The 113,974-nt window shown below is 75.4% G+C and carries 93 protein-coding genes, 1 pseudogene and 1 riboswitch (1 of these 95 cut by a window edge); of the genes and pseudogenes, 64 read left to right on the top strand and 30 right to left on the bottom strand.

Going from position 1 to position 113,974, the window contains the following annotated elements:
* The 3 genes from ACZ34W_RS18305 to ACZ34W_RS18295 form a co-directional block, all read right to left on the bottom strand.
* On the bottom strand, positions 1–548 hold the beginning of the coding sequence (locus ACZ34W_RS18305; protein WP_465605352.1) for an STM4014 family protein. It extends 700 nt beyond the left edge of the window; 548 of the gene's 1,248 nt are visible here — the first part of the coding sequence; its start codon is at positions 546–548; its stop codon lies beyond the left edge, outside the window.
* A gap of 15 nt (positions 549–563) precedes the next feature.
* Positions 564–1,505: an STM4015 family protein gene (locus tag ACZ34W_RS18300; protein WP_329491380.1), complete on the bottom strand. Its 942-nt coding sequence runs from the start codon at positions 1,503–1,505 to the stop codon at positions 564–566.
* Between the two features lie 112 nt (positions 1,506–1,617).
* On the bottom strand, positions 1,618–2,571 hold the full coding sequence (locus tag ACZ34W_RS18295; RefSeq protein ID WP_465605350.1) for an STM4015 family protein: 954 nt from the start codon (positions 2,569–2,571) through the stop codon (positions 1,618–1,620).
* A 154-nt stretch (positions 2,572–2,725) separates the two neighbouring features.
* Between ACZ34W_RS18295 and ACZ34W_RS18290 the strand changes: the two genes are divergently transcribed.
* From ACZ34W_RS18290 to ACZ34W_RS18280, 3 genes are all read left to right on the top strand, one after another.
* Entirely contained in the window at positions 2,726–3,052 is a 327-nt protein-coding gene (locus tag ACZ34W_RS18290; protein ID WP_465605348.1) for a hypothetical protein, read from the top strand.
* Positions 3,053–3,178: 126 nt separating this feature from the next.
* Entirely contained in the window at positions 3,179–4,297 is a 1,119-nt protein-coding gene (locus tag ACZ34W_RS18285) for a DUF6745 domain-containing protein (protein WP_465605346.1), read from the top strand.
* 43 nt (positions 4,298–4,340) lie between these two features.
* The gene (locus ACZ34W_RS18280; RefSeq protein WP_465605344.1) at positions 4,341–4,910 is read left to right on the top strand and encodes a MepB family protein; all 570 of its coding nucleotides are present in this window, start codon (positions 4,341–4,343) and stop codon (positions 4,908–4,910) included.
* Between the two features lie 57 nt (positions 4,911–4,967).
* Here the strand turns inward: ACZ34W_RS18280 and ACZ34W_RS18275 are convergent, their stop codons facing one another.
* On the bottom strand, positions 4,968–5,834 hold the full coding sequence (locus tag ACZ34W_RS18275; RefSeq protein WP_465605342.1) for an SDR family oxidoreductase: 867 nt from the start codon (positions 5,832–5,834) through the stop codon (positions 4,968–4,970).
* A 158-nt stretch (positions 5,835–5,992) separates the two neighbouring features.
* Here ACZ34W_RS18275 and ACZ34W_RS18270 point away from each other — a divergent pair, with 158 nt between their 5' ends.
* On the top strand, positions 5,993–6,382 hold the full coding sequence (locus ACZ34W_RS18270) for a winged helix-turn-helix transcriptional regulator (RefSeq protein WP_329491386.1): 390 nt from the start codon (positions 5,993–5,995) through the stop codon (positions 6,380–6,382).
* A 138-nt stretch (positions 6,383–6,520) separates the two neighbouring features.
* Here the strand turns inward: ACZ34W_RS18270 and ACZ34W_RS18265 are convergent, their stop codons facing one another.
* Positions 6,521–6,730, bottom strand: a complete 210-nt coding sequence (locus ACZ34W_RS18265) for a hypothetical protein (RefSeq protein ID WP_359804680.1) — start codon at positions 6,728–6,730, stop codon at positions 6,521–6,523.
* 218 nt (positions 6,731–6,948) lie between these two features.
* Positions 6,949–8,400: a phosphatase PAP2 family protein gene (locus ACZ34W_RS18260; protein ID WP_465605339.1), complete on the bottom strand. Its 1,452-nt coding sequence runs from the start codon at positions 8,398–8,400 to the stop codon at positions 6,949–6,951.
* 152 nt (positions 8,401–8,552) lie between these two features.
* Between ACZ34W_RS18260 and ACZ34W_RS18255 the strand changes: the two genes are divergently transcribed.
* The 3 genes from ACZ34W_RS18255 to ACZ34W_RS18245 all read left to right on the top strand — a co-directional run bounded on the left by ACZ34W_RS18255 (position 8,553) and on the right by ACZ34W_RS18245 (position 12,934).
* Positions 8,553–9,197: a lysophospholipid acyltransferase family protein gene (locus ACZ34W_RS18255; protein ID WP_465605337.1), complete on the top strand. Its 645-nt coding sequence runs from the start codon at positions 8,553–8,555 to the stop codon at positions 9,195–9,197.
* Between the two features lie 569 nt (positions 9,198–9,766).
* The gene (locus tag ACZ34W_RS18250; protein ID WP_465605335.1) at positions 9,767–10,525 is read left to right on the top strand and encodes a class I SAM-dependent methyltransferase; all 759 of its coding nucleotides are present in this window, start codon (positions 9,767–9,769) and stop codon (positions 10,523–10,525) included.
* A gap of 828 nt (positions 10,526–11,353) precedes the next feature.
* The gene (locus ACZ34W_RS18245; protein ID WP_465605333.1) at positions 11,354–12,934 is read left to right on the top strand and encodes a PE-PGRS family protein; all 1,581 of its coding nucleotides are present in this window, start codon (positions 11,354–11,356) and stop codon (positions 12,932–12,934) included.
* A gap of 9 nt (positions 12,935–12,943) precedes the next feature.
* Here ACZ34W_RS18245 and dnaE read toward each other — a convergent pair whose 3' ends face one another.
* Positions 12,944–16,501, bottom strand: a complete 3,558-nt coding sequence (gene dnaE / locus ACZ34W_RS18240; protein WP_352290743.1) for a DNA polymerase III subunit alpha — start codon at positions 16,499–16,501, stop codon at positions 12,944–12,946.
* 379 nt (positions 16,502–16,880) lie between these two features.
* Here dnaE and ACZ34W_RS18235 point away from each other — a divergent pair, with 379 nt between their 5' ends.
* Positions 16,881–17,675 carry a metal-dependent hydrolase gene (locus ACZ34W_RS18235; protein ID WP_329491395.1) on the top strand — a complete coding sequence of 265 codons (795 nt, stop codon included), beginning with the start codon at positions 16,881–16,883 and terminating at the stop codon, positions 17,673–17,675.
* 45 nt (positions 17,676–17,720) lie between these two features.
* On the opposite strand, the gene ACZ34W_RS18230 is transcribed toward ACZ34W_RS18235, so the two are convergent.
* The gene (locus ACZ34W_RS18230) at positions 17,721–19,082 is read right to left on the bottom strand and encodes an MFS transporter (protein WP_465605330.1); all 1,362 of its coding nucleotides are present in this window, start codon (positions 19,080–19,082) and stop codon (positions 17,721–17,723) included.
* Between the two features lie 364 nt (positions 19,083–19,446).
* Here ACZ34W_RS18230 and ACZ34W_RS18225 point away from each other — a divergent pair, with 364 nt between their 5' ends.
* From ACZ34W_RS18225 to ACZ34W_RS18200, 6 genes are all read left to right on the top strand, one after another.
* Complete coding sequence (locus ACZ34W_RS18225; protein WP_465605508.1) at positions 19,447–20,814, top strand: hemolysin family protein; 1,368 nt, start codon at positions 19,447–19,449, stop codon at positions 20,812–20,814.
* Positions 20,811–21,836, top strand: a complete 1,026-nt coding sequence (locus ACZ34W_RS18220; protein WP_352290741.1) for a hemolysin family protein — start codon at positions 20,811–20,813, stop codon at positions 21,834–21,836. Before ACZ34W_RS18225 ends, ACZ34W_RS18220 begins: the two co-directional genes overlap by 4 nt.
* A 238-nt stretch (positions 21,837–22,074) precedes the next feature.
* Positions 22,075–22,986, top strand: coding sequence for an ATP-grasp domain-containing protein (locus tag ACZ34W_RS18215; RefSeq protein WP_465605328.1), 912 nt, complete (start codon positions 22,075–22,077; stop codon positions 22,984–22,986).
* A 78-nt stretch (positions 22,987–23,064) separates the two neighbouring features.
* Positions 23,065–23,238: riboswitch (M-box (ykoK) riboswitch) on the top strand.
* A 364-nt stretch (positions 23,239–23,602) separates the two neighbouring features.
* The gene (locus ACZ34W_RS18210; protein ID WP_329491400.1) at positions 23,603–24,772 is read left to right on the top strand and encodes a magnesium and cobalt transport protein CorA; all 1,170 of its coding nucleotides are present in this window, start codon (positions 23,603–23,605) and stop codon (positions 24,770–24,772) included.
* A gap of 258 nt (positions 24,773–25,030) precedes the next feature.
* Positions 25,031–26,104: a helix-turn-helix transcriptional regulator gene (locus ACZ34W_RS18205; RefSeq protein ID WP_465605325.1), complete on the top strand. Its 1,074-nt coding sequence runs from the start codon at positions 25,031–25,033 to the stop codon at positions 26,102–26,104.
* 83 nt (positions 26,105–26,187) lie between these two features.
* Positions 26,188–26,847 carry a helix-turn-helix domain-containing protein gene (locus ACZ34W_RS18200; RefSeq protein WP_329491402.1) on the top strand — a complete coding sequence of 220 codons (660 nt, stop codon included), beginning with the start codon at positions 26,188–26,190 and terminating at the stop codon, positions 26,845–26,847.
* Positions 26,848–27,002: 155 nt separating this feature from the next.
* Here the strand turns inward: ACZ34W_RS18200 and ACZ34W_RS18195 are convergent, their stop codons facing one another.
* Positions 27,003–27,830, bottom strand: a complete 828-nt coding sequence (locus ACZ34W_RS18195) for an alpha/beta fold hydrolase (protein WP_359804698.1) — start codon at positions 27,828–27,830, stop codon at positions 27,003–27,005.
* 365 nt (positions 27,831–28,195) lie between these two features.
* On the opposite strand from ACZ34W_RS18195, the gene ACZ34W_RS18190 reads away from it, so the two are divergent.
* From ACZ34W_RS18190 to ACZ34W_RS18180, 3 genes are all read left to right on the top strand, one after another.
* Positions 28,196–28,942 (top strand): hypothetical protein, encoded by a 747-nt coding sequence (locus tag ACZ34W_RS18190; protein WP_329491404.1) that lies wholly within the window; start codon positions 28,196–28,198, stop codon positions 28,940–28,942.
* Positions 28,943–29,271: 329 nt separating this feature from the next.
* A complete protein-coding gene (locus tag ACZ34W_RS18185) occupies positions 29,272–29,478 on the top strand; it encodes a hypothetical protein (protein ID WP_329491405.1) in 207 nt (68 codons plus the stop codon).
* A 106-nt stretch (positions 29,479–29,584) separates the two neighbouring features.
* A complete protein-coding gene (locus ACZ34W_RS18180) occupies positions 29,585–30,778 on the top strand; it encodes a trans-sulfuration enzyme family protein (RefSeq protein ID WP_329491406.1) in 1,194 nt (397 codons plus the stop codon).
* A 141-nt stretch (positions 30,779–30,919) separates the two neighbouring features.
* Here ACZ34W_RS18180 and ACZ34W_RS18175 read toward each other — a convergent pair whose 3' ends face one another.
* The gene (locus ACZ34W_RS18175; RefSeq protein ID WP_380383792.1) at positions 30,920–31,387 is read right to left on the bottom strand and encodes a MarR family winged helix-turn-helix transcriptional regulator; all 468 of its coding nucleotides are present in this window, start codon (positions 31,385–31,387) and stop codon (positions 30,920–30,922) included.
* An 88-nt stretch (positions 31,388–31,475) separates the two neighbouring features.
* Here ACZ34W_RS18175 and ACZ34W_RS18170 point away from each other — a divergent pair, with 88 nt between their 5' ends.
* Positions 31,476–32,321 carry an SDR family NAD(P)-dependent oxidoreductase gene (locus tag ACZ34W_RS18170; protein WP_329491408.1) on the top strand — a complete coding sequence of 282 codons (846 nt, stop codon included), beginning with the start codon at positions 31,476–31,478 and terminating at the stop codon, positions 32,319–32,321.
* Between the two features lie 190 nt (positions 32,322–32,511).
* A complete protein-coding gene (locus ACZ34W_RS18165; protein WP_329491409.1) occupies positions 32,512–33,738 on the top strand; it encodes an ROK family transcriptional regulator in 1,227 nt (408 codons plus the stop codon).
* Positions 33,739–33,833: 95 nt separating this feature from the next.
* Here the strand turns inward: ACZ34W_RS18165 and ACZ34W_RS18160 are convergent, their stop codons facing one another.
* On the bottom strand, positions 33,834–35,243 hold the full coding sequence (locus ACZ34W_RS18160; protein ID WP_359804710.1) for a lamin tail domain-containing protein: 1,410 nt from the start codon (positions 35,241–35,243) through the stop codon (positions 33,834–33,836).
* A 428-nt stretch (positions 35,244–35,671) separates the two neighbouring features.
* On the opposite strand from ACZ34W_RS18160, the gene ACZ34W_RS18155 reads away from it, so the two are divergent.
* Positions 35,672–36,502: a hypothetical protein gene (locus ACZ34W_RS18155; RefSeq protein ID WP_465605321.1), complete on the top strand. Its 831-nt coding sequence runs from the start codon at positions 35,672–35,674 to the stop codon at positions 36,500–36,502.
* A gap of 48 nt (positions 36,503–36,550) precedes the next feature.
* Here ACZ34W_RS18155 and ACZ34W_RS18150 read toward each other — a convergent pair whose 3' ends face one another.
* Positions 36,551–36,769: a hypothetical protein gene (locus ACZ34W_RS18150; RefSeq protein WP_329491412.1), complete on the bottom strand. Its 219-nt coding sequence runs from the start codon at positions 36,767–36,769 to the stop codon at positions 36,551–36,553.
* A 215-nt stretch (positions 36,770–36,984) separates the two neighbouring features.
* Between ACZ34W_RS18150 and ACZ34W_RS18145 the strand changes: the two genes are divergently transcribed.
* Entirely contained in the window at positions 36,985–37,794 is an 810-nt protein-coding gene (locus ACZ34W_RS18145) for an arylamine N-acetyltransferase family protein (protein ID WP_465605319.1), read from the top strand.
* A gap of 96 nt (positions 37,795–37,890) precedes the next feature.
* On the opposite strand, the gene ACZ34W_RS18140 is transcribed toward ACZ34W_RS18145, so the two are convergent.
* Positions 37,891–39,342 carry an APC family permease gene (locus ACZ34W_RS18140; protein WP_465605316.1) on the bottom strand — a complete coding sequence of 484 codons (1,452 nt, stop codon included), beginning with the start codon at positions 39,340–39,342 and terminating at the stop codon, positions 37,891–37,893.
* Between the two features lie 306 nt (positions 39,343–39,648).
* Between ACZ34W_RS18140 and ACZ34W_RS18135 the strand changes: the two genes are divergently transcribed.
* The 3 genes from ACZ34W_RS18135 to ACZ34W_RS18125 are packed head-to-tail and all read left to right on the top strand — an operon-like array spanning position 39,649 to position 44,449.
* On the top strand, positions 39,649–40,686 hold the full coding sequence (locus ACZ34W_RS18135) for a chitinase (RefSeq protein ID WP_465605313.1): 1,038 nt from the start codon (positions 39,649–39,651) through the stop codon (positions 40,684–40,686).
* A gap of 11 nt (positions 40,687–40,697) precedes the next feature.
* A complete protein-coding gene (locus ACZ34W_RS18130; protein WP_465605310.1) occupies positions 40,698–42,353 on the top strand; it encodes a glycosyl hydrolase family 8 in 1,656 nt (551 codons plus the stop codon).
* Entirely contained in the window at positions 42,353–44,449 is a 2,097-nt protein-coding gene (locus ACZ34W_RS18125) for a PQQ-dependent sugar dehydrogenase (RefSeq protein ID WP_465605308.1), read from the top strand. Before ACZ34W_RS18130 ends, ACZ34W_RS18125 begins: the two co-directional genes overlap by 1 nt.
* A gap of 59 nt (positions 44,450–44,508) precedes the next feature.
* On the opposite strand, the gene ACZ34W_RS18120 is transcribed toward ACZ34W_RS18125, so the two are convergent.
* On the bottom strand, positions 44,509–44,700 hold the full coding sequence (locus tag ACZ34W_RS18120) for a hypothetical protein (protein ID WP_465605305.1): 192 nt from the start codon (positions 44,698–44,700) through the stop codon (positions 44,509–44,511).
* 464 nt (positions 44,701–45,164) lie between these two features.
* Between ACZ34W_RS18120 and ACZ34W_RS18115 the strand changes: the two genes are divergently transcribed.
* On the top strand, positions 45,165–45,734 hold the full coding sequence (locus ACZ34W_RS18115; protein WP_465605302.1) for a hypothetical protein: 570 nt from the start codon (positions 45,165–45,167) through the stop codon (positions 45,732–45,734).
* 143 nt (positions 45,735–45,877) lie between these two features.
* Here the strand turns inward: ACZ34W_RS18115 and ACZ34W_RS18110 are convergent, their stop codons facing one another.
* Positions 45,878–46,681 carry a class I SAM-dependent methyltransferase gene (locus tag ACZ34W_RS18110; RefSeq protein ID WP_465605506.1) on the bottom strand — a complete coding sequence of 268 codons (804 nt, stop codon included), beginning with the start codon at positions 46,679–46,681 and terminating at the stop codon, positions 45,878–45,880.
* A gap of 109 nt (positions 46,682–46,790) precedes the next feature.
* Here ACZ34W_RS18110 and ACZ34W_RS18105 point away from each other — a divergent pair, with 109 nt between their 5' ends.
* From ACZ34W_RS18105 to ACZ34W_RS18090, 4 genes are all read left to right on the top strand, one after another.
* Entirely contained in the window at positions 46,791–48,041 is a 1,251-nt protein-coding gene (locus ACZ34W_RS18105; protein WP_465605299.1) for an AAA family ATPase, read from the top strand.
* The gene (locus ACZ34W_RS18100) at positions 48,038–48,574 is read left to right on the top strand and encodes a bpX5 domain-containing protein (protein ID WP_465605296.1); all 537 of its coding nucleotides are present in this window, start codon (positions 48,038–48,040) and stop codon (positions 48,572–48,574) included. Before ACZ34W_RS18105 ends, ACZ34W_RS18100 begins: the two co-directional genes overlap by 4 nt.
* A 193-nt stretch (positions 48,575–48,767) precedes the next feature.
* Positions 48,768–50,444, top strand: a complete 1,677-nt coding sequence (locus tag ACZ34W_RS18095) for a hypothetical protein (RefSeq protein WP_465605293.1) — start codon at positions 48,768–48,770, stop codon at positions 50,442–50,444.
* Positions 50,441–53,407: a bpX6 domain-containing protein gene (locus ACZ34W_RS18090; RefSeq protein ID WP_465605290.1), complete on the top strand. Its 2,967-nt coding sequence runs from the start codon at positions 50,441–50,443 to the stop codon at positions 53,405–53,407. Before ACZ34W_RS18095 ends, ACZ34W_RS18090 begins: the two co-directional genes overlap by 4 nt.
* Before the next feature lie 215 nt (positions 53,408–53,622).
* Here the strand turns inward: ACZ34W_RS18090 and ACZ34W_RS18085 are convergent, their stop codons facing one another.
* Together ACZ34W_RS18085 and ACZ34W_RS18080 are read right to left on the bottom strand one after the other, a co-directional pair.
* On the bottom strand, positions 53,623–54,534 hold the full coding sequence (locus ACZ34W_RS18085; RefSeq protein WP_465605287.1) for a hypothetical protein: 912 nt from the start codon (positions 54,532–54,534) through the stop codon (positions 53,623–53,625).
* Positions 54,531–54,959, bottom strand: a complete 429-nt coding sequence (locus tag ACZ34W_RS18080) for a hypothetical protein (protein ID WP_329491424.1) — start codon at positions 54,957–54,959, stop codon at positions 54,531–54,533. The genes ACZ34W_RS18085 and ACZ34W_RS18080 overlap by 4 nt, the downstream gene beginning before the upstream one ends.
* A gap of 220 nt (positions 54,960–55,179) precedes the next feature.
* Here ACZ34W_RS18080 and ACZ34W_RS18075 point away from each other — a divergent pair, with 220 nt between their 5' ends.
* The 11 genes from ACZ34W_RS18075 (at position 55,180) to pgm (ending at position 70,666) form a co-directional block, all read left to right on the top strand.
* A complete protein-coding gene (locus tag ACZ34W_RS18075; protein ID WP_465605504.1) occupies positions 55,180–56,667 on the top strand; it encodes a transposase in 1,488 nt (495 codons plus the stop codon).
* 146 nt (positions 56,668–56,813) lie between these two features.
* Positions 56,814–60,320: a CHAT domain-containing protein gene (locus tag ACZ34W_RS18070; RefSeq protein WP_465605284.1), complete on the top strand. Its 3,507-nt coding sequence runs from the start codon at positions 56,814–56,816 to the stop codon at positions 60,318–60,320.
* Between the two features lie 50 nt (positions 60,321–60,370).
* Positions 60,371–61,591 carry a tetratricopeptide repeat protein gene (locus tag ACZ34W_RS18065; protein WP_465605281.1) on the top strand — a complete coding sequence of 407 codons (1,221 nt, stop codon included), beginning with the start codon at positions 60,371–60,373 and terminating at the stop codon, positions 61,589–61,591.
* Positions 61,592–61,797: 206 nt separating this feature from the next.
* Positions 61,798–62,856: a phosphatidylinositol-specific phospholipase C domain-containing protein gene (locus ACZ34W_RS18060; RefSeq protein WP_465605278.1), complete on the top strand. Its 1,059-nt coding sequence runs from the start codon at positions 61,798–61,800 to the stop codon at positions 62,854–62,856.
* 86 nt (positions 62,857–62,942) lie between these two features.
* Positions 62,943–63,362: a GNAT family N-acetyltransferase gene (locus ACZ34W_RS18055; protein WP_359834781.1), complete on the top strand. Its 420-nt coding sequence runs from the start codon at positions 62,943–62,945 to the stop codon at positions 63,360–63,362.
* A 141-nt stretch (positions 63,363–63,503) separates the two neighbouring features.
* Positions 63,504–64,565, top strand: a complete 1,062-nt coding sequence (locus ACZ34W_RS18050) for a DUF4129 domain-containing protein (protein WP_465605274.1) — start codon at positions 63,504–63,506, stop codon at positions 64,563–64,565.
* Positions 64,562–65,179: a hypothetical protein gene (locus tag ACZ34W_RS18045; RefSeq protein WP_329491431.1), complete on the top strand. Its 618-nt coding sequence runs from the start codon at positions 64,562–64,564 to the stop codon at positions 65,177–65,179. Before ACZ34W_RS18050 ends, ACZ34W_RS18045 begins: the two co-directional genes overlap by 4 nt.
* A 97-nt stretch (positions 65,180–65,276) precedes the next feature.
* Positions 65,277–66,374, top strand: a complete 1,098-nt coding sequence (locus tag ACZ34W_RS18040; RefSeq protein ID WP_465605271.1) for an AAA family ATPase — start codon at positions 65,277–65,279, stop codon at positions 66,372–66,374.
* Positions 66,371–67,933: a DUF58 domain-containing protein gene (locus tag ACZ34W_RS18035; protein ID WP_465605267.1), complete on the top strand. Its 1,563-nt coding sequence runs from the start codon at positions 66,371–66,373 to the stop codon at positions 67,931–67,933. Before ACZ34W_RS18040 ends, ACZ34W_RS18035 begins: the two co-directional genes overlap by 4 nt.
* The gene (locus ACZ34W_RS18030) at positions 67,930–68,601 is read left to right on the top strand and encodes a hypothetical protein (RefSeq protein ID WP_465605264.1); all 672 of its coding nucleotides are present in this window, start codon (positions 67,930–67,932) and stop codon (positions 68,599–68,601) included. Before ACZ34W_RS18035 ends, ACZ34W_RS18030 begins: the two co-directional genes overlap by 4 nt.
* Before the next feature lie 415 nt (positions 68,602–69,016).
* Positions 69,017–70,666, top strand: a complete 1,650-nt coding sequence (gene pgm / locus ACZ34W_RS18025; protein ID WP_329491435.1) for a phosphoglucomutase (alpha-D-glucose-1,6-bisphosphate-dependent) — start codon at positions 69,017–69,019, stop codon at positions 70,664–70,666.
* Between the two features lie 91 nt (positions 70,667–70,757).
* On the opposite strand, the gene ACZ34W_RS18020 is transcribed toward pgm, so the two are convergent.
* Positions 70,758–71,603, bottom strand: a complete 846-nt coding sequence (locus ACZ34W_RS18020) for a hypothetical protein (protein WP_396487376.1) — start codon at positions 71,601–71,603, stop codon at positions 70,758–70,760.
* A 331-nt stretch (positions 71,604–71,934) separates the two neighbouring features.
* Between ACZ34W_RS18020 and ACZ34W_RS18015 the strand changes: the two genes are divergently transcribed.
* Complete coding sequence (locus tag ACZ34W_RS18015; protein ID WP_465605260.1) at positions 71,935–73,587, top strand: phospholipase D-like domain-containing protein; 1,653 nt, start codon at positions 71,935–71,937, stop codon at positions 73,585–73,587.
* A gap of 85 nt (positions 73,588–73,672) precedes the next feature.
* Here the strand turns inward: ACZ34W_RS18015 and ACZ34W_RS18010 are convergent, their stop codons facing one another.
* Together ACZ34W_RS18010 and ACZ34W_RS18005 are read right to left on the bottom strand one after the other, a co-directional pair.
* Positions 73,673–73,969: a hypothetical protein gene (locus tag ACZ34W_RS18010; RefSeq protein WP_465605257.1), complete on the bottom strand. Its 297-nt coding sequence runs from the start codon at positions 73,967–73,969 to the stop codon at positions 73,673–73,675.
* A 225-nt stretch (positions 73,970–74,194) separates the two neighbouring features.
* On the bottom strand, positions 74,195–75,097 hold the full coding sequence (locus ACZ34W_RS18005) for a LysR family transcriptional regulator (protein ID WP_465605254.1): 903 nt from the start codon (positions 75,095–75,097) through the stop codon (positions 74,195–74,197).
* Between the two features lie 115 nt (positions 75,098–75,212).
* Here ACZ34W_RS18005 and ACZ34W_RS18000 point away from each other — a divergent pair, with 115 nt between their 5' ends.
* From ACZ34W_RS18000 to ACZ34W_RS17980, 5 genes are all read left to right on the top strand, one after another.
* The gene (locus tag ACZ34W_RS18000) at positions 75,213–76,139 is read left to right on the top strand and encodes a pseudouridine-5'-phosphate glycosidase (protein WP_359839507.1); all 927 of its coding nucleotides are present in this window, start codon (positions 75,213–75,215) and stop codon (positions 76,137–76,139) included.
* Positions 76,140–76,144: 5 nt separating this feature from the next.
* Positions 76,145–77,032: a carbohydrate kinase family protein gene (locus tag ACZ34W_RS17995; protein WP_465605250.1), complete on the top strand. Its 888-nt coding sequence runs from the start codon at positions 76,145–76,147 to the stop codon at positions 77,030–77,032.
* A 47-nt stretch (positions 77,033–77,079) separates the two neighbouring features.
* Positions 77,080–77,382: a hypothetical protein gene (locus tag ACZ34W_RS17990; protein WP_329491442.1), complete on the top strand. Its 303-nt coding sequence runs from the start codon at positions 77,080–77,082 to the stop codon at positions 77,380–77,382.
* A gap of 150 nt (positions 77,383–77,532) precedes the next feature.
* On the top strand, positions 77,533–77,769 hold the full coding sequence (locus ACZ34W_RS17985) for a hypothetical protein (RefSeq protein WP_359804775.1): 237 nt from the start codon (positions 77,533–77,535) through the stop codon (positions 77,767–77,769).
* Between the two features lie 156 nt (positions 77,770–77,925).
* Positions 77,926–80,346 (top strand): PKD domain-containing protein, encoded by a 2,421-nt coding sequence (locus ACZ34W_RS17980; RefSeq protein ID WP_465605245.1) that lies wholly within the window; start codon positions 77,926–77,928, stop codon positions 80,344–80,346.
* A gap of 78 nt (positions 80,347–80,424) precedes the next feature.
* Here ACZ34W_RS17980 and ACZ34W_RS17975 read toward each other — a convergent pair whose 3' ends face one another.
* Positions 80,425–81,360, bottom strand: a complete 936-nt coding sequence (locus ACZ34W_RS17975; RefSeq protein ID WP_465605242.1) for an aldo/keto reductase — start codon at positions 81,358–81,360, stop codon at positions 80,425–80,427.
* A gap of 1 nt (position 81,361) precedes the next feature.
* The gene (locus tag ACZ34W_RS17970; RefSeq protein WP_465605239.1) at positions 81,362–82,309 is read right to left on the bottom strand and encodes an NAD-dependent epimerase/dehydratase family protein; all 948 of its coding nucleotides are present in this window, start codon (positions 82,307–82,309) and stop codon (positions 81,362–81,364) included.
* An 87-nt stretch (positions 82,310–82,396) separates the two neighbouring features.
* On the opposite strand from ACZ34W_RS17970, the gene ACZ34W_RS17965 reads away from it, so the two are divergent.
* Together ACZ34W_RS17965 and ACZ34W_RS17960 are read left to right on the top strand one after the other, a co-directional pair.
* On the top strand, positions 82,397–83,317 hold the full coding sequence (locus ACZ34W_RS17965; protein WP_465605236.1) for a LysR family transcriptional regulator: 921 nt from the start codon (positions 82,397–82,399) through the stop codon (positions 83,315–83,317).
* Between the two features lie 198 nt (positions 83,318–83,515).
* Entirely contained in the window at positions 83,516–83,908 is a 393-nt protein-coding gene (locus ACZ34W_RS17960; RefSeq protein WP_465605233.1) for a guanyl-specific ribonuclease, read from the top strand.
* Between the two features lie 366 nt (positions 83,909–84,274).
* Here ACZ34W_RS17960 and ACZ34W_RS17955 read toward each other — a convergent pair whose 3' ends face one another.
* Genes ACZ34W_RS17955 through ACZ34W_RS17945 form a run of 3 tightly spaced genes read right to left on the bottom strand, consistent with a single transcriptional unit; the run spans position 84,275 to position 88,981 of the window.
* Positions 84,275–86,344, bottom strand: coding sequence for a prolyl oligopeptidase family serine peptidase (locus ACZ34W_RS17955; protein ID WP_465605230.1), 2,070 nt, complete (start codon positions 86,342–86,344; stop codon positions 84,275–84,277).
* Positions 86,337–87,779, bottom strand: a complete 1,443-nt coding sequence (locus tag ACZ34W_RS17950) for an MFS transporter (protein WP_465605226.1) — start codon at positions 87,777–87,779, stop codon at positions 86,337–86,339. Before ACZ34W_RS17950 ends, ACZ34W_RS17955 begins: the two co-directional genes overlap by 8 nt.
* A 17-nt stretch (positions 87,780–87,796) precedes the next feature.
* Entirely contained in the window at positions 87,797–88,981 is a 1,185-nt protein-coding gene (locus tag ACZ34W_RS17945) for a radical SAM protein (protein WP_329491451.1), read from the bottom strand.
* 274 nt (positions 88,982–89,255) lie between these two features.
* On the opposite strand from ACZ34W_RS17945, the gene ACZ34W_RS17940 reads away from it, so the two are divergent.
* From ACZ34W_RS17940 to ACZ34W_RS17925, 4 genes are read left to right on the top strand one after another with little or no spacing between them, the layout of a single operon-like run.
* Positions 89,256–89,444 (top strand): hypothetical protein, encoded by a 189-nt coding sequence (locus tag ACZ34W_RS17940; protein WP_329491452.1) that lies wholly within the window; start codon positions 89,256–89,258, stop codon positions 89,442–89,444.
* 16 nt (positions 89,445–89,460) lie between these two features.
* A complete protein-coding gene (locus tag ACZ34W_RS17935) occupies positions 89,461–92,625 on the top strand; it encodes an adenylate/guanylate cyclase domain-containing protein (RefSeq protein WP_465605221.1) in 3,165 nt (1,054 codons plus the stop codon).
* On the top strand, positions 92,622–93,566 hold the full coding sequence (locus ACZ34W_RS17930) for a S8 family peptidase (RefSeq protein WP_465605218.1): 945 nt from the start codon (positions 92,622–92,624) through the stop codon (positions 93,564–93,566). The genes ACZ34W_RS17935 and ACZ34W_RS17930 overlap by 4 nt, the downstream gene beginning before the upstream one ends.
* Before the next feature lie 5 nt (positions 93,567–93,571).
* Positions 93,572–94,234, top strand: coding sequence for a GAF domain-containing protein (locus ACZ34W_RS17925; RefSeq protein WP_380390319.1), 663 nt, complete (start codon positions 93,572–93,574; stop codon positions 94,232–94,234).
* Between the two features lie 100 nt (positions 94,235–94,334).
* Here ACZ34W_RS17925 and ACZ34W_RS17920 read toward each other — a convergent pair whose 3' ends face one another.
* Complete coding sequence (locus tag ACZ34W_RS17920; RefSeq protein ID WP_465605214.1) at positions 94,335–96,152, bottom strand: AfsR/SARP family transcriptional regulator; 1,818 nt, start codon at positions 96,150–96,152, stop codon at positions 94,335–94,337.
* A gap of 275 nt (positions 96,153–96,427) precedes the next feature.
* Here ACZ34W_RS17920 and ACZ34W_RS17915 point away from each other — a divergent pair, with 275 nt between their 5' ends.
* A complete protein-coding gene (locus ACZ34W_RS17915; RefSeq protein ID WP_329491456.1) occupies positions 96,428–96,619 on the top strand; it encodes a hypothetical protein in 192 nt (63 codons plus the stop codon).
* A gap of 140 nt (positions 96,620–96,759) precedes the next feature.
* Positions 96,760–97,719, top strand: coding sequence for a JmjC domain-containing protein (locus ACZ34W_RS17910; protein WP_465605211.1), 960 nt, complete (start codon positions 96,760–96,762; stop codon positions 97,717–97,719).
* Positions 97,720–97,905: 186 nt separating this feature from the next.
* Here the strand turns inward: ACZ34W_RS17910 and ACZ34W_RS17905 are convergent, their stop codons facing one another.
* Both ACZ34W_RS17905 and ACZ34W_RS17900 read right to left on the bottom strand, forming a co-directional pair.
* Positions 97,906–98,460, bottom strand: a complete 555-nt coding sequence (locus ACZ34W_RS17905; protein WP_465605208.1) for a TetR/AcrR family transcriptional regulator — start codon at positions 98,458–98,460, stop codon at positions 97,906–97,908.
* Positions 98,457–98,819: a DUF1304 domain-containing protein gene (locus ACZ34W_RS17900; protein ID WP_329491460.1), complete on the bottom strand. Its 363-nt coding sequence runs from the start codon at positions 98,817–98,819 to the stop codon at positions 98,457–98,459. The genes ACZ34W_RS17905 and ACZ34W_RS17900 overlap by 4 nt, the downstream gene beginning before the upstream one ends.
* Positions 98,820–99,039: 220 nt before the next feature.
* Here ACZ34W_RS17900 and ACZ34W_RS17895 point away from each other — a divergent pair, with 220 nt between their 5' ends.
* From ACZ34W_RS17895 to ACZ34W_RS17860, 8 genes and pseudogenes are all read left to right on the top strand, one after another.
* Positions 99,040–100,578 (top strand): glycoside hydrolase family 64 protein, encoded by a 1,539-nt coding sequence (locus tag ACZ34W_RS17895; protein ID WP_465605205.1) that lies wholly within the window; start codon positions 99,040–99,042, stop codon positions 100,576–100,578.
* Positions 100,579–100,670: 92 nt separating this feature from the next.
* Positions 100,671–102,128 (top strand): glycoside hydrolase family 16 protein, encoded by a 1,458-nt coding sequence (locus ACZ34W_RS17890; protein WP_329491462.1) that lies wholly within the window; start codon positions 100,671–100,673, stop codon positions 102,126–102,128.
* 145 nt (positions 102,129–102,273) lie between these two features.
* Positions 102,274–103,374, top strand: coding sequence for a LacI family DNA-binding transcriptional regulator (locus tag ACZ34W_RS17885; protein ID WP_465605202.1), 1,101 nt, complete (start codon positions 102,274–102,276; stop codon positions 103,372–103,374).
* Positions 103,375–103,719: 345 nt separating this feature from the next.
* Positions 103,720–105,006 carry an ABC transporter substrate-binding protein gene (locus ACZ34W_RS17880; RefSeq protein WP_465605199.1) on the top strand — a complete coding sequence of 429 codons (1,287 nt, stop codon included), beginning with the start codon at positions 103,720–103,722 and terminating at the stop codon, positions 105,004–105,006.
* A gap of 23 nt (positions 105,007–105,029) precedes the next feature.
* Positions 105,030–105,971 carry a carbohydrate ABC transporter permease gene (locus ACZ34W_RS17875; protein ID WP_465605196.1) on the top strand — a complete coding sequence of 314 codons (942 nt, stop codon included), beginning with the start codon at positions 105,030–105,032 and terminating at the stop codon, positions 105,969–105,971.
* Positions 105,972–105,976: 5 nt separating this feature from the next.
* Positions 105,977–106,811: pseudogene (locus ACZ34W_RS17870) on the top strand (carbohydrate ABC transporter permease).
* Positions 106,812–106,838: 27 nt separating this feature from the next.
* Positions 106,839–108,290, top strand: a complete 1,452-nt coding sequence (locus tag ACZ34W_RS17865; protein ID WP_329491467.1) for a GH1 family beta-glucosidase — start codon at positions 106,839–106,841, stop codon at positions 108,288–108,290.
* A 101-nt stretch (positions 108,291–108,391) separates the two neighbouring features.
* Entirely contained in the window at positions 108,392–109,399 is a 1,008-nt protein-coding gene (locus tag ACZ34W_RS17860; RefSeq protein ID WP_465605192.1) for an LLM class flavin-dependent oxidoreductase, read from the top strand.
* A gap of 39 nt (positions 109,400–109,438) precedes the next feature.
* Here ACZ34W_RS17860 and ACZ34W_RS17855 read toward each other — a convergent pair whose 3' ends face one another.
* Positions 109,439–110,275 (bottom strand): DUF1963 domain-containing protein, encoded by an 837-nt coding sequence (locus ACZ34W_RS17855; RefSeq protein ID WP_465605189.1) that lies wholly within the window; start codon positions 110,273–110,275, stop codon positions 109,439–109,441.
* Between the two features lie 111 nt (positions 110,276–110,386).
* On the opposite strand from ACZ34W_RS17855, the gene ACZ34W_RS17850 reads away from it, so the two are divergent.
* Together ACZ34W_RS17850 and ACZ34W_RS17845 are read left to right on the top strand one after the other, a co-directional pair.
* Complete coding sequence (locus tag ACZ34W_RS17850) at positions 110,387–111,298, top strand: glutaminase (RefSeq protein ID WP_465605502.1); 912 nt, start codon at positions 110,387–110,389, stop codon at positions 111,296–111,298.
* A gap of 211 nt (positions 111,299–111,509) precedes the next feature.
* Positions 111,510–112,907 (top strand): M20/M25/M40 family metallo-hydrolase, encoded by a 1,398-nt coding sequence (locus tag ACZ34W_RS17845; RefSeq protein ID WP_465605186.1) that lies wholly within the window; start codon positions 111,510–111,512, stop codon positions 112,905–112,907.
* Between the two features lie 22 nt (positions 112,908–112,929).
* Here ACZ34W_RS17845 and ACZ34W_RS17840 read toward each other — a convergent pair whose 3' ends face one another.
* Positions 112,930–113,817 (bottom strand): NAD-dependent protein deacetylase, encoded by an 888-nt coding sequence (locus ACZ34W_RS17840; RefSeq protein WP_465605183.1) that lies wholly within the window; start codon positions 113,815–113,817, stop codon positions 112,930–112,932.
* Positions 113,818–113,974: the final 157 nt, after the last annotated feature.

The following is a 113,974-nucleotide window of genomic DNA, read 5'->3' as shown; positions in this document are numbered from 1 at the left end:
GCCCAGCCGGTGATCCCGGCGCCGTCGAGCGCGCGCGGCACCGGCACCCCGGCGCCCGCCAGCAGTGCGTGCGCCCGCCGCTTGTCGAACATCACGGCGATCTCCTCAGGATCGCCGAGCAGCCGCACCCCCGGCACCCGGGCCACCGCGCGCAGGGCGTCCACCACCCCCGTGTACCAGGCCGCGCCGCCCTCCACCCTGGTCGGCGCGTACGAGGGGCCGAGGGCCGGGCCGCGCAGCAGCTCGTCCACGGCCGGGTCCTCGCCGGGCGACTCGATCCGCAGCAGGCTCCCCGCGGGCACGACGAACCGGCCGCGCAGGACGTCGATCCAGGGCAGCACGACCGGCTCGGGCAGGCCGGCCGCGCGGGCGGCGGCGGCGAACAGCGTCACCCGCCGGTGCCCGGGATTGCCGAGGACGGCCAGCGGCGCGTCCTCCCCGGCACCGGCCGGGGGCGCGGCCGGCCGGAGCGCCTGAGGCCTGGGCGCCTGCGGGGTGGCCGCCAAGCGGGAGGCCGTCTGGGGGGAGGCCGTCTGGGGGGTGCTCATCCGGACCGCGCCGGGCTACTCGGCGACCGCGACGTAGCGGTCCTCGGGGTCGTCCTCGTACTCCGCCTCGGCCTCGTCGAGGTCGAGCTCCACCCCCGGCAGGGCTTCGCGCAGCCGCTGCTGGAGCTCCTCGGAGAGGTAGTGGTGGTGCAGGTCGAGCAGCCGAAGATGGGTCAGCGGCTGGCCCTCCAGCAGGGCGGCGGCGCCCTCGTCGGACAGCACGCCCATCGAGAGGTCGAGCACCTCCAACTGCGCCACGACCGGCGCGTGCGCGACGGCGGCGGCGATCTCGTCCTGGTACTCGCTGTTGGCCAGGGCGAGGTGGCGCAGGGCCGGGAGCCGGGCGCCGTCGAGGAGGGGCGCCAGGTCGTCTATGGTCGAGTCGCCGCCGTACTCGTCCACCCCGAGCCAGAGCTCCAGCCGCTCCAGGGCGGGCAGTTCGGAGCCGGCCACGGCCCGCACCACCGTGCCGGGCAGCCCGCCCGCCTCGAACCGCAGGGCCTTCAGCCGGTCGTGCCGGAACGGCGCGAGCGCCAGCCCGCCGCCACCGCGCACCACCAGCTCGGTGAGCCGGGGGAAGGCCGCCGCCACCACGGTGACGTCGGACATCTCCAGCCAGGAGATCTCGCACTCCTCGGACGTCACGTCGGCGACGAAGAGCGCTTCGAGAGCGGGGAGCCGCCCGGCGTCACCGACGACCCGGGCCAGGGCGTCGGTCACCGGCCCGTAGCCGTCGGTCCACCAGGGGCCGATCAGCAGCGCCCGGACCTCGTCCGGGTCCACCGTGTCGAGGAAGGTGTTCCAGAGCGCGTCGAAGCCGGTGCCCGCGCCGTAGGGCACGGCGAGCCGCCACGCGGCGGCGCCCGGCGCCGGCCGGTCGCCCGTGGCGCCGGCCTCGCCGGAGAACTCCACCACGGGGAGCCCGTGGAACTCCCGCTGGTGCTGGTAGGCGTGCATACGGTCCCCTGTGCTGCGTGCGCTGCCGGTGAGCGGCAGGTGGTGAGTGGTGGGCGGCGAGCGGCGAGCGGCGAGCGGCGAGCGGTGAAGGTGTGGGCGGGGCGGTGCCCGGCTATTCGGCGACCGCGACGTAGCGCCACCGGTCGTCCGGACTCCCGGCCTCGGAGAGGTCGACGGCCACCCCGGGCAGGGCCTCCCGGAGCCGTTCCTGGAGCGCGTCGGTGAGGTAGTGGTGGTGCAGGTCGAGGGCCCGCAGATGGGTGAGCGGCTGGCCCTCCAGCAGGGCGGTGGCGCCCTGGTCGGTCAGGACGCCCATCGAGAGGTTGAGCGAGTCGAGCCGGGCGACGACCGGGGCGTGCGCGACGGCGGCGGCGATCTCGTCCTGGATCTCGCTGTTCTGCAGGCCGAGGTGGCGCAGCGCCGGGAACCGGGCGCCGTCGAGGAAGGGCGCCAGGTCGTCGAGGGAGGAGTCGCCGCCGTAGTTCTCGACCCCGAGCCAGAACTCCAGCCGCTCCAGCGCGGGGAAGTCGCTGGACGCGACCGCCCGCAGCACCGCGGCGGGCAGACCGCCCGACTCGAACCGCAGGGCCTTCAGGTGCTCGTGACGCAGCGCCTGGAGGGCGATCCCGTCGTCCTCGACCATGGATCCCGCCGCGCCGCGCACCACCAGCTCGTCGAGCAGCGGGTACGTCGTCAGCACCGGCGTCACGTCGACCATGTTGATCCAGGAGATCTCGTTCTCCTCGTACGTGATGTCGCCGATGAACAGGGCGCGCAGGGCCGGCAGCCGGTCGGCGGCGGCGAGGATCGCGGCCAGCGGCCCGGTGAAGCTCTCCGGCCCGTCGGAGGACCACTCGCCGACCACCACGGCGGTGACCCGCTCGGTGTCGACCGCGTCGAGGAACTGCTGCCAGCGCTCGACGAACGACGTCGGCGAGTCGAACTCGATGCCGACCTTCCAGGCGACCGCCGCCGCCTCGGGCAGGGCGGTGCCGTCCTCGACCGCCTGGACGAAGTCGAGGACCGGGAGGCCGTGGAACTCTTCGATGTGCTTGCCGACCGTCATGCGCTGCTCCTCCGGGATGCGGGCCGAACAACTGTCTACCAGCCGGGTCCGACAAACCGGTCGCCGGGGCGGACCCGGGCGCGTTTGTCGGACCCCTGTTCTACGTTTCGGACCGTGAGATTCCGACGCCCGTCGGGTCGGTCAGGGAGGACTGATGTATCGCCAGGGTGACGTGCTGATCGTGCCGACGGCGGAGGCCGCGGTGCCCCCGCGGGTGCCGGCACTGGCCGCGCAGCCCCGGGACGCGCGGGGCTGGCTGGTGCTGGCGCTCGGCGAGGTCACCGGCCACGCGCACGCCGTGGTCGGCCCGGGGGAGCTGCGCCGGGAGGCCGGGCCGTTCGGCGCCGCCTGGCTGCACCTGCCCGAGGGCGGTCGGGTGGTGCACGAGGAGCACGCCGCGATACCGCTGCCCAAGGGCTGGTACCGGGTGGTGCGCCAGCGCGAGTACGTGCCGGGCGCGGTGCGCGTCGTCGCGGACTGACGAGGTCCGGGCGGGCGGGGCCCGCGGGCGGCGAGGCGGGCCGGGGGCCGGCGGCTCCCGGGTGGTGGCGGTGGACGGAACGAGAGGGTCGGCCGGGCACGGGCCCGGCCGGGACGGGAGCAGGTGATGGTGACGGAGCAGACGGTCGGGCCGGCCGAGGTGACGGCCCGCTGGCGGGCGTGCGCGGCGGCCACCGGGGCGGCCGACCGGGTCGCGGTCGAGCGCGCGGTGCGGGCCGCCTACCGGGCGGCCGGGCTGGCCGAGCCGGCCGAGGTCCGCTGGTTCGGCTCGCCGCCGGCGGCGGCGCAGGCGGCCCTGGAGCTGCGGGCCGCCGGCGCGGTGAGCGTCCGCGAGGCCGTGCGGACGCTGCCGTGGGAGGCCGCCAGGCGGCGGGCCGTGGAGCGGGTCGGGCCGGCCGGGTGGGCGCCTCTCTGGTCGCTGACCGGTGGTGAGATCGGCCCGGTGACCAACGCGCTGGCCGGGCGGATCCGCGACGCGGTGCTCGACCGGCTCGCCCCCGAGCCCGACCTCGACGAGGTCGACCAGCCCGAGGCCGATGTGGCCCGCGCCCGTCGCACCGCCGTCCGGCTGGCGCTGCTGGACGCCGTCCGGGGCCAGCACGACGCGCCGTGGTTCGCCGCCTTCGAGGCGGCCGGCGTGCTCGCCGGTGCACCGGCGGAGCGGGCCGGGATCGACGCGCCGGCCGGGATCGACGCGCTGGCCGAGGTCGCGGGCGAGGCCGGCTGGTGGTGGCCGTACGAGGGCGTGGCCCTGGCCAGCGAGCGACCGGTCGCGCTGCACCGCGACGAGGCGGGCCGGCTCGACCGGGCCGACGGCCCGGCCCTGGGCTTCGCCGACGGCTTCGCCCTGCACGCCTGGCGCGGCATGCCCGTCCCGGCCGACTTCCTGTCCGGCCTCGGCGGCGTCACGGTCGAGCGGATCCGGACGGAGGAGAACGCCGAGCTGCGCCGCGTCCTGCTGGAGCACTACGGCTACGAGCGGTACCTGGCGGACTCCGGCGCCGAGCCGCTGCACCGCGACGAGACCGGTGTGCTCTGGCGGATCCAACTCCCGGACGACGAGGCGGTGGTGATGGTCGAGGTGGTCAACTCCACCGCCGAGCCGGACGGCACCTTCCGCACCTACTGGCTGCGGGTCCCGCCGAGCACCCGTACGGCCCGGGCCGGGGTCGCCTGGACCTTCGGCATACCCGAGGCGGAGTACCACCCCCGGCGCGAGACCTGAGCGGTCGCCTGCCCGGCCCGGGCGGCTGTGACAGGGTGAAGCCATGGCGACGAACGACGAGCACCCGGCCGGTCCCCGCGCGGGCCGCCTCGAACCGTGGTCGGACACCGACCAGGTCCACGGCGATCTCCGTGCGGCGAAGGCGCTCGTCTACGACCCCTGCGGGTTCACCTGCACCCGGCCGGTCCCCGAGGCCGAGAGCGCCGACTACGCCGCCCACGCCTTCACCCTGGACGGCCGCCCGGTCCGCTTCCGCGCGGCCAGGACGACCCCCGCCAAGGCCGGCCAGTTCGTCACGGTCTGGAAGAGGTCCCCGGGCGGGCCCATCCAGCCCTTCGACGCCACCGACCCCGTCGACCTCTTCGTCATCGGCACCCGCGACGGTCGCCACGCCGGCCAGTTCGTCCTGCCCATGGACGCCCTCCGCCGGCACGGTGTCGTCGCGGTGGGCGGTTCCGGCGGGAAGCGGGCCTTCCGCGTCTACCCGCCCTGGGCGACCACCACCAACCGGCAGGCCGGCAGCGCGCAGGCGTGGCAGCTGGAGCACTTCCTGCACCTGCCCGAGGGCGGCCCCGTCGACCTCGCCCGGGCCCGGGAGCTCTACCGGCGGTAGCCGCGGCCGGGCCTCGACGGCCGGCCGCCCCGACCGGCGGCCGCCCCCGACGGCCGGTCACTCGGCGGGGCTCGTCCGGTGGAAGGCGGCGGCGTTGCTCCGGGCCCAGTCGGCGAAGGTGCCGGCGGGGCGCCCGAGCAGGCGTTCCACGTCCGGGCTGACCTGCTGTTCGGCATCGGTCGGTGCGCCGAGGATGTCGAGCGTGCCGTCGGCCACGTGCTCCGGCATGAAGGCCAGGAGGTGCGCCCGGGCGGCCTCGCGGCTCAGCTCGACGAAGGCGAGCGGCGCGCCGGTCGCCTCCCCGAGGGCGGCGGCCTGCTCGCGCGGGGAGACCGGCGCGGGCCCGGTCAGCACGTACGTCCGGCCGTGGTGCTGCCCGTCGCCGCGCAGCACGACGGCCGCCACGGCGGCGAGGTCCGCCGGGTCCACGGTCGGCAGGGCCACATCGCCGAACGGTGCCGGCACCGTCCCGCCGGTGCGGACCGGCTCCGCCCAGGCGAAGGCGTTGGAGTGGAAGCCGCTCGGCCGCAGGATCGTCCAGTCGAGCCCGGACTCCCGGACGGCCTGCTCGAAGGCCCCCAGCCGGGTGTGCGAGGGCGGCACCGGCCGGGTGCCCAGGATCTGGGAGGAGAGCAGCACCACGTGCCGCACACCCGCGGACCTGGCCACGTCGACCAGCGCGGCCGGGCTCTCACCGCCCGTCAGCAGCTCGCCGGAGAGGAGGAGGAACAGCGCCTCGGCGCCGTCCAGGGCGGTCCGCAGGCTCTCCGCGTCCGCGAGGTCGGCGCGGTGGTGTCGCACGCCGTCCGGCAGGGTGGCGTCCACCGGCCGCCGGGACACCGCCGTCACCTGCTCGCCCGCCGCCGCCAGCGCCTGCACCAGCGGTCGTCCGACATTGCCCGTCGCCCCCGTCACCACGATCATGTCCGTCCCCGTCCTTCGCACTTTGTTGTCGTCAATTCCCGCTGTTCGCAGGGAAGTTGCAGCCACTTGAGGGGATCCCTCGGTGGCGACAGGACGACGCTAACAGCCTGCGTACAGTAGGTACCTAGAGGAAAGTGACCCGGCTCGGAGGGGGCGGCATGAGCGAGATGGCCTGGGCGGCGGACGGAACGACCGATCCGGTGCGGGCGTGCCCGATCGGCCCGGTGGTCGACCTCGTGTTCAGCCGCTGGACCACCCCGGTGCTGTGGACGCTCCATGCGCACGGCCGCCAGCGCTACGTCGAACTGCAGCGGCGGGTGGCGGACATCAGCCCCAAGGTGCTCACCCAGCGGCTGCGCCAGCTGGAACGCGACGGGCTGGTCCGGCGGACGTACCACGCCGAAGTGCCGCCCCGCGTCGAGTACGAGATCACCGAACTCGGTGACAGTCTCGCCCCGCTCTTCGCCACCCTCGCCGACTGGTCCGCCGCCAATCTGGACCGCGTCGCGCAGGCCCGCGAGGAGTACGACAGCGCGCCGCCGCGCTGATCCTCGGTGGATCCGCCGACGCCGCCGGGTGACCGCGAAGCGGGCCGACGGCACACCACCGCCCGCGCGGGCGGCGCGGGCGGTGGTGGCGGTCCGGGCAGTACCGGTACGGCCCGGTGCCGGGCGGTTCTCGGAGTGTCAGGAGATCTCGTTGCCGTTGAACGAGCCGACCACGTTGTCGCCACCGGTGTTGAAGATGTCGGCCCCGGCGAGCTGGTTGCCGGTGCCGATGACCGTGATGGTCGTGGTGGTCACCTCGGGGCCGTCGGCGAACGCCTGGGTCGGGACGGCGGCGGCGGCGCCGATGGCGGCCAGGAGGACGGCGACGGTGCGGACGGTACGGTACACGGCGTAACCCCTTCGTAGGCTAACTTGCTCTGCACACTAGGGACTCGGGGCGGACACCGCCGGGGAATGTCACCCGAATGGTGCGCCTTGCGTGTCGCCCCCGACCGGGACCGCGACCGGACCGCGGCCCGGCCCGGGGCTTTACCCAGAGCCCGGACCGCGGCCGCGGGCGGCGCCTACGGTGGGCTGCCTCCGGCAGGCCCCCACGGCCCCGCGCGCTACGAGGGCGCGGGGCGGTACACCGTCAGGGCGTTCGGCGCCTTGCCCAGCCGCAGGGCACCGGCCGCCGGCAGGCTCTCGCCGTCCACCGCGATCCGGTCGGCGTCGCCGAGCGAGTCGAGGCCCAGGCCGGTCAGCCGGGCCGAGTGGTAGACCCGCGAACGCGACAGCGTGCCGGAGAGGAAGGCCGCCGCCAGCCTGGTCCGGGCGAACGGGCTGCCGCCGTCCACCACGCGGATGTCCAGCAGGCCGTCGGCCAGGCCGGTCCGCCGGGTGGGGGCGAAGCCCGGCGGGTCGTAGGCGCCGTTGCCCGCGAACAGCAGCCAGAGCCGCCGGCTGCGTCCGCCGGCCTCGACGGTGACCGGTTCGGCACGTCCCAGCGCCCGGGCGACGGCCACCGCCAGGGCCGGCCACTTGCCCAGCCGTCCCTCCAACGACTCGCGGAGCCGGACCAGTTCGGGGTACACGCCGAGACTGAAGGTGTTCAGGAAGATCCGCCGCTCGGTGTCGTCGACGGCCAGGCCCAGGTCGACCCCGCAGGCGGAGCCGGCCTCCACGGCGCCCGCCGTCGCCTCCAGCGACTCGATCCCGAGGTCCAGCGCGAAGTGGTTGAGCGTGCCACCGGGGAAGACGGCCAGCGGCAGGTCGCGCTCGACCGCCAGGGAGGCGGCCAGGTTGACACTGCCGTCGCCGCCGCAGACCCCGAGCGCGCCGCCGTCCGCCGCCGCCCGGTCGGCCGCCTCGGCGAGCAGGGCGGGCAGGTCGTCGTCCGGTCCGCAGACCCGCACCTGCGCACGCGGCAGCAGCGTGCGCAGGACGGCCGCGGTGTCCTCCGGGCCGTCGGCGAGCAACGCCCCGCTCCCCGAACCGCTGTTGACCACCACCGAGAGCCCGGCCCCCTCGGTCAGCGCCGGCGCCGGCCGGGGCGGCGGGCCGGCGAGCGGCGGCCGGTCGTTCGTCCGGGGCCACCAGCGAAGCGTCAGGGCCGCCAGCCCCGAACCCAGCGCGAACCCGGCCAGCACGTCACCGGGGTAGTGCGCGCCGGTGTAGATCCGGGACGCCCCGACGGCGGCCGCCACCGGCGCCACCACGACGCCCAGCAGCGGCGCCTCGATCGCCACGGCCGTCGCGAACGCGGCGGCCGAGGCGGAGTGGCCGGACGGGAACGAACTCGTCACCGGCTGCCGCAGCAACTGCCGCACCACCGGCACCTGGTCCAGCAACGGGCGCGGACGGCGGGTCAGCTGCTTGGCGGCGATGTTGGCCACGGCCGAGGCCATCGCCAGCGACCCGACCCCGCGCAGCGCCGCCCGCCGCCCGGCCCGGCCGCCGACCGCCCCCAGCACGGCGGCCGTGCCCATCCAGAGCACCCCGTGGTCCGCGGCCCGGCTCAAGCGCCGTAGCCACGGCTGGGCATGGCGCAGGCGCGCCAGCGCCACTCGGTCGAACAAAGCCCTGTCCACTGCGTCGAGTCGCCTCATCCGGCGAGCCTAGTCGGGCTCCCGCAGATCTGCGCGGCATTGAGTACGGGTACTCAGGCGTGCCGGGCCGGAACGGCCAACACTGGTGGCAGCTCACCCGCCCACCGGAGGACCCACCAGCCATGCTCAGCCGAACCGCCGCCCTCCTCGTCCCCGCCTTCGGCTCCCTGCGGGTGAGCGCCGACCCCGAGGCCGTGCTCGCACCCGGGAGCATCGTCGCCGCCAACCACACCTCGCTCGCCGACCCCGCGATCGTGTTCGCCGCCCTGCACCGCCTCGGCGCGCGGCCGATGGTGCTCGCGACGGCCGGCCTCTGGCGCGTCCCGCTGCTGGGGCGGCTGCTGCGCCACGAGGGGCACATCCCCGTCCACCGCGGCACCGAGCACGCCGCCGACGCCCTGGACCGGGCCGCCGACGCCCTCGCTGCCGGACACCTGGTCCTCATCTACGGCGAGGGCGGCCTGCCGCGCCGTTCCGACTCCGGCGAGCTGGCGCCCGGCCCGTTCCGCAGCGGCCTCGCCCGGCTGGCGGGGGCCACCGGCGCACCGGTGGTCCCGCTCGGCCAGGCGGGCGCCCGCCGCCTGAGCTCCGGCGGCGCGGTCAAGCAGCTCGCCGGCCTCACCACCGCCCCGGCGCGCCGCCCGGCCCTGCACGTCCACCTCGGCGCCCCACTGCACCTGGACGACGACCTCGCCACCGCGACCGCCACCGCCCGCCGCGCCGTCACGGCCGCCTGGGCCACCGCCGCCCGCAACGCCGCCGCCTGACGGGGAGCCGCGGCGCGCCTCTGCGTCGACCGGGCGACCCGTGCGGGCGGGTCGGCCCCGGGACCGCAGCCGAGGAATCGGTCCGACGCCGGGCCGCAGCACCCGACCGCGGGGACGTCGCCCCGCCCGGTGACCAGCCGCGCGGACCTGTTCGGCCCCCTCCCACCGCCCGACCACCGGAGGGGGCTCCTCGGCGACCAGCACCGGCGCACCCGCCGGGGCCCCACCCGCTGGCCCCCGCGACTGGGCCGAAGCCCTGCGACCCGGCCCGCCGGGCGCAGGTGGATCACCGCCACGCACTCCGTCGGCCGCCGGGGACACCGGGTGACTTCCCGGCCCGGCCCCGCGCGTCCGCCCCGGGCACCCCGCCGGGCCTGGGCGGCGATCCCGGCTCCGCGACCGCCGACGCTCTCGGGGCGGGGCGGCTCCTGTGTCGCCGATTCCTCCGCCGGCCCCTTCGAGGAGGAGGCCGCCGGGCCGCGCGGGGACGGCCGGTGCTCCGCTCGGCAGCGGCCCCGCCTGCGGAAATCCGGTTGGCCGGGCCTGCCGGGGGCCGCGATGATGCGGTTATGTCGCGTACGTTCGAAGAGCTGATCGCCGAGGCCGAGGCCGTGTCCGTCGATGGCTGGGACTTCTCCTGGCTGGACGGGCGGGCCACCGAGCAGCGCCCCTCCTGGGGCTACCAACGCCTGCTGGGGGAGCGGCTGGCGGCGGCCTCGGCGGCGCTGGACATCCAGACGGGCGGCGGCGAGGTGCTGGCCGGCGCCGGTCCCCGGCCGCCCGCGATGGTCGCCACCGAGTCGTGGCCGCCCAACGTGGCCCGGGCGACCGGGCTGCTGCACCCGCTGGGAGCGATCGTGGTCGCGGACCCGGACGAACCCCCGCTGCCCTTCGCCGACGGGGCGTTCGACCTGGTGACCAGCCGTCACCCGGCGACGGTCTGGTGGGCGGAGATCGCCCGCGTGCTGCGGCCCGGTGGTACGTACTTCGCGCAGCACGTCGGCCCGGCCTCGGTGTTCGAGCTGGTCGAGTACTTCCTCGGCCCGCAGCCGGAGGCCCGCCTGGCGCGGCACCCCGACACCGAGAGCGCCGACGCCCGGGCCGCGGGGCTGGAGGTGACGGACCTGCGGTCCGAGCGGCTGCGGATGGAGTTCTTCGACATCGGCGCGGTCGTGTACTTCCTCCGGAAGGTGATCTGGATGGTGCCCGGCTTCACGGTCGCCGCCCATCGCGCCCGGCTCCACGACCTGGACCGGCAGATCCGCGCCGAGGGTTCGTTCGTCGCCTACTCCGCACGCTTCCTCATCGAGGCCCGCAAACCGCTGTGACCTCGCGGCCGCCGTGTGTGTTCGCGGCTGGACGGGCAGCAGTTGCCGGGGGTGTTCGTCGCACTCCCGCCTTGAGGCCGTCCGCATGGACCCCCGGCCGGTCAGACTCTCCCGCACGGGTTCGTCGCCAACGACGGCCCCGGCACCACCGCGGGCCGGTTCACCGGGGTGATCCGGCTCCCCACCGGGACCCACGCCACCGAGCCGCGGCCGGTACGGGAGGTCCCGGGCCGCAATGCGGTCGGCCTTCCCGGGCGTCCTCGCGGACGCGAACTCCGGCTCGTGGCCCGCCGACCTGCCGGGCGGGCGGAGCGGACAAGGAGCCTGGCCTCCTTCGCCCTTCTCGAAAGGGTGGTCAGCACCGACGCACGTTTCCGCGGATCCGCACGACTCCGGTCGCCGGCGCGGGGACGGGGTCCCAGTGCCCCATCGCTGTCATCGGCGATCTCGCACGGCGAGGCCCGCTCTCCACCGACGCGGGTCACCGCGACGCGCTCGAAGCCATCCGTGCACTGCCCGCCGGCTCCTGCCCGCTTCCTTCGGCGGAGGGAGCTCAGGAGTTCATGGAGACCGGGGGGACGAAGGATTCCCAGCGCGCCCGCGTGGCGCGGGAACGCGCCGAGCGGGTCGTTGTCGGGGGCGGCGGGGCGCAGCGGGCGGTGCGGCGGGCGGGGAAGCTGTTGGAGTGACGCATTCCCGCTCCGGGCCAGGGTCTCCCGGTCCGGAGCGGACAGGAAGTCGGGTGGGTTGACTTCCTGCTCCGTGGGCTGGGAGAGGATGGGCGGATGGGAACTGAGGCAGGGCTGGAGCGCGCAAGGGCGGGACGCCGTGGCTGATCCGGCGGCCCGGGCGGCCGGGGGTGAGACGCCCGAGGAGCGGGCCGCCGTGTGGGCGGCCGTCGCGACAGGGGGTGACCAGGTCGGGGTGGACGACCGACTGGCCGATGCCTGGGCGGTCGGGCTGGCGCTCAATCCCGCCACCCCGCCCGAGGTCGTGGTGGGACTGCTGGCCCGGACGGCGGTGATGCCCTGGCCGGGGCTGCCCGCGGCCGTGGTCGAGGCGGCCGTGGGTCACCCGGACTGGGCCGTGCGGTGTGGCCTCGCGGAGTACCGGTCCGACCTCACGGGCAGCCAGTGGGCGCGCCTGCTCGACGAGCCGGACGGCCGGCGCCGGTGGCTGCTGACCTGGATGGCGGCGGACCGGCGGGTCGCGCTACCGGGCGGCGTGCTCCGGCGGCTCACCGCCGACCCGTCGGCGAGGGTCCGGGCCGAGGCGGCCCGCCTTCCCGGGATCGAGGGTCGGACGGCCGCCGCGCTGGCCGCCGACCCCGAGGCGGCGGTGCGTGCGGTGGCCTGTCGGTACGGCTGGCCGCACCTCGACGGCGCGGCCCGGCGTGCGCTGCTCGCCGATCCCGTCCGCAAGGTCGGGATGGAGGCCCTGCTGAACCTGCACCGCGAGCACCCGATGCCGCGGTCGGTGTTCGGCGCCGCGAGCCCCGGGGCGTCCAGGGCGCCCGACGGTTTCGGGGAGCGCGCGGTGGAGTCCTGCCGGCTGGTGCGCGACCTCGCCGAGGAGTTGGTCGGCGACGGTGATCCGGCCCGGCGCCGTGCGCTCGCCCGCAACCCCTACCTCGACCACGACCTGGTCGACCGGCTCGCCGACGACCCGGACGGGAGTGTCCGCTTCGAGGTGTCGGTCCGGCCCGAGCTCACCGAGGAGCGGCGCGCACGGGTCCGCATCGACCTCGACGGGGGCATTCACCGCCCGACCCTCGCGTGGGTCACGGCGCTCCACGGTGACCCGGACGCGATGCGCCGCCTGGCGGGCTCCTCCCATCCGCTGGTCCGGCGGAGCGTGGCCCGCGCCGGGCACCTGCCACCGGACGTGCTGGCGCTGCTGGCCCGGGACGAGGACCGGGTCGTGCGGCTGTTCCTCGCCGAGTCCTGCGACGACGCGCCGGCCGAGCTGCTGCTGGACGTGTGGCTGTGGTGGACCGGCAGCCTCAGCGTGCCCGACCGGCCTTACGGCCACCCGAACTTCCCCCGGGCGGGCCTCCTGCGGTACGCCGACGACCCGAACCCGCGGCTGCGCCGGCTCGCCCCCGACGATCCGGAGTCGACGGCCGAGCCGGTCGAGCGGCTCGGTTGGGACACCGCCGAGGAGGTGCGGTGCCGGGCCGCGTCGGACCCGCGGCTCTCCGCGGCGTCGGCGGTCCGGCTGCTCGACGACCCGGGGTCGGGGGTCCGTCATGCCGCCGCCCGCAATCCCCGGCTGCCCGCCGCCGTCCTGGTCGCCCTGCTGCGCGAGCCCGACACCGCGGCGGTCGCGGCCGGGAACCCCGGCCTGCCGGTCCAGGTGCTGCGCGCACTGGGCCGGCGGGCCGGGACGCCGGTCCGGCCGGAGGGCTGACGCGGCCCGCTACAGGGTGCCCGCCCAGGAGTTGGTGCCGAGCAGGGTCTTGATGTCCGAGGCGAGTCCGTTGTCGGGATTCACCAGGAAGCCGAGTTCGTAGAGGGTGTCCTTGTCCCAGTTGGTGGTCAGCAGCCGGACCGGGACGTCGCCGGGGTGGGCCTGGAGGGCGAGCTTCAGCTCGCCCACCACGGTCGGGGTGATCTTGCCGAGCGGCGCGGTGATCTGCACCGGCGGCTTGGTGCCGAGTTCGGCGGAGGAGACGTCGAGGGTGGTGATCTCCTGGCCGAAGATGCTCAGCGAGCCGTCGCGCTCATTGAGCCGGCCCCGGGCCGAGATGACGTTGTCCTCGACCATCTGATCGGCCATCAGGTTGTAGGTGGCGGGGAAGAAGAGCACCTCGACCGAGCCGTCGCGGTCGGCGAGGGTGATGATGGCCCAGGCGTTGCCCGCCTTGTTGATCCGCCGGTCGACGGCGGTGATCAGGCCGGCGAGGCGCACCTCGCCCTCGGTGCGGCCGGAGCCGAGGAGTTCGGCGATGGAGGTGTCGCGGTTGCGGGAGAGGATGTGCTCGGCGCCGTCCAGCGGGTGGCTGGAGACGTACAGGCCGAGCATCTCCCGTTCCAGGCTGAGCAGTTGCCGGCGCGGCCACTCCCGGTCGGTCAGTTCGAAGTCCAGCCCGATGGCCGGTGCGCCGCCGTCCCCGGTGTCCAGGGCGCCGAACAGGTCGTCCTGGCCGATCGCCTGCTGCTTCTTCAGGCCGGTGACGGCGTCGATCGCGCTCTCGTGGACGGTGCTGAGCGACAGGCGGGTGTGGCTGAGCGAGTCGAAGGCGCCCGCCTTGATCAGGGAGTCCACGGTGCGCTTGTTGCAGACCACCAGCTCGACCTTGTCCAGGAAGTCCGCGAAGGAGGCGTACTTGCCCTTCTCTTTGCGGGTCTTGACCAGGGACTCGATGACCGGCACGCCGACGTTGCGGACGGCCTTCAGGCCGAACCGGACGTCGCTGCCGACGGCGGTGAAGTCGACCACGGACTCGTTGACGTCGGGGGACAGGATCTTGATGCCCATCTGGCGGCACTCGGCGAGGTAGACCGCCATCTTGTCCTTGTCGTCCGCCACCGAGGTGAGCAGCGCCGCCATGTACTCGGCGGGGTAGTTGGCCTTGAGGTAGGCCGTCTGGTACGAGACCAGGCCGTAGGCGGCGGAGTGCGATTTGTTGAAGGCGTAGCCGGCGAACGGGACCAGCACGTCCCAGACCGCCTGGATGGCCTCGTCGGAGTAGCCGCGCTCCTTGCAGCCCGCGTGGAAGGGGACGAACTCCTTCTCCAGCACCTCCTTCTTCTTCTTGCCCATCGCGCGGCGGAGCAGGTCGGCCTGGCCGAGGCTGTAGCCGGCCAGCACCTGCGCGGCTCGCTGCACCTGCTCCTGGTAGACGATCAGACCGTAGGTGGGGCCGAGGACCTCGCTGAGCGGGGCCTCCAGCTCGGGGTGGATCGGGATGATCTCCTGCTGGCCGTTCTTGCGCAGCGCGTAGTTGGTGTGCGAGTTCATGCCCATCGGGCCCGGCCGGTACAGCGCCGAGACGGCGGAGATGTCGGCGAACTCGGTGGGCTTCATCAGCTTGAGCAGGGCGCGCATGGGGCCGCCGTCGAGCTGGAACACGCCCAGGGTGTCGCCGCGGGCGAGCAGTTGGTAGGTGGTGGGGTCGTCGAGCGCGATCTTCTCGATGTCGACGTCGATGCCCCGGTTGGCCTTGACGATCTTGATGCAGTGATCGATGATGCCCAGGTTCCGCAGACCCAGGAAGTCCATCTTGATCAGGCCCATGGCTTCGCACGACGGGTAGTCGAAGCCGGTGATGATCACGCCGTCCTTGTCCCGCATGTGCAGCGGGATCAGGTCGAGCAGCGGGGTCGAGGAGAGGATGACGGCGGCGGCGTGCACACCGGTGCCGCGGATCAGGCCCTCGATGCCCAGGCCGGTGTCGATGATCTTCTTGACGTCGGGCTCGTTCGCGTACAGCGAGCGGATCTCGGTGCCCTCGTTGTACCGCGGGTGCTTCTCGTTGAAGAGGTCCGCGAGCGGGACGCCCTTGCCCATGACGTCCGGCGGCATCGCCTTGGTGATCCGGTCGCCCATCGCGAACGGGTAGCCGAGGATGCGGTTGGCGTCCTTGACGGCGGCCTTGGCCTTGATCGTGCCGAAGGTGTTGACCTGCGCGGTGTAGGCGGAGCCGTACTTCTCGGTGACGTAGCGCACCATCTGGTCGCGCTGGCGGTCGTCGAAGTCGATGTCGACGTCCGGGGGGTTGATGCGCTCGGGGTTCAGGAACCGCTCGAACAGCAGGTCGTGCTCCAGCGGGTCCAGCTCGGTGATCCGGGTGAGGTAGGAGACCATCGAGCCGGCCGCCGAGCCTCGGCCCGGGCCGACCGGGATGCCGTTGTCGCGGGCGTACTGGCAGATGTCGGCGACCACGAGGAAGTAGGCGTCGAACCCCATCGGGGAGATGACGCCCATCTCCAGCTCGATCCGGTCCAGGACCTCCTGGCTCGGGTTGTCGCCGTAGCGGACCTTCAGCCCGGCGTCGATCTTCTTGCGCAGGAACGACGCCTGGGTCTCGCCCTCGGGGACGTCGAACTGCGGCATCCGGTCGACGTAGGTGAAGACGTCCTCGTACGACTCGACGCGCTCGGCGATCGCCAGCGTGTTGTCGCAGGCCTCCGGGAGCTCGCGGAACAGCTCGCGCATCTCGTCGGCGGTCTTGATGTAGTAGCCGGTGCCCTGGAACTTGAACCGGTTCGGGTCGTCCTTGTTCTTGCCCACGCCGACGCAGAGCAGGCTGTCGTGCGCGTCCGCCTGGTCGGCGGTGACGTAGTGCGAGTCGTTGGTCGCCAGCAGCGGGATGTTCAGCTGCTTGGCCAGGCGCAGCAGGTCCTGGCGGACGTCCTGCTCGATGGACAGGCCGTGGTCCATCAGCTCCAGGAAGTAGTTCTCCTTGCCGAAGATGTCCTGGTAGGCGCCGGCCGCCTTGACCGCCTCGTCGTACTGCCCGAGCCGCAGCCGGGTCTGCACCTCGCCCGAGGGGCAGCCGGTGGTGGCGATGATGCCGGTCGCGTTGGCCGCGATCAGCTCGCGGTCCATGCGGGGCTTCATGTAGTAGCCCTCCATCGACGCGAGCGAGGAGAGCTTGAAGAGGTTCCGCAGACCGGTCGCGTTCTGCGCCCACATGGTCATGTGGGTGTAGCGGCCGCCGCCCGAGACGTCCTTGCCGCCCTCGCCGTCGGAGCTCGCCGGGCGCTGGCCGCCGGGGGACCAGAACACCTGCTTCTTCAGGAAGCGCGAGGCCGGGGCGACGTAGGCCTCGATGCCGATGATCGGCTTCACGCCGGTCTTGGCGGCGGCGTGGAAGAACTCGTACGCGCCGAACATGTTGCCGTGGTCGCTCATCGCGATGGCCGGCATGCCCTGCCGCTCGGCCTCCGCGAAGAGCTTCCCGTTCTTCGCCGCTCCGTCCAGCATCGAGTACTCGGTGTGGACGTGCAGGTGTGCGAACGTGTCGGACACGGCGGTGGGCTCCTTGTCGGTGCGGCGCGGTGCTGCGCGCTTCGGTGCGTGCGGTGCGCTTCGCTGCGGGGCGCGAGGCGGTACGGGTGGGGCTCCGGCGGGCGCGGGCGGGGCGCGGTGCACGGGGCCGGTGGGGCTGGCGGTCCGGGGGCGTAAGCCGTCCAGGCTAGCGGGTCCCGGGCCCGGACTCGCGATCGCGGCGGCCGGTCCCGCCCGGGCGGCGTGTCGCGGGCGCGGTGCTTGACAGCGCCCTCGGCGGCGCACTGCCGACGGGGCTGTCGGGTTCGACCCGGCGACGGGAGTGGATCTTGGACGGCTAGGCTGCTGCCCCGTCACGTCCTCGTGGAGGGCGCTTCGGAACGAGGGCGGGAGCCAGCTCATGATGGGACCGGCGCATGCGCTGTCGGGTGCGGCAGCGTGGCTGGGGGCGGGGGCGATCGCCGCGGGGCTGGGCGAGCCGATGCCCTGGCCGGTGCTGCTGGCGGGAACGCTGATCTGTGCGGGGGCCGCGCTGGCGCCGGATCTGGACCACAAGGCGGCGACGATATCCCGGGCGTTCGGGCCGGTGTCCCGGACGCTCTGCGAGGTGATCGACAAGCTCTCGTACGCGGCCTACCGGTCGACCCGGAAGAAGGGCGACCCGCGCCGCTCGGGCGGGCACCGGACGCTGACCCACACCTGGCTGTGGGCGGTGCTGTGCGGCGCCGGCGCGGCCGCGGTGGCGGTCTACGGCGGCCGCTGGGGCGTGCTGGCGGTGCTCTTCGTGCACATGGTGCTGGCGATCGAGGGGCTGCTCTGGCGCCACGCCCGGGTCTCCAGCGACGTGCTGGTCTGGCTGCTCGGGGCGACCAGCGCCTGGGTCCTGGCGGACGTCCTGGACAAGCCGGGGAACGGCTCGCAGTGGCTGTTCGACCAGCCCGGGCAGCAGTACCTGTGGATCGGCCTGCCGATCGCGCTCGGCTCGCTGGTGCACTGCCTCGGGGACGCGCTGACGGTCTCGGGCTGCCCGGTGTTCTGGCCGATCCCGATCGGGCGCAAGCGCTGGTACCCGGTGGGGCCGCCGAAGGGCATGCGGTTCCGGGCGGGCAGCTGGGTCGAGCTCAAGGTGCTCACGCCGGTGTTCATGGGCCTCGGCGGGGTCTGCGCGCTGGGGGCGCTCGGCTTCTTCGGCTGAGCCGTGCGGCCAAGGGTGCCCCAGACGTCCCGGGGTGCCCGGCCGTCAGCCGGGGCGGACGTCGCCGTGCGCCGGCCACCGGCGGTGGTACTGGTCGATGACGAAGCGGTGCCCGTGCCGCCAGCCGCCGGCGGCCGGGTGGGCGTCGCCGAGGTGGGGGTGGTCCGGCGGCAGGTCGGCGTGGACGTGGTCCAGCTCGGCGGCCTCCCGGGCGGGCCAGAGGGCGGTGGCGGCGGCCGCCGAGGCGAGCGCGACGGCGCCGAGGGCGGCGGCGGTGGCCGGGAGCCCCGCTCCGGCGGCCAGCCAGCCGGCCAGCGGGTAGGTCAGCAGCCAGCAGGAGTGGGAGAGCGAGAACTGCGCGGCGAAGGCGGCCGGCAGGTCGGCGTCGGCCGCGGAGCGGCGCAGCACCCGGCCGCCGGGGGTGAGGACCGCCGAGCAGGCCGCGCCGATCGCCGCCCAGGCGGTCAGCACGGCGCCCCAGGACCACGCGCTCGGGGCGGTGGCGGTGACGGCGGCGACGCCCGCCAGGACCACCGGCAGGGCGAAGGCGGCCGGCAGCATGACCGCCCGGTCGCCGATCCGCCCGAGCACGCGCGGCAGCAGCAGCGCGGCCACGATGGAGCCCGCGCCGTACGCGCCGAGCGCGAGCGAGAGGGCGCCGGCCGGGCGGTGGAAGTGCTCGCGGACCAGGACGACGGTGTTGACGAAGACGATGGCGCCCGCGGCGGCGACGCCGAGGTCCAGGGCGAGCAGGGCCCGCAGCCGGGGAGTGGCCCAGAACAGCCGGGTGCCGAAGGCGGCCTTGGCGTAGACGCCTCCGGCGCGCTCGACGGGCGCCGGTCTGGGCAGGACGGCGGAGACCACCAGGGCCGCCGAGGCGAGGAAGCCGGCGGCGGTGCCCGCGAACAGCCAGCCGCTGGAGAGCAGGGCCAGCAGCCCGGCGGCGAGGGCCGGGCTGAACAGGCTCTCCAGGTCGTAGGCCAGCCGGGACAGCGACAGGGCCCGGGTGTAGTCGCGCTCGGCGGGCAGCACCTCCGGCAGGGTGGCCTGGAAGGTCGGCGTGAACGCGGCGGAGGCGGCCTGGAGGAGGAAGATCAGGGCGTAGACCTGCCAGACCTGGGTGACGAACGGCAGGGTGAGCGCGACGGCGGCCCGGGTGAGGTCCATGGCCACCATCAGGGCCCGGCGCGGGATCCGGTCCGCCAGCGCGCCGGCGAGCGGGGCGATGGTGACGTACGCCACCATCTTGATCGCCAGTGCGGTGCCGAGGACGGCCGAGGCGTGGTCGCCGGCGATGTCGTAGGCCAGCAGACTCAGCGCCACGGTGGCCAGACCGGTGCCGATCAGGGCGACGAGCTGGGCCGTGAACAGGTGGCGGTAGGTGCGGTTGCGCAGGATGGCCGGCATGCGGTGGTCCCGTCCCCGGTCGGCGTCGTGCGGGTGCGCCCACCATCGTAGCCAACATGTGCGTACCTGTGCACATGTTTCCGGCGGCGGGGGCCGTGCCGGCGGCGGTGACGGCCGCGGCGACGGCAGGGTTGGCCCAACGCGGCGGCGACCGCACAGGTGGCGGCCCTTACGGCACTCTGATTTGCCAACCCTTTACACTCCTGTAGAGCTGGTGACCCGTTCCCCCCGGACCGGGCCGCCCGCCGACCGGCCACCCTCGTCGCAGTGAAGGAGTCGCGGACCCCGCGATGGACGAACCTCCCAGTTCTCACCGTGCTGTTCCCGTCAAGACGTGTTCGACCAACGGGGCGGGGGTGGCACGGTGACCGACGTCCTGCTGCTGCTCCTCGCCCTGCTGCTCACCGCCGCCTGCGCGGTCTTCGTCGCCGCGGAGTTCTCCCTGACCACCGTCGAGCGGGGCGCCCTCGAACGCGCCGCCGACGCCGGCGAGCGCGGCGCCCCCGTCGCGCTCAAGGCGGCCCGGCGCCTCACCTTCCAGCTCTCCGGCGCCCAGCTGGGCATCACCATCACCAGCCTGGTGATCGGCATGGTGGCCCAGCCGGCCGTGGCGGGGCTGCTGCGCGCACCGCTGGAGGCCCTGGGCCTGCCGAGCGGCGCGGTCAACACCGTCGGGATCCTGCTCGGGGTCCTGCTCTCCACCGTCGTGCTGATGGTCGCCGGCGAGCTCGTGCCCAAGAACTGGGCCATCTCGCGCCCGCTCGCCGTCGCGAAGGTGGTGGCCGGGCCGCAGTACTACTTCTCGGCCGCCTTCTCGCCGCTGATCGGGCACCTCAACAACACCGCGAACCGGGTGGTGCGGCGCCTGGGCCTGGAGCCCGCCGAGCACCTCGCCTCCGCCCGGACGCCGCAGGAGCTGGTCGCCCTCGCCCGGCACTCCGCGCGGGCCGGCGCGATAGAGCCCGACACCGCCGAACTCTTCGTCCGTTCGCTCAACCTGCGCGAGCTGACGGCGGAGAACGTGATGACCCCCCGGGTCGACGTCCGGGCCCTGGAGGAGCACGCCACGGCGGCCGACGTCGCCAACCTCACCCGGGCCACCGGGCTGTCCCGGTTCCCGGTCTACCGCGGCAACCTCGACCAGGTCGTCGGCGCCGTCCACATCAAGGACGCGCTCACCGTCCCCGCCGACCGGCGCCACCTGCACCCGGTGGCGAACCTGGTGACCGAGCCGCTGCTGGTGCCCGAGACGCTCACCGTCGACCGCCTGCTGGACCTGCTCCGCGGCGAGGAGACCATGGCGGTGGTGATCGACGAGTACGGCGGCACCGCCGGCATCGCCACCCTGGAGGACATCGTCGAGGAGGTCGTCGGCGAGGTCGTCGACGAGCACGACCCGGCCGAACTGCCCGACCTCATCGACCTCGGCGAGGGCCAGGACGGCCGCCACCGCTGGGACGCCGACGGCATCACCCGCACCGACCAGCTCGACACCGTCGGACTGCCCGACACCGAGGGGCCGTACGAGACCCTCGCCGGACTGATCGCCGACCACCTCGGCCGGATCCCCGTGCCCGGCGACGTCGTCGAGACCCACGGCTGGACCCTGCACGTCACGGCCGTCGCGCACCACGTCGCCGAACGCGTCCGGATCAGCGGCCCGGCACCCGACGCCGACCCGGACACCGGTGCCCCCGACAGCGCCGGACGCCGCCCGGAGGAGAACCGATGACCGCGATCCAGCTCGTCATCGGGCTGCTCACGCTGGTGACCAACGCCTTCTTCGTCGGCGGCGAGTTCGCCCTCATCTCGGTGCGGCGCAGCCAGATCGAACCGCGCGCGGAAGCCGGCGACCGGCGCGCCCGCACGGTGATCTGGGGTCTGGAGCACGTCTCCGCGATGCTGGCCACCGCCCAGCTCGGCATCACCGTCTCCTCGCTGGTGCTCGGCGCGGTCGCGGAACCCGCGATCGCCCACCTGCTGGAGCCCCCGCTGCACAGCGTCGGCGTGCCGGACGCCCTGATCCACTCGATCGCCTTCGTCGTCGCGCTGACCGTGGCGACCTACCTCCACATGCTGCTCGGCGAGATGATCCCCAAGAACATCGCCCTGGCCGCGCCGGAGAAGGCCGCCTACCTGCTGGTGCCGCCGCTGGTCGCGGTGACCCGCGCGGTACGGCCGATCGCCTTCTCCATCAACGCCTTCGCCAACCGGATCCTGCGCCTGCTGAAGGTCGAGCCCAAGGACGAGGTCGCCTCGGTGTTCACCGAGGAGGAGCTGGCCCGCATGGTCAAGGACTCTTCTGACGCCGAGCTGCTCAGCGACCGCGACACCGAGCTGTTGCGGGACGCCCTGGAGCTGGGCTCGCGCCCGGTCTCCGAGGTGGTCACCCCGCGCGAGGAGATCGTCTTCGCCGGCCCCGGCACCACGCCGGTCGAGCTGGAGCAGCTCGCCGCCCGGACGGGGTTCTCCCGCTTCCCGGTGCTGGACGCGGACCGGACGGTGCTCGGCTACCTGCACATCAAGGACGCCCTGGAGCAGGACGGCGCCCGCGACCGGCCGTTCCCGGCCCGCGCGCTGCGCCCGATCGCGCGCGTCCCCGAGTCCACCCCGCTGGACGACGTGCTGACCGCCATGCGCCGCTCCGGCACCCACCTGGCCGCCGCGATCGCCGCCGACGGCACCGCCTCCGGCCTGGTCACCATGGAGGACGTCCTCAAGGAGCTGGTCCGCCCGGCCCCCGCGCGGCCGTAGCGGCGGGCGGGACGCGCGCCCGCCGCCCGCACCCGTGACACAGCCCGCCCCGGACGCCACTGGGGCGGGCTGCGGGCTTTCCGGAGCCGCCGCGCGCCGCCGCGACCGGCGACCGCCCCTGCCGGCCCGGCAGGGGCGGTTTCGGCCATCCGGGGCCGGAGCGGCGCAAGAGGCACCCTTGTCGCCGTAGGCCGGGCAGCTGTTCCATGGCGGCATGGTCCGAAGCGAGCTCGTTCTGATGACCGATCACAGCTCGACCGAGGGCAGCCGGGAGATCCTGTCGACCGCCGTGCGGGAACTCACCGGCCGGGCACCCGTCCTCCTCGACGCCCGGCACTTCATGACCGGCGGCACCGGCCGGATCTCCGGCTCCGGTGCTTCCGGCGCGGGCGGCGGCCTCCGGCTGGAGGTGCCCGGCGAGGGCGTCGCCGTGACGGCCGGGGCGGTGATCGTCTACGAGATCCCGCCGCACCGGCGCCGCGACTTCGAGCAGTGCCAGCGCCTGCTCGGCGCCCACGGCGCCCGCTCGCTCGGCACCGACGTGGACGCCTGGCGGGTGGCCACCGAGAAGGACCGCACCGTCGAACGCTTCACCCGGGACGGCATCGCGCACATGCCCACCGTCGCTTTCTCCCGGCCCGCCCCGGGGGCCGTCGCCGAGGCCTTCGACCGGCTCGGCGGCGACGTCTGGGCCCGGCCGACCGTCGGGATGGGCGGCAACGACGTCTTCCACCTCACCACCGCTGCCCAACTCGCCGCCGCCGCCCGCTACTACGCCGAGGCGGGGGCCGACTGGCTGATCGCCCGCGACGCCCGGAACTTCACCGCGGACGGCCGGCGCCACCAGTACCGGGTGGTGGTCCTCGACGGACGCGTGGTGCGCGCCGTCGAGCACGTCCAGCCGGACCCGGACGCGCCCTGCAACGAGAGCCGGGGCGCTCTCTCGGCCGTCCTGCCGGAAAGTGAACTACCGGCCGGTCTGGCCGAGCTGGCGATCTCCGCGACCAAGTCGCTCGGCCTCCCGCTGGCCGGCGTCGACCTCGCGGCCGAGAGCGGCGGCGTGGTCTTCGAGGTGAACGTCCACCCGCAGTTCGGCACCGTCGGCGGCCTGGAGTCGACCGCCGTCCCGTACGTGGCCGCGCACCTCTAGCCGGGGCCGGGGCGCCACTCCGGTCGGGGCCCTGGTCGGACGCACGGGCGCGAGGGTACTAGAATCGGGACAGTTGTGCAGGCACCTCGTTCGGTGAGGCGTCGCCACGGACACAGGCCACTGACCCCACGACGTCGAGAGACGCCCAGGTTCAGGACAGGTCTCCCCGGCCTAAGGGGTGACCCCAAGTGGCTGCACCCCCGGGTGCTACGCCGTGGCGTGCCAAAGCTCTGACGAGATCAGGGGTGCCCACCCGTTCCCGCAGGGCAGTCGTGCCCTCGGCCGTACGGCGTGGCTCGCTCCCTGAAGGCCCGGTAACGGCGACCCGGGGTACGGGCGCCCCGACGGCGAGGAGGTGAGAGCTGTGGATCCCAGTAGTCCGGGCCGAAGTCGGCCCTGCCCCGGCACCGCCCCCTCTTCTCCTGGCCCCCGGCACCCCTCCTCCCGTACCGCTCCCGCTCCCCGCCGCCGCACCGCCCGTCGCTGACGACGGGCCACCGCGCGGCCGGGCGCCGTGCGCGGTGGAGGCCGGCCGGGCGCCTCCCCACCCGCCCCGGCTTCCCGCGACCGACGTCCCGGGAGCGGGGCGGACACCGAACCGTGGAGGTACCCCGCCATGTCCGACTGGCGTGTGCGCGCCGTGCGCGCGAGCAAGCGTCCGTTCTCCCGCTCCGACAACACCGCCCCCGGCGGCGAGGTCCAGCCGGCGCCCGAGCACTCGATGGACCCCCGGCCCGACCAGCCGGTCGAGCCCGTGGCGCTGGAGCGCTCCGTCGTGGAGGCCGCCGTCTACCGCGACGGCCGCCGGGTCGAGCCGCCCGCCAGCCTCGCCGACATCTACCGCCAACTGCCCGCCAAGCCCGGCACGATGGCCTGGATCGGGCTGTTCCGGCCCGCCGAGGCCCAGCTGCTGGAGGCCGCCGAGCGGTTCAACCTGCACGAGCTCGCGGTCGAGGACGCCATCGTCGCCCACCAGCGGCCGAAGCTGGAGCGCTACGGCGACACGCTGTTCGTCGTGCTGCGCGCCGCCCGCTACCTGGACGACGTGGAGGAGGTCGACTTCGGCGAGGTCCACCTCTTCGTCGGCCCCGACTTCGTCCTCACCGTGCGCCACTCGCAGGCGCCCGACCTCTCCGCGGTGCGCCGCCGGCTGGAGGACGACCCGGAGCTGCTCGCCCTCGGCCCCGAGGCCGTGCTGTACGCGGTGCTGGACGCGGTGGTCGACGGCTACGCGCCGGTGATCGCCGGTCTCCAGCACGACATCGACGAGATCGAGACCGAGGTGTTCGGCGGCGACCCGCAGGTCTCCCGGCGCATCTACGAACTCTCCCGCGAGGTGATCGAGCTCCAGCGGGCCACCCGGCCGCTGCTGGAGATCATGAAGAGCCTGGAGGCGGGCTTCGGCAAGTACGGCACCGACGACGAGCTCCAGCGGTACCTGCGGGACGTCGCCGACCACGCCACCTACGCCGCCGAGCGGGTGGACGGCTTCCGGCAGATGCTGCAGAACATCCTCACCGTCAACGCGACCCTGGTGTCGCAGCGGCAGAACGAGGAGATGAAGCAGCTGGCCGAGGCCGGGCACATGCAGAACGACGAGATCAAGAAGATCTCCTCCTGGGCCGCCATCCTGTTCGCGCCGACCCTGATCGGGACCGTCTACGGCATGAACTTCGAGAAGATGCCCGAGCTCAAGTGGGCCTTCGGCTATCCGTTCGCGATCGGCCTGATGGCGCTGGTCTGCGTGAGCCTCTACTTCATCTTCAAGCGGCGGGACTGGCTGTAGCGGGGGAGCGGGGCGGGGACCCGACCCCGGGAGTACGGGGCCGGGACGCCGGGAGTACGGGGCCGGCCGTTCCGGCGTACGGGGCCGGCACTCCGGGCGTACGGGCCCGGAGCCCCGGGCGTACGGGCTCGGGGCTCCCGGCGTACGGGCCGGGACCTCCGGTGTAGGGGACCGGGCCGGTGCCATCCCTGCGGGGGATCCGGCACCCCGCCGATCGGCGCGCGCCCGGTGCTTGGTGTGCGTGCTAGCTTCCGGGCCATGGGATCACGTGGGTCACGCGCGGCCGCGGCGCAGCAGGCGATCGAGGGCGTAAGGGAGTTGGCCGGTGCGGGGCTGACGGCCGAGCAGGTGTTCCGGCGGGCCGACGAACTGCTGCGCGACGTCCTGGAGTACGACGCCGTCTGCTGGCACACCGCCGACCCGGCGACCGGTCTGGTCAACTCCGTGCTGAGTGACGACCTCAGCCTGGACTCCTTCGAGAACGCCGTCCGGCTGGAGGTGTGGGCCGACGACCCGGCCACCTTCCCCAGGATCCGCCGCAGCGGCGTCCGGGCCGAGACGCTCAGCGGGGCGACCCAGGGCCGCCCCGAGCGTGCCGCCCGCTTCCGCGAGCAGATCGCCCCGGCCGGGTTCGGCGACGAGCTGCGCGCGACCTTCGACGCGCACGGCGGGATGTGGGGCTGCGCCGCGTTCATGCGGGCGGCCGCCCGGGGGCACTTCCTCGGCCGCCACCGCGAGCTCGCCGACACCGCGGCCCGGCACCTGGGCCACGCGCTGCGGGCCTGCCACCTGCCGACGGGCGGCGGGGCGGACGCCGATGCGGGACCGGCCGTCGTGGTGCTGGGCCCGTCGAACCGGCTGGTCGCCCTCTCCGGTCCGGCCGAGGAACTGCTCGCCCGGCTGGCCGACCCGTCCCGCACCTCGCTGGGGCTGCCGACCGCCTTCGCGATGGCCGCCGAGCAGGCCCGCCGCACGGCGAGCGGGCTGCCGGTGCCCCAGGCGAAGATCCGCATCCAGTCCGGCGACGGCCGCTGGTACGTGCTGCACGGCTCGTCGCTGCAGGGCTCCGCGGCCGACGAGGTGACGGTGGTGGCGACGGCGGCCACCCCGGCCGACGCGATGCCGCTCTACCTCTCCGCGTACGGGCTGACCGCGCGCGAGCAGGAGGTGGCCCTGCTGCTGGTGCGCGGCTGCGACACCCGGGACGTCTCACGGCTGTTGACGATGAAGCCCTACACCGTGCAGGACCACCTCAAGTCGGTGTTCGCCAAGGCGGGAGTGGCCAGCCGCCGCGAGCTGATAGCCCGGATCATGCTCGGCGGCGGGCACTGAGCGGGGCGGCGGGGCGGGCGACGGGACCCGGTCGGCCGATGCCCGTTTGACAAATCCCCTTGCCGGAGCGGCAGATAGGAGCCATGGCCGACCACCCCCACGACAGCGTCCACCCCACCGCAGACCCCACCGCGGACCCCCGCGGCGCCGCCGGTGACGACCTCGCCGCGGTCCTGACCACGGTGGGCCCCCGCCTGCGGGCCCTGCGGCGCGAGCGCGGCAGCACCCTGGCCGGGCTGAGCGCGGCGACCGGGATCTCCCTCAGCACGCTGTCCCGCCTGGAGTCCGGTCAGCGCAAGCCGACCCTGGAACTGCTGCTGCCGCTCGCCCGGGAGTACCGGGTGCCGCTGGACGAACTGGTCGGCGCCCCGGCCACCGGCGACCCGCGGATCCACGCCCGCCCGTTCAAGCGTTACGGCCAGACCTTCATCCCGCTCACCCGACACCTCGGCGGGCTGCACGCCTACAAGCACATCATGCCGCCGGGCCACGGCGCCGGCCCCGAGCTCGAAACGCGGGTGCACGAGGGCCACGAGTGGGTCTACGTGCTCGCCGGGCGGCTGCGCCTGCTGCTCGGCTCGCAGGACCTCGTCCTCACCGCCGGGGAGGCCGCCGAGTTCGACACCAGGACCCCGCACGCGTTCGGCAACGCCGGGCCGAACGCGGTCGAGTTCCTCAGCCTGTTCGGCGCCCAGGGCGAACGCATCCACGTCCGGGCGAAGCCGGGAACCCCCGTTCGTTAGCTGTTCTCGGGGTGCCGATCGGGGCCCCGCGAGGCGGTGCGGAGGGGGCCGGGGACGAGTGTCGAGGCGAGCGCGGGGAGCGGCACGAGCGGCGGTCCGGCCGCGCCGCGGCCGTCCCCCCGGGGTCCGGGGGGACGGCCGCGGCGCGGGGGCACTCAGGACTTGAGGAACTCCAGGAGGTCGGCCTCGAAGGCGGTCCGGTACGCCCCGTGCAGACCGTGCGAGCCGCCCGGGTAGACCTTGAGGACGTTGTCCGGGACGAGCTTCGCCGCCTTCAGCGCGGCGGCCGCGATCGGGACGATCTGGTCGTCGTCACCGTGCGCGATCAGCGTGGGGATGTCGATGCGCCGCAGGTCCTCGGTGAAGTCCGTCTCGGAGAACTGCCGGACGCACTCGTACGCGCCGCGCGCGCCGACCTGCATGCCCCAGAGCCAGAACGCCCGGCGGATGCCCGCGGCACCGACGAGGTCCGCGTCGGGGCGGTCGAACCCGTAGAAGGACTCGCTGAGCTCCCAGTAGAACTGCGAGCGGTTGCCGTCGACCCCGGCCCGGATGTCGTCGAAGGCGGCGAGGGGCGTGCCCTCGGGATTGCCGGGGCCCTGCAGCATCAGCGGCGGGACGGCGCCGAGCAGGACGGCCTTGGCGGCCCGGGCCGACCCGTGCCGGCCGAGGTAGCGCGCCACCTCGCCGCCGCCGGTCGAATGGCCCACCAGGACGGCGTCACGCAGGTCCAACTGCTCGATCAGCTGGGCGAGGTCGTCGGCGTAGGTGTCCATGTCGTTGCCGTGCCAGGGCTGGTCGGACCGGCCGTGGCCGCGCCGGTCGTGGGCGATCGCACGGAAGCCGTTCCCGGCGACCAGCCGCAGCTGTTCGTCCCACACGTCGGCGTTCAGCGGCCAGCCGTGACTGAAGACGACGGGGCGGCCGCTGCCCCAGTCCTTGTAGTGGATCCGGGTGCCGTCGCTGGTGGTGATGGTGGGCAAGGGGGCTCCTTCGCACGGGATGCGGGACGGGGAGGAGGTGGGGACAGGGCGGGGTCGGGGCGCGGTCGGGGCTTCGGCTGTCCCCGGGGCGGGTCGGTCGTGCGGGTCGGGCGGCCCGGTGAGGCATGACCGCGCACTCCGCCGACGCTAGGCCCGGAGCGGGCCCGCTGCCCCGCGAAGGTGACGCTCCGTCAGAGTGTCGGCCGGGAACGTCGGCCGAACGGGTGACCGAGGACTGGTGCCGAGGCAGCCCGGGCCCGCCCGGCCGACGGTTCGGCGACGGCCCCCGGCCGGTGCCGGACAGCTGCCATCGCACCTGGTGGGCAGCGGTCCGCCGGGCGTCCGGGCCGTCCTATGCTGGCGGGATGACCGAACTTCCCGGCTTCGCCGCGCTGCTGGCCCGACTGCTGGACCACCGGGGCCCGGAGCCCGCCGAGTCGGCCCGCCGGGCCGGCGTCACCGACGCCGAGCTGGCAGCGGTGCTGGACGGCGCCGCGCCGGATCCGGCGCTGCTGCGCCGACTCGCGCCCGCCCTCGGCCTGGACACCGCCGACCTGTTCGAGATCGCGGCGCTGCCGCTGCCGGCGGACCTCGCGCCGGCCGGCGGGATGGCCACCACCTCGATCGTCGGCGTGGTGCGGTTCGGCATGGCGCTGCCGGCCGACCGGCGGGCGGAACTGCGCTCCTTCGTCGCCTCGCTGCCGCCGGCCGACCGGCCGGGGCGGATCGAGGGGCTGCCCGCCTCGGCGCCGGACCCGGCCTCCGCCGGGAACCTGCTGATGCGGATGGTCGCCACCCGGAACCTCGGGTGGACTGGAACCACGAAGATCTTCCACCTGCTCACCGGCCGGTACTGGATGTCCGACGCGTACGGGCGGATCTCCTCCGGGGCGGACGCGCCCGCCCCGGACCTGGTCGCCGACTTCGCGCTCGTGCTGGGCATCCCGGCGGGCGACCTGGCGGCGCTCCTCGGGATGCCGCTGCCGCCGGAACTGCCCGGGCCGGACGCCGCCGTCGCGGACGCCGCCCTGCTGCTCCGGGGCCTGCGGCGGCTGGGCGTCGCGCAGCTGCGCGAGGCGGAGGACCTGGCGAGGGCCCTGCAGCCGTCCTGACCGGGGCGGGCGGGCGGTGGTGCGGTCGGCCGGTGGCCCGGGCGGCGGGCGGTGCGGCCCACCGATGATCCGGGCGGGCTCCGGCACGGATCCTCTACAGCGCTGTAGAGTCGTTCGGTGGCGACTACGCCCGGTCGCGCGGCCGTCCCGTCGGGGAGCCGGCGACCGCACCGGAACGGGAGGGCGCAACCGTGGTGGAAGGTCGGGGCATGCCCGTACTCGAAGGCAGGCGCGAGGCACGGAACGGAACAGACCCGCGCGGAGCAGGACCGGGCGGACCGGGGTGGGGTGAACCCGGGCCGGGCGGACCGGAGCGGGGCGCGGGCCCGGTGGACACCGAGGTGGAGTGGGTCTACCAGCCGGTCGAGGTGCACTTCGACGACGACCGATGGGCCCTCGGGCGGATCAGCGGATGGTGGCAGGACGCGGGCGGGCGGCGCTGGTGCCGGCTGAGGGTGGCCCGGAGCGGTCACCCGGCCCGCTGGGAGCCGTTCGACCCGGCGCGGGTGGTTCTGCTGCCCGTCGGCGGACTCTGAAGCCCCGTCGGGGCGGTGCCGCCCGGGCCCGGACCGGGCCGCGGCAGGCCACTTGCCCGGGATTGGCCCTGGCCCCGGCGGGGCGGACCGGCCGAGGATGAGCGGTATGAGCGATTTCGACAGCGCGCTGCGCCCCGAGAGCCGGATCGTCCACCCGCCCGTCCCGGAGGTGACCGGCAGCCGCCCGATGGGAGTGCCGCTGCACCAGAGCCACCTGTTCGCGTTCGAGGACAACGACGCCCTGTCGCGCGCCTTCGCCGGACCGGACGAGGCCTTCCTCTACAACCGCTACGGCAATCCGACGGTCCGCTCGCTGGAGCAGGCGGTCGCCGGGCTGGAGGGCGGCGCGGGCGCGATCGCCACCGCCTCCGGCATGGGCGCGATCAACACCGTGCTGCTCGCACTGCTGAGCTCCGGCGACCACGTGATCGCCCAGCGGAGCCTGTACGGCGGCACCTTCGCGATGCTCGCCGACCTCGCCCGGCGCTGGGGCGTGGAGGTCACCCACGTCGGGGGCGACGACCCGGAGGAGGTGCGGGCCGCACTGCGCCCCAACACCCGCCTGCTGCACCTGGAGACGATCTCCAACCCGACCACCCGCGTCACCGACCTGCCCGGGCTGATCGGGGTCGCCCGGGAGGCCGGGGTGCTCAGCGTGGTGGACAACACCTTCGCCACCCCGCTGCTCTGCCGGCCGATCGAGCACGGCGCCGACATCGTGGTCCACTCGGCCACCAAGTACCTCGGCGGGCACTCCGACGTGCTGGCCGGGATCGCCGTCTTCGCCGACCCCGAACTCCACCGCACCGTCTGGCACTACGCGGTCGAACTGGGCGCCTCGGCCGACCCACACAGCGCCTGGCTGACGCTGCGCGGCCTGCAGACCCTGGCCCTGCGGGTGCGCCGGCACTGCGAGAGCGCCCGGGAGCTGGCCGGCCGGCTGGCCGGTCACCCCGCCGTCACCGGCGTCCACTACCCGGGCCTGCCCGCCCACCCCGACCACGAACTCGCCCGCCGGCTGCTGCCGGAGGGCCACGGCGGGGTGCTCGCCTTCGACCTGGCCGGCGGCCGGGAGGCGGCCCGGGCCTTCACCGAGTCGGTCCGGCTGGCCTCGCTGGCCCCCTCGCTCGGGGGCGTGCACACCCTCGTCCTGCACCCGGCCAGCACCTCGCACCGCCAGCTCGACGACGCGGAACTGGCGGCGGCCGGCATCGGCCCGGGCACCGTCCGGGTCGCCGTGGGGATCGAGCATCCCGAGGACCTCTGGGCCGACCTGGACCAGGCGCTCGCCAAGCTGTGAGCCCGACGGCCGTGCGGCGGTGCGGCCGGGGCGGCCAGGACGGCGATGTCGTCCTCGGTCGCCCCGGCGGCGGCCGGGCCGAGCGCGTGCGGCGCGGCGAAGTGCAGGTCGTCCGGCTCGCCGGCGGCGCGTGCGGCGCGGTCAGGCCCCGGGTGCGGGCGGCTGCTTGAGCTTGGCCCAGACGACCTCCAGGGCCGCGATGTCCGCGTCGTCGAGCCGGTCGTCGAAGGCCTCGGCCAGGACGGCGCGCCGGGTGGCGTCGGCGGCGGCGAAGAGCCGGCGGCCCTCGGGGGTCAGGGTGATCCGCACCGAGCGGGCGTCGACGGGGGAGGGGACGCGCTCGACCAGGCCGCGGGCCTGGAGCGAGTCGGCCACCCGGGAGACCTGGCTCCGGCTGAGCAGGGTCTTGGCGCCGAGGTCGGAGGCGGCCACCGGCTCCTCCTGCCCGTGCAGCCAGAGCATCACCTCGAACCAGGAGAGCGGCAGGTCGTGGGCCTTGCCGAGGGCCTGGTCGACCTTGGCACTGAGGGTGGTGCCGGCCCAGACGAGCCCGTAGAAGGCGTGGTCGCGGGCGGTGAGCTCGCCCAGGGTGAGTTCGGTACGCGCCATGCCTCCACCCTACCTGTTTGCGTGTGCGCACACATGGATTTATGGTGTGTGTGCACGCACGCAAATCCGAGCCGTCGGGAGCACCCGCATGACCACCGCCCGCATCGCCCTGATCACCGGTACGTCCTCCGGCATCGGCCTGGCCGCCGCCGTGGCCGTCGCCCGCGCCGGGCACCACGTCGTCGCCACCATGCGTGACACCGGCCGCTCCGGCGCGCTGCTCGCCGCCGCCGAGGCGGCGGGCGTCGCCGACCGGATCGAGGTGGCCCGGCTGGACGTCACCGATCCGCGGTCGGTCGAGGCCTGCGTGGCCGGTGTGGTCGCCCGGCACGGGCGCCTCGACGCCGTCGTCAACAACGCCGGAGCCGGCTACGTGGGCACCGTCGAGCAGGACGGACTGAAGCCGGTCCGGGCCACGATGGAGGTCAACTTCTTCGGTGTCGTCGACGTCACCCGCGCCGCGCTGCCGCACCTGCGGGCCGTCGGCGGCCGGGTGGTCACCGTCACCAGCGTCGGCGGCGTGGTCGGGCAGCCCTTCAACGAGGCCTACTGCGCGGCCAAGTTCGCCGTCGAGGGCTTCATGGAGGCGCTGGCGCCGGTCGCCGCCACCGTCGGCGTCAAGGTCACCGTCGTCGAGCCGGGCGCGGTGGCCAGCGAGTTCGTCGCCAGCCAGGGCCTGGACATCCCCGCCCTGCTGGCCGCCGCCGGCCCCTACGCCCCCGCGCTGGACGCCTACGCCGCCCGCACCCGCGCGGCGTTCACCCGGGCGCAGACCCCGGAGCAGGCCGCCGAGTCGGTGGTGGAGGCGCTGACCGCCGAGCAGCCGCCGTTCCGGATGCAGACCTCCGAGACCGCCCGCGCCTTCGTCGGCGCCAAGCTCGCCGATCTGGACGGCTCCGCGGTGCAGGAGCTCACCGGTGGCTGGGTCGGCTGACCGCCGCCGGGGCGGCCCCCGCACCTCCTCTGGTTGAGGACGTGCCAGGTCAGTGGGGTGCGGAGCGGCACCTGCCCCCGAGAGGTTCCAGCCGATGGACGGATTGACGACCGGTCATACTGGGCGAGGCCTGAGCGCAGGCCGCAGGCGCCGACGACGGCGCCGAGCACGCCCCAGACCGGAGGAACCGATGAGCCGCCACCTGCCGACCACCGTTCCGCCGGGCGCGACGCCGGCGCAGCCGTGGAACCGGCAGCGACTGCGGAGCAACAACGAATGGCTGCTGCTCGAACTGCTGCGCACCGGCGGTCCCTCCTCACGCGCCCAGCTCGCCCGGGACACCGGGCTGTCCAAGCCCACCGTCTCCGCCGCCCTGGCCGCGCTGGAGCAGGCCGGACTGGCCCGCGAGGCGGGCCGGTTCGTCCCCGAGCGCGGCCGGACGGCGGTGCTCTACGAGCCGGACCCGACGGCCGGCCACGTACTCGGCGTGGACATCGGCCGGGGCTGGCTCCGGGTCGCGGTGGCCGACCTCGCCGGGCGGATCGTCGCCCGCCGGGACGTGCCCAACAAGGGCCGCTCGGCCAACGCGGTGGCCGACGCCGTGGTCGCGGCCGCCCGGGAGACCGCCGCCGAGGCGGGGCTGGCGGCCGGCGACATCGTGCACGCGGTGATCGGCACCCCGGGCGTCTGGGACGAGCAGCGGCGCGGCGTGCGGTACGCGACCAGCCTGCCCGGCTGGGGCAGACGCGGTCTGTTCGACCGGATCGCGGCGGGGCTGGAGACCGCCGTCACCGTCGGCAACGACGCCAACCTCGCCGCCCTCGGCGAGTTCACCCTCGGCGCCGGGCGGGGCAGCCGGATGTTCGCCTACCTGCTGATCGGCACCGGCCTCGGCGTCGGCGTCCTCAAGGACGGCGAACTGCTCTCCGGCGCGCACGGCGCGGCCGGCGAGGTCGGTCTGGTGCCGCTGCCCCCCGGAGCCGACGGCGAGCCGGGCGGGACGATCGAGCAGGAGGCCGGGGCCGACGCGGTGGTCCGCACCGCACTGGGCCTCGGCATGCGCGGCCCGCTGACGGCCAAGCAGGTCTTCGACGCGGCCCGGGCCGGCGACCCGCTCGCCGCCCGCGCGGTCGAGCGCGAGGCCGAACAGCTCGCGTACGCGATCGCCGTGCTCGCGGCCGTGCTCGATCCGGACCTGGTGGTGCTCGGCGGCGGCGTCGGCGGCAGCGCCGACCTCCTGCTGGAACCGCTGGAGCGCGAGCTGCACCGCCTCACCCCGCTGCGCCCCAAGCTCGCCCCGAGCGGGCTGGGGGAGCAGGCCGTGCTGCTCGGCGCCGTCGCCACCGCCCTGGACACCGCGCGGCCCGAGGTCTTCGAGCGCCGCTCGGCCCTGGCGGACCACGGCGTTCCGCTCTGACGGACCGCGGCCCCGCCGCTCCGGCGGACCGGCCGACCGGACCATCGCGCCGTGGCCCCGGCCGGAGCGGCCCGGACCACGGCGGTGCCTCCCGGTCAGCAGCTGATGCTGCCCCGGCGCAGCGCGTGGCCGCCGGTGTTGCTGTCGTCGGCCCAGTAGACGGGCTTGGCGCCGGCGGTGCACTCCCCGGCGCCGGCCAGGGCGAAGCCCTCGTTGTTCAGGTTGGCCAGGCCGCTCGGCCGGTTGAACACCGCGGTGGTGACGAAGGTGCCGCCCGCGCCGACCTGCATCGTCCGGTGCTGGCCGTCGCAGGTGTCGTCGCACACCACCCAGAGCCGGGAGGCCTGCGGCTCCCACTGCAGCTCCATGACCCCGGCCATGCCGCTGCCGAGGGTGGCCACCTTGGTGAACGCCCCGCTGTCCTGGAGGACGAAGCCGTAGATCTGGCCGCCCTCGACGCCGACCAGGAACACCCCGCCCCCGTGCGCGCCGTACCCGGCCGGGTTGTAGGCCGCGTGGGTCGACTCGTCGGTGAACCCGGCGCCGGTCAGATAGCCGTCGGGGATCCAGGTGATGCCTTCGAGCCCGAGGTTGGAGCCCACCGACGGCAGGGCGGAGGTCAGGTTCCACTCCTTCGCGGCGGTCAGCGTGGTGCCCGTGCCGCTCACGTCGTACCGCAGGACGGAGAGCCTGCTGGTGCCGGAGGCGTCGCCGTTGCGCTCGCTCGCGACGAACACGCCCCCCGAGGCGCCGGCGCCGGTGAGGGTGACGCCCTCGCTGTCAGGGGTGCCGGAGCCGCCCGGGAAGCGCAGCTTCTTGCCGGCCGTCCAGCCGTTCGCGGTGTCCGGCTTCCACCCGCCGGACCCGTTCGGCACCAGCCGCCACAGCTTGCCGGAGTTCTGCGCCCCCCACAGCACGCCGCCCTCCTGGTAGAGACCGCTGAGGTCCGACCCGAAGACGTTGGAGGCGTCGGCGTTCGCCACCGTCCCGCTGCCCGGCCAGGCCACGGGCGAGGTGCCGCCGGTGCTGCCGCAGGCGTTCGCGGCCCCCAGGGTGAGCGCCGCCTTGCGGAAGGCGCCGGTGCCGTCGGGGCAGCGCGACCAGGACGGGGCGGAGTGCTCGCTCCAGCTGAAGCTGTCGACCAGGGTGCTGCCGTTCGGCAGGTACAGCCGTGCCTTGTCGGAGGAGCCCAGGCCGAACGCGCCGTGGACGTCGAAGGCGCGGAACCCGCCGGGGGCCAGCGTGGTGCCGGCGGCGATCGCGTACTTCGAGCCGTTGTCGTCGTCCTTGAGGATCCAGCCGGAGACGTCCACCGCGGTGGTGCCCTTGTTGTAGAGCTCGACGGAGTCGTCGACGTCCCCGGTGGTCACCACCTCGTTGATCCGGATGTCGTCGGTCGAGGCCGCGCGGGCGGGCGAGGCGCTCAGCAGCCCCGCCGGTCCGGCGGCGGCGACGAGGAGGAAGGCGAGGCTTCGGCGCCAGCGCGGTGCGCGCGATTCGGTCACGATGTCCGTCCCGGGATCGTCCTGTCAGGGTGCCACCACCCTTCCGCCACGGACCCAACGGGTGCCCGCCGCCGGGCGAGCGCCGTATGAACAGCGGACGAACCGCCGGGCGCGGCCCGGGTGGCGGGAGACCGGGTAGGCCGTACTTCCCACTGTTCCCCTCGCCGCCCCCGTGAACCGCCCCTCCCGCGGGCCCGGGCTCCGGCGGGGGCGGGAGCACCCCCGGGGCGCCCGGGGCCGGTGGGGTCCGCCGTGGCGGGCAGCGGCGTCCGTGGGCATCCTCTCGATGTCCAAAGCCCTTACACGGCAAGGAATATGAGGTAGCGTCATGGGCTCGGCACGACCGACCCGGAGGTCCGGCCGGCCGGGCCCGCGCCCTGACCGCGCTGGCTTCCTCCCTCGGACGGCTGGCACGCCACGACGAGGCCGTGTCCCGGGCCGCCGAAGCTGTCGCCGCGGCCCGGGAGAGTGCTTCCCCGGCCGTCCTGTCGGCGGCGTTGAGCGGCCTCGGCAGGTCCCTGCACGACGGCGGGCGACCGCTGGAGGCCGTCGACGCGCTGCACGAGGCGGTGGCGCTGGCCGCCGAGCAGGACGACGCGTCCGCCGAGCTGTGGGCGCTGGCCCTGCTCGGCTCCGCCCTCACGGTGGCGGGCCGGCGCACGGAGGCCGCCGCCGCCTTCCGGCGTTCCCGGGCGGCGGTGCGGCGCGTCCAGGAGCCGGTGTCCCGGGCCGCGGTCCACCCCGCCCGGCCGGATCGGCCGGCGGCGCCGCCGGTCACGGTGGTGGAGGCGACGGTGCCCCCCGGAGCCGTCCCGCCGGGCGCCGCCGCCCGAGGGTCGCGGTCGGGCGGCGGTGCGGCGTCCGAGAAGGGTTCGCACTTCCGGCGCGCGTCCACCGCCTACGCCCGGGTGACGGTCCTGCTGGCCGTCGCGGCCTGGGCCGCCTTCGCGCCGGGCGGGCCCTGGGCCACCGCGGCCGCCGTCGTCACCGGAGTGAGTGCGGTGCTCGCCCTGGTGGCCGGGCTGGCCTTCCGGAACGTCGGCGGCGCGGTCGTCGCGACGCCGGCCCAGGTGGCGCTGCAGGCCGTCTGGACGCTCCCGACGGTGCCGGTGCTGCTGCTGCACGCGATCTCGCTGATGCGCGGTGAACTGTTCCTCACCGGGCCCGTGCCGAGCCTGGCCGGCTTCGTGGCCTACCTCGTCCTGGCCGCCCTGGTCCGCCGGGCCGGACGGTTCGGCGCGGTGGCCCTCGGCGTGTAGCGGCGAGGACCACCGCGCGCCGCCCGGGCCGCGGGCCCCGGCCCGCGCCTAGCCGACAGCCTGGTACCCACCGTCCTCGGCGCGGAAGATCTGCTTGGCCTTGGCGAGCAACTGGAGGTCACGGCGCACGGTGCGCGGGTCCGGGCGGGGCAGGTAGGTCTCGCGGGCCCGGTGCCAGTCCCAGGTGCCGCCGTCCTTCCGCATGATGTCCAGGAGCCGCTGCCGGCGCTCGATCGCCGAGGCGGGTGGGGTTTGGTCGTCGTTCATGGGTTCATTCTCTCGCATCGCGGGTGCCGGGTCGGGACGGGGGCGTCCTGGGCGGCGGGAAACCGCGCGTAGTCGTCCGTGTTCCCGCCGTTCAGGGCCGGACCATGATCCTCCAGCCGGGACCGACCCGGCGGCAGAGCCTAGGCCGCTCGGCCGATCGCGACCGGGACCAGCGGCGGAGGCCGGTCGGACCGCTCGGTCCGTACCGTGGTGGAATGACTGTCGATCTGGAGAAGTACTTCGCCCGTATCGGATGGGAGGGCGAGTCCGCGCCCACCGCCGCGACCCTTCGCTCCCTGCACCGCGCGCACATCCTCGGCATCCCGTTCGAGAACCTCGACGTGGTCACCGGCTCGGTGCCGTCGCTGGATGTCGGTGAGCTCCAGGCGAAGCTCGTCGACAGCTCCCGCGGCGGCTACTGCTTCGAACACAGCTCCCTGTTCGCTGCGGTGCTGGACGAGTTGGGCTTCGGGGTCACCCGGCTGACCGGCCGGGTGCGGGTCGGCGCGCGTGCCGGGGAGGTCCGACCGCGGACCCATATGGTGCTGGCCGTCCAGGTGCCCGGCGAATCCGGCCGCCACCTCGTCGACGTCGGATTCGGGTCCATCGGCGGGCTGCTGGAGCCGCTCCCGATGATCCCCGGTGAAGCTCGCGAGGCTGCCGGGCGCACCCACCGGCTGGTCGTCGAGGAGGCGGACGGCCCCGCGCCCGTCTGGGTGCTGCAGGCGAGGACGGGCGAGGTCTGGGAGGACCAGCACGCCTTCACCCTGGACCCCGTCCCGGCGCCCGACCTCACGATGTCCAACTGGTTCGTGGCCACCTACCCGCGCTCGCCGTTCCGTCGGTTCTACCTCCAGCGCACCCGGACCGCCGATCACGTGCGGCTCGACGGGAAGACCTTCACCCACACCGACCCGGCGGGCACGACCACCGCCCGGGAGCTCGAAAGCCCCGAGGAACTGGTGGAGTTGCTGGCGTCCGAGTTCGGCATCAACCCGCCCCCGGGCGTCGCCGCGGCCTTCTGACCCCGCACCTCGGAGCTCGCCCCCCGGGACCACGGGGCACCGGTGCGGCGGCCCCGGAGCCGAAGCTCCGGGGCCGCCGCACCGTCGTCGGACGGGTCAGACCGTGGCGTCCGCCGTGGTGGTCGGCGTCAGGTACTCCTCGCGGATCTCGCGGGGGCCGAAGGGCCAGGTGCGTTCGGTGCGGGCCCAGAGCAGGAAGGCGCCGCAGCCCGCGACGACCCAGGCCAGCGACCACTCGATGGGGTGGAAGCCGGGCGCGTTGCGGTCCGCGTAGCCGTAGATGACCAGCCAGCCGACGGCCGCGACGATGCCGGGCGCCGGGTAGAGCCACATCCTGTACGGCCGGACGAGTCCGGGCTGGCGGCGGCGCAGGACGGTGACCGCGAGGATCTGGGCGAGGGCCTGGACGATCACCATCACGGTGGTGAGCAGGTTGATCAGCAGGGTCAGCGGGGGGTGGTCGGTGCTGGCGCCGAGGTGGCGGCCGAGCAGGAAGCCGGCCGCGGTGAGTACGCCCATGGCGGCCAGGCCGAGGACGGGGAAGCCGTGCCTGGGGTGCAGCCGGCCGAAGGCCCGGAAGAAGACGCCGTCGCGTGCCGCGTCGTAGGGCACCCGGGAGCCGCCGAACAGGCCGGCGAGGACGGAGGCGAAGGCGGTGACCAGGATCAGTGCGGTGACCACCTGGGCGGCGCCCTTGCCCCAGGTGCTCTCCAGGACCGCCGAGGCGACCGACTTGGAGGCCACCGACTCCGGGTCGAGCATCGCGTGCCAGTCCATCGCGCCCAGGACGCCGATCTGCAGCAGCAGGTAGATGGTCATGATGCCGACGATGGACAGCACGATGGCGCGCGGCAGGACCCGGCCCGGGGCGCGGACCTCGGCGCCGACGTAGGCGGCGGTGTTGTACCCGAGGTAGTCGTAGATGCCGATGGTGAGGCCGGCCGCGAAGCCGATCCAGAACTGGCCGTGGGTGAGTTCGACGGCGTGCGCGGGCCAGTCGAAGGCGCGGCTCGGGCTGAAGTGGGTGTAGCAGGCCACGATCACGGCGAGCACCGAGAGGATCATCACCCCCCACATCACGGTGGTGAGCCGGGCGATGTTCTCGACCCGCCGCCAGAGCAGGAGCACCACCAGCGCGCAGAACGCGATCCCGACCAGATCGCCCTGGCCGCTCGTCATGCCGGGCCAGAGGTAGCCGAGGTACTGGACGAAGCCGACCACGCCGGTGGACATGATCAGCGGGATGAAGAGCATGGCCGTCCAGACGAAGAGGAACGGCATCAGTCGCCCGGTCCGGTACTGGAAGGCCTCGCGCAGGTAGACGTACGTCCCGCCGGCTCCCGGCAGGGAGGCGCCGAGTTCGGCCCAGACCAGGCCGTCGGCGAGGGCCAGGACGGCGCCGGCTATCCAGCCGATGACGGCCTGCGGGCCGCCGAAGGCCGCGACCATCAGCGGGATCGTGACGAAGGGGCCGATGCCGCACATCTGGCTCATGTTGAGCGCGGTGGCCTGGAAGAGGCCGATTCTTCGGGTAAGGCCGGGGGACACCGGGGCCTCCGAACGTGGGGGAGTGGGGCGCCGGGCGGGGTGCCGGGGGGTTCAAGTTAGGGAGCATTACTTATTTCGTCAAGCCGCTCGGGCGGCAGAGGGGTTACTCCGGTGACAGTTGGGAAACTTTCCTAACGAAAGCCATTGACCGCGCGCCGCGCCGCCCCGATTCTGTAGGCGCCCGCTGTGGTCGCCGCCGTCCGCCCCGAGTGCTCCGCTCCTCCCTCCGCTTCGCTCCCCCCCCGCCTCGCCCGTCTCCCCCTCGATCCGCCGTCACAGGCGGTGGATCGGCGAAAGTGAGTTGGCATGCCCATATCTATCGGAGTCCGTCCGACCGCGCCGTCGGTGGCCGCCGTCCTCGGCTCGGCCGCCCTGCTGCTGGCCCCGGCGACCACCGCGACAGCCGCCCCGGCCGCCCCGGCCGCGTCAGCCGCCCAAGCCGCCCCGGCGGCGGCCGTGCCCGCGATGGCCGCCGCGCCGTACGAGTACCTGGGCTGGGGCAGCCCGCAGAAGCCCACCGACGTGATGAAGGCGACCGGGGTGAAGTGGTTCACCCTCGCGTTCGTCCTCTCCGACGGAGGCTGCAACCCCAAGTGGGACGGCAGCCGGGCGCTGACCGGTGGGTCCGACGAAGTGGCGATCAAGTCCATCCGGGCGGCCGGCGGCGACGTGGTGATCTCGGTCGGCGGCTGGAGCGGCAACAAGCTGGGCGAGAAGTGCTCCAGCGCGAGCGCGCTCGCCGGCGCGTACCAGAAGGTGATCGACGCCTACAAGCTCAAGGCGCTGGACATCGACATCGAGGACACCGAGTTCTCCAACGCGACGGTCCGTCAGCGCGTCGTCGACGCCCTGAAGATCGTCAAGTCCAAGAACCCCGGCATCGTCACCTACGTGACCATGGGCACCACCCCGAGCGGCCCGGACGCCACCGGGAAGGACCTGATCAAGCGCGGCGCGCAGGCCGGCCTCGCCAACGACGGCTGGGTGATCATGCCGTTCGACTTCGGCGGCCACACCGGCACGATGGGCCAGGCCTCGGTCAGCGCGCTGGAGGGCCTGAAGGCGGCGGTCAAGAGCGCCTACGGCTACGGCGACGACGCCGCGTACCGGCACATCGGCGTCTCCTCGATGAACGGGAAGACCGACGAGGCGGACGAGACGGTCACCACCGCCGACTTCCGGACCATCCTCGGCTACGCGCAGCAGCACCACCTGGCCCGGTACGCCTTCTGGTCGGTCAACCGCGACCGCGCCTGCGGCTCCGGCACGGACGCCGACGCCTGCAGCGGCGTCGCGCAGTCCCCGTACGAGTTCACCAAGATCGTCGTCCAGTACCAGGGCTGAGGAGCATTCCGATGACACGACCGAGCACCAGACACCGCGGCCGCGCCGCGGCCCTGCTCGCGGGGGCCGGCCTGGCCGCCGGGCTGCTCGCGGCCCCGCCGGCCTCGGCCGCGCCGGTCCGCTACGAGGCGGAGGGCGCGGGCCTGTCGCAGGGCGTGGTGGAGTCCAACCACAGCGGCTACTCCGGCACCGGATTCGTCAACACCGACAACGCCAGCGGCAGTTGGGTCGAGTTCACGGTCGACGCGGCGAGCGCGGGCAACGCCGTGCTCGGCATACGCTACTCCAACGGGACCACCGCGAACCGCCCGGCGGCCGTGGCCGTCAACGGCGCCACGGTCGAGCCGGCCCGGGCCTTCCCGTCCACCGGGAGCTGGGACACCTGGGCGACCTCGACGCTGACCGTCCGGCTCACCGCCGGGGCCAACCGGATCCGCCTCACCTCCACCACCACCGGCGGCACGGCCAACCTGGACTACCTGGACGCCGACCTCGGCAGCGGCCCGGCCCCGGGCGGCCCCGCGGTGCCGTTCGGCAGCCACCGCTACCCGTACGCGGCCGGCACCCTCAAGCCCTCCGGCGCGCAGTCCGTGACCGACCAGCAGGTGATCGACAAGTACAACGCCTGGAAGGCCGCCTTCGTCCGGCAGAACTGCGGCAACGGCTGGTACGAGACCATCTCGCCGGACGCCGACCACCCGTACGTCGCCGAGGGCCAGGGCTACGGCATGGTGGTCACCGCGCTGATGGCCGGTGCGGACGCCAACGCCCGGACGGTCTTCGACGGCATGGTGAAGTTCGTGCTCGCCCACCCGTCGGTGAACAACGCCAACCTCCTCGCCGCCGAGCAGGACTCCTCCTGCCGCAGCGTCAACGGCTCCGACTCGGCGACCGACGGGGACCTGGACGTCGCGTACGGGCTGCTGCTCGCCGACCGGCAGTGGGGCAGCGGCGGGACGTACGACTACAAGGGCCTGGCCGTCAAGCACATCAACGCGATCAAGGCCAGTGAGGTCAACCCCACGACCCACCTGATGCGGCTCGGCGACTGGTCCACCTCGGGCGACTCCACCTACTACATCACCCGCTCCTCGGACTGGATGATCGACCACTTCCGCGCCTTCCGGGCCGCGACCGGCGACACCACCTGGGACACCGTCCGCACCGCCCACCAGAACCTGATCACCAAGCAGCAGAGCGGCTACGCCCCGAACACCGGGCTGCTCGCCGACTTCGTGGTCAACACCAACGGCACCGCCAAGCCCGCCGCCGGCGAGGTGCTGGAGAGTCCCCACGACGGGGACTACAGCTGGAACGCCTGCCGCGACCCGTGGCGGATCGGCGCGGACGCCGTCACCAGCGGGGACGCCGCCTCGCTCGCCTCGGCGCGAAAGATCAACACCTGGATCAAGGGCAAGGCGGGCGGCGACCCGGCGAACATCGCCACCGGCTACAAGCTGAACGGCACGGTCTTCGAGAACGGCCGAGACATGGCCTTCACCGCGCCGTTCGTGGTCACCGCGATGACCGACCCGGGCTCGCAGGCCTGGCTGGACGCGCTCTGGGCCAAGCTGGCCGGCACCGCGATCGACCCGGGCCTCTACTACGGCGGCAGCGTGCAGCTGCAGTCGATGATCGTCGCCTCCGGAAACTACTGGGTGCCGTGATGACCGACACCGGACACCCGCGCACGACAGCCGCGGCGCACCGGCGGGCGGCGCTCGCCCGGGCCGGCGGAGCGGCGCTCGCCGCGGCCGCCCTGGTCCTGGGGGCCGTGGCGGCGCCTCCCGCGGCGACCGCCGCGACGGCGGCGAGCACCGACTACCAGGCCGAGGACGCCGTGCTCGCGCAGGCGAAGACGGCCACCAACCACACCGGGTACACCGGGACAGGCTTCGTCGACTACACCAACACCACCGGCTCCGCCGTCGAGTTCACGGTGAGCGCCACCGCGGCCGGGACCGCCTCGCTGGCCTTCCGGTACGCCAACGCCGGTACGGCGAACCGCCCGATGGACATCGCGGTCAACGGGAAGGTCGTCGCCGCCGGTGTCGCCTTCCCGCCCACCGCCGACTGGGACACCTGGGCGGAGAAGACCGTCGGCGTCGCCCTCGCCGCCGGCGCCAACCGGATCCGGGCCACCGCCACCACCGCCGACGGCGGCCCCAACCTCGACCGCCTCCGGGTGGGCGCGGCGGCCGACACCACCCCGCCGAGCCGTCCCGGTGCGCCGAGCTGCTCCGCCGTCGGGCCGAACGCTCTGACGCTGGGCTGGGGAGCCGCCGGCGACGACGTCGGCGTCACCGCCTACGACATCTACGAGCACGGCAACAAACTCGCCGAGGCCCCGGGCACCGCGACCTCCCGGCAGCTCACCGGGCTGGCCCCGGCCACCACCTACAACCTCACCGTGATCGCCCGGGACGCCTCCGGCAACGCCTCGCCGGCCAGCGTCGCCGTCGACTGCACCACCACGGCCGGCACCGACCCGGCGCCCGGCCGGCCGGGCACCCCGACCGTCTCGGCCGTCACCCCCACCGGCGCCACTCTGACCTGGGGCGCCGCGACGGACGACAAGGGCGTGGTCGGGTACGAGATCCGCAGCGGCTCCGCCGTCGTGAAGAGCGTCACCGGCACCCCGCCGGCCACCTCGGCGGTGGTCACCGGGCTCGCCTGCGACGCGCCGTTCACGCTCTCGGTGGTCGCCCGGGACACCGCGGGCAACTACTCGGCGCCGTCCGACCCCGTCTCCTTCACCACGGGCGCCTGCCCGGCCGACGGCGGCGTCCCGGGCTCCCCGAGCGCCCTCTCCACGGGGTGGACGATTCCCTGGGGCATCGCCTGGCTGCCGGACGGCACCACCTCGCTGGTCACCGAGCGGGACAGCTTCAAGGTCTTCCGGCTCACCACGGGCGGCGCCAAGGCGGCGGTCGGCACCGTGCCCAACGCCGTCACCACCGACGGGGAGGGCGGCCTGCTCGGCATCGCCGTCGACCCCGACTGGGCGGGCAACCACTACGTCTACCTCATGCACACCGCCGCCGAGGGCAACCGGATCGTGCGGATGACGTACAACGGCTCCACGCTGAGCGGCTACAAGGTGCTGCTCCAGGGCATCAAGAAGAACCGCTACCACAACGGCGGCCGGCTGGCCTTCGGCCCCGACGGGTACCTGTACGCGTCGACCGGTGACGCCCAGACGTCCTCGCTGGCCCAGGACAAGAACTCGCTCAACGGGAAGATCCTGCGGCTGACCACCGACGGCAAGCCGGCCCCCGGCAACCCCTTCGGCAACGACGTCTACAGCTACGGCCACCGCAACCCGCAGGGCCTGGCGTTCGACCGCGACGGACGGCTCTGGGAGGCGGAGTTCGGCGACTCGAAGCGGGACGAGCTCAACCTGGTCAAGCCCGGGGCCAACTACGGGTGGCCCACCTGCGAGGGCACCTGCGGGGTGGCCGGGATGACCGACCCCAAGGCGAGCTGGCCGGTCAACGAGGCCTCGCCGAGCGGGATCGCGATCGTGCGCAACGTGGTCTACATGGCGGCGCTGCGCGGTGAGCGGATGTGGCGCATCCCGATCGACGGGAACACCGAGAACGTCGGGACGCCGACCGCGTACTACGTCGGCGCCTACGGCCGGCTGCGGACGGTGTCCAAGGTGCCCGGGGCCGACCGGCTCTGGCTCACCACCACCAACGCCGACAACAACGGCGGGGCGGCCGACGGGGCCGACAAGGTCTTCACGATCTCGATCGGCTAGCGGCGCGGGGTGTCCGCAACGTGACGGCCCGGGCCCGGAGGAGTCTCCGGCCCGGGCCGTCACGGCCTCCGAGGGGGTGGGGCCGTCACGGCCTGCGCGGGACGGGGCCGCCACGGCCGCCGCCCGCCGCAGACCAGCGGGCCGACCGCGACCGCCACCCCGATGGTCGCCCCGTACACGCCCATCGCGGTGCCCCGCGCGCGGCCGGGCGCGAACTCCTGGGCGACCAGGGCCAGCGACACCGCGAACATCACCGCGCCGTCGCCACGGAGACGGCGAGGAGGTCCACCACTTGCGCTGCACGGCTGCCGGTCTCCTTCGCCCTGTCCTCGTACTCCCGCCCGTGGGAGAGACGACGACCCGCCCTTCGCCCGCCGACCGGGGTCGGTCGGGACGGCACCGACCGTACGCACCGCAGGGGTTCGAGGCCGGGCAAGCGCGGCCGGGCGGGCGGATACAGGACCTGTCCGGCGGAGACGGCGGCGCGCGGGCCGGACGGGCGTGGGGGCCGGTCGACCGTGGGTGATCGGCGCTGGGTGATCGGCGCCGGGCGGCCCGGTTGCTCTCCGTGGTCGCAAGGTCTCGATCTGCCAACGAAGTGTGCGGGATGTGCTTGTGGCGTGTGGTCGCCCTGATTGAATCCCGAACATCTTTTCATCGGATCGGAGCGTCTCCCCTCATGTCTCCCCTCATGCCCTCACGCACGTCCGCACGAATGTCGTCCCGCACGGCTGCACGCGCGCGCGGCGACCGTCGCGGCCTGGCCGCCGTCGCCGGACTCGTCCTCACCGTCGGTCTCGCGCTGACCGGGTGCGACCCGGCGCCGGCCGACGGCGCCACGACCGCCGCCTCCCCGCCCGCCGTCACGGCCCCGGCCGCACCCGTCGCCACCGTCCCGCCGGCCACCCCCGCACCGGTGGTCACCGCGCCCGAGCCCGCGCCGGTGGTGACCCCGTCGGCGGTGACCACGCCGGTGCCGCCCGCGGAGCCCGCACCCGCGCCGACCACGGCCAAGCCCCAGTCGGCCGCGCCCAAGACGCAGCCGCCCGTCACCAAGGCCGCGCCGGAGCCCAAGGCGACCACCGCGAAGCCGCCGACGGACCCGGAGCCGACCGCGCAGCCCAAGGCGGCCGCCGGCGACTGCGAGATCCGCTCCAATGCCGGCAACTGCTACAAGGCGGGCCAGTTCTGCCGCGACGCCGACCTGGGCAAGAGCACCCACGAGGCCGGCGGCCGGGTGATCTACTGCCGCATGGTCAGCGGCAAGCCGCACTGGCAGGCCTGATCCGCCGGTCCGCACCGATGAGGCCCCCGCCCCGCCGACTCCCTCATCGGTGCGGCGGTGCCTCGAACCCCGCGCGACCGACCTCCGCCGAACCGCTGCCGACACCCCGCGTCAACGCCGCCGGCCGCGGTCCCACCGGACCGTCAACCCTGCGGGCGCCGTGCGCGGAACAGGACGTGGCCACTGTCGCCTTCGGGGACGAACTCCTCGTACGACACCTCCAAGCCGGCACGCAGCAGCCAGGACCGGTTCGTCGCCGCGTCCGCGTGACTCCACCACATCGCGGCTCCGCCGCCGAGCCAGTTCTCGTCGGTCCCGGTCCAGGACCGATGACCGGTGGTGGCCAGAAGCCAGCCGCCCGGCCGCAGCCACGAGGCGATCCGCTCCAGCAGGGCGGGCTGTTCCTCGACCGGAATGTGGATCAGCGCGTAGAGGCAGATGACGGCGTCGAAGGTCTCCGAGGGGAACGCCAGGGTCGTGGCGTCCGCTCGGACGAACTCGGCCCCCGGTACCAGCTCCCGAGCCCGCTGGATCTGGACACCGCTGATGTCGACGCCCGTGACGAGGTGCCCTGCCGCGGCGAGCGACCGGGCCACGGGAACTCCGGTCCCGCACCCCACATCCAGTACCGCGCCCGCATCCGGAAGCCGACCGAGCAGATCCTCGATCCATGATCCGTACTTCGTCTCGCTGCCGAACGCGCGCTCGTACTGAACGGAGAGCAAGTCGTACCCGCGCCGGACCAAGTCCTTCGGATCTTCAGGATTCACAGGGGTGCACGGTAACGGCCCCCGGCACGGGGAGCGACACCATTTCGGCTGCCTCCGGGCTGGAGCCGGAGGCCACCGCAGGCCCCGCAGAGACCAACCCCGAGGAGCACGGATTCGCAGCCTGTCCGACACGGGCCTGCCGTGAGGCCCGAGAGTGAAGGAGCGGCCGGCCCGCATCACTCCCACAGCGGTGAGCAGCGAACCCGTGGGGGTCTGGATGCCGCGGGCGGGCAGCCCGGAAACCGGTTGGTGGGCGCCGCGGAGCCGCCCGTAGACTCCGGTGCTCGTGACCGAGACCAGCGCCACCGCAACCGTCCATGCCGCCGACGCCGCCGACGCCGAGCTGATCGGGCACGCCGTGGCCGCCGCCGGGCAGGGCATGATCGACCGCGAGACCGTGGCCGAAGTGGTGGTCCTGTGCGCGGTGGCCGGCGAGCACCTGCTGGTCGTCGGCGCGCCGGGCACGGCCAAGTCCGAGGCGGTCCGCCGGATCGCGGGGCAGCTCGGCGGCCGCTACTTCGAGTACCTGCTCGGCCGGTTCACCGAGCCCAACGAGCTGTTCGGCCCGGTCGACCTGCGTCGACTGCGCGAGGGCCGGATCGAGTTCGAGACCGCCGGGATGCTTCCCGAGGCCGAGATCGCCTTCCTCGACGAGGTGTTCCTCGGCTCCACCGCCGTCCTCAACACCCTGCTCGGCCTGCTCAACGAGCGGGTCTTCCGGCGCGGCGGCACCGTGCTGCACAGCCCGCTGCGGGTCTGCGTGGGCGCGGCCAACCACCTGCCGGACGACCCGGCGCTCGCCGCCTTCGCGGACCGCTTCCTGGCCCGGGTCTTCGTCGAGCCGGTGGCGGACGCGCGGCTGGAGGAACTGCTGGAGGCCGGCCGCCGGCCGGCGGCGTCCCCACTCCACCCGGGCGGCCTCGCGGGTCCGCGCGACCTCTCCGGTTCGGGCGACCTCGCCGGTTCGGGCGATCCGATGGGCCCGACCGGCCTCGCGGCCGCGGCCGACCGGCTCGGCGCGCTCGACCGGCTGGCCGCCGCCGCCCGGGCCTGCGACCTCGACGAGGTCACCCCGCTGGTCGCCGCCGCGCTGCGCCGGCTGCGCGCCGCGGGCGTGCCGATCAGCGACCGGCGGGCGGTCCGGTCGCAGAAGCTCGTCGCCGCGGCCGCCGTGCTCGACGGCCGGACGGCGGCCTCGGTCCGCGACCTGTGGGTGCTGCCGCTGGTCGCCCCCACCGCCGACGCCCAGGCGCAGGCCCGCGACACTCTCGCCGACCTGGTCGAGAAGGCCGCCAACCGCAGCCTGGTGCACGCCGCCGAGGAGCTGTCGCGCAGCTCGGCGGCCCGGGCCGAGCGGCTCGTCCGCACCGGTACGCAGCTGCTGGCCACGCACCGCACCCTCCCCGAGGGGCGGGACTCCCGGCTGCGGCTGGAGGCCGCGCTGCGGGAGATCGACGCCGGGTTCGACCCGGCCGACCTGTCCGGGGCCCTGGCCGGGATACGTGCCGAGCTGGTCGCGGCGGTCGCGCCCGCATGACCGGTACCGTCACCGCCCCGTCGTCCGGTTCGCTGCCCGGTTCGCCGTCCGTCCCGCCGTCCGTCCCGCCGTCCGCCCCGCCGTCCGTCCCGCTCCGCTGGGAGCGCCGCGAGCCGCCGTTGCCCGCCGCCGCCGTACTCGCCCTGGGCGATGCCGTGGCCGCCCTGGCCGTGGCCGCGCGCGAACGGCTCGCCGGCGGTGCCCGGCTCGGCGTGGTCGCCGGCGACGGCGCGCTGCTGGTGCTCGGGGCCGAGGCCGACCTGCCCTGGGCGGACGGCGCCCGCTACCTGGGCCTCGACGCCGGTGTCCTGGTACCCACCACCGCGCGCCCCCGGCCCGCCGCGGCGCTCTGGCGCCGGGCCGCCGGTGCCGAGGGCGACCGGCTCTGCGTCCTGCTCCCCGGGCACGCCCTGGTCGCCGACCCGCCGCCCCCGACCACCGACCCCGCCGCACTGGACCCCTACACGGGCTCCACCGAGGTCGCGTCCACCCCGGCGGCGCCGGATCCGGCCGCCGGGGGTGGCCCGCGATGACCGCCCGACCCACGGCCGTCCCGCCGGGCCACCCCGGGCCGGCCGCGCGAACCCGCCGTCGGCGTCCGGTCGCCGCCGCGCCAGGGTGCGGCGGCCTGTTCCCCGGTGTCGGGGCCGTGCCCGCTCCCGCGCCCACTCCCGCCGTCCGTCGCGCCCCGAGCGCCCCGGGCCCGTCCTGCGGGAGTGTCCTGCGATGACCGCCCGACTCCCCGCCGCGCTGGCCCCCTGGGCCGCCGGTCTGTCCGCGCTGACGCCGGAACTCGCCGTCGCGCTGGGCCCGTTGCTGCGCCGCCTGGATGCCCTGATCGGCGAGCGTGAGCCCGCCGTCGACGACCGCGGCACCCCGGACGGGCACGGCGGCCTCGCCCGGTCCGGTCGGCCCGACCAACTGCTGCCCTCCGAGTGGCTGCTGGCCGACGAAGCCCCCGACGAGTTCCTGCGCCGCCTGGCCGAGGGTGAACTCCTGCACCTGGCACCCGAGTTCCGCGCCCCGACGGTACGCGGCCGGATCGTCGCGCTGGCCGACACCGGCCCCGCCCAGGCGGGCGCCGGGCGGCTCGTCCAGCTCGCCGCCCTGCTGGTCCTGCACCGCCGGGCAGCCGCGCGCGGCACCGAACTGGTCGTCGGCATCCTGGGTGACCCGCCCGGCCAGTGGCTCACCGGGGACCTCCCGGAGCTGCTGCCGCGCTGGCTCGCCGCCCGCCGGCACACCGACCCGACGCCCGAGGACGTCCGGCGGGCCCGGCAGGGGCTGGACGACGCCGACCGGTCCTGGCTGCTCACCTCGCCCCGGCTGGCCGACCGGCTCGCCTCCCGCCAGCACGTGCTGGCGAGCGAGCCGAGCGGCTGGAGCGCCGACGGCGCCGTCCGCGTCACCGTGCGCCTCGCGCGGACGTCCGTCGAGCTGCCGCTGCCCCCGGCGCCGATCGCCGTCCGGGCGCTGCGCGGCGCCGAGTTCCGCCGGGCCGCGCCGACGGTGGTCGCCGTTCCGGTCGGGGCGACCGGGCGGGCGCAGCCGGTCTTCACCACCGACGCCCGCACCCTCCTGCTGAGGGGCCGGAACACCGCCACCCTGCTCGCGGCCAACCTGCCCGGTGCCGGGCCGGAGCACGACGGCGCGATCCGGACCCGCCGCCACCACCTGCACGGGCCGGTGGTCGCGGCGGGCCGGATCGGCCGGCGCCTGATCGCCCTCCACCTCAGGGGGGAGCGGCTCCTTCCGTACGTCAGTGGCCGCCCGCTCGGGGCGAGCGGCGAGTTCACCGTCGAGCTGGCCGCCCTCGGGCTCGACCGGGCCGTCCTGGAACCCGTGTGCACCGGCCCGCTCCGGCCGGTGCTGCGCGACGGCGACGACCTGCTCTGCCCGCTGGGCGGCCGGTGGTGGCGGATCGAGCGAGGCGGGAGCGCCCGCGACGACGGGCCGTTGGCCCCCGGCGCGGAGGAGCGCGGCTTCCAGCGGGTCCGCGAGCGGCGGCTGTTCCCGCACCCGCTGCTGCCCGAGGCGGAGCGGGCCCGGCACGTCGTGCACGGCGGCACCACCCAGGCCTGGTCCGAGGACGGCAGGAACTGGGTGGTGCAGCCCCGGCAGGGCGGCCGGGTACGGCTCTCGTTCCGGGAGCGGGCCGAGGTGGTCGGCCTGGTCCACCAGGGCGCGGTGCCGGCGCTGATCACCTGCACCCTCGACGGCCGGCAGGTGCGCAGCATCCGGCCGGACGGCACCCGCACGCTCGGCCGCTTCTCCGGCGGCGTCAGCCCGGCCGCCGTCCACCCGACCCTGCCCCTGCTCGCCGCCGAACCGCGCCCGGGCCGGATCGTCATCGGCGACGCCAACACCGGCCGCGTCCTCTACCACCTCGGGAGCGACCAGTGAGCGCCACCGCCGCCGCCGCGTTCCGCGCCACCGTGGCCGCAGCCGGCTTCGTCCTGGACGTCCCGGTGATCGGCGCGGCCGAGGCCGCCGAGCGCGTCCTGGCCCACTGGGCGGACGGCGCCGAGCTGCGCGCGCTCCCGGACGGCCGCTGGCTGCTCGTCCTCGCCGAGCCGGTCGAGGCCCGGGCGGACCGCGCGCCCGGACTGCCCGTGCGGCGCCTGCCCGGCGGCGGGCTGGCCGCGGTCGGCGCCGAGGGCGCCCCGGTGCCGACGGGCCGGCTCGCCCTCCCCGTGGCGGGGGCGGTGGCGACGCACCCGATCGCCGAACTGCCGCCGCTGGACCCCTCGGACTGGCTCGACCCGGCCGGACTCACCCTCCACCGGCTCGCGCCGGTCGGTGCGGTGGCCGAGCCCGCGCCCGTCGTCGAGGACCTGCCCCGGCCCGCCCGGCCCGACCTGCGGGCGGCGGCCGGCGTCGGGGCCCGCTCCGAGCGCGCCCGCCGTCTGACCGAGGCGGCTCCGCCCGGCGGCGGCCGGCGGGTCCGCCTCCCGGGCCTGTCCCGGGCCGCCCGGTGGTTCGGCCGGCTTCGGCTGCCCCGCTGGGGGGACGGGTCCGGCCCGGTGGCGTTCATGGCGGCGGCCGTCCTCATCGTCGTCGTCGCCGTGTTCCTGGTCGTCCGGTTCGCCCAGCTGATCGTGGACCGCGGCTTCCACCCCGGCGGGGTCCTGCTCGCGGTGGCCGTCACCGCCCTCCTCGCCCGGGGCAGTTGGGCCGCCCGGGGCACGTCCGGCGGAACCGCGGGTACCACCGGGCCCGCTCCGCGCCCGGCGGGCGGGCGGCCGGTCCGCGCCCGGCGGCCGCTGCTGCGGGGGCTGCTCGCCCGGCTCGTCGTGCGCAGCCCCGCCGGCCGGCTGGTCCACGGCCGCCACGCCCGCTACCTGCGGGAGCTGACCCGCGCCTTCGAGCAGCGCCGCTGGGACGACGCGCTGCGCGACGCGCTCCGGCTCGCCGGCGAGTCCCGCCCCACCGAGCAGGGGTGGCTCTCGCTCGGCCTGCCCCGGCGCTTCGCGGGCGCGCTGCGGCCGACCCCGGTCACCGGCGGCCCGGCGGGCGTCTCGCCGATGTCCGGGCCGACCGTGCAGCAGCACCTGGCCGGTCTCTACCGGCAGGCCGCCACCGCGCTGGAGCGGGAGGGGCGGATCGACGAGGCGGCGTTCGTGCTCGCCGACCTGCTGGACGCCCCGGCCGAGGCGGTCGCCCTGCTGGACCGGCACGGCCGGACCGCTCAGGCCGCCGAACTCGCCGAGGGCCGTGGGCTGGCCGCCGATCTGGTGGTGCGGCTCTGGTGGCGGGCGGGTGAGCGCGCGCGGGCGGTCCGGACGGCGCACCGGCGGGCCGCCTTCGCCGACGCCGTCGAGCGGCTGAGCGCCGACGACCCGGGGGCCGGGCGTGAGCTGCGGGCCGCCTGGGTCGAGCACTGCCGCGCGGGCGGCGACCGACTGGGCGCGGTCGAAGCCGCTTGGCCGGACGAGGAGTTGCGGCCCTCGGTGGCCGCCGACCTGCGGGACGCGGTCGCGCTCGGCGGGCCGGCGCGCGGCCGGGCACTCGCCCACCTGCTGGCCCTCGGCGCGGGGGAGGCGACCCGGGCGCTCGCGCGGGCCGTACTGGAGGACGCCGGCGACGACACCGGCGCCACCGATGACACCGGCGCCACCGACGCCGGCCGCGGCCGGGCGACCGGCCGGTCCGCGCTGGCCGGTGCGCTGGCCGGGCTGCCGGGCGCGGACCCGGCGAACGACCGCGAACTCGCCACGGCGGCGCTCCGCGCCGTGGTCCGCGACGGCGGCTTCGGCGGGGCCGGCGGCTCCGGCGCCCCGCTCGACCAGCGCACCGAGACCGCCCTGTTCGAGCAGCTGGCGAAGCGTGCCGACCCGCTGGTCGCGGCGGATCTGCCGCGACCGCGCCGACCCGCCCGTCCCACGGCCGCCGCCGGGCACGAGTGGGCCTTCGTGGACCGGCCCGGGACGCTCCCGGTCCTGGACGCGGCGCGGCTGGAGTCGGGCCTGCTGCTGGTGGCCTGCGGCCAGGCGGGGGTGCGACTGCTCGGGCCCGACGGCCGGGTGAAGGCCCGCTGGGACGTCCCGGCGGACGAACTCGTCCTGGCCGACCACGGCGGCGCCGCCCTGCTGGTGGCCCGGTACGGGCAGGTCCGCGAGATCTCCCGGCTGGACCTCGGCACCCGCGCCGTCCGGTACTGGGGCACGCTGCGGGTGCGCGGGCTCGTGCCGTCCTTCGACGGCCGACAGCTGCTGACCCGGGACGAGGAGGGCATCGCCGTCCTCGACACCCTGGCCGCGCGCCCGACCGTGGTGTGGCGGGAGCTCGGTGGCGAGCAGCGGCCCGTCGGCCCGCTGGTGCGCACCCCCACGTCCTGCGCGTCCGTCGTCGCCTCCCGGCTGCCCGGGGGTGGCGTGCTGACGGAGCTGTGGCGCTGGGACCAGCCCGGCTGGGAGCTGCGCTCGCGCACCGCGCTGGACGCCGACCTCCTCGGCGAGGGCACGGCGCTGCTGGCGACCGGCCGGCTGCTGACCGGCCAACCCGATCCGGCCCGGGGCAGCACCACACTGCGCTGGTCGACCGACCGGGAGCCGGTGGAACGACTCGTCGACGGCGTGGCGCCGGCCGGGCCGGTCGTCGACGGCGAGCACTGGGCCCTGACGCTCGCCCCGGCCGCCGACGGCACCGTCCGCGTCCCCACCGGCACCGCGAGCGAGGTGGAGCCGCCGCGGACCCTGCTGCTCCCGAACGCGACGGCGGCGGGGCAGCCGGGTGCCGGTCTGCCGGCGGTGGGCCTGCGCCACCACGGCGGGGCACTGACGTTCTGGCACCGCTCCGGCCGGGTGCTCGCCACCACCGCCGACGGCTCGGCCGTCCTCGCCAACCTGCGGGTCACCACCGGGTGACCCCTGCTCGGCAGCCGAGCGGCGCGCGGTGGACCCCCACCGGGCGGGGCGGGCCGCTGGGCTGTCCGCCGGGGGCGCCGCCACGGGGCCCGTCGCCCCGGCGGGGACGGCCTCCCGGCCGCCGCCACCGGCCGGGGCGCCGGTGGAGCGCCGGTGGAGCGCCGCCGGAGCCCGGTGCCGGCTGCCGGGCGGCGGTGCGGGGCCTCGGCGGGCGGTCAGTCCACCTTGGCCAGGGCCCGGGAGAGGCGTTCGCCCGCCGCGCGGTCGAAGCTGTCGGGGCAGTCGATGCCCTGGGACTGTGCCAGTTCGCGGACGTGCAGGTCGGCGAGTGCCTCGGTGAGGTCGGCGAACGCCACCGCGGCGTCCCGCCCCCGGCGCAGGCCGAGGCCGACGGCGGCCGCGCCCGCCGGTGCGGCCGGCCACCACCAGAGGCCCAGCAACAGGTACCCGATGCCCCAGGCGCAGAGCCGGGCGGCGGCGCCCAGCTGGAGGCGGGCGGTGTGCAGCTCCGCGCGGGTGCCGTCGGCGGCGAGCAGCCACAGATGGGGCCAGGCGGCCGCGAGGTCCAGGCGGTAGGCGCGCCAGAGGCGTTGGCCGGGGGCGGCCAGCCGGTCCCCGGTGCGGAACGGATGGCGCGGGCGGGCCGCCGCGACGCGGTTGCGTTCGGCGTAGCGGAGCTCCGCGGTGTCGGCCAGGTCGTCGGCGTCGGCCGCGCCGGCGATCCGGGCGCGGCCCGCCGCCAGCAGGGCCGACCGGTAGGCCTCGTCCGCCGTGCGCCAGCGGCGCAGCCGCCGGTCGGCGAGGCGGCGCAGCAGCGGGCCGCGCGCCTCGGCGCACCAGAGCAGTTCCACCCCGGTGCCCAGCGCCTGGGCGGCCGCCCCGATCGCGGCCGCGCCGACCAGGACGGCCAGGGCGACGACGGCGATCACGGCGGCGCTGTGCGAGCCGGGCGCGGCGGCCAGGTCGTCGAGTCGTGAGCGGAGCCGGCCGAGGTCGCCCCAGTGGCGCTGGCCGAGGACGCCGGCGGTGGTCAGGGCGGCGAGGTAGAGCAGGCCGGGGAGGGCGAGCAGCGCGACCCAGCGTTCGGCGATCCGGCCGCCCAGCGCGCCGAGGAAGGCGCTGGTCACCGGAGTCCGACCGCCCGCAGCGGCTGTCCGAACACCCGGCACTGCGACGCCTGCGCGGCGTCCGGCACCTCCACCCGGCCGCAGTGTCCGTGCGGGCAGGCCAGGACGTGCAGCGGCGGGTGGCCCGGGCCGGAGACCGGCAGGGCGCGGTAGGCGGGGCCGGGGCCGGGGGTCGTGCGGAAGGAGCCGAGCCCGGCGCTGTGCCCGGCCATCAGCAGCAGCTCCTCCAACTCGTCGAACACGTCGTCGAGTTCCGCCGCCGGTCGGCCGGCCCGCAGCTCAGCGGTGAGGTGTTCCACCAGGCGGTGCCCCGCCGGGCCGAGGTCGAGCGAGTCGGGTGCGGAGGTCAGCCGCCGGCAGAACTCCCCCAACCGCGCGTGCCCGGCCGTCGGACCGTCCGGCTCGCGGCTCGCCGTCTCGACCACCCGGCCCCCTTCATGGCGTCGTCCGCGGATCGTGGATCGTCGTCGCGGATCGTGGATCAGTATAACGACGGCCTCCTGACGGTGCGGAGGCTGTCGCACGACTTCCCCCGGCCGATAGTCAAGAGCGATTCGTTGTTCGATTCCGGTCCTGGCGGGGACGTTGGAATCTGGCCCCGTGGGGCGGAACTTCCTGGCGTGCGACCGCGAAAGTGATCTTGAGATGCCGAGGAGCGCCCGGGAGTGGCTGCCGCCCGGGCACCTGTGCTGGAGGGTGCTCGAGGTGGTCGAGGAGCTCGACCTGTCGGCCTTCGAGGGTGGTTATCGCGCTGACGGACAGGGCGGCGCCGGCTACCCGCCAGGCGTTCTGGTCGCACTGCTCTTCTACTGTTACAGCAAGGGCATACGCTCCTCGCGCAGCATCGAGCGGGCCTGCTGGGACGATCTCGGCTGCCGGATCATCACCGCGAACCGCGCGGTGGACCACTCCACCGTCGCACGGTTCGTCCAGCGCCACCACGACGCGCTGACCCAGCTGTTCGTGCAGGTGCTGGCCCTTTGCGGCCGTCGCGGGCTGGTGGACCTGTCCGCGGTGGCGGTGGACGGCTCGCCGATGGAGGCGAACGCGTCACGCGACTCGAACCAACACCTGTCCCGCCTCGAGACGATCATCGCCCGGTGCGAGGACGAGATCGACGCGCTCATGGACGACGCGGGTGACCATGCCCGCCGCGTGGAAACCGGCGACCTTGAGGGAGGCGATGAGGAATCGCGTGACGACTTGCCCCGGCTGTCGCGACTGCGTGATCTGCTCGTCCGGGCCCGCGCGGCCCGGGAGAGGCTCTATGAGCGGTCCCTGCCGTCCGCCAACGAGACAAGGATCAAGGTCGAGGCTGCCGAACGGATCGTGGTCCGGGCAGAGAAGCGGCTGGCTGCGGAGACGGCGGCCCACCAGGAGAAACTGAGGAACTACCAGGCCAGGGCCGAGGCCGACCGGGCAGCAGGCCGCCATGGCGCCAACGGCCGGCCGCCCGTGCCCATGGAGGACAAGACGGTCCTCGTCCGGCAGCGGGCCCGACTGGTGAAGGCGATTGCCCATCTGGAGCGGGCACGCACCCCCGAACCAGTGCCCTCCCCGACGGCCAGCGCCAGCCCGAGCGACCCGGACTCCCGACTGCAGCTGGGCAAACGCGGCGGCTACCTGCAGGGATACAACCTGCAGATTGTCTGCGCACGCCGCCAGATCCTGCTGGCCATCGACCTGCACGACAACCCCTCGGACCGCACCGCCCTGGTCCCCATGGTGAGGAGGACCCAGGAGAACCAGTGCGCGGCAGGACTGCCGGGCGACATCCGGCTCTGGCTCGCCGACAGCGGATACGCCTCCGCCGCCGCTTTCGAGGCCCTCGCCGACCTACCACTGCTGGTCTCGGTCACCAGCGAAGCCGACCAAGCAGGCTTCCCCGCGAAGCGCCAGACCGCCCCCGCCGGCCAGCAAGCCATGGCCGACCGCCTGGCCACCCCGACCGGCCGGGCCCAGTACCGACAGCGCAGTGCCCTGGTCGAACCGGGCTTCGCCCAGCTATTCCAACGGTTCGGTCGGCACCTCCACTACCGGGGCCGCCGAGCAGTCGACACCGAGATCAAGCTCCTCGGCACCGTCCATAACCTCAACAAACTCCTCACCGGCACCGCAAAATCGCGCTCTTGACTGCCGGCCGGGGGAAGTCGTGCGACAGCCTCTGCGTTCGCTAGGATGTGGAGCGATTCCACCCGCCGAGGCGGGGAGTTGGAGCGGACCGGCCGATCGGCGCGACGCAGCGCCCGGGGGTGATCGTCTCGCAGGCGCGGCTTTCGGTGACGGGAGGCGGGGCGGATCCGGCCGCCGAACTCCTGCTGCACCACCTCAGAACGGGCGACCGGGCGGCGCTGGACCGGGCGGTCCGGACGACCCGGAAGTACCTGCGCACGGCGCCGCCGGGCGACCCGGGCCGGCCCGTCCGGGCGGGCAACCTCCTGGTGGCGCTCCTGGTGCGCTGGCAACTGCTCGGCGACCGGCGGGACCTGGACGCCCTGATCGAGCTCGGGGTCGAACGCGCGGCGGCCGAGCCGCCCGCGGCCCAGGACGTCCGGCTGCTCGCCCTCGGGTACCGGACCAGGTTCGACCTCGACCACCGGCCGGCGGATCTGGACGGCGCGGTGGCGATGTTCGCCCGCGCGGCCGGCCTGCCGCAGCAGCCGCCCACCGTGGGGGAGGCGCTGGCCGGCCTCGGCGCGGCACTGTCCGAGCGCTACCGGGCCGCCGGCCGCGAGCAGGACCTGACCCGGGCCGAGAGTGCCTACCGGCGGGCGCTGGACGGCCTGCCGTCCGACCCCGACGACCTCGTCGCCCTGCTGCTCGGTCTCGCCGAGGTGCTGCACTCCGGCTACGAACTCACCGGCGACACCGAGGCGCTGGAGGAGGCGCTGGGGCTGTGGCGCGAGGTGCCGGCCGTGGTCCCGGCGGGCCACGAAGCCAGGCTGCCGGCGCTGCACAACCTGGCCCAGGGCCTGCGGACCTGGTACGCCCTCACCGGCGACCCGGGCGACCGCGAGGAGATGCTCCGGGTGAACCGGGCCTCGCTGGCCGCGACGCCGGCCGGGCAGCCGGGCCACGGCGGCTGCCTGGCCGGGCTCGGGGTGGCCCTGCGGCTGGCCGCCGAGGCCACCGGCGACCTGGCGGTGCTGCGGGAGTCCGTCGACCTGCTGCGCCGCGCCGCGGCCGTGCCGGAGCGCGACGCCACCCGGCGCCCGCACCGGCTGAACAGCCTCGGCAACGCGCTGCACCGGCTGGCGCAGTGGACCGGTGACGTGGAACTCCTCGACGAGGCCGTCGAGGTGCTGCGCGAGGCGCTCGCCGGGGAGCGGCCCGGCACGAAGACCTTCGGCGAGATCCTCGCCAACCTCGCCGTCACCCTGCGGGAGCGCGGGTTCCAGACCGACGACCCGCAGGCCTTCCGGGAGGCGGCCGAGCTGGCCCGCCGGGCCGTCGACGAGGGACCGGTCCGGCCCGCCGACCGGGTCGACCGGCTGGCCAACCTCGGTGTGGTGCTGCAGAGCCGGCACGGTGCGACCGGCGAGCCGGCGGTGGCCGACGAGGCGATCGCGACGGCCCGCGAGGCCCTCGCGCTGACCCGGTCCGGCAGCCCGGCCCTGGGCGACCGGCTGAACCACCTCGCCAACGCGCTGCGGGCCCGGTTCGACGCGACCGGCGACCGGGCGGACCTGGACGAGGCCGTCGCCCTGCTGGAACGCGCCGTCGAGGAGAGCCCGTACGGCGACCCCCGGCTCGCCCTGGTGCTCTCCAATCTCGGCAACGCCCGGCTCGACCAGTACCGCACGACCGGGGACGGGGCGGCGCTGGAAGCGGCGGTGAGCGACCTCGGCCGGGCCGTCTGGGCCGACACCGAGGGCACTGCGGCGCACGGCGGCTACCTGCGGTACTACGCCGACACCCTGCTGATCCTCCACCACCGGGACGGCGACCCGGGCGTGCTGCGGGCCGCCGAGGACGCCTACCGGCGGGCCGCGCGGACCGAGGCGATGCCGGCCCACGGCCGGGTCCTGGCCGCCTGGGAGTGGGGCGCCGCGGCGGCGACCGGCGAACGGTGGGAGGAGGCCCTGCACGGCTACGAGCTGGCCGTACGGCTGCTGCCGTTCGCCGCCTCGGGCCGGCTGGCCCGCGGTGACCAGGAGCGCAGCCTCTCCCGGGTGCACGGGCTGGCCGCCGAGGCCGCCGCCTGCGCCATTCAGGCCGGGGACCTCGTCCTCGCCGTCCAGCTGCTGGAACAGGGCCGGGGCGTCCTGCTGGGCCGCACCATCGCCACCCGCGACGGCCTGGGCCGGCTGCGCCGCGCCCATCCCGCGGCCGCCGAGCGGTTCCGCGAGCTGAGCGAGCGGATCGAGCGGATCGACGCCGCCGACGCCGACGCCCTCGACGCACGGGACGCCCCCGACGCCCTGGACGCCGCTGACCCGGCCGACGGGGCGCCGGGGCTGTCCGGCACCACCGGCAGCCACCTGCGGCACACCCTGGCGGCGCGGTTCGAGCAGCTGGTGACGGAGATCCGCGCCCTGCCGGGCTTCGCGGACTTCTTCTCCCCGCCCTCCCCGGACCTCCTGGCGGCGGTCTCCCGGCGCGGGCCGGTGGTGCTCGCCTACTGCAGCGGGTACCGCAGCGACGCACTGGTCCTGTGGTCGGGTCAGGTCCTGCTGGTCCCACTGCCCGGGGCCACTCCGGACGCGGTGGACGAGCAGGTCCGCCGGCTGGAGGCGGCGCTGGAGGCGGCGGCCGACCCGGCGACCGACCGGGCGGCCCAGGTGGCGATCGGCGAGGTGCTCCGCTGGACCTGGGACCACGTCACCGGACCGGTGCTCGACCGGCTCGGCCTGTCCGGGGCGGCGGCGGACGGCCGGTGGCCCCGGGTCTGGTGGTCGCCGGGCGGCGCGCTCTCCGCCCTGCCGCTGCACGCGGCGGGCCACCACGGGGACGCGACGGGCCACGACGGCGGAGCGGGCCGGCCCGAGGCGGCGCCCGACGGGAGGCCCCGCACCGTGCTCGACCGGGTGGTCTCCTCCTACACCCCGACCGTCCGCGCGCTCGCGTACGCCCGCACCCGGGAGACCGGACCGGAACCGGCCGGACCGGAACCGACCGGACCGTCGATGGGCGGACCGTCGGCGGGCGGGTCCGCGCCCGGCGGCCCCCCGGCCGCCGACGGCCTGCTCGCGGTGGCGCTGCCCGAGACCCCGGGGGCCCGCCCGCTCACCGGCGCCCGGCGCGAGGTCGAGCTGCTCCGCGGGCTGCTGCCCACCGAGCCGCTGATCGGCGAGGAGGCCACCCTGGCACGCGTCCTCGAAGCGCTGCCCCGCCACTCCCACGTGCACTTCGCCTGCCACGGCGTCAGCGAGCCGCGGGACCCGTCCAACGCCCGCCTCCTCGTCCACGACCACCGGACGGCGGCGCTGACGGTCCGCCGGATCGCCCGGCTGGACCTGCCCGCGGCCCGGCTCGCCGTCCTCTCGGCCTGCGAGACGGCCCGGGGCGCCGCGGACCTGGCCGACGAGGCGATCCACATCACCTCCGCCTTCCAGCTCGCCGGGTACGCCCATGCCGTCGGCACCCTCTGGCCGGTGCACGACCTGCTGGCGCTGCGGATGACCAGGCTGCTCTACCAGGGCCTGCGGGCCGGCCGGCCCGCCGGGGCGCCGGGGCTGGACACCGACCGGACGGCCGAGGCGCTCCACCACGCCGTCCGGCAGTGCCGGACGGCGTTCGCCACCAGTCCCGGCCTCTGGGCCGCCCATGTGCACGCCGGCGCCTGACCGGCCGGACCGCGACGACGAGACGACGAGACGACGAAGGAGGACCGCCGATGAGCGGATGGTGGCGCAGGCGGGCCGAGCATGCCGCGCGGGCCGACGGCACGGGCGGCCCCGCGCCGTCGGGACCGCCCGGCGAGGGCGCCGAGGACGGGCCGGCCGCCGCCGACGGGCTCCGCGAGCCGCGCTGGCAGCCGCCCGGGGCCACCATCACCGTCACCGAGGTGACGGAGGGCCGGCCGGAGCAGGAGATCGCCCGGGTCCGCGTCCAGCCGGTGGAGGTGGCCGAGTGGCGGGCGAACGCGGCCATCGAGAAGCTGGGCGCCGACCACCCCGAGACCCTGATCCTCCTGCGGGAGTACGCCCGGGTCCTGGCGCACACCCCGGGCGGCGACGACCGCGCGGTCGAGCTCTACGAGTACGTCGCGGGCACCCAGCGCGCGGTGCTCGGCGCCCGCGACGAGGAGACCCTGCGGACCGACGCGGAGCTGGCGGACCTGCTGCACCACCTCGGCCGGGTCCAGCAGGCCGAGTCGCTCTGGCAGGCGAACTTCCGCGCCAGGGCGAAGACACTCGGCCGGGACCACCCGGACACCCTGCACAGCGCCGACGGGCTGGCCGCCGCCCTGGAGTCCCTGCGCCGCTCCGCGGAGGCCGAACCGCTGCTGCGCGACACGCTGGACCGCCGGACCAGGCTGCTGGGCGCGGACCACCCCGAGGTGCTGTCCGCCGTCAACCGGCACGCGGCCGCCCTGATCAACAGCGGCCGCCACCGGGCGGCCGAGCGGTCCCTGCGGGCCCTGGTACCCCGGCTCGAACAGCGCTACGGGCGTGACCACGAGCGCACCGTGGCGGCCCGCAGCAACCTCGCCGCCGCCCTGGTGCGGCTGGGCCGCCATGCCGAGGCGGAGCCGCAGCTGCGGGCGGTGGCGGCCTCCTGGGAGTCGCTCGCCGGGCCGAACGCCGACGACACCCTCTCCGCCCGCAACAACCTGGCCGCCGTTCTGCACGGCATGGCGCGCTACCAGGAGGCCGTCCCCCTCCTGCGGGACATCCTGGCCCGGCGGATCGCCCTGCACGGGGACGGTCACCCCGTCACGGTGAGCTCCCGGGAGAACCTGGCCAACGTCCTGATCGACGCCGGCCTCCTCGCCGAGGCGGCCGGCCTGCTGACGCGCTGCGCCGCCGACTACAGCCGGATCCACGGCCCGGGCCACCCCCGTGTGCAGGTCGTCCGGGAGCAGCTGGACTGGTTGCGCGAGAACCTGCGCTGACCGCTGACCGCTGACCGCTGACCGCTGACCGCTTCCCGCTTCCCGCTTCCCGCTTCCCGCCGGTCACCGTCGGCGGCGCCGCGGGATCGTCCCGCCCCCGTCATGGTGTTGTTGTGTCCCCTTCACATGAGGGATGCTCAGCCGCGGCATCCTTCCGAACGGCGGAAGCGACCGCCGACCGCGTTCTGACAAGGGGACAAGTCATCGTGACCGCACGCCGCGCCCTCGCCGGCACCATCGCCACCGGTCTGCTCGCCGCGGCCACCGCCCTCCTCCCGGTGCAGTCGGCCGCCGCGAGCGGCCCCGGCGAGCTCCCGTTCGGCTCGGCCACCACCGTCGGGCTGCACAACACCTACGACCCGGCCGCGTTCGGCTACCTCGCCCAGGGCCTGGACACCGGCACCGGCATGATCGAGCTGGACGCCTGGACGGACACCGTGACCAAGGAGTGGAAGGTCAGCCACTCCAACCCGCTCGGCAACGCCAACAACTGCGTCAGCGCGAGCACGCCCGCCCAGCTCTACACCGGCGGTGCCAACAAGAACCTGGAGACCTGCCTGGACGACGTCCGGGTCTGGCTCGGCGCCCACCCCGGCGCCGGCCCGCTGGTGGTCAAGCTGGAGCTCAAGGCCGGGTTCGCCGCCAACCGCGGCATGGGCCCCGCCCAGCTCGACTCCCTGATCGCCGGCCACCTGGGCCCCGCCGTGCTGCGCCCGGCCGACCTGCTCGCCAGGCCGGGCGGCGGCTCGTACGCCACGGCGGACGACGCGGTCCGGGCCGGCAACTGGCCGACCAGGGCCTCGCTCGCCGGGCGGGTGCTGGTGTACGTGATCCCCGGATCGCTGGAGGAGGGCAACCCCTTCGACACCCTGCACACCGACGTCGAGTACGGGCGTCACCTGCGCGACCTGGCCGCGGCCGGGCGGATCGGCGACGCCCAGGTGTTCCCGGCCGTGCACGGCGCCGCGGCCGGCGATCCCCGCGCCAAGTACCCGGAGACGGCGATCCGCCCCTGGTTCGTGGTCTTCGACGGTGACGCCGCCGCCTACCTGGGCGGCATCGACACCGCCTGGTACGACAGCCGGCACTACCTGCTGACGATGACCGACGCGCAGAACGTCGCACCCGCGATCAGCGCCACCGACCCCACGGCCGACCAGGCCCGCGGCCGTACCGAGCAGCTCGCCCGGGCGCACGCGAGCATCGTCTCCAGCGACTGGCGCAAGCTCCCCGCCGTGCAGTCGCTCGCCCTGACGCGGGGCTGACGGCCCGTCCCGCCACCGCCGTCCCGCCCGCCGTCCCGACCCGCGCGTTCCGCCGGGAGGGGCGGCGGTGGCTTATTCTGTAATGCATGACTAGCGCGAGTGACCATTACGAGCTGCGGGCCGGTGTGCCGGACGTGGACACCTTCCGACGGCTGCGGACCGGTGCGGGGATGAGCGACCGGCCCGCCGCGGCGGTGGCGGCCGGGCTCCCCCACACCTGGCACGGGGTGACGGTGCACCTGGACGGCCGGGTGGTCGGGATGGGCCGGATCGTGGGCGACGGCGGGTCCGTCTTCCAGATCGCCGACGTCTGCGTCCTGCCCGAGCACCAGGGCCGCGGCCTCGGCGGGCGGATCATGGCCCTGCTGACCGCCGAACTGGAGAGCCGGGCCCCGGCGGGCGCCTACGTCTCGCTGATCGCCGACGGTGACGCCCACCGGCTCTACGCCCGGTACGGCTTCCGGGAGACCGCCCCGCACTCGGTGGGCATGCACCGCCTGGTCTGAGCCCGTTCGCGGGGGCGGCGGCCGCCCGGGTGCGGAGGCCTCGGTGGCCCGCGACGCGGGGTGACAATACGACAGTTGGTGTGCGACGCTGCATCCTCGCGCGGAGCCGACCGCGCTGCGGGGGAACCGGGGGACGGCCGCGTGGACGACGAACTGCAGCCGAGCGGGCCCCGCCACGACGGGCGAAGCGGCCCGGACGACCGCGCGGGCGACACCGACCGCGCGGGCGGGTCGGCCGGCCGGACCGTGGGCGTCCTGGTCGCCCTCGTGGGCCTGCTCCTCGCGGCCTCGGCCCTGCGGCCGGACGGCGGTCTGCTCGGTGCGCCCGCCGCCACGGTGCCGGTGGAGGCCCTCGGACTCGTCCTGCTGCTCGTGCTCGGCTGGCTGTTCGTCATCGGCCGCTTCGCGCTGCGCTTCCGCGCGGAGGTCCGCCACCTCGACGGGCCGACGCCGTGGGCGGAGCGCCTGCGGGAGGCCACCGCGGTCCTGCTGCCCGGGGCCGCCGCCGCGGTGCCGGTGCTGCTGTTCGTCTTCCACGGGCGGGCGGTCAAGGACTCGGTCGATCCGCCGTCGCTGCCGCCGGTGCCGGACTTCACCCCGCCCCCGGCGTCGCCGCCGCCGGTCTGGCCCGACCCGGTGTCCGGCAAGAGCTGGCTCTCGACGGTGATCCCCGTGGTGTTCGGCGCGCTCGCCGTCGCCCTGGTGGTCGTCGTGGTGGTGGTCGCCGTCCTGCTGCTGCGGCGGCTGCGGATCGCCCGGCGGCCGCCGCCGGCGCGACTGCCCGCCGCGCCGGCCCGAGGTGAGGACGCCCTGGCCGCCGCCGTCGACACCGCCCGGCGCGCCCTCACCGGCGCCGACGCGCGGGCGGCGGTGATCGCCTGCTACGCCGCGATGGAGGCCTCGCTGGCGGCCTCCGGACTGTCCCGCCGGGCTCCCGAGAGCCCGACCGAACTGCTGGAGCGTGCGGTGACCGACGACCGCGTCGACCCCGTCCACGCGCGGGCGCTCACCGCGCTGTTCCGGGAGGCCCGGTACTCCACCCACCCGATGGGCGAGACCCATGTGCGCCGGGCGCGGTCGGCCCTCGACGCGCTCGCCGAGCGACTGGCGGACCGGGCCGGGCCACCGCCGGAGCCCGCGACGGCGGGGGCAGCCGGGGCAGCCGGGGCAGCCGGGTCGGCCGGTACCGGAGGCCACCGATGAGTGCCCGCCGGAACGGGCGACAGGCCGACCCTGCCGGCTCCTCCGCCGCCCCCGCCCCCGCAGCCGTGGACCCGAAGGGCCGGGCCGGTGGCGAGCTCGCCGCACCCGGCTCGGTCCGGCACAGCCTGATCGAGCTGACAGTGGCCGCCGTACTGGCCGAGGTCCTGTTCGCGCTGGTCGGCGGCGCGCCCGCGGCCGCCGCCGGAGCCGTCCTGCTGACCGCCACCGGGCTGGTCGCCGGCCGGTACGTGGCCGGTGCGGGCTTCCTCGACATCGGCCTGCGCGACCGGCAGCGCGTGATGGACTCCCGGGAGCCGGGCCTCGGCGACTGGCGCTGGACCGTCCGTCAGGGCCTCGACCCGAACGGCGACGCCCGGCCTTTGCGCGGCCGGCTCCGGCGGCTCTTCGCGGCGCGCCTGTCCGAGACCCACGGCGTCTCGCTCGACACCGACCGCGCCCGGGCCGCCGAACTGATCGGCCCCCGGCTGTGGCCGTGGATCGACCCGGACGCCGCGGACCCGGACGCGGCCCTCCCGGGCCCCGTCCTGCTCGCCCTCGTCGACCGGCTCGAATCCCTCCAGCCGCCCGGCCCCAGGCCGTCGAAGTCCGGGTAGCCGGCGCCGTCCCCGAGGGACGCCCAGCACCCGCCGTTTCCCCGCACCCCCGCCGGACCCGGTAGTTGGCCGGCCGACGCCGCCCTTCAGGAGAACCATGACCGCCGTTCCCCAGGCCCCCGTCCCGGACACCGAGCACGCCCCGGTGGCCGAGCTGTCCCCGGGGCGTCCGGCCGAGGCCCAGGTGCTGACGCCGCAGGAGGCCGGCCGCCGCGCCCGCGCGGTGGTCGAGGAGATCGAACGCGCCGTGGTCGGCAAGCCCGAGGCCCTCCGGCTGGTGATGCTGGGGGTGCTGGCCGGCGGCCACGTGCTGATCGAGGACCTCCCCGGGCTCGGCAAGACCCTGCTGGCCCGATCCTTCGCCACCACCCTCGGCCTGGACTTCCGCCGGATCCAGTTCACCCCCGACCTGCTGCCCTCGGACGTCACCGGCGCGCCGTTCTACGACCGGCGCAGCGGCGAGATGGTCTTCCGCCCCGGGCCGCTCTTCACCCAGCTCCTGCTGGCCGACGAGATCAACCGCACCCCGCCGAAGACCCAGGCCGCGCTGCTGGAGGCGATGGCCGAGGGCCAGGTCTCCGTCGACGGCGCCACCCGCCGGCTGCCGCAGCCGTTCGTGGTGATCGCCACCGCCAACCCGATCGAGTACGAGGGCACCTACTCGCTGCCGGAGGCGCAGCTCGACCGCTTCCTGCTCCGGGTGCGGATGGGCTACCTCACCACCGGTCTGGAGGCCTCCATGCTCCGGGCCCGGCTGGACCGCGCGGTGCCGGAGCCGGTCCTGGAGACGGTCAGTAGTCCGGCCGAACTCCTCGCCATGCGGGCGGCGTTGGAGCGGGTCGAGGTCGACGACGACCTGGTCGACTATGTGATCGCGCTGGTCCACGCCACCCGCAACGACCCGCAGATCCAGGTCGGCGCCTCGCCCCGGGGCGGTCTCGCCCTGGTCCAGCTGGCCCGGGCCCGCGCGATGCTGGAGGGCCGCGACTACCTGACCCCGGAGGACGTCAAGGCGCTCGCCGTTCCGGCCCTGGCCCACCGCATCACCCTGACCCCGGAGTTGTGGGTGCGCCAGGTCGAGGCGGACGACGTGCTGGCGCGCCTGGTCGCCGCCGTCCCGGCGCCGCAGACCCTGCCGCGCGCGGCAGGCGGGCCGGGGAGCGGCCCGGTGGACGCCCCGGACGCCGCCCGGTGAACCCCGAGCCCTCCGCCGCCGACCGGCCCGGGCAGCAGGCCCGCCGGCTCGCCGCCCAGAGTGCGGGGCCCGGCGGGCGCCCGGTACGGCGGCTCGCCGGCCCGGCCGCCGGCCCCGGTGCGCGCCCCGTCCGCGGCCGCCCGGCCCGGACCGCCCGGACCGGAGGGCCGACCGGTACGCGGTCCGGCCTGGGCGCCGGCCCGGGTACCGCCCGGGGGACTGCCACCCGGGGCCCGGAGCAGGCCGCCGCGCGCCTGGTCGCCCGCAGCGCCCGGGCCACCGCGGCCGGCCTGCCGAGCACCCCGCCCTCCCCGCACTGGCGCCCCGGCGAGCGGACCCTGCGCCTGCTCACCGTCGCCACCGTCGCGGCCGTCGCCGCGCTGGCCACCGGCCACGCCTGGCTGCTCGCGCTGGCCGCCGGCCCGGCCGTCCTGCTCGCCCTGGCGGCCCCGGGCACCGGCCGGCCGTCCCGGCTGGCCGCCGAGAACAGCGTCGAGCCGAGCCGCTGCCTGGAGGGCGAGCCGATCACCGTACGGGTCACCGTCCGCCACGACGGACGGATCGGCCGGCTCGACCCGGCCGTCGCCCTCGGCCCCGGCGTCGCCCTGACGGCGGTGACCGTCGGCGCCACCGAGGTCGACCTGGTGCTCCGAGCCGAACGCTGGGGCCGCTGGACCCTGGGCAGCGTCGACATCGACGTCTACGACGCCGGCGGTCTGGCCCGCCGGACGGTGCGCACCGACCTCGGCACGGTGGACGTCTTCCCGGTACCGAGCGCGGCCCGACTCACCCCGATCCCGGTACGGCTGCCCGAACGACTCGGCGAGCACACCACCGCGCACGAGGGCACCGGCGTCGAGGTCGTCGGCGTGCGCCCGCACGTGCCCGGTGAGCGCCAGCGGCGCATCCACTGGCCGTCGACCACCCGCCGCGACGCCGTCCAGATCAACCAGTTCGCGGCGGAGCGGGCCGCCGACGCGGTCGTCCTGCTGGACACGCTGGCCGACTTCCTGGACGCGGCCACCGGCCGGTCCAGCCTCGACGAGACGCTGCGCGCGGCCGGCGGCCTGACCCGCGCCTACCTGCGCCGGCACGACCGGGTCGGCCTGATCGCGGTCGGCGGGAAGCTGCGCTGGCTCGCCGCGGGCAGCGGGGACCGGCACTTCTACCGGATGGTGGAGAGCGTGCTGGAGGTCCGTCAGGACCGGGGCCACCGCGGCCCCCTGGTGCCCCGGCTCCCGGCGGCGGCGCTGCCCGGCCACGCGCTGGTGTACGCCTTCACCTCCCTCGCCGACCAGCGCATCCTGGACGTGCTCGGCCAGGTCCGCGACCGCGGCAACCCGCTGGTCGTGGTGGAGGTCCCGGCCGGCGAACCGGCGGTGGAGCCCGGTGACGAGATCGGCGCGGTGGCCCTGCGGCTCTGGCACGCCGAACGCGAGGCGATGCGCTCGGCGCTGCGCGCCCGCGGCATCCCGGTGGCCCGCTACGCCCCGGGCGAGGCGCTCGACCTGGCGCTCGCGCCACTGCTGCGCCGCCGGATCGGGGGAGGAGCCCGATGACCACCGTCGACGACACCCCGACCGCCGCCCCGACCGCCGCCCCGACAACTGCCTCGGCCGCCGCCCCGGTCGCTGATTCGGTCGCTGCCGAGCCTGGGATCGCGCCCGCTGCCCGGTGGGTCGGGTGGGCCGAGCGGGCCGCGCTGCGCTGCACCGGCGTCGCGCTGGCGCTCACCGCCGCCGGGGTCGGCGGCACCGTCGACGGCGCGGTGGACCGGTTCGGCCCGGTCGCCGCGGTCGTCGCGGCGGTCTTCGCCCTCTGGGCCGCCCCGCCGCTGGACGAGCCGCCGCGCCGCCCGCACAGCTGGCCCGGTCGGCTCGCCGCGTCGCGCAGCACCGTGCTGGCGGCCGGGAGCGTGCTGCTGGCCGCGCTGGGCGAGCCCCCGTTCGGCGGGATCGCGGCGGTGGCCGCGCTCCTGATCGGCTACCTGCTGCTGGTCGACGTCCTCGGCCCGCAGCGCGACCGCGTCCGGCCCGTGAACGCACTGGCCGCCCTCGCCGCGTCCGGCCTGGTCCTGTCCGTCGCCCTCGCGTCGACCGGCGCGGGGGAGTGGTCGCGCCCGATCGCCCTGGCCGGCCTGGCGGCCGCGGCCTGGGGCGTCACCCAGGCGCTCCGACCCCGGCCCGGCCCCCGGGCACGGCCGGCGGAGCCGCACCCCGGCGACTGAGCGCCCGCGGGCCCGCGCCGGGTCGCCGGTCGCCCGGTGCCGGGGCGTTCCGCCGTCGCCGTGCGCGCCCCGGGACCGAGCCGGGTGGCCGTGTGCGGTGGTCCGGGCACCGGCTCGGGCCGGGCTGCGCCGCCCCCCTCGACTCGCCCCGCCGGGCGCCGCTCGCGCGGGGCGCTCCGGTGCCCGGGGTCGCCGGTCGCCCGGTGCCGGGGCGTTCCGCCGTCGCCGTGCGCGCCCCGGTCGTGCGCCCCCCGACTCGCCCCGCCGGGCGCCGCTCGTGCCGGATGCTCCGGTGCCCGGGGGTCGCCCCGTGTGGGCCGAAGGTCGCGCGCTGGCTACGATCGGTGAGCACGGGGCAGAAGGATGCGCCGGGCCGCGCGGCCGGCGCACGGCGAGGAACACTGTGGGAGAGACGATGGCACACGCACGGGCCGGGCAGCAGGCGCAGCCGGACGACCTGGTGGACGTGGCACGGTTGGTGACGGCGTACTACACGCTGCACCCGGACCCGGAGGAGCCGGGCCAGCGGGTGGCGTTCGGCACCTCGGGGCACCGCGGCTCCTCGCTGGACGCCGCGTTCAACGAGGACCACATCGCCGCCACCACGCAGGCGATCTGCGAGTACCGGGTGGCCCAGGGGACCACCGGCCCGCTCTTCCTCGGCGCGGACACCCACGCCCTGTCCGAGCCGGCCCGGGCGACCGCCGTCGAGGTGCTGGCGGCCAACGGCGTCACCGTCCTGCTGGACAGCTCCGACGGCTACACCCCCACCCCGGCCGTCTCGCACGCGATCCTGGCCCACAACCGGCGCCACCCGCAGGCGCTGGCCGACGGCATCGTGGTGACGCCCTCCCACAACCCGCCGCGCGACGGCGGGTTCAAGTACAACCCGCCGAGCGGCGGTCCGGCCGGTTCGGAGGCCACCGGCTGGATCCAGGACCGCGCCAACGCCCTGATCCGGGACGGCCTGCGGGGCGTCAAGCGGGTGCCCTACGCCCGTGCCCTGGCCGCCGCGACCACCGGCCGCCACGACTACCTCACCGCCTACACCGAGGACCTGGTCTCGGTGCTGGACCTCGACGCGGTGCGGGCGGCGGGCCTGCGGATCGGCGCCGACCCGCTGGGCGGGGCGTCGGTCGCCTACTGGGGCCGGATCGCCGAGACGCACCGGCTGGACCTGACCGTCGTCAACCCGGTCACCGACCCGACCTGGCGGTTCATGACGCTGGACTGGGACGGCAAGATCCGGATGGACTGCTCCTCGCCGGCCGCGATGGCCTCGCTGATCGAGCGCCGGGACCGGTTCGCGATCGCCACCGGCAACGACGCGGACGCCGACCGTCACGGCATCGTGACGCCGGACGGCGGCCTGATGAACCCGAACCACTACCTGGCCGTCGCCGTCGACTACCTGTACCGCCACCGCGCCGACTGGCCGGTGGACGCGGCGGTGGGCAAGACGCTGGTGTCCTCCTCGATGCTGGACCGGGTCGCCGCGGACCTCAAGCGGGACCTCGTCGAGGTGCCGGTCGGCTTCAAGTGGTTCGTCGACGGGCTGCTGGAGGGCTCGATCGCGTTCGGCGGCGAGGAGTCGGCCGGGGCGTCGTTCCTGCGCCGCGACGGCGGGGTGTGGACCACCGACAAGGACGGCATCCTGCTGGCCCTGCTGGCCTCGGAGATCACCGCGGTGACCGGCCGCACGCCCAGCGAGTACTACCGCGACCTCACCGACCGTTTCGGCGCCCCCGCCTACGCCCGGGTGGACGCCCCGGCCGACCGCGAGCAGAAGGCGCTGCTGGCCCGGCTGTCGCCGGAGCAGGTCCGCGCCGGCGACCTGGCGGGCGAGGCGGTCACCGCCGTCCTCACCGAGGCGCCCGGCAACGGCGCCGCGATCGGCGGGATCAAGGTCTGCACCGAGAACGCCTGGTTCGCGGCCCGCCCCTCGGGCACCGAGGACGTCTACAAGATCTACGCCGAGTCCTTCCACGGTGCCGACCACCTCGCCCGGGTCCAGGCCGAGGCGCGCGAACTGGTCAACGAGGTCCTCGCGGGCCCGGCGGCCTGACCTCCCGCTCCGCGCCTCCCGCTCCGCACCTGCCGCTTCGCGGCGCCGGGCCCCGGCCCGGCGCCGCGGGGAGCCGGCGGCCGTCCGGGGCTCAGGTCCCGGCGGTGGCGGGTTGCTCGGCGTCACCGAAGCGCGCCAGGGTCAGCGCGCCCAGAACCGCGGCGGCGAACCCGGCGACGGCGAGCGGCGTCGCGTCGTGACGGGTGTGGTCGCCGAGCAGCAGCACCCCGACGATCGCGGGGCCCAGGGTCTCGCCGAGCACCATCGCCGCCGTCGCGGCGGTGACCGACCCGCTCTGCATGGCCCAGGTGAGCGCGGTGAAGCCGCCCAGCCCGGCGACGGCGATCGCGTACGCCGAGGGTTCGCCGAACAGCTCCGGCAGCCGTGCCCCCGGCAGGACCCGGACCGCGACGCCCACCACCCCGAACTGCAGGCCGGCCACCAGGCCGAGCAGCGGGGCGCGCCGCGCCCCGGCCAGGTGGACCACCGCCCACCCCACGGCCGTCAGGGCGACCGAGACGAGCAGCACGCCGAGGCGCAGCGGCTGGTCGCCGGACCCGCGGCCGTCGTGTCCGGCGGTGAGCGCGAGGACGCAGAGCCCGGCGCAGACCGAGGCCACCCCGATCCACTCGCTGCGCCGCAGCCGGATCCGCAGCACCCGGGACGCCCCCACGGCGGTGACGGCGAGGGCGGAGGCCAGGGCGGCCTCGACCTCGTAGAGCGGCAGCCGCTCCAGCGCGACCAGCTCGGCGGCGAACCCGAGCATGTCCATTCCGACACCCACCAGGAACGGCCACTGGCGGAACGCCCCGGCGAGCGCGGCGGCCTCGCCCGCGTGGTGGCCCACCGCGGCGCGGCGCGCGCCCACCGCCTGGAGGACGGTGGCCGAGCCGGTGAGGAGGGCGGCCAGGAGCGCCGCCAGCAGGCCGAGGAGCATGGGCCGACGCTACGGATCCGGGGCCGGGCGGGCGCCCGGCTCGCCGGTCGCGGGGGCCGGATCGCCGCCGCCGTCACCCGCCCGGACGTGCCCCGGTGTGACCGGGACGGACGGTCGGCCCGCCGCGTCCCGCGAGCGCGTCCCGCCGCTGATCGACGTACCGTCACACATGCGTCTGACGATGTGTCGGCCGATCGGCGGGGGTCGACCGGCGGGTCTGTTTCCGGCCCGGTGACTGGTTGTCATGCGCAGATTCGACAGCAAGTTACTTTTCGGTAATCTCAGGGTGTCCCGCGGGTGAACCACCCGCCGCTCCCTGAAGGAACCTCACGTGCGCCTCCCCTGGTCCCGCCGGTCCGGCCGCCTCGTCCGCTCGGCCCTGGCCGTCGCCGCAGCCACCACCCTGTTCGCCGCCGTCCCGCCCCCGTCGGCCCTCGCGGCCCCCGCCGAGGGTGCCACCGCCGACGGCGGGACGGCCCACCTCGACGCCGTCGAGCGTGCGCTGCGCGAGGTGTCGCCCGGTCTGGAGGGCTCGGTCTGGGAGCGCACCGAGGGCAACGCGCTGGCCGGCACCGCCGACGATCCGGCCGGCTGGCTGCTCCAGACGCCCGGCTGCTGGGGTGACGCCGGCTGCGCCGACCGCCGGGGCACCCGTGCGCTGCTGGCCAGGATGCAGGCGGACGTCGCCTCGGCCACCCGGACGGTCGACGTCTCCACCCTCGCGCCGTTCCCCAACGGCGGCTTCCAGGACGCGCTGGTGGCGGGGCTCAAGGCCTCGGTCGCGGCCGGCCACCGCCCCCAGGTGCGGATCCTGGTGGGCGCGGCGCCGCTCTACAACGCCAACGTCCTCCCCTCCCGCTACCGCGACGAGCTGCTGGCCAGGCTCGGCCCCGCGGCCGGCTCGGTGACGCTGAACGTCGCCTCGATGACCACCTCCCGCACGGCGTTCTCCTGGAACCACTCCAAGCTGCTGGTGGTCGACGGCCGGAGCGTGATCGCCGGTGGCATCAACGGGTGGAAGGACGACTACCTGGACACCGCGCACCCCGTCTCGGACGTCGACCTCGCCCTGACCGGCCCGGCCGCCACCTCGGCCGCGCGCTACCTGGACACCCTGTGGGCGTGGACCTGCGGCCGCACCGGCCTGTTCGACAACGCGTGGTTCGCCTCCTCCGACGGCGGTGCCTGCCGGCCCTCGATGGAGCGGGACACCAACCCCGCCGCGCCCGCCACCGGCAGCGTTCCGGTGATCGCCGTCGGCGGCCTGGGTGTCGGCGTCAAGGCCGCGGACCCCGCCTCGGCCTACCGGCCCGCCCCGGTCGCCGGGGTCTCCGAGACCCAGTGCGGTCCGCTGGCCCTGCACGACAACACCAACGCCGACCGCGACTACGAGACGGTCAATCCCGAGGAGAACGCCCTGCGCGCGCTCGTCGGCAGTGCGAGCAGCCACATCGAGATCTCCCAGCAGGACATGAACGGCACCTGCCCGCCGCTGCCGCGCTACGACGCCCGGCTCTACGACCTGCTGGCCGCCAAGCTGGTGGCCGGGGTCAAGGTGCGGATCGTGGTCAGCGACCCGGCGAACCGGGGCACGGTCGGCAGCGGGGGCTACTCGCAGATCAAGTCGCTCTCCGAGGTCTCCGACGTGCTGCGGGCCCGGCTGACCCGGCTGACCGGCGACCCGGCGAAGGCGGGCGCCGCGCTCTGCGGCAACCTCCAGCTCGCGTCCTTCCGCGCCGCGCCGACCGCCACCTGGGCGGACGGGCACCCGTACGCGCTGCACCACAAGCTGGTCGCGGTCGACGGCTCGGCCTTCTATGTCGGGTCGAAGAACCTCTACCCGGCCTGGCTGCAGGACTTCGGCTACGTGGTCGAGGACAAGGGCGCGGCGGCCCAGCTGGACCGCGACCTGCTGGCGCCGGAGTGGACGTACTCGCAGGCCGCCGCGACCGTCGACTGGACGACCGGGCTCTGCCGGGCTTGATCCTCGGACCCCAGGACCACACCTGACGGTCGGTTCGCGCCCGCCCGCCCCCGCCCCGCCGGCGGGTGGCCCCGGCCCCGGGCGGTCAGCCGGCGTCCCGGTGCCCGGGCGCGCCCTCGGTCCACCGGTCCTGGACGGGCTCCCGGCCGCGGCAGGGGAGGTGCCGGTTCAGCGCGTCGCCGCAGTTGGCGGCCACCGCGCGGCGCAGCCGGGCGGTCAGCCGGGCGGTGACCGGGCGGACCAGCCCGAGCAGGAGGGCGATGGCCCGGCGGTCGAGGCGTTCGACGGCCGCGGCCAGGGCTCGGCCGCCGTGCACCAGAGCGGTACAGGTCAGGGCGGTGCGGTGGGCGGCATGGTGCGAGAGTCTGCGGAACCGGTTCACATGGATGCAACATTCCGGCCACCCGGCCGGTTCTGGCCGGTTTCCCCTCCCTGGTGGCGAACGATTCGGCACGCGCCTCCCCCGTACCCGGCCCGCCGTGGCGCACGCGGTGGCGCGTGCGCTGGCGCGACGGTGGCGCGAGCGGCGGCCGGCGGCTCTCCTCAGCCGCCCTGGAGCTCAGCCGCCCTGGAGCTCAGCCGCCCTGGAGCTCAGCCGTCTTGGAGGTCAGTCGCTCTGGAGCGTGCCCGCCTCCTGGCGGATCAGCTCGCGCAGCGCCGCCAGCCGGGGCCGGCCGTCGTCGAGCCGCCACTGCATCTCCAGCGGCAGGGTGGCCCGGCCGGCGAGCGGGACGGTGACCACCTCCTCGGTGAGGTGACCGGTCATCGAGCGGGGGACGAGCGAGAACGCCCGGTTCTGGGAGAGCAGGTAGAGCCGTGAGCCGACGATGCGCGGCGGGCTCACCAGGACCGGCGGCGCCACGCCGTGCTCGGAGCAGAGTCCGAGAACGTGGTCGTAGTAGCGCGGGTGCTGCTCGCGGGGCCAGAGCAGCAGCGGGAGGTTCCGCAGCTCGGACAGCCGGACGGCGTCGCGCCCGGCCAGCGGGTGGTCGCGGCCCAGCGCGACCCGGACGGGCTCGTCGGCGAGGGTCTCCCGCCGGTAGCCGGCCACCTCGTCGAGGAAGCGGCCCAGGCCGATGTCGGCCAGCTCGGCGGCCAGCGTCGAGGAGACGCGGCCGGTGTCGACGGCGAGCTCCGCGGTGTCCAGCGTGGGCAGTTCGCGCTCGGCCCGGCTGACCACGGCGGGCAGCAGCCGGTTCATCACGCTGGGGGAGGCGACGATCCGGGCGGTGCCCGTCCGCGCCTCCTCGTGCAGCCGCACCCGGGCGAGCAGGGCGGCGGCCTGGCCGAGGAGCCGGGCGCTCTCGTCGGCCATCACCTCGCCCGCCGGGGTGAGGACGACGGCCCGGCGGCTGCGGTCGAAGAGCTCGACGCCGACCGCCCGCTCCAGCCGGGCGACCTCCTGACTGACCGTCGGCTGCGAGATGTGCAGGCGCTCGGCGGCGCGGCCGAAGTGCAGACCGTCGGCGACCGCGAGGAAGACTTCGAGCTGACGCAAGGTGAATCCCATAGTCGAAACCCTATGGGAAGGCCCGGTACTCCTTCTGGATCCCGATGCGAACCGTCCCTAGGCTGACCGGAACTGCCACAGCGTGGTGGCACCCCAGAGAGAGTTCGTGCCTCCCATGAGCGGACTGCCCATCCGGATCTCCGACGACGTCGCCCGGGCCGTCGCCGACGGCGCGCCCGTCGTCGCCCTGGAGTCGACCATCTTCACGCACGGCCTTCCGCGGCCCCGCAACCTGGAGGTCGCGCTGGAGGCGGAGGAGCGGTTGCGAGCCGCCGGGGTCGTCCCGGCGACGATCGGCGTCTTCGCCGGGGTGCCCACCGTGGGACTCGGCCCGGACCAGATCAAGGAACTGTCCGAGTCGGACGACCTCGACAAGGCGAGCCTGCGCGACCTGCCGGTGGTCGCCGCGCTGGGCCGGCACGGCGGGACGACCGTCGCGGCCACCGCCTTCCTCGCCCACCGGGCGGGGATCCGGGTCTTCTCCACCGGCGGGCTGGGCGGCGTGCACTTCGGCGCGGCCGAGAGCTTCGACGAGTCCGCCGACCTCACCACGCTGGCCGCCACGCCCGTCACCGTGATCAGCGCGGGCGTGAAGTCGATCCTGGACATCCGGGCCACCCTGGAGCGCTTCGAGACGCTCAACATCCCCGTCATCGGCTACCGGACGCGCCGGTACCCCGGCTTCTACGTCACCGACTCCGGGCACGAGATCGCCTACCGGGTGGACTCCCCGGAGGAGGCCGCGCGGATCATCGCGGCCCGGGACGGGCTGGAGCTGCCCCAGGCCGTGCTGATCGCCAACCCGGTGGACCCGGCCGAGCAGTTGCCGCCCCAGGAGCTCGACGCGCTGCTGACCAGGGCCTGGGCCGAGGCCGAGCGCCGGGGCATCACCGGCAACGCCTCGACGCCGTTCCTGCTCGACTTCATCCAGCGCGACACGCAGGGCCGCAGCCTGGACGTCAACGTCGCGGTCTACCGGGGCAACGTCCTCCTCGGCGGCCGGATCGCCACCGCTCTGGCGGCGCTGCGGGGCGGGGAGTAGCGCCGGTGATCGAGGTGCTCGGGGTACTCGGCGACCTCGTCGAGGACGTCGTCGTCTGGGTCGACGGGCCGCTGCGGCACGGCACCGACTCCACGGCCAGGGTCTTCCGGCGGCGCGGCGGCAGCGCGGCGAACGTCGCGGGATTCGCCGCCGGGCAGTGGCCCGCACGCTTCCTCGGCTGCGTCGGCGACGACCCGGCGGGGGACGCTCTGGTCGCCGAACTGGCGGGCCACGGCGTCGACGTACGGGTCGTCAGGCGGGGGCAGACGGGCAGCATCGTCGTCCTCGTCGACGACGCAGGGGAGCGGACGATGCTCCCCGACCGGGGCGCGGCCACCCTGCTGGACACCGTGCCGGACGAGTGGCTCGCCGGTCTGACCCACCTGCACGTGCCCGCCTACTCCTTCGACGGGGAGCCGGTCGGGAGCGCGGCGGCCGACGCCCTGCGGCGGGTGCGCCGGGCGGGCGGCACCACCTCGCTCGACGCCTCCTCGACCGGCATGCTCGCCGGCTTCGGCCGGGAGCGCTTCCTCGCCCTGGCCGCCGAGTTGACGCCCACCCTGCTGTTCGCCAACCAGGAGGAGGCCGCTTTCCTCGGGCTTCTGGTGGAGGGCCGGCCCGGCCCGGAGCGGGCCCGGCTGGCGGGCACCACGGTGGTCACCAAGGCCGGCGCGGCGGCGACCACCGTGGACGCGCCCGGGCGGGCCCCCTTCGCGGTGCCCGTCCCGCCGGTCGGCGAGGTCCGCGACCTCACCGGCGCCGGCGACGCGTTCGCCGCGGGCTTCCTGGCCGGCTTCCTGGCCGAGGTCGGCCTGCGCGAGGCCACCGAGCGCGGCCACCGCTGCGCCGCCAGGGTGCTGGCCTCGCCCGGGGCGTCCTTCGGCCCCCGCTGACCCGCCCGCCGCCGGTCGGCTGGGGCGGCCCGGATACCATTCCCCCCGTGTCGGTCAACATAGAACTCGCCCTCTTCGTCGACGGCCTCACCGGCCGGGAGCAGGCGTGGGAGGTGGTGCACGCCCTCGCCGCCGTGCTGCGGGACGAGCGGATCGACGACGAGGTGCGGATCGGCGTGGGCGAGCTGGACGGGGAGTTCATCGTCTCGGGCGAGAGCGAGTACCCGCTGGTCATCACCCGCTTCTACGCCTGGCGGCCGGCGTTCGAGCGCGCCGTCACCGAGGCCGTCGGGAAGGTCGCGCCGCACGCCCGCCCGGCCGTCGAGTGGGGCTACCCGGACGAGCGCTGAGCGGACGGGCACGGGCTGACACGCCCACGGACGGCGCAGAGTCCGGCGCCGCGCACGGCCGGTCCGATAGGGATGGCTCGTCCATCGCCGATCCGCGATGGCTCGTCCCCCGCCGATCCGAAAGGCCGACCCATGCTCCCGCTCAGCCCGATGCCGAAGCCGCTCCGCCACGCCGTCCGCGCGGCCGGTGCCGTCCTGCTGCTCGCCGCTCCGCTGCTGGCCGCCCACCCGGCGGCCGCCGAAGGCCCGAAGACGCCCCAGGAGGCCGCCGTCTGCCGCGGCGTGGTGGGCACCCTGGTCGGCGGATCCCTGCTGTTCGGCCCGGGCGGCGTCAACGCGGTCTGCGCCGTCCAGCCCGAGAAGACCCCGGCCGACGACCTGTCCTGACCCCCGGCCCGGGGCCCGCCGCCGCAGCTCCGATACCGGGGTGCGGAGCTGCGGCGACGTCGTGGATACTGATCGCCGCGCAGGAGGGACGCCCTGGGTCTCTCGGCGTCCCCTGGACCGGCGCGCCACCAGAACGTCACATCAGGGGGATCAACTTTGTCGTTCCACCGTCGCGTTGGCATAGCCATCGCCGTCGCCTGCTCGGCCGGCGCGGGAACCGCGCTGCCTTCGGTCGCGCAGGCCGAGACCGCCGTGCTCTACGTGGACAACAGCACCACCGCGCACTGCTCGGACGCCGGGGCCGGTACCCAGGCCCAGCCGTACTGTGGCATCCAGGCCGCCGCGGACGCGGCCCAGCCGGGGCAGACCGTCCAGATCGCCCCGAACCGCACCTACCAGGGCATGATCACGGTCAGGCGCTCGGGCCTGCCCGGCAAGCCGATCGTCTTCAAGGCCGACATCCCCTACAAGGTCCCGGCGACGAGCGTCGAGGTCGGTCAGCAGGACGGGCCGGACGCCCCCGGCTACGGCTTCCTCATCTCGGGCGTGCACGACGTCACCGTGACGGGTCTGCAGATCATGGCCCCGCAGGAGGGCGTGCTCGTCAAGGACTCCGAGCGGATCGTCCTGGACCGCACCATCGTGGGCGCGGGAAGCGGCGGCGCGGCCCAGCCGGGCCCGGCCGTCCGGATCACCGGCCACAGCGCCGGCGTCACGGTGAGCCGCAGCCAGATCGCCTCGGCCGGCCCGATCGGCGTGGCGGTCGAGGCCGGGGTGACGGGCACCGTCCTCACCACCAACCTGGTGACCGAGACGGACGGCCGGGGCGTGCTGGTCACCGACGCCCCCGGCACCGTCGTGGTCGGCAACACCTTCGGCCGGAACTGCCTGAGCGACATCGAACTCGCGGGCAACTCCTCCGGCGCGACCGTCGAGAACAACGTGCTGGCGAAGCGCCCGGCGGACTGGTGCGGCGGCGTACCGGTCTCCTCGGTCGCGCTGACGGTGTCGGCGGGCTCGACCCAGGGCACCAAGGTCGACTACAACAGCGTCCAGCCCGCGCCGGGCGCGGCCGCCTACGCGTGGGGCGGCACCTCCTACGCCACGGCGGCGGCCTTCCGGGCCACCGGCCAGGGCGCCCACGACAACGGGGCCGACCCGGGCTTCTCCCAGTCGACCTCGGACTACCGGCCGATCGCGGTCGAGGGTCTGACGGACGCCGCCGACGCCTCGGCGCCCGGCGCCCTGGACACCGACCTCTACGGCGACCCGCGCGCCGACCACCCGAAGATCGCCAACACCGGTACCGGCAACGGCTACCAGGACCGCGGCGCCGTGGAACTGCAGGACACCATGAGCGTCATGGTGTCGGCGCTGCCCTACTCGACCACCGGGCACCCGCTGAACGCCCGGGCCACGGTCTGGTACACCCCCGGCTGGGCACCGGTCGGCGCCACCCTGGACTTCGGTGACGGCACCGCGCCGGTCCCGGTGACCTCGGGCAACATCACCATCGACCACGACTACCCGGCCGGCGGCAGTTACACGCTGACGCTCACCGCGACCAGCGAGACCGGCCTGGTCCGCACCTCCACCGGGACGGTGAAGCTGGCCCCGGTGGGCGAGCTCCGCCCGTCCTTCGGGGTGTACCAGCCCGATCGCACCGTCGCCCGGGTCACCGTCACGGACCGGACCGTCAGCCCCTGGCCGGTGGCCCGCTACGTCATCGACTTCGGTGACGGCACGGCCCCGGCCGTCAGCGAGGGACCGACCCCGCCGAGCGGTGTCACCCACGACTACGGCGTGGCCGGCACGTACACCGTCACCGAGACCGTCGTCGACGACCACGGCCGGACCGGCAGCACCGGGACCCAGCTGTACGTCGCCGGTCCGCAGGCCGGCGTGCCGTTCGCCGGCTACTTCGGCGGCCCCACCAGCCACGTCGGGCTCTTCGACAAGGGCCGTTGGGCGCTCTCCTACCAGAAGGCCTCCGGCCAGGCGAACCTGGTCTGGAGCCTCGGGGACCCGGGGGATGTTCCGGTGGTCGGAGCCTGGGACAACACCTGCCAGTGCCAGTCCGGGATCTACCGTCCGAGCACGGGCACCTTCGCCCTGCAGCACTCCGACAAGTCCGTCTCCACGGTCCAGTTCGGGGAGCCGGGCGACCTCCCGGTGGTCGGTGCCTGGGACCACAACGGCCACGACCAGCTGGCCATCTTCCGTCCGAGCACCAGCACCCTCGCGGTGCGGCACGACAACGGCAGCGTCTCCACCATGGGCTTCGGCGACCAGGGCGACCTTCCGGTGGTGGGTGACTGGGACGGCGTGCACCACGCCCAGTTCGGCGTCTTCCGCCCCGGGCGGAACGAGGGCGACCCGAACCTGTTCATCCTGCGGCACGACGACGGCAGCGTCTCCACCGCCGCCTACGGCGTCAAGGGCGACCTTCCGGTGGTCGGCGACTGGCTGGGCCGGGGCCGGACGACCTTCGGGATCTTCCGTCCGAGCAGCCACGTCTTCGCCCTGAGCAACGCCTACGGCGGGCAGAGCGACTCGGTCTTCACGATCTACGGCTGATCCGGGCAGGGCCGGCGGAGGGCCGGGGCGCGCAGCGACTGCGTGCCCCGGCCCTCCGCCGTTTCGACGGCCGGCGCCTCACCCGGTGGGCCCGGGCTGCGCCGGGCCGAACGGTGCGGCGAGTGAGCTGAGTTCGGAGAGTTCGGAGAGTTCGCTGAGTTCGGCCGGGGTGAGGGTGAGGTCGGCGGCCGCGGCGGAGTCGCGGATGCTGGCGGACCGGCGGGCGCCCGGGATCGGGACGACGGCGGGGGACAGTGCGAGCAGCCAGGCCAGGCCGATCCGCTGGGGCGAGACGCCCCGCTCGGCGGCGATCCGGTGGAACGCGCCGGACGTGACGGCGACGTCGTCGGGGCCGTCGAGGACACTGCGCGACAGCCCGCCGAGCGGACTCCACGGCAGGAAGGCCAGCCCCAGGCGCTCGCAGAGCCGCAGCTCCGGCTCGGCGCGGCGGACGGCGGGGGAGAAGCGGTTCTGCACCGAGACCAGGCCGGCGCCCAGGATGTCCCGCGCGACCAGGATCTGCCCCTCGTCGACGTTGGAGATCCCCGCGGCCCGGATCTTCCCGGCATCCAGCAGCTCTCGCAGAGCGCCCACCGACTCGGCCCACGGCACCCGGGGGTCGGGCTTGTGCAGCTGGTAGAGGTCGATCGCCGCGACGCCCAGGCGCCGCAGCGAGCCCTCGCAGGCCTGCCGCAGCCGGTCCGGGCGGCCGTCGACCGTCCAGGAGCCGTCACCGGGCCGGCCGCGCCCGCCCTTGGTGGCGACCAGCACGGCGGCGCGGTCGGCGGCGGTCCGGCTCGCCAGCGCGCGGGCCACCAGCCGTTCGTTGTGGCCGAGTTCGCCGGCGTGCCAGTGGTAGGAGTCGGCGGTGTCGATCAGGGTGACCCCGGCGTCGAGCGCGCTGTGCAGGGTGGCCAGGGCGGAGGCCTCGTCCGGGCGGCCCTCGACGGAGAGCGGCATCGCGCCCAGCCCGATCGCGCCGACGGCCGCGGCGCCGATGGTGCGCTGTCGCACGTCACGCCTCCCTCGGGGAGAGGGCGGCGGCCTCCGCCACGGCGCCCGGCAGCCAGTCGGCCAGCGGGGAGAACCGCAGGCCGAGCGCGACGGCGCGCCGGTCGTCCATCGGGTACCAGCGGTCGAAGGAGAACGGCGAGGCGTCCTCGCCGGCCGTCACCCGGTAGCGGGCGGTGGTCCCCAGCCGGTCGGCGATCAGCTCGCAGAGCCGGACCACGTCGAGCGCGTCCGGCGAGCACGCGTTCACCGGACCGGCGTCGTCGGAGGCCGCCGACAGCACCAGTGCGGCGGCGATCTCCTCGTGGTGGACGAAGGACGTGGGCCGCGGCCTCGCGTGCACCGCGACCGGCCGCCCGGCCGCGATCAGCTCCGTGTAGTGCGCCAGCCGGCCGGTGAAGTCCCGCGCCCCGCCGCCCAGGACGTGGGCGCTGCGCACGCTCGCCCAGGAGAACGGCGGATCCTGCGCGAGCACCGCCTCGGCCTGCCGCTTCCCCTCGGCGTACCCGGTCGCCTCGTCGGTGCGCCGGGCGAGCGCCGCCGGATCGTGCCACGGCAGCTCCGACGGGACGGCCCGGAGCGGGTCGACGGCGGACTCGGGCACCGGAACTCCCTCGGTGGTGCGCACCAGGGGCGAGGTGGCCGGGTCGTACACCTCCATCGTCGAGGTCATCACGTACCGGCCGGTGCGGCCGGCGAACACCCGGCGGGCGACGGCCGCCTGGACGGGGGTGTAGAGCACCTGGTCGATCACCGCGTCGAAGTCGCGGCCGCCGAGCGCGGCGGCCAGCCCGGTCTCGTCGGACCGGTCGGCGCGGACGTGGTCGACCCCGGGCGGCGGCGGGGTCGAGCCGCGGTTGACGAGGGTGACGCGGGTACCGGAGTCCCGCAGCAGGGTGACCAGGTGCAGGCCGAAGTACCGGCTTCCGCCGATGACGCAGACGTTTCGCATGCCCCCACTCTGCTGCCGTACCGTCATCAGCGGAACTACCGACCTGCTGAACGAGTCATCAGCAGAGCTGTCGACCGAGGGAGCGCGATGATCGACGTACGGAGGCTCGGCGTGCTGCGGGCGGTCGCCGAGCACGGGAGCTTCAACCGGGCGGCCACCGCCCTGCGGCTCACGCCGTCCGCGGTGTCCCAGCAGGTCGCCGCGCTGGAGCGGGGCCTGGGCACGGCGGTCGTGGAGCGTTCCACCCGGGGTGTGCGGCTCACCGAGGCCGGACAGCTGCTGGTGGAGGCGGCCACCGCGGTCGCCGCCGAACTGCGCCACGCGCAGGAGCAGATCGGCCGGCTGGGCGCGGCCCGGCCCCGGCTCACCCTCGCCACCTTCACCAGCGGCGGGCGGCACCTCCTGCCGGCGGCGCTGACCCGGTTCGCCGCCGACCACCCGGAGGTCGAACTGCGCATCCTGGAACGGGAGCCCGAGGACAGCCTGCCGATGGTGCGCGAGGGGGTGGCCGACCTCGCGCTCGCCTACCACTTCGACGGCCCCCTGCCGGTGCTCCCCGGAGACCGCTCCGGCCTCGACTGGACCCCGCTGATGGACGATCCGCTCTCGGTGGTGCTGCCCGACGGGCACCGGCTGGCCGGTCGCGAGGCCCTGGACCTCGCCGAACTCGCCGAGGAACGCTGGGTGCTGGGCTGCCTGAAGACCGAGACCTTCCTGCGCCGGTACGCGGCCGTGGCCGGCTTCGAACTGCGCGTGGCGGGTTCCACGACCGACTACTTCTTCGCCCGCACCCTGGTCGCGGCCGGGGTCGGCGTCTCGCTGGTCCCGTCCGTCGTGCTCGACCCGGTGCTGCGCGGCACCCGGGTGGTGCCGGTGGTGGCGCCCCGCCCCGCCAGGCACTTCGGGATCGCCGTCGCCCGGGGCCGGCGCCCGTCGCCGTACGCCGAGTCGCTGGCCGCGCTGCTCCGGGAGGGGGCCGCGGCGGGCGGGCGCGGGGCCCGGGGCTGACCGACCGGACGGGGCTGACGGGGCCGTTCGGAGCTGTCCGGACGGCCCGGGCGCACGTTCGGCGCGCGGGCGTCCGTGCGCCGGGTTTCCGGCCGCCCGAGTACGGTTCAAGTCGCCCGTCCGTCCGGCGACTTACCCGCAGGTGAAGAGTTGGATCAGGCCTTCCGGTGCCGCTCCGTGCCTGGTCACACTGTTGTCATGACCCGCACTCTACGCGCGTGGAAGACGCGCGCCGCCGCCGTCACCGTCGTCGCCCTGCTGACCCTCGCCCCTGCCGTGACGGCCACCGAGGCCCACGCCACCGTGAGCGGCTCGGTGTGCCTCTCCGCGCTGCCGGCCGAGGCCGACCACGCCCTCGACCTCATCGCGAGCAACGGCCCGTTCCCGTACTCCCAGGACGGCGTCGTCTTCCAGAACCGCGAGCGCGTCCTGCCGAGCAGGTCCACCGGCTACTACCACGAGTACACCGTGGTGACCCCCGGCTCGCCCACCCGCGGCGCCCGCCGCATCGTCACCGGCCAGGCGTACCGGGAGGACTACTACACCGGCGACCACTACGCGACCTTCCGGCTGATCAAGTTCACCTGCTGACCTACTGACCTGCTCACCCTGCTGACCGGCCCCTGACCCCGCTCCGCCCGCCCTGCCCGGCCCCCGACGGACCCGTCGGGGGCCGGCCTGGTGGGCGCGCCCGGCCACCCGCCGCGCTCCGGCGCACGCCGGCCGCCGGCCCGGTTGTCGGCGATGATCCGCCGGAACACCGCCCCGAGGGCGGGCTCGTCGAACTCCTCGCCCTCGCGGACGGCGACCGTACGCGCGGTCGTGTCGTCGTGGCCGCCGGTGGTGGTCCCGCGCGGATCGGTCCCGCAGCCGGCCGTGGCGAAGCTCCTGCTGCCACGGACGGGCCCGTCGTCGCGGGAGCGACGCCCGGGGTGAGCCGCGCTGCGGCCCTCCGGGTCAGAAGCCCGCCGGAAGGCCGAGGCGGTCGGCGAAGAAGGCGAGGAGGTCGGCGAAGAGCGCGGTGCGGCGGGAGGCGGCGCGGGCGCCGTGGCCCGCGCCGCGTTCCAGACGGAACAGGACCGGCTGCCCACTGCCGGTCGCGGCCTGGAGGGCGGCCGTCATCTTGCGGGCGTGCAGCGGGTCCACCCGGCTGTCGCCGTCGAAGACGGCGAACAGGACGGCGGGGTAGCGGGTGTCGGCGCGGACGTGGTGGTACGGGGAGTAGGAGAGAAGCCGGGCGAGCTGCTCCGGATCGGCGGCCGTGCCGTACTCGCCCGTCCAGCTCGGCCCGAGGCCGGAGAGTTCGTAGCGCGCCATGTCGAGCAGGGGGGCCATGCAGACCACCGCCCCGAAGCTCGCGGGCCGCTGGGTCAGGGCGGCGCCCACCAGCAGGCCGCCGTTGGAGGCGCCCCAGATGCCGAGCTGTCCGGGGGTGGTCCAGCCGGTTGTCACCAGGTGGTCGGCGGCGGCGTGGAAGTCGTCGAAGGTGTTCTGCTTCCGGTCGAGCATCCCGTCGCGGTGCCACTGCTCGCCCTCCTCGCCGCCGCCGCGCACGTTGGCGACGGCGTAGACCCCGCCGGCCCGGACCCAGGCGAGGGCCTCCGGCGCGTACCCGGGCGTCAGCGACTGTCCGAAGCCGCCGTAGCCGGTGAGGATCGCCGGCCGGGGGCGGTCCGGGCCGCCGCGCCGGGCGAGCAGGAACATCCGGACGGTGGTGCCGTCCCGGGAGGTGAAGGCGAGTCGGCGGGTTTCGAGGCCGTCGGCCGGGTCGACGCCGGGCTCGGCCACGGCGGCCCCGGGGACGGGCCAGGGCGTCACCGCACCGGTGCGGGTGTCGTAGCAGAGCACGGCCGGGGGAGTGGCGAAGTCGGTGTGGACGAACCAGGCCCGGTGGGCGTCGGTGGCGGCGACCCGGACCTTGCCGACGGTGCCCAGCGGGGGGACGGGCACCGGGCCGAGCGGCCGGCCGTCGGCCAGGTCGTGCAGGGTGACCTCGCCGACGGCGTGCCGGGTGCGGACCACCAGGGCGAGCGGGCGGTCCGGATCGGGACCGTCGAGGATCGCGAAGTCCTCCAGGACGGCCTGCGGGTCCTCCGGGATCAGTTCGGTCCAGGTGTCCGGCGTGGGGGCGCCCGGGGTGGTGACCACGACCCGGCCCCGGGGCGCGTGCAGGTCGGTGGTGAGCCAGCAGCGGCCGTCCGGCGAGGTGCCGGGGCGCAGGTGCGGCTGGGACCGCGCGTCGAGGCCCTCCTGGAGCGGGCGCAGTCGGGGCCGGTCCGGCCGGTCCTCGGTCAGGTCGGCGATCCAGAGGTCCCGGCGGGGCACCGCGCCGGCGGCGGCGCCGACGACCAGCCAGCGGCCGTCCGCACTGATCCGCACGGTGTAGTGCTGGGTCTTCGCCCGGCCGGTGCCGAAGACCACCGCGTCCTGCTCGGGGTCGGCGCCGATCAGGTGCAGCCGGACCCGGCGGTGGTACTGGCCCTCGCCCGGGTGGAGCGCGGGGTGCAGCCGGCGGACGTAGTAGAAGCCGTCGGCGTCGGGCAGCCAGGCGACGGTGCTGCGGCGGACCCGGTCGATCGGGCCGTCCAGGACGCGGCCGGTGTCGACGTCCAGGACGAAGAGGGCGGCGTTCTCGGTGCCGCCGGACGCCACCTGGTAGGCGAGCCGGCGGCCGTCCCAGGACGGCTCCCACTCCTCCAGGGTGGTGCCGCCGGTCGGGTCGAGCAGCGCCGGATCCACCAGGACCCGGACGGCGCCGGAGGGTTCGACGACGACCAGCTCGGGGTGTTCGGCGCCGGGGAGCGAGCGGGTGAGGAACAGCCGCGCGCCGGCCGGGCGGGGGGCGGAGCGGGCACCGAGGCGTTCGGACAGCTCGGTGAGCCGGGCCTCGGCACTCGCGCGCGCCCGCCAGCCGTCGGCGGCGGCGCGGTAGCGGGCGTCCTGCTTCTCCGTCCACTCCTGGACGGCCGGGTCGTCGGCGTCCTCCAGCCAGCGGTACGGGTCGGGCGGTGGCGGGCCGTCAGTCATCCGAGCTCCTCCCGGGGTCGGTGCCGGCCGGGGCGGCGGTGGGTCCGGTGCCGGGCGCGGGGGCACGGCCGGGGGCGGGCGGGGCGGCGTGCGCGACGACGGCGGGTTCCGCCGGCTGCTCCGGGTCCGCCTCCGGGGCCGGAGCCGTCCGGGTGCCCGGGGCCGGTCCGGCCTGCGCGTCCAGGTCCGGGGTGGCCGGTGGCCCGGCCGCCGGCTGCGCGTCCCCGTCGGCCACCGGCCCGGCGGCGAGCCGTTGGGTGGTCCGCAGCGGAATCCAGCCGCCCGCGGTGACCGCCGCCGTCAGCACCGCCATCACCGCCCAGGTGCCCGCCCCGCCGAGGCCCTGCAGCAGCGCGCCGGCCGCGACCGGGCCCAGCGCGGCCAGGCCGCTGAGCAGCAGGCCGGTGGCGGCGCTGACCCGGCCGATCAGGTGCCGGGGGGTCTGCCCGAACAGGGCGTGCCCGACCACCACGCCGGCGGCCGGCGAGAGCATCATCAGCAGCGTCAGCAGGGCGGCGACCACCCCGGGCGCGAAGGTCAGCGTGAACACCGCCAGCACCGCCGTCCAGCCCACCCCGATGCCGAGCAGGATGGTCGGCACGCTCAACCGCTTGACGAACCACGGCGCCAGCAGGGAGCCGACGATCCCGCCGACGCCCGCGCAGGACAGCACGGGCCCGATCACCCAGCCGGAGGCCCCGTTCGCCCGCAGCTCCAGGATGACGATCACATCGATCGCGGCCGCGACCAGGTTGATGACGGCCGCGTACACCAGGATGACGAACAGCTCGCGCCGGCGGACCAGCCAGCGGATGCCCGCCGTCAGCCCGCGGTCCTCGGCCCGCGGCTCCGCGGCCGTGGGGCGGACGGCGATCCGCCAGATCAGGGCGGCCGACACGGCGTAGGAGAGCGCGTCCACGGCGAACGGCAGCATCCGGTCGGCGGCGTAGAGGACGCCGCCCAGCGCCGGACCGGCCAGGCTGACGGCGGCTTGGAGGGCCTGGCCCATGCCCAGCGCGTCGGCGAGGTCCTCCTTGGCGACGACGTCCCGGGTGAGCACGGTGTTGGCGGGCCCGAACATCGCGGTGGCGATGCCCTCCACCGCGGCCACCAGCAGCAGTTGGGCGTAGGACGGCGAGCCCCAGAGGGCGACCAGCGGGATGGTGGCCACCGCCACCAGACGCACCAGGTCGGTCGTCAGCATGACCCGGCGCCGGTTCCACCGGTCCACCAGGCCGCCCGCCGGGAGGCGGAAGCCGAGCCTGGTCACCAGGGCGACGGTGGCGACCGCCCCGGCCTGCGCCGCGTTGCCGCCCAGGCTCAGCACCAGCAGCGGGTAGGCGATCGTCGACATCGCCGAGCCCAGGTTCGACGTGAGGTCGGCGAGGAAGGACCGCCGGAAGTCGCGGTTGGTGCGCAGCACGCCAGCCAGCATGGCCGCCCCCTCCCCGGCTACAGCCGGCCGGTGGCGTGCAGGTGGTCGAGGATCCGCGCGTCGACGTTGTCCTGGAAGCGCGTCATGACCTCGGTGTCGGCCTGCTCGTACTCGTAGCCGCAGGTCACCCAGCGGTCGGCCACCGAGCCGGTCTCCAGGTAGCCGTGGTCGACGTGTCCGACCTCGAAGCCCGGCTTGCCGGCCGACTGCCAGCTGCTGAACAGCGTGCCGTCGGCGTTGATCACGGCGCCCTCGCGGCCGCCGGGCTCGGAGCAGATCTGGCACGTGGTCCGCATGCTCGGCTTGGCGAAGCGGTAGCCGCGTTCGAGCGCCTCGACCGCCCACTCGACGAAGCGGTCCTCCACCTGCCGGGCCCGCGCGAGGTCGTTGCGGTACCCGATCCCGGAGTCGCCGACCCAGGCGTAGGTGAACGTGCACCGGCTCGGGTCGACCTTGCCGTCGAGCTGGCCGAAGAGCGCGCCGATCCGGTCCACGTTGTGGTGGGAGACGTTCACCCGGAAGTTCCAGGAGAGCCGGGTGGCCTCGGTGGCCGCCGCCACGTTGGCGACGATGGTGTCGAAGGTGCCCCCGCCGGCGTGCGTGACCCGCGTCGCGTCGTGGTCCTCCCGGCTGCCGTCGAAGGTGATCTGTACCGCGCGCAGCCCGGCGGTGCCGAGCTGGACGGCCCGCCGCCCGGTCAGCAGCACGCCGTTGGTGGTCATGGCGGCGGTGGCGAGCCCCAGGGGCGTGCAGCGCTCCAGCAACTCCACGCAGCCGCGCGGGTTGAGCAGCGGCTCGCCGCCGAACAGCAGCAGGTAGAGCCGGTCCAGGCCGGCCTGCGCCATCCGCTCGGCGGTGAAGTCCACGATCCGGTCGATGGTCCGGGTGTTCAGCCGGCGGAGGTTGATCCGGGGCGGGCGGTGGCCGCCCTTCGGGTCCTGGCCGGTGTTCTGGAAGCAGTAGCCGCAGCCGAGGTTGCAGGCCGTGCTGGTCAGTACCGTCAGCGCGAAGGACTTCGCGGTCCGCTCCCGGTACGCGCCCGCGTCGCGCAGGAACTCGTCGATGTCCGGCCGCACCCGGCCGTCGGCCGCGACGTGCTCCGGTTTGAGCAGGGTCCACGTCCGGTTGCCGATGAACCACCAGCCGCGGTCGCTCCTGATCAGGCGGGGCGCGTCCACCTCGTCCAGCCGGGTGCCGATCATTGCTCTCCCTGGGGTCGGCGGGAAACGGCCGCCGTCGGCGGGCCCTGACAGCGCGAGGCTAGGCAGCCGTGGTTTGCCGCCGGTATGCGACAGGTTGACGGGCAGCTTCCGGCCGGGCCGGACGGCCGGGGCATCCACCGTCCGGCCCGGGTCGGGCGGCCGGGGCGCCGACGGGGGCATACCGGACGTAAACCGAACCCCAACTGGCCGCTCCTAGGCTCATGGCGACGACCAGAACGCCTGACCTCGACGTCATGGAAGAGGGCTGATCGACGTGCCCGAGCCGACCCCCGCCGACCTGCCCCCCGACCTGTCGGACGACCTGCTCGACGACCTGTCGGACCTGCCCGACACCCTCCCGGGCGCCGCGCCGGCCGACGACGAACCGGAGGTCGTCCTGCACTCCGCGGACGGGGACGACGGCGAAGCCCCCTGGTGCATAGGCAACATGACGGCGTACTGACCGGAGGGCCCCACCGATGAGCTGCCCGTCCTGCGCCACGGACCTCCCCGCGGACGCGCGATTCTGCGCCCGGTGCGGCACCCCGGTCACCCCCCCGACCCCGGCGGCCGAGGAACGCCGGGTCGTCACCGTGCTGTTCTGCGACCTCGTCGGATCGACCGAGCTGTCCGGCAAGCTCGACGTCGAGGTGCTCCGGTCGATCCTGCTGCGCTACTACGAACTGATGGAACGTCAGATCGATTCCCGTGGCGGGATCGTGGAGAAGTTCATCGGCGACGCCGTGATGGCCGTGTTCGGCCTCACCGCGACGCAGGAGGACGACGCGCGCCGGGCGCTGGAGACGGCGGCGGACATGCTGACCGCCCTCGACGGCCTCAACACCCAGCTGGAGCGCGACCACCGGGTCCGGCTCGGGGTCAGGATCGGCGTGCACACCGGTGAGGTGGTCACCACGGCCGATCCGGCCAGGCGGCAGGCGCTGGTCTCAGGCGAGGTGGTCAACGTCGCCGCCCGGCTGGAGCAGGCCGCCGGCCCCGGCGAGATCCTGCTCAGCGCGCAGACCTGGCGGGCCTGCGGTTCCGGGCTGACCGTCGCCGAGGTCGGCCCGGTCGGGCTGAAGGGCGTGGCCGGTCCGATCGAGGCCGGCCGCCTGCTGAGCCTCTCCGAGCCCGAGCGCGCGCCCCGCTCCGACGTGCCCTTCGTCGGCCGCGAACGCTACCTCAGCGAACTCGACCTTGCCTGGCGGCGCGTGGCCGAGGAGAGCGACGTCCACGTCCTCACCCTGCTCGGGGAGGCGGGCATCGGGAAGACCCGTCTGGTCGACGAATGGCTGCGCCGCTCGGCCCCCGCCGCGGAGGCGGTCGGCACCGGCCGCTGCCGGGCGGCCGGCACCGGCGGCTCGCTGCACGCCCTCGCCGAGTGCGTCGCCCCGCTGGCCGAGGAGGCCGGGCGGCACGCGCTCGACGGCTCGGCCACCGCCGCCGCGCTGGCCCTGCTGCGCACCGGGCTGCTGCTGGACGGCACCCCGGCCCCCTCCGAGGACGACACCTGCGCGGCGGTCGCCCACGTGCTCACGGTGCGCACCGGCGACCACCCGATGCTGCTCGTCGTCGACGACCTGCACTGGGCGGACCGGCCCTTCCTCGCCCTGCTCGACCGGCTGGTCGAGGACCTGCGCCGGCTGCCCGTCCTGGTGCTCTGCCTGGCCCGCCCCGAGCTGATGGACTCCTGCCCCGGCTGGGGAACGGGCCGGGCGAACTCGACCACGGTGACCGTCACCGGCCTCTCCCCGGCGGACTCCGCCGTCCTCGCCGCCCACCTGGTCGACCTCGCCCTGCACAGCCCGGCGGCCACCGAGCAGATCGTGGCCCAGGCCGACGGCAACCCGCTCTACCTGGAACAGCTCGCCGCGACGGTCGAGGAGGCGGGCGGCACCGAGGGCCTGCCGCCCAACCTGCACGCGCTGCTCGCCGCCCGGATCGACCGGCTGGACGAGGCGGACCGGACCGTGCTGCGCCAGGCCTCGGTGGTGGGACGCGAGTTCGACGCCGAGGACCTCGACGCCCTGGCCGGCGAGCCCGGGCTGCCGGCCGTGAGCACGGCGGTGCTGCGCACCCTGACCCGGCGCGGCCTGGTGAAGCCGATGCGCCGGCCGTTCGGTGCCGCCGCCGCCTACTGCTTCGTCAACGGCGTGACCCAGCGGGTCGCCTACGAGGGGCTCACCAAGGTCCGGCGCGGCGAACTCCACGAGCGCTACGCCGAGTACCTGCTGCGCGCCGGGCGCCCGGACGCGCTGGTCGGCACCCATCTGGAGCAGGCCTACCGGTACCGCAGCGCGGTCGGCCGCCGCACCGAGCGCAATCCGCTGCTGCGCCGGCGGGCGCTGCGCCACCTGGCCCGGGCCGGCGTCGGCGCGCTCGGCCGGGTCGACCTGCCGTGGGCGCTCACCCTCCTCCAGCGGGCCGCCGACCTCGCCGACCCGGGCGACCAGGGCCGGCCCGAGGTGCTGCAACGGCTGGGTGAGGTGCTGCTGGCACTCGGCCGCTCCGACGAGGCGCGCGAGGTGCTGGTCCGCGCCGTGGCGGAGGCCGGCGAGGACGGCGCGGCGGGAACGGCCGCCCACGCCCGGCTGCACCTCGCCGCGTGCGAACACGACGACGCCGCGCTGGAACGGGCGGCCGTCGACGGCCTGACGGTCTTCCGGGCCTGCGGCGACGAACTCGGGATGGCCCGCAGCCGCCTGGTGCTCGCCGGGTCCTGCCAGCGGCGCGGGCAGCACGGCGAGGCGGTGGCGGCGCTCGGCCACGCCCTCACCCACTCGCTCGCCGCGGCGGCCGACCGGGAGCTCGCCAACACCCTGGGCGCGACGGGGCTCTCGCTCTGGCACGGCCCGGAGCCGGCGCCGTCCGCCGCCGCCCGGTGCGAGGACCTGCTGGCCACGCACGGCGCCGACCGGCTGGCCGTGCAGGTCACGCTCGGGTTCCCGCTCACCGTGCTGCACGCCCTCCAGGGCCGGTCCGACCGGGCCGCCGAGTGCCTGGCCGACGTCCGGCGCGCGATGGCGGCGCTCGCCTACGGCGAGGGCGCGGTGTTCGGGCCGCTGCTCGACGGCACGCTCGCCGCGCTGGCGGACCGGCCGGAGCAGGCGCAGGCGGCCCTGCGCGAGGCGCTGGGCGCGGCCCGGGCCCTCAACGCGGGCGGCCTGGTCCGCACCACCGCGCTCGAACTGGCCCGCGCCCAGCTCGCGGCGGGGCAGTGGCGCCGGGCCGCCGAGCTGGTGGAGGACCTGACGGTCGTCGACGCGCACCCGGTGGTGCTGGCCAACCGGTACGGCGTCCAGGCCAGGATCCGGGCGCTCGGCGGCGAGCATCCGCAGGCCCTCGCGCTGGCCCGGCGGGCCGTGCTGCTCGCCCACCGCACCGACTCGCCGGCCGACCAGGCGACCGCCTGCCTCGACCTCGCGTACACCCGTGCCCTGGTCGGCCGGCCGAAGCAGGCCCGGGCGGCGCTGCTGGCCGCGCGGCGCCGCTTCGAGGCGAAGGGGCACTTGGTCGGCGCGGCCCGGACCGGGCTGCTGGCGGAGGAGCTCGGCCTGGCCCGGGACCCCGGCCGGGAGCAGGACCGCGGGCCGGGCGGGGCGGACGGTCCGGGCGGGCCGGCGGGAGAGGGGAGCAGCCGATGACCGCCACCGGGACCGGGTCCGCCCCGGGTACCGCCGACCGGACCGCCGCCACCGGCCGGACCGGTACCGTCACCGACCGGACCGGTGGCGCCGACCGGACCGGTGGCGCCGACCGGACCAACACCACCACCCGGGCCACCACGCTGACCTGGAACCTGCTCGACCGCCGCCCCGCCGACATCCCCGTCGCCACCTCCGAGACCGTGCCCGTCACGCCCGACTGGGCGTACGGCGGCGCGGACGGCAGCGGCGTCCGGGTCTGCGTCGTCGACAGCGGCGTCGAGGCGGGCCATCCGCTGGTCGGCGAGGTGGTCGCCTCGCACGCCGTGGTCGGGCGCGACGGCGGCCTGACGGTGGAGCGGGTGGAGCCGATGGACACCTGCGGTCACGGCACGGCCTGCGCCAGCATCGTCCGGCGGGTGGCCCCCGGCTGCGAACTGCACAGCGTCCGGATCCTCGGCGAGAACGGCGGCGGGACGGGGGCCGCCCTGCTCGCCGGGCTGAGCTGGGCCATCGAGCAGCGCTTCGACGTGATCAACCTGAGCCTGTCGACCTCGCGCCCGCAGTTCAGCCAGGTGCTGCGCGAGATGGCCGACGACGCCTACTTCAACCGCTCGGTGATCGTCGCCTCGGCGCACAACTCCCGGATCGAGAGCTTCCCCTGGCGGTTCTCCTCGGTGATCTCGGTCGGCAGCCACGCCGAGGACGACTCGGACCTCGTGCTCTACAACCCGGACCCGCCGGTGGAGTTCTTCGCCCGGGGGCAGGCGGTGCAGGTCGCCGGGCCGAACGGCAGCACCACCCGCAACACCGGCAACAGCTTCGCGGCGCCGCACGTCACCGGACTGAGCGCGCTCATCCTCGGCAAGCACCCTCGTCTGACGAGCTTCGAGCTGAAGACGATCCTCTACCTGACGGCAGCCAACGTGCGGGGAGTGTGAGATCCATGGACCAGTCGGCGGACTCCACGGCGATGATCGCGGCGATCTCGGGCGCCCTGGCCGATCCCGGCCCGGACGACCGCGAACTGCTGTCCTCCATCGTGCGGGTGGCACGTTCGATCTTCGGCGCCGCCGCCAGCTCGATCTTCCTGTTCGACCGGGAGGAGGACCAGCTGGTCTTCGAGGCGGTCTCCGGGGAGGGCGAGGACTTCCTGGTCGGCACCAGGTTCCCGGCGCACCGGGGGATCGCCGGCTGGGTCGCCGACACCGGGGAGCCGGTGACGGTCGACGACCTGCGCGGCAGCGCGATCTTCGCCCAGGACCTCGCGGAGCGGACCCGCTACGTGCCGGACGCGATCATGGCGGCCCCGGTCGTCCACCGGGACGAGATCCTCGGCGTCATCCAGGTGCTCGACCCGCACCCGCAGTCCCGCTCCAGCCTGGCCGACCTGGACCTGCTGGTGGCCTTCGCCGGCCAGGCCGGGCTCGCCCTGCACGGCCTGGTCCGCAGCCGGGCGGCCCGCAGCGCGCTGGCCCTCGGCGGTGCGGAGTTCGAGCGGCTGGCCGGCATCGTCCAGGTCCTCGGCGCGCTGGCGCCCGAGCAGCGGGCCAGCGGGCTGCGGCTGGTCGAGTCCCTGCACGAGGTGCTCGCCGCGATGGCGCGCTGACCGGGCGGCGGGGTCGCGGGGCGGCAGGGCGGCGCGCTGACCGGGCGGCGAGGCCGTCCCGGTCAGCGGCACCGGCCCGCCACCCGGTCTCGTCCAGGTGTCAGCAGCCGCCCGGCAGCGGACCCGGGCCGCGGTGCAGGGCGGCGGCGTACCGGTGGGCCAGCCTCGGCATGCGGTAGCGGACGGCGTGCGCCCGCACCTCGTCGTCCTCGGCCACCGTGACCAGATGGGCCTCGATGAGCTCCTCCACGATCCGCTCGGCCGGCTCCGCGAGGCCGCCCAGCGCCGCCAGCAGCACCGCCTGGTCGAAGGCCGGCCCCGGCAGGGCGCCGAGCGCGCCGAGCGCCGCCCGCTGCTGCGGATCCAGCCCCCGGTGGAACCGGCGGTAGCCCTCCTGGACGGAGCAGCCCCCGACCGAGAGCTCGTGGGGTCCGGCGGGCAGCCGGCCCAGCTGCTCCGCGTACTCGGACAGCGAGAGGTGCCGCAGCGTGGTGAGCTTGGCGGCCAGCGCGCGGACGACCAGCGGGGAGAGCCCGTACACCTCTTGAAGGCGGCGCAGCGTCCGGTCCGCGTCCACGAGCCGCCGCTCGTCGAGCACGCGCGCCAGGAGCTCGCGGGCCTCGCCGGGGGTGAACTCGTCGAGTTCGATGCGGTGGACGCACTCCAGGCCGCTGAGCCGGCGGGCCGAGGTGACCAGCGTGCGGGTCGGCCCGCGGCCCGGCAGCAGGCGGCGGACCTGGGACTCGCCGGTCGCGCCGTCGAGGACGAGGAGGACCTGCCGGTCGGCGATCCAGGACCGCCACAGGGCCAGCGCCGCGGTCTCCTCCCGGGGCGGGGTGAGGTCGAGACCGGTGCTCCGCAGCAGCTCGGTCAGCACCTCGTGCCAGTCGCGCGGGGTTCCGTCGGGGTGTCCCAGCGGGACGAAGACCTGGCCGTCCGCGAAGCGGTCGGCGATCCGGTGGCCGACGTGGACGGCCAGCGCCGTGGTGCCGACCCCCGGCGGGCCCGACACCGCCGTGACGTCGGTACATCGGGCCCCGCCGGTGAGGGCCGCCACCGCCGCCTCGACCTCGTCCCGGCGGCCGACGAAGTCCGCGAGGTCGCGGGGGAGTTGGGAGGGCCTGGCGTGCTCGCGCGGCCGGTCGCGGCCCGGCCGGGCCGATGCCCCGCCGGCCAGGATCGCCCGGTAGGTCTGCTGCAGCACGGGGCTGGGGTCGAGACCGAGCTCCCGGGCGATGTACTGCCGGTGCTGTTCGAAGCAGGCGAGCGCCTGCCGCCGCCCGCCGACCTGGTCGAGCGCCGTCATGTGCAGCACGATCAGCCGCTCGCGGAACGGATGCCGGGCGGTCAACTCGGCCAGCCGGTCCAGCAGTCCGAGCGCCCGGCCGGCCTCCACCTCCAGCTCGGCCCAGTCCTCGTACACCGCGAGGAAGCGGTCGGCGAGCCGCTCCGACTCGCGGGCCGCGAACGGGCTGCCGAGCAGGTCGACCAGGGGCCGGTCCTGCCAGAGCCGTACCGCCTCGCCGAACAGCGCCGACGCGCCGGCCGGGTGGCCCGCCCGCTGCGCCTGCCGTCCGGCCGCCGCGAGTTCGTCGAACCGCAGCAGGTCCGACTCCTCGGAGGTCACCGTCAGGGTGTAGCCGTACGGCACGTGGCCGATCCGGTCCCGCAGGACCTTGCGCAGGGCGGAGACGTACACCTGGAGGTTCTTGCGCGCCGTCCGGGGCTGGTCGCCGTCCCAGAGCGCGTCGATGAGCTGGTCGACCGACAGCACGGTGTTCGCCCGGCACAGCAGCGCGGCCAGGAGTAATCGCTGTTTGTACGGGCCGAGTTCGAGGAGTTCGTCGCCGGACCGGACCTGTAGCGGCCCGAGCATCGTGAAACGCAGCGTTCTTTCCGCACCGGTGTTCCCGGTCATATGGCCCCTCCCCCAGAGCGCGCCACGCATTGGGCACAGGTCGGGCCGGCCCGATCGGGGCCGGTCGCCTTCGTCTGTACTCCGACGGGTAGCTTCGCCGAGAAGAGGATGTCTGGCAAGGACGTGGTGAGCGATTGGTGAACAGCGGTGCCCGGGGGTCGAGTGGGACAGGACAAGCTGCCAGGAAGCCACGCACATACCGGAGTTCAACCGCCCGCTCCTAGCGTCGCACTGTGACGTCGGCCGACGTCCGAGCGCGAGCGAGAGGAGTTCCGATGTCCGACGAGGTGCAGGCACACAGCGTGGGCGGCGACGACGAGGACCTGGCGGGCTGCGGGATCCAGTTCAACGCCAGTGCCGTGGACGACGAGGTCCAGGCCCACAGCGTGGGCGAGGACGACGAGGACCTGGCGGGCTGCGGGATCCAGTTCAACGCCAGCGCCGCGGACGGCCCCGCCGGCGTCTAGCCCGACGCTTCGTCATCGGCCGACTCGCCGCCGGGCCGGACCACCCCGGCGGGACGAGGCCGGGCCGGTCTGTGCGGGTGCAACCGCGCAGGCCGGCCGTCGCCTTCCCGCCCGGCACCCGACCACCCTGTGAGGCCTCCGTGGACAGTCTGCTCCGGCTCGTGGACGACCTGCCGACGCTCGAAACCGCTTGGGAGCGCGAGCCGTTCGTCAGCACCGGGCTGGGCGACCTCGGTGACGTGTTCTCCCTGGAGACCGCCGAGCGGCTGATCCACAGCAGCCTGCCGATGAGCGCGGTACGGCTCTTCCGTGACGGCGGGCTGGTGCCCCCGGAGCTCGTTCTGCGCAACCGGGGGAGCAACCCGCGGAGCCGCGAGAAGCTCGCCGACGGCACCAAGGTCGCCGAGCAGGTGGCCGGCGGCGCGACCCTGGCCCTGGAGGAGCTCCAGAACCACAGCCCGGAGGTGGCGCGCTTCGCCGCCGAGGTGGCCCGCGAGACCGGCTACGAGGCCGACTGCACCGCCTTCCTGACGCCGCCCCGGGCCCGGGGGGCGGCGCCGCACTTCGACCTGGTGGGCATCTTCCTTCGGCAGCTCCACGGCTCCAAGCGCTGGCGGGTGAGCGCCCCCGTGCGGCGGCTGCCGAGCCGGGCCCGCCCGGTGGCCCCGTCCGAGGTCGGCGAGCCGGTGCTCGACGTCGTCCTCAAGGAGGGCGAGTGCCTCTACCTGCCGCGCGGCTTCGTGCACGTCGGCGACACCACGGACGAGCCGTCGCTGCACCTGTCGATCGGCCTGCGCGGCGTCACCTGGGAGCGGGTCCTGCGCAGCCTGCTGGCCGGGGCGGGGGAGCGGTTCGAGCCGCTGCGCGAGGTGCTGCCGCCGGCCTTCTCGGACCTCGACCGGGAGGCCCTGTACCGCGAGCGCGTCGAGCTGCTGGCGAAGCACCTGGCGGACGCCGACTGGTCCCGGATCTCGCTGGACGGCCTGCGGGCCGAGCAGCCCCCGGCCGCGCCCGCCCCGGGCAGTCTGGCGGCCTCGCTGCGCCGGTCCGCAACCGCGGAGCCGGCGCCCGAGGCCGCCGAGCCCCCGCCGGCCGCCTGACCGGTGCCTGTACCGCCCGCCGGCCGCCTGACCGGTGCCCGCACTGCCCGCCGGCCGCCTGACCGGTGCCCGCACTGCCCGCCGGCCGCCTGACCGGTGCCCGCACTGCCCGCCGGCCGCCTGACCGGCGCCCGCACTGCCCGCCGGCCGGCCGCCTGACCGGTGCCCGCACTGCCCGCGGGCCGGTCAGCCGAACGGGGTGCGGTGCAGCGAGATCAGCAGGCGCCAGCTGTGCGCGGCGAGTTCGTCGGCGGTGGCGGGCACCAGGGCGTGCAGCCAGTCCGCGAGCAGCGCCGTGAAGGTCGCCGCGACGGCGGTGGCGACCAGCTCGGCGTACGGCGCGCCGGCCAGCTCCCGTTCGGTGCGGCTGCGTTCCCGGAGTTCGCGGTGGAGCAGCTCGCCCAGCGGTCCGGCGCCGCCGGACAGCAGCAGCGAGCGGTAGACCGCCGCGTGCCGCTCGACCTCCGTGAGGAACGCGCCGAGGGCGGGCGGCGGTGCGGCCGGGTCCGGGATGCCGCGCCAGGCGTGCAGGGCGTCCACGGCGTCCCGGACGACCTCCGCGCAGGCGTCCACCGCGAGCGCCCGCAGGTCCTCGTAGTGGAGGTAGAAGGTCGCCCGGCCGACGCCCGCGCGCCGGACCACGGCGGCCACGCCGACCTCGGCCAGCGGGCGCTCGGCGCACTCGGCGAGCAGGGCCTCGCGCAGCCGGGCGCGGGTGCGGTCGGCCCGTGTGTCGGTCATCCGGCGACCAGCACCGCGGCCAGCGCGAGCGCGCCGGGCAGGGCCTGGGCGAACAGGATCCGGCGGTTGGCGGTCGCCGCCCCGTACAGGCCCGCGACCACCACGCAGGACAGGAAGAAGACCTGGACGCGGAAGCCGGTCGGGTCCGCCGCGATCAGGCCCCAGACCAGGCCGGCGGCCAGGAAGCCGTTGTAGAGGCCCTGGTTGGCGGCCAGCGGCGCGGTGGCCCGGGCCGTCTCCGGGTCGAAGCCGGAGAGCTTCCGCCCGGGAGCCCGCTCCCAGAGGAACATCTCCAGCACCAGGATGTATCCGTGCAGTGCGGCCACCAGGCCCACCAGTGTGCTCGCGACGATGCCCATGACGGGGCCCCTTTCTGGACTGTTGTCCAGCAATCATAGACACATGTCCAGGAATTCGCCGCAGGCTTACCCTTCACAAGGTGAAGTCACAGAGCCCACAAGGAAGTTCCACCGCTTCGTCTCTTGACCGCCGTCCGGCGGGGCGAGACAGTGTGTCGACGCTTGAGAGCGCTCTCACGCGGTTCCGCCGCCTTGCCACCGCCGAGGGAAAGGCATCCCCATGACGGCCACCCCACCCCTGCCCGGCCCCGCCCGCGGAGCCGCGCCCCGCCATCGAGCGCCCCGCCACCGCGGCGCCGTCGCGGTCCTCACCGTGCTCGCCCTGCTGCTCGCCGGTCTGTGGACGGCGGCCGGCGCGCGGGCGGCCGCCGACTACACCCAGTCGGCGGCCACGGTCGCCCCCGGCTCGGTCCTCTTCGCCTTCACCCCGGCCACGCCCGCCGCCCTGGTCGACGTCCACTACCGGCCCGCCGCCGACGGCCAGCAGAACGTCCGGATGACGGCGGGCGCGAGCCGGTGGGAGACGACCGCCACCGGCCTGGCGGCCGGGACCGTCCTGGAGTACTGGTTCACCTACGAGAAGGCCGGACCGCTCTACGACACCCCGCACTTCACGGTGACCGTCGGCGCGGGCGGCTCGACCGGCGGCGGGGCGACGGGCAGCTTCCCGCTCACCTTCGTGAACAACACCCGGGGAGCCTTCAGCGACGCCCAGGTCTACGTGACCGTGCTCGGCATGGTCACCCCCGGCCAGTGGTCCTACCTGCGGCCCGACGGCACGACGGCACACATCGACCACCGCGCCGCGCAGGCCCCGGGGCACCTGACCAAGAACGGCGTCGACTACCCGAACATGTCCTTCACGCTCGACCGGGCCGCCACCGTCCCCTCCCCGGCCGCCATCCGCGGCGGCCGCGTCTACATCTCGCTCGGCTCGCCGCTGTACATCCCCGTCTCGCCCGACGACCAGGGCTGGGGCGGGCCGGACCCGCGCAACCCCGCCGACCCGAACAACGACGTCTACTACGACTGGTACGAGTACACCTACGTCCACGGCGAGGTCCCGTTCGGCGGCAACACCACCCAGGTGGACGGGTTCGGCTTCCCGATGACCGCCCGGCTGCGGCAGACCGCCAGCGGCTACGACTCCACCGAGGGCATCACCCGCACCCGCGCCGAGGTGATGGCCGGCTACGCGGCGGCCGTCGGGCCCGCCTTCCGCGCGCTGCAGGGCACCTACCGCATCACCGCCCCGCGGTCGTCCGCCCTGTTCCAGGCGGGCGGCGCGCAGCAGGGCTACCTCCAGCCGGCCATCGACCGGTTCTGGTCGGCCTTCAGCGCAAGGCAGTTCACCCTCACCCGGCTCGGCGAGACGTTCACCGGGCGGGTCACCGGCGACACCCTGACCTTCACCAAGAACGGGGCCGGACCGTTCCACCTGGCCAAGCCCGCCTCGCCGGACGTGATGGCCTGCGCGGGCCCGCTCGCCGCGGGCGACGACACCGAGAAGCAGCTCGGCGCGGAGCTGTGCGCGGCCCTCCAGCGCGGTGTGGCGCTCACTCCGGCCGACTGGCACCGGCCCGCGGCCTACTACCGCGGCGCCGACGCCGCGAACGACTACGCGGGGTACCTGCACGGCATCAGCCTCGGCGGCCGCTCCTACGCCTTCCCCTACGACGACATCAATGACCAGTCGTCCGTCCAGATCCTCGGCAACGCGGCTCCGCCCACCGGGCTGACCCTCGGTATCGGCTGGTAGTCCGGGCCGGCGGGCGGGGCCGCGCGGCCCCGCCCCGGCGCTCCCACCGCACCGTCACCCCCACGACCGTCCCCCCACGGAGGTGCACCACCGTGTCCGGAACGAACACCCCACCCGCGACCACCGCCACCCGCAGACGGCGCCCGCGCCGCGCACTGACCACCGTGCTGACCGCCGCCGGCGCGGCCACCGCGCTCTGCGCGGCGCTGCTCGGCACCGCCACGGCCGCCGTACCGCCCGCGCCCGCCGGCTGGACCACCGTCTGGAGCGACGACTTCGGCGGCGCCGCCGACACCCTGCCGGCGGCCGCCGACTGGATCGTCGACACCGGCACCAGCTACCCCGGCGGCGCCGCCAACTGGGGCACCGGCGAGGTCCAGAGCTACACCGCGAACACCGCCAACCTCCGCCAGGACGGCGCCGGGAACCTGCGCATCACCCCGATCCGGGACGCCGCCGGCAACTGGACCTCCGGCCGGATCGAGACCAGGCGCAGCGACTTCGAACCGCCCGCCGGCGGGAAGCTGCGGATCGAGTCCCGGATCCAGATGCCGAACGTGACCGGCCCGGCCGCCGACGGCTACTGGCCGGCCTTCTGGACGCTGGGCGCGCCGTACCGCGGCAACTACTGGAACTGGCCGACCATCGGCGAGTTCGACCTGATGGAGAACGTCAACGGCGTCAACCAGGTCTGGGGGACCCTGCACTGCGGCGGCAACCCGGGCGGCCCGTGCAACGAGACCACCGGCCTCGGCGCCGTGCACGCCTGCCCGGGCTCGGCCTGCCAGGGCAACTTCCACACCTACGCGCTGGAGTGGGACCGCAGCGTCAGCCCGCAGCAGCTGCGCTGGTACGTCGACGGCGTGCAGTTCCACTCCGTCACCTCGGCCCAGATGGACGCCGCCACCTGGGACGCGGCCACCGCGCACGGGCACTTCATCCTGCTGAACGTCGCGATGGGCGGGGCCTTCCCCGACCCGGTGGCGGGTCACCGGACGCCCACCGCCGCGACCGCCTCCGGCGTGCCGATGCTGGTCGACTACGTCGCGGTCTACCGCTCGGGCGGCGGCACCACGCCGCCGACCACGCCGCCGCCGACCACCGCGCCGCCGACCACGCCGCCCCCCGGCGGCACCGGGAGCGCGTACGGCACCATCCAGGCCGAGGCCTACGGCGGGCAGTCGGGGACGGCCCGGGAGGCCACCACCGACAGCGGCGGCGGCCAGAACCTCGCCGCGCTCGCCAACGGCGACTGGGCGCTGTACCCGGGCGTCGACTTCGGGACGGCCCCGGCCCGGCAGTTCAAGGCGCGGGTGGCCTCGGGTGCGGCGGGCGGCGTCAGCGGACTGGTCGAGGTCCGCCTCGACAGCCGGACCGCCGCGCCGATCGGCTCCTTCGCCGTGGCCAACACGGGTGGCTGGCAGAGCTGGACGACCGTCCCGGCGAACATCGCCGCGACCACCGGCAGGCACGACGTCTACCTGACCTTCACCAGCGGGCAGCCGGCCGACTTCGTCAACGTCAACTGGTTCACGTTCAGCACCACCTGACCCGGGGTGCCGGGCGGTGGCGGGCGGCAGTCGCCCGCCACCGCTCCGGCGTGCCCGCCCGGGTGGTCTGGGAGCGCTCTCAGCGACGGGCGACCGACCCGCTAGGCTCTGGGGACGAAGCGTTCACACGCGAGAGGAGCCCACGGTGCCGGAGCAGTCGCCGCGTCCGACGCTGGAGTCGGTCGCCGAACGGGCCGGGGTCTCCCGGGCCACGGCGTCGCGGGTGGTGAACGGCGGGGAGGGCGTCCGCGAGGCCCTGCGGGAGAAGGTCCGACGGGCCGTCGACGAGCTCGGCTACGTCCCGAACCCGGCCGCCCGGACGCTGGTCACCCGGCACAACCGGGCGGTCGCCGTGGTGGTGGCCGAGCCCGGCAGCCGGCTCTTCTCCGACCCGTTCTTCGCCCAGCAGCTGCGCGGCATCGGCCGCGAGCTGTCGGCCGCCGACCACCAGATGGTCCTGATGATGGTCGAGGACCAGCACGACTACGAGCGGGTCGGCCGCTACCTGGCCGGCGGGCACGTGGACGGCGCGCTGCTGTTCTCGCTGCACCAGCCGGACCCGCTGCCCGACATGGCGCGCAAGGTCGGGCTGCCCTTCGTGGTGGGCGGCCGGCCGGGCTGGCCGGGCGCCGAATCCGACCACGACCTGGTCTACGTGGACAGCGACAACCGGGGCGGCGCCCGACTGGCGGTCGGCCACCTGCGGGCCCTCGGGCGCACGGTCATCGCCACCGTCACCGGCCCGCTCGACCAGACCTCCTCCATGGACCGGCTGGACGGCTACCGGGACGTGCTGCCCGACGGCGACCCGGCGCTGATCGCCGAGGGGGACTTCACCCCCGACGGCGGCGGCCGGGCGATGGCCGAACTGCTGGCCCGCCGGCCCGACCTGGACGCGGTGTTCGCGGCCTCCGACGCGATGGCCTCGGGCGCGCTGCGGGTGCTGCGCGAGGCCGGCCGCCGGGTGCCGGAGGACGTCGCCGTGGTGGGCTTCGACGACGTCGAGTCGATCGCGGCCTGGACGGAGCCGCCGCTGACGACGGTGCGTCAGGACATCGAGGAGATGGGCCGCTTGATGGCCGGGCTGCTGCTGCGCCGGCTCGCCGGTGCCGGTGCCGGTGCCGGTGCCGGTGCGCGGCCCGGGGCGGCCGGCGGAGCGGCGGGCGGCCTCCCGTCGGGTCTGCGCCCCGGGGGCCCCACCTCCGTGATCACCCCCACCCGGCTGGTCCTGCGCGCCTCGGCCTGACCGGTCTCGGCCTGACGGGCCGGACCTGACCGGCGGGCACCTGACCGGCCGGGGCCCCAGCGGTCGGGCGCTTCGCCGTCCCGCCCGGAGTAACCCTTTCCACCCCCGCGTTCAAGGCCTGAACGCCGGTCGACGACATCCCGGAGATTACGTTCGGGTTTCGGCCTCTTGACCATCGCGCCGCCCGCACGGCACTCTCCTCTCAACGCACTGAGAGCGCTCTCAAGAGCGCTCTCAGAACCCGTTCGACGCACCGCCCCGCGCCCCTCGTCCGCGCATCCCCACACCCCCCGCTCGCCCCGCGCCGCCCGAACCGCACCCCACCCGCCCCGCCAGGGAGTCCTCATGCGCCGCTCCGCCGCCGTGCTCGGCAGCACCGCCCTCGCCGCCACCCTCCTGCTCACCGCCTGCGGCAGCTCCGCCGGATCGGCCGACGCCGCCGACGGCAAGGTGACCATCACCGTCGACCTCTTCGGCACCTTCGGCTTCAAGGAGAGCGGCCTCTACGAGGAGTACATGAAGCTGCACCCCAACGTCACGGTCAAGCAGACCGACACCCAGGACGAGGGCCAGTACTGGCAGGCCCTGCAGACCAAGCTCGCGGGCGGCGGCGGCCTGGCCGACATCCAGGGGCTGGAGGTCGGCCGGGTGGCGAGCGTGCTGCAGAAGCAGGCCGACAAGTTCACCGACCTGAAGACCCTCGGGCTCGGCTCGGTCAACGACGAACTGGTGCCCTGGAAGGGCGCCGCGGTGAAGACCGCCGACGGCCGGGTCCTCGGGGCCGGTACCGACATCGGCCCGGAGGCGATCTGCTACCGCACCGACCTGTTCAAGGCGGCCGGCCTGCCCACCGACCGCACCGAGCTGGCCCAGCGCTGGTCGACCTGGCAGGGCTACCTGGACCTCGGCAAGCAGTACGTGGCCACGGCCGGCGCCGGCAACACCTGGACGGACAGTGCGGCCGGGCTCTTCACCGCCGAGGTCGGCCAGCAGAAGGTGCGCTACGCCGACGAGAGCGGCAAGCCGGTCTTCGACAGCAGCCAGGCCGTGCGGACCGCCTGGGCCGACGCCGGCCGGCTGGTCGCGGACGGGCTGAGCGCGAAGCTCCCGCAGTGGACCCCGGAGTGGAACAAGGCCTTCAGCACCGGGAAGTTCGCCACCCTGAGCTGCCCCGCCTGGATGCTCGGCTACATCAAGGGCCAGGCGGGCGAGGCCGGTTCGGGCAGCTGGGACGTCGCCCCCGGCCCCGGCCGGACGGGCAACTGGGGCGGCTCCTACCTCACCGTGCCCAGGACGGCCAAGCACCCCAAGGAGGCCGCCGCGCTGATCGCCTGGCTGACCGCCAAGGAGCAGCAGACCACCCTCTTCAGGAAGCAGGGCTCCTTCCCGTCGTCCACCGGCGCGCAGGCCGCCATCAAGGACGTGACCGACCCGTACTTCAACAACGCGCCGATCGGCCGGATCTTCAGCGAGTCGGCGGCCGCCATGCCGGCCCAGGTGCTCGGCGTGGACGACGGCGTGATCGGCAAGGCCTTCACCGACGCCCTGGGCGAGGTCGAGCGGACCGGCACCGCCCCGGACGCGGCCTGGAAGCACGCGATGGACAACATCGCCAAGGCCAACGGAAACTGACGAGGTATCGGCAGACCACCACGATGGCCATCACCTCCGCCGCCCGCCTGCCCGCGGCCGACCCGGCGAAGCCCCGGGCCCGCCGGGCCGGCCGGCTCGCGCCCTACGGCTTCCTCGCCCCGTTCTTCGTCCTCTTCGCCGCCTTCGGGCTCTTCCCGCTGCTCTACACCGCCTATGTCTCGCTCCACCGGGTCGAGTTGCAGACCACCGACCGGATGGACTGGGTCGGCGCGCAGAACTACACCCGCCTGCTGGCGGACCCGTTCTTCTGGAACGCGCTGCGCAACACCTTCACCATCGGGGTGCTCTCCACCGTGCCCCAGCTGTTGATGGCACTGGGCCTGGCCCACCTGCTCAACTACCGGCTGCGCGGCCGGTCCTTCTACCGGGTCGCGATGCTGATGCCGTACGCGACCTCGGTGGCGGCCGCCACGCTGGTCTTCGCCCAGCTCTTCGGGCGGGACTACGGCCTGATCAACTGGGTGCTGGGCCAGGTCGGCCTGAGCCCGGTGGACTGGCAGGCGGGCACCTGGGCCTCGCAGTTCGGCGTCTCCGCGATCGTCACCTGGCGGTGGACGGGGTACAACGCGCTGATCTACCTGGCCGGCATGCAGGCGATCCCCGGCGAGCTCTACGAGTCGGCGGCGGTCGACGGGGCCTCCCGGTGGCAGCAGTTCCGCCACGTCACCGTCCCCGGCCTGCGCCCTACGATCGTCTTCACCGTGGTGGTGTCGACCATCGGCGCCACCCAGCTGTTCGGCGAACCGCTGCTCTACGAGGGGAACGCCGGCGGCGGGATCTCCCACCAGTACCAGACCCTCGGCCTCTACCTCTACGAGCAGGGCTGGAGCTTCTTCCACCTCGGGCGCGCGGCCGCGGTGGCCTGGGTGATGTTCCTGCTGATCGTCGTCCTCGCCCTGCTGAACGCGGCGATCGCCGCCCGGCGCAACCGTACGGACCGGTGACCCGCATGCGACCGAACCCGCGCTCCCCGCTGCACGGCGGCCCGCTCGTCCACGTGGTGCTGATCACCGCCACCCTGGTGTTCGCCTTCCCCTTCTACTGGACGCTGGTGGCCGCCAGCCGCTCCAACGCCGAACTCAGCTCGGCCTCACCGTCGCTGACCCCCGGACCGAACCTGCTGCACAACATCGGCGCGGCACTGGAGCAGGCGGCGATCGGCGACGCGCTGCTGAACTCGCTGATCGTCGCGGCCACCGTCACGGCCGGGGTGGTGCTCTCCTCGACGCTGGCCGGCTTCGCCTTCGCCAAACTGCGCTTCCGCGGCCGCGGCCTGCTGCTGGCGGTCACCGTCGCCACCATGATGATCCCGCCGCAGCTCGGCGTGATCCCGCTGTTCATGGTGATCGTCCGACTCGACCTGCAGAACACCCTGCCGTCGGTGATCCTGCCCTCGCTGGTCTCGGCCTTCGGGGTGTTCTTCATGCGGCAGTACCTGGTCCAGGCGCTCGGACGAACTGGTCGAGGCCGGCCGCGTCGACGGCGCCTCGCTGCTGCGGATCTTCCGTTCGATCGTGCTCCCGGCCGCCCGCCCGGGCATGGCGGTGCTGGGCATGCTGACCTTCATGGCCACCTGGAACGACTTCTTCTGGCCGGTCGTCGCCCTCAGCTCGCAGAACCCCACCGTGCAGGTCGCGTTGAAGTCCCTGGGGCAGGGGTACGTTCCCGACCAGTCGATCGTCATGGCCGGGACCCTGATCGGCACGCTCCCCGTCCTGCTGGTCTTCGGCGTCCTCGGCCGGCAGATCGTCGGCGGCATCATGCAGGGCGCCGTCAAGGGCTGACCCCGACCCACACCACCGGAAGGTGACATGACCGACCACGCCCGACCCCTCGTGTTCCCCGCCGACTTCCTCTGGGGCGCGGCCACCGCCGCCTACCAGATCGAGGGCGCCGCCGGGGAGGACGGCCGCACCCCGTCCATCTGGGACACCTTCAGCCGGACGCCCGGCAAGGTCCGCAACGGCGACACCGGTGACATCGCGACCGACCACTACCACCGGTTCCGCGAGGACATCGCGCTGATGGCCGAACTCGGCCTGCCCGCCTACCGCTTCTCGATCGCCTGGCCGCGCGTCCAGCCCGGCGGCAGCGGCCCGGTCAACAAGGCCGGGCTCGACTTCTACGACCGGCTGGTCGACGGGCTGCTGGAGCACGGCATCACCCCGGTGGCCACGCTCTACCACTGGGACCTGCCGCAGGAACTGGAGACCCCGGCCGGTGGCGGCCCCGCCGCGGGCGGCGGCTGGACCGACCGGTCGACCGCCCGGCGCTTCGCCGAGTACGCGGCCCTGGCCGCCGCCCGGCTGGGCGACCGCGTCGACTCCTGGACCACCCTGAACGAGCCGTGGTGCAGCGCCTTCCTCGGCTACGGCAGCGGCGTCCACGCCCCCGGCCGCACCGACCCGGCCGCCGCCCTCACCGCCCACCACCACCTGCTGCTCGCCCACGGCCTCGCCGTCGGCGCGCTGCGCGCCGAACTCCCGGCCACGGCCCGGGTCTCGCTCACCCTCAACCTGGCGGCCGTGCGCCCGCACCGCGACGACCCGGCCGACCGCGAGGCCGCCCGGCGGATCGACGGGCTGGCCAACCGGATCTTCCTCGACCCGGTGTTCCACGGCCGCTACCCGGCCGACGTGCTCGCCGACACCGCCGGCGTCACCGACTGGTCCTTCGTCCGCGACGGCGACCTCGCCGAGATCTCCCGCCCCCTCGACGCGCTCGGCATCAACTACTACACCCCGACGGTGGTCGCCGCCGACGACCCGGCCGACCCGGCCCCGCGCCAGGACGGCCACGGCGGCGAGCGCTCCCCCTGGCCCGCCGACCACGGCATCCGCTTCCTGCCGGCCGAGGGCGAGCGCACCGCGATGGGGTGGCCGGTCGACGCCGAGGGCCTGTACGAGCTGCTCACCCGGCTCCGCGACGAGCTACCCGGCCTGCCCCTGCTGATCACCGAGAACGGCGCCGCCTACGACGACTACGGCGACCCCTCGGGCGCGGTGCGCGACCCCGAGCGGATCGCCTACCTGCGGTCCCACCTGGCCGCCGTCCACCGCGCGATCGCCGCCGGCGCGCCCGTGCGCGGCTACTTCCTCTGGTCCCTGCTGGACAACTTCGAGTGGGCGTACGGCTACGGCAAGCGGTTCGGCATCGTCCACGTGGACTTCCCCTCCCAGCGCCGCACGCCCAAGGACAGCGCCCGCTGGTACGCGGAGGTGGTCCGCACCGGCGAACTCCGCGCGGCCGACCCGCCGGCCTGAGCCCCGCCCGCCGTCCTGAGTCCGCGCCGTGACCGGGCGCCGGTGACCCCGGCGCCGGCGCGCCGGGAATGCGGTCCCGGACGGTGGTGGTTGCCGCTGAGGTGACTACTGCCGCGCCTGCGATCCGCCTCTCGGTGCTCGACCGTTCCCGGACGAGACGGGGGGAGGAGCCCGCGCGGGCGCTGCGGGACACGGTGGCGTTCGCCCGGCACGCCGAGCGGCTCGGCTACCACCGGTTCTGGGTGTCGGAGCACCACGGCGTCCCCGGCGTGGCCGGGTCGGCGCCCACCGTGCTCGCCGCGGCGGTGGCCTCGGCCACCGACCGGATCCGGGTCGGCACGGGCGGCGTGATGCTCCCCAACCACCAGCCGCTGGTCGTGGCCGAGCAGTTCGGGGTGCTCGCCGCGCTCTTCCCCGGCCGGATCGACATGGGGCTGGGCCGCTCGGTGGCCTTCACCGACGGCGTCCGGCGGGCGCTCGGCCGGGACAAGGACGCCGCGGACCGCTTCGGCGAGCAACTGGCCGAGCTGCTCGGCTACTTCGACGGGTCGGGGCGCACCCACCGGGACGTCCACGCCCGCCCCGCCGAGGGCCTGGACGTCCCGGCCTTCGTCCTGGCCACCGGCGCGGGCGCGGACATCGCCGCCGAGGCAGGGCTGCCGCTGGTCATCGGGGCCGTCCGCGGCGAGGACCGGATGCTGGCCGCGATCGACCGCTACCGCGCCCGGTTCCGCCCCTCCGCACAGGCGGCCCGGCCGTACGTGGTGGTCTCCGGCACGGTGGCGGTCGCCGGAACGGCCGAAGAGGCCGAGCGGCTGCTGGTCGCCGAGGCCTGGGCGAGCGCCCACGCCCGGACCCACGGCGAGTTCCCGCCGCTGGCCCCCGCCGAGGAGGTGCTCGGCCGGGAGATGGGCCCGCGCGAGCGCGCGGCCTACCAGCAGTCGCTGCGCGGCCACATCGCCGGGACCCCGCCGCAGGCCGCCGCCGAGCTCGCCGCGCTGGTGGCCCGCACCGGGGCCGACGAGTTCCTCGTCACCACCAGCACGTACGACCGCGCGGCGCTGTTCGACTCCTACCGCCTGCTCGCCGAGGCGGTCCGCCCGCACTGACCGGCGCTCCGCCGGGGAGGCGGCCTCACCCCGGACCGGTCAGTGCTGGACGGTGACGGCCTCGACCCGGCTGAAGTCGGCGGCGGCCAGGTCCTCGTCGCGGATGGCGTAGTAGAGCGGGCACCCGGTGAACTCCGGGCGGCCCGCCGCGAGCAGGATGCGCTCCGGACCGCGGCCGCGCGGCGGCACCACGTACTGGTCCGTCTCCGGATCGGGGCCGAGCAGCACCATCCAGGCACCGTGCCGCGGCGCGACGTCCAGGGCGGCGGACGGCAGCGCGGTCAGCCGGTCCACCGCCTCCTCCGGGAGGTCGACCGGGGGATCGTCGTGGAACCGCAGGGCCTGCGCCAGCATGGCCTTGCCGGCGGCGTACAGCGGCGCGGGCGGCCCGGTGAACTCCCACGGCGGGGCGCCCCAGCCCGCCTCGGGGTCGGCGAACGCCGGATCGGACGCCACGTCGTAGGGCGCGGTGCCCTCGGCGGTGGCGTCCGGGAAGTGCAGCACGGTGACGGCGTCCCGGCCGCCGAAGCCGTCGTGGCCGGGGAAGAAGAAGTAGAGCAGGCCGCGGGGCGGCAGCAGGTGGTTGGCGTCCGCCGGCGCGACCTCCGCCAGGTCGATCTGGGCGACGAAGCAGTCCGGCAGCGCGTCCGGCCCCGGCTCCGCCCCCGGCCAGACGAAGCCGGGCGGCACGGCCGGTACGCCGCCGCACCGGGAGAACGGCTCCGGCCCCCGGTGGCCGGCGGGGCGCGGGCCCAGGGCGATGCCGTGCTCGGCCAGCCCCATCAGCTCACCCTCCCAGGGGCCGAGGCCGGCGTCGCCGATCAGCCGTCGAAGCGTCCGGCCGTCGTCGGCGGTCACAGGATTGGGGCGCGTCATGGCGCCACTCTAGAAGCAGCCGCCGACACCCGGGATCAGGGCCCGGCCCCGACCCCGGGGGCCGGGTCGGCCCAGGCCGGCGGGGTGGCCGACAATGGCAGCGTGAACGACATGGACTACCAGCTGCTCCTCCAGGAGGCGATGGAGGCGGCCCGGCGGGCGCCCGCCCGGGGGCGGGTCGCCGACTACATCCCGGCCCTCGCCCAGGCCGACCCGACGGCCTTCGGGATGGCCATCGCCACCGTGGACGGCACGGTGTTCGGCGCCGGGGACTGGGAGCACCCGTTCTCGATCCAGTCGGTGTCGAAGCTGTTCACCCTGGCGCTGGCGCTGGCGGACGGCGGCGACGAGCTGTGGCGCGGGGTCGGCCGCGAGCCGTCCGGCAATCCGTTCAACTCGCTGGTCCAGCTGGAGTCCGAGAACGGCATCCCGCGCAACCCCTTCATCAACGCCGGCGCGCTGGTCGTCACCGACCGGCTGCTGAAGCTGACCGGCGACGCCGTCGGCGCGGTCCGGGACTTCCTGCGCGCGGAGTCCGGCAACCCGGCCGTCGCGGTGGACGACTCGGTGGCGTCCTCCGAGGCCCAGCACGGCCACCGCAACGCCGCGATGGCGCACTTCATGGCCAGCTACGGCAACCTGCGCAACCCGGTCGACAGCGTGCTCGCGCACTACTACGCGCACTGCGCGATCGAGGCGAGCTGCCGGGACCTCGCGCTGGCCGGGCTCTTCCTCGCCCGGCACGGGACCCGCGCCGACGGCTCGCGGCTGCTGTCGCGCAGCGAGGCCAAGCGGATCAACGCGGTGCTGCTCACCTGCGGCACCTACGACGCGGCGGGGGAGTTCGCCTACCGGGTGGGGCTGCCGGGCAAGAGCGGGGTCGGCGGCGGCGTGCTGGCGGTGCTGCCGGGCCGGGGCACGGTCTGCGTCTGGGGCCCGGGCCTGGACGCGGCCGGGAACTCGGTGCTGGGGGTCGCGGCCCTGGACGCGCTGACGACGGCCACGGGCTGGTCCGTCTTCTGACGCCGGGCACGCCGGGCGCGCCGGATCCGGTCGCACCGCCGGATCCCGCCGTGGCGCCGGATCCGTGCGCGTCGGCGGATCCGTTCGCGTCGGTGGCCGGAGTGAACGATCGGCCCCCGGGAGCGCCCGGTCCTGTGGTACTGATCGACGGGTACCGGTCACCGGGGGAGCGGCCGCCCGCTCGCCCGCCCAGCAGGGAGGAAGCCCCAGCATGGCGCCGCGCACCACCTCGCCCTCCCCACCGCCCGCCCACGGCGCGCCTGACGGCCCGTCCGCGAGCGCCCCGACCGGCCCCGGCGGTTCGTCGCCGCGGCCGTGGGACGAGGTGGTCGCCCTGGCGAGCGACCTGATCAGGTTCGACACCACCAACACCGCGGACGCGGGCGGGGTGGGCACCGAACGCCCGGCGGCCGAGTACGTGGCGGCCAAGCTGGCCGAGGTCGGCTACGACGTCACCTACGTCGAGGCCGGCGCCCCGGGCCGGGGCAACGTCGTCGTCCGGCTGCCCGGGGCGGACCGGGAGCGCGGCGCCCTGCTGATCCACGGCCACCTGGACGTCGTCCCGGCGGACCCGGCCGAATGGCGCGTGCACCCGTTCTCGGGGGAGGTCGCCGACGGCTACCTGTGGGGCCGGGGCGCGGTCGACATGAAGGGCATGGTGGCCATGATGCTGGCCGTGGCCCGCGGTCACCGGCGCGACGGCGTCCTGCCGCCGCGCGACCTGGTCTTCGCCTTCGTCTCCGACGAGGAGGCGGGCGGCTTCCAGGGCGCCCGGTGGCTGGTCGACCACCGGCCGGAACTCTTCGAGGGCGTGACCGAGGCGGTCGGCGAGGTCGGCGGATTCTCCGTCAGCTTCGGTGACGCCAGCCGGGCCTACCTGATCGGGACGGCGGAGAAGGGCGCGGTCTGGCTGCGCCTCAAGGCGCGGGGCACGGCCGGCCACGCCTCGCTGCTGCACGACGACAACCCGATCGCCAGGCTCGCCGCCGCCGTCACCCGGCTGGAGTCGCACCGGTTCCCCGTCGTCCTCACCCCCGCGGTGCGCGAACTGCTCGAAGGGGCCGCGGAGATCACCGGGGTGCCGTTCGACGAGAGCGACCCCGAGGCGGCGCTGGCCCGGTTCGGGCACGCGGCCCGGCTGATCGGGGCCAGCCTGCGCGACACCGCCAACACCACCCGCTTCGATGCCGGCCACAAGGCCAACGTGGTGCCCTCCACCGCCCACGCGGAGATCGACGCGCGGGTGATCCCGGGCCGGGAGGAGGCTTTCCGGGCCGAGGTCGCCGCGCTCCTGGGGCCCGGCATCGAGCAGGAGTGGAACAGCCTGCCGGCCGTCGAGACGGCCTTCGAGGGCCAACTGGTCGACGCCATGGCGCTGTCGCTGGCGGCCGAGGACCCGGGCTCCCGGGTGCTGCCCTACATGCTGTCCGCCGCCACCGACGCCAAGTCGTTCCAGCGCCTGGGCATCCGCACCTTCGGCTTCGCCCCGCTCCGGCTGCCCCCGGGACTGGACTTCGCCGCCCTGTTCCACGGGGTCGACGAACGGGTCCCGGTGGAGGCCCTGGAGTTCGGCACGCGCGTCCTGGACCGCTTCCTGCGCCACTGCTGACGCCGGGCGCCCGGGCGGTCCCTCAGGCCGGCGGCGCGGCGGCGAGCCGCTCGGTCAGCGCCGTCAGGGCCGGTCCGAGCGGGAGGTCGACCAGGATGTCGGCGCGGTCGTCGCCGCGCGTCGGGCCCTGGTTCACGATCGCGACGGGCTTCCCGGCCCGGGCGGCGTGCCGCACGAAGCGCAGACCGGACATGACCGCCAGCGACGAGCCGAGGACGAGCAGCCCGCGCGCCCCGTCGACCAGGTCGAAACAGTGCCGGACGCGCGGCGTGGGCACGCTCTCGCCGAAGAAGACCACATCGGGCTTGAGGATCCCGCCGCACGCCCCGCAGGCCACCACCCGGAAGGACGCCACCAGGGCGTCGGGCAGCTCGACGTCCCCGTCGGCGTTGCGCAGGGCGCCGTCCTCCGGGAAGGCGCCGTTCAGGGCGCGCAGGCGCCGGTCGAGGTCCTCCCGCGCGCTGCCCCGCCCGCAGCCGAGGCAGACCACCCGGTCGAGCCCGCCGTGCAGTTCCACCGCGTCCACGGTGCCGGCCGCCCGGTGCAGGCCGTCCACGTTCTGGGTGATCACCGCCGACACCAGGCCGCGGCGGCGCAGCTCCTCGACGGCCAGGTGCCCGGCGTTGGGGCGGGCCCCGGCGATCGAGCGCCACCCGGCGTGGCTGCGCGCCCAGTAGCGGCGCCGGGCCTCGGGACACCCGACGAACTCCTGGTAGGTCATCGGCGTCCGGCGGCGCAGGCTACCGGTGGGGCCCCGGTAGTCGGGGATGCCCGACTCGGTGGACAGCCCCGCGCCGGTCAGCACCGCCACGCTCCGGCCGGCCAGCAGCCGGGCGACCTCGCCCAGGGCGTCGTCCGGCGGGTCGGCCGCGCCGACCGGCGGCGGCTCGGGCAGCGGATCCAGGGGCATGCCCACAGCCTAGCGACGGGGCCGGGGGGGGGGGGGGGGGCCCCCCCCCCCCCCCCCCGCCCGCCGGGGCGGGGCCCGGGGGGGGGGACGGCCGCCCCCGCGGCGCGCCGCGCCCGCAGGTCCGCGTACAACGTGCACCCGGGGGCCTCGGTGGGCA

The organism is Kitasatospora sp. NPDC022856 (assembly GCF_055561235.1).
Note: the sequence above shows the minus strand (reverse complement) of the source record. Positions and strands in the feature narration are given on the sequence as shown.

Excerpts from the sequence above, each read along its gene's own strand:
- ACZ34W_RS17930 (WP_465605218.1), top strand. The coding sequence starts at position 92,622 with ATGACCGCCACCGGGACCGGGTCCGCCCCGGGTACCGCCGACCGGACC.
- ACZ34W_RS18300 (WP_329491380.1), bottom strand. The coding sequence starts at position 1,505 with ATGCACGCCTACCAGCACCAGCGGGAGTTCCACGGGCTCCCCGTGGTG.
- ACZ34W_RS18285 (WP_465605346.1), top strand. The coding sequence starts at position 3,179 with ATGGTGACGGAGCAGACGGTCGGGCCGGCCGAGGTGACGGCCCGCTGG.
- ACZ34W_RS18250 (WP_465605335.1), top strand. The coding sequence starts at position 9,767 with ATGTCGCGTACGTTCGAAGAGCTGATCGCCGAGGCCGAGGCCGTGTCC.
- ACZ34W_RS17840 (WP_465605183.1), bottom strand. The coding sequence starts at position 113,817 with ATGCCCCTGGATCCGCTGCCCGAGCCGCCGCCGGTCGGCGCGGCCGAC.
- ACZ34W_RS18275 (WP_465605342.1), bottom strand. The coding sequence starts at position 5,834 with ATGATCGTGGTGACGGGGGCGACGGGCAATGTCGGACGACCGCTGGTG.
- ACZ34W_RS18110 (WP_465605506.1), bottom strand. The coding sequence starts at position 46,681 with ATGCGGGCCGGCCGCTCCTTCACTCTCGGGCCTCACGGCAGGCCCGTG.
- ACZ34W_RS17925 (WP_380390319.1), top strand. The coding sequence starts at position 93,572 with ATGGACCAGTCGGCGGACTCCACGGCGATGATCGCGGCGATCTCGGGC.
- ACZ34W_RS18125 (WP_465605308.1), top strand. The coding sequence starts at position 42,353 with ATGACCGACACCGGACACCCGCGCACGACAGCCGCGGCGCACCGGCGG.
- ACZ34W_RS17965 (WP_465605236.1), top strand. The coding sequence starts at position 82,397 with ATGATCGACGTACGGAGGCTCGGCGTGCTGCGGGCGGTCGCCGAGCAC.
- ACZ34W_RS17865 (WP_329491467.1), top strand. The coding sequence starts at position 106,839 with ATGACCGACCACGCCCGACCCCTCGTGTTCCCCGCCGACTTCCTCTGG.
- ACZ34W_RS18165 (WP_329491409.1), top strand. The coding sequence starts at position 32,512 with ATGAGCCGCCACCTGCCGACCACCGTTCCGCCGGGCGCGACGCCGGCG.
- ACZ34W_RS18180 (WP_329491406.1), top strand. The coding sequence starts at position 29,585 with ATGAGCGATTTCGACAGCGCGCTGCGCCCCGAGAGCCGGATCGTCCAC.
- ACZ34W_RS18270 (WP_329491386.1), top strand. The coding sequence starts at position 5,993 with ATGAGCGAGATGGCCTGGGCGGCGGACGGAACGACCGATCCGGTGCGG.
- ACZ34W_RS18280 (WP_465605344.1), top strand. The coding sequence starts at position 4,341 with ATGGCGACGAACGACGAGCACCCGGCCGGTCCCCGCGCGGGCCGCCTC.
- ACZ34W_RS18130 (WP_465605310.1), top strand. The coding sequence starts at position 40,698 with ATGACACGACCGAGCACCAGACACCGCGGCCGCGCCGCGGCCCTGCTC.
- pgm (WP_329491435.1), top strand. The coding sequence starts at position 69,017 with ATGGCACACGCACGGGCCGGGCAGCAGGCGCAGCCGGACGACCTGGTG.
- ACZ34W_RS18065 (WP_465605281.1), top strand. The coding sequence starts at position 60,371 with ATGAGCGGATGGTGGCGCAGGCGGGCCGAGCATGCCGCGCGGGCCGAC.
- ACZ34W_RS17920 (WP_465605214.1), bottom strand. The coding sequence starts at position 96,152 with ATGACCGGGAACACCGGTGCGGAAAGAACGCTGCGTTTCACGATGCTC.
- ACZ34W_RS18200 (WP_329491402.1), top strand. The coding sequence starts at position 26,188 with ATGGCCGACCACCCCCACGACAGCGTCCACCCCACCGCAGACCCCACC.
- ACZ34W_RS18190 (WP_329491404.1), top strand. The coding sequence starts at position 28,196 with ATGACCGAACTTCCCGGCTTCGCCGCGCTGCTGGCCCGACTGCTGGAC.
- ACZ34W_RS18115 (WP_465605302.1), top strand. The coding sequence starts at position 45,165 with ATGTCGTCCCGCACGGCTGCACGCGCGCGCGGCGACCGTCGCGGCCTG.
- ACZ34W_RS18020 (WP_396487376.1), bottom strand. The coding sequence starts at position 71,603 with ATGCTCCTCGGCCTGCTGGCGGCGCTCCTGGCCGCCCTCCTCACCGGC.
- ACZ34W_RS17960 (WP_465605233.1), top strand. The coding sequence starts at position 83,516 with ATGACCCGCACTCTACGCGCGTGGAAGACGCGCGCCGCCGCCGTCACC.
- ACZ34W_RS18075 (WP_465605504.1), top strand. The coding sequence starts at position 55,180 with ATGCCGAGGAGCGCCCGGGAGTGGCTGCCGCCCGGGCACCTGTGCTGG.
- ACZ34W_RS17915 (WP_329491456.1), top strand. The coding sequence starts at position 96,428 with ATGTCCGACGAGGTGCAGGCACACAGCGTGGGCGGCGACGACGAGGAC.
- ACZ34W_RS18290 (WP_465605348.1), top strand. The coding sequence starts at position 2,726 with ATGTATCGCCAGGGTGACGTGCTGATCGTGCCGACGGCGGAGGCCGCG.
- ACZ34W_RS17970 (WP_465605239.1), bottom strand. The coding sequence starts at position 82,309 with ATGCGAAACGTCTGCGTCATCGGCGGAAGCCGGTACTTCGGCCTGCAC.
- ACZ34W_RS18215 (WP_465605328.1), top strand. The coding sequence starts at position 22,075 with ATGACCGATCACAGCTCGACCGAGGGCAGCCGGGAGATCCTGTCGACC.
- ACZ34W_RS17880 (WP_465605199.1), top strand. The coding sequence starts at position 103,720 with ATGCGCCGCTCCGCCGCCGTGCTCGGCAGCACCGCCCTCGCCGCCACC.
- ACZ34W_RS18005 (WP_465605254.1), bottom strand. The coding sequence starts at position 75,097 with ATGGGATTCACCTTGCGTCAGCTCGAAGTCTTCCTCGCGGTCGCCGAC.
- ACZ34W_RS17845 (WP_465605186.1), top strand. The coding sequence starts at position 111,510 with ATGGCGCCGCGCACCACCTCGCCCTCCCCACCGCCCGCCCACGGCGCG.
- ACZ34W_RS17935 (WP_465605221.1), top strand. The coding sequence starts at position 89,461 with ATGAGCTGCCCGTCCTGCGCCACGGACCTCCCCGCGGACGCGCGATTC.
- ACZ34W_RS18235 (WP_329491395.1), top strand. The coding sequence starts at position 16,881 with ATGATGGGACCGGCGCATGCGCTGTCGGGTGCGGCAGCGTGGCTGGGG.
- ACZ34W_RS18295 (WP_465605350.1), bottom strand. The coding sequence starts at position 2,571 with ATGACGGTCGGCAAGCACATCGAAGAGTTCCACGGCCTCCCGGTCCTC.
- ACZ34W_RS17875 (WP_465605196.1), top strand. The coding sequence starts at position 105,030 with ATGGCCATCACCTCCGCCGCCCGCCTGCCCGCGGCCGACCCGGCGAAG.
- ACZ34W_RS18120 (WP_465605305.1), bottom strand. The coding sequence starts at position 44,700 with ATGTTCGCGGTGTCGCTGGCCCTGGTCGCCCAGGAGTTCGCGCCCGGC.
- ACZ34W_RS17950 (WP_465605226.1), bottom strand. The coding sequence starts at position 87,779 with ATGCTGGCTGGCGTGCTGCGCACCAACCGCGACTTCCGGCGGTCCTTC.
- ACZ34W_RS18040 (WP_465605271.1), top strand. The coding sequence starts at position 65,277 with ATGACCGCCGTTCCCCAGGCCCCCGTCCCGGACACCGAGCACGCCCCG.
- ACZ34W_RS17945 (WP_329491451.1), bottom strand. The coding sequence starts at position 88,981 with ATGATCGGCACCCGGCTGGACGAGGTGGACGCGCCCCGCCTGATCAGG.
- ACZ34W_RS18100 (WP_465605296.1), top strand. The coding sequence starts at position 48,038 with ATGACCGGTACCGTCACCGCCCCGTCGTCCGGTTCGCTGCCCGGTTCG.
- ACZ34W_RS17900 (WP_329491460.1), bottom strand. The coding sequence starts at position 98,819 with ATGGGCATCGTCGCGAGCACACTGGTGGGCCTGGTGGCCGCACTGCAC.
- ACZ34W_RS18220 (WP_352290741.1), top strand. The coding sequence starts at position 20,811 with ATGACCGCGATCCAGCTCGTCATCGGGCTGCTCACGCTGGTGACCAAC.
- ACZ34W_RS18205 (WP_465605325.1), top strand. The coding sequence starts at position 25,031 with ATGGGATCACGTGGGTCACGCGCGGCCGCGGCGCAGCAGGCGATCGAG.
- ACZ34W_RS18210 (WP_329491400.1), top strand. The coding sequence starts at position 23,603 with ATGTCCGACTGGCGTGTGCGCGCCGTGCGCGCGAGCAAGCGTCCGTTC.
- ACZ34W_RS17905 (WP_465605208.1), bottom strand. The coding sequence starts at position 98,460 with ATGACCGACACACGGGCCGACCGCACCCGCGCCCGGCTGCGCGAGGCC.
- ACZ34W_RS18175 (WP_380383792.1), bottom strand. The coding sequence starts at position 31,387 with ATGGCGCGTACCGAACTCACCCTGGGCGAGCTCACCGCCCGCGACCAC.
- ACZ34W_RS18135 (WP_465605313.1), top strand. The coding sequence starts at position 39,649 with ATGCCCATATCTATCGGAGTCCGTCCGACCGCGCCGTCGGTGGCCGCC.
- ACZ34W_RS17850 (WP_465605502.1), top strand. The coding sequence starts at position 110,387 with ATGGACTACCAGCTGCTCCTCCAGGAGGCGATGGAGGCGGCCCGGCGG.
- ACZ34W_RS17985 (WP_359804775.1), top strand. The coding sequence starts at position 77,533 with ATGCCGAAGCCGCTCCGCCACGCCGTCCGCGCGGCCGGTGCCGTCCTG.
- ACZ34W_RS18055 (WP_359834781.1), top strand. The coding sequence starts at position 62,943 with ATGACTAGCGCGAGTGACCATTACGAGCTGCGGGCCGGTGTGCCGGAC.
- ACZ34W_RS18000 (WP_359839507.1), top strand. The coding sequence starts at position 75,213 with ATGAGCGGACTGCCCATCCGGATCTCCGACGACGTCGCCCGGGCCGTC.
- ACZ34W_RS17895 (WP_465605205.1), top strand. The coding sequence starts at position 99,040 with ATGACGGCCACCCCACCCCTGCCCGGCCCCGCCCGCGGAGCCGCGCCC.
- ACZ34W_RS18145 (WP_465605319.1), top strand. The coding sequence starts at position 36,985 with ATGACTGTCGATCTGGAGAAGTACTTCGCCCGTATCGGATGGGAGGGC.
- ACZ34W_RS18230 (WP_465605330.1), bottom strand. The coding sequence starts at position 19,082 with ATGCCGGCCATCCTGCGCAACCGCACCTACCGCCACCTGTTCACGGCC.
- ACZ34W_RS18170 (WP_329491408.1), top strand. The coding sequence starts at position 31,476 with ATGACCACCGCCCGCATCGCCCTGATCACCGGTACGTCCTCCGGCATC.
- ACZ34W_RS18095 (WP_465605293.1), top strand. The coding sequence starts at position 48,768 with ATGACCGCCCGACTCCCCGCCGCGCTGGCCCCCTGGGCCGCCGGTCTG.
- ACZ34W_RS18030 (WP_465605264.1), top strand. The coding sequence starts at position 67,930 with ATGACCACCGTCGACGACACCCCGACCGCCGCCCCGACCGCCGCCCCG.
- ACZ34W_RS18255 (WP_465605337.1), top strand. The coding sequence starts at position 8,553 with ATGCTCAGCCGAACCGCCGCCCTCCTCGTCCCCGCCTTCGGCTCCCTG.
- ACZ34W_RS17855 (WP_465605189.1), bottom strand. The coding sequence starts at position 110,275 with ATGACGCGCCCCAATCCTGTGACCGCCGACGACGGCCGGACGCTTCGA.
- ACZ34W_RS18150 (WP_329491412.1), bottom strand. The coding sequence starts at position 36,769 with ATGAACGACGACCAAACCCCACCCGCCTCGGCGATCGAGCGCCGGCAG.
- ACZ34W_RS17955 (WP_465605230.1), bottom strand. The coding sequence starts at position 86,344 with ATGACTGACGGCCCGCCACCGCCCGACCCGTACCGCTGGCTGGAGGAC.
- ACZ34W_RS18045 (WP_329491431.1), top strand. The coding sequence starts at position 64,562 with ATGAGTGCCCGCCGGAACGGGCGACAGGCCGACCCTGCCGGCTCCTCC.